The organism is Streptomyces afghaniensis, from assembly GCF_044327915.1.
Classification (GTDB): Bacteria; Actinomycetota; Actinomycetes; order Streptomycetales; family Streptomycetaceae; genus Streptomyces; species Streptomyces afghaniensis.
In genome coordinates this window covers 747,095-862,437 of record NZ_JBIRGJ010000001.1, presented here as the reverse complement: position 1 = coordinate 862,437, position 115,343 = coordinate 747,095, and the positions used below count along the sequence as shown (strand labels likewise).

The window sequence follows — 115,343 nt, the reverse complement described above, 5'->3', positions numbered from 1 at the left end:
CTTCTCAAGGAACTCTCGGCACTGCTCAAGGAACTCTCGACGGCAAGGTGGCTCTCGTGACCGGCGCGAGCCGGGGCATCGGCGCGGCGACGGCCCTGCGGCTGGCCCGGGAGGGCGCGGACGTGGCGGTCGGCTATGTGAACGGCAAGGAAGCGGCCGAGGACGTCGTACGGGCCGTGACGGCGCTGGGGCGCCGGGCGGTGGCGGTGCGCGCGGACGCGGCGGACGCCGCCGAGGCGGCCGGTGCCGTGACCGCGGCGGCCGAGGCGCTGGGCGGCCTCGACGTCCTGGTGAACAACGCGGGCGTGGGGGTGCTCGGGCCGCTGGAGACCCTGTCGCTCGCGGACGTGGACCGGGTCCTCGCCGTCAACGTGCGCGGTGTCTTCCTGGCCTCCCAGGCCGCCGCCGCGCGCATGCCCGAGGGCGGGCGGATCATCACGATCGGCAGTTGCATGGCCCAGCGCGTGCCGGGCCCCGGCGGGACGCTCTACGCGACGAGCAAGGCGGCCCTGGCCGGTATGACCAAGGCCCTGGCCAGGGAGCTGGGCGGGCGCGGGATCACGGCGAACCTCGTCCATCCCGGGCCGATCGACACCGACATGAATCCGGCGGACGGGCCGTACGCGGCCGGCCAGGCGGCGTTGACGGCGCTGGGGCGGTTCGGGACGGCGGACGAGGTGGCGTCGATGGTGGCGTATCTGGCCGGGGCGGCGTACGTCACCGGCGCGGAGTTCGCCGTGGACGGCGGCCACGCGGCGTGAGGCAGAGGGCGTGAGGCAAGCGGCGTGAGAGGCAGAGGGCGCGCCGGTGCTGTCGGGCCGGTGCGCCCCCTTCACTCACGACGAGAGACGGCCCGGGGTGGGCCGGCTCAGCCGCCCAGCTCCTGGTGACGTGCCGCGAGGCGCCGCGCACCGTCCTCCGTCAGGGAACCGAACAGCCGCAGCCGGGAGATGCCGCCGTCCGGGAAGATGTCCACGCGCGCGTGCGTGCCGACGGCCGGGGCCGGAAGGACGAAGCGGTGGTTGGTGTCGGGCTGGAGGCGGGTGCGGGGCAGGATCTCCCGCCACTCACCGTCCTCGCCGTCGCGCACCGACACCGAGGCCCAGCCGGCGCTGTTGCCCTTGAGGTACGCGGTGTCGATCTCCAGGGCGCGGATCCGGGACTGGGCGGCCAGCCGGTAGCGGATCCAGTCGTGGCCCTGGTCGCGGCGGCGCCGGGTCTCCCACCCGTCGTCCATCTTGCGGGAGCGGCCCGGCTGGATGGTGTTGGTGGCGGGCGAGTAGAAGCGGTCGGAGGCGTCCTCGACCTGGCCCCCGTTCTCCAGGGCGACGACGTCGAAGGTCCCCAGCACCTCCAGCCAGGCGGGGTCGGGGACGACCTCGCCGTACACGCGCAGGCGGGCGATGCCGCCGTCGGGGTGCTGGTTGACCCGCAGGTGGGTGAAGCGCTGTTCGACGGCGACGGAGAAGCCGTTCGCCGCGTGGCCGCCGACCGGGGTGCGCGGGACCAGGGTGGTCCACTTCACGTCGTCCCCGAGGAGTTCCTCCGGCGACGGGGAGCCCGGCACGCAGGTGCCCTCGACGGACACGGCCTGCGGGTAGTTGCCGCGGAAGTGGGCGGTGTCGACGACGATCCCCCGGATCACGCCCGGGGCGCCGAGGCGGACCAGCGCCCAGTCGTGGTCCTCCGCGGTCGGCCACGGGTGGTCGCCCGAGGCGCCCCGGCGGCGCCGCGTCTCCCAGCCGTCCATGATCTTGCCCTTGTGCCCGAAGTGCTCGGGGTCGAACTCGGCGCGCTCGGGCACCAGGAGGTTCTCGCGCTGGGCGAAGAACTCGTCGTTGGCGGCGATGACACCGGCGCCGAGGCGCCGGTCGGCGAGGTCGGCGTACTGGGTGAAGGGGAAGTCGGCGGTGCGGTAGTCCGCGTACGGGTCGCCGCCGCCGTAGGGGTTCGCGTCGCCGGTGAAGCCGGGAATCGCCGTCACGATGATCAGCTCTGCCTTTCGATGTCCTGGATGGGATTCAGTTGGTCCGGGTGAGGAGCCGCCCCTTCGGTTCGGTGAACTCGCCGTCCGCGACGATGCGCTGCCCGCGCAGCCAGGTGGACTTCACGACGCCGTACAGGGTCCTGCCCGCGTAGGCCGTGACGCGGTTGCGGTGCTGCAGGGAGGCCGGGTCGACGGTGAAGGTCTCGTCGGGGGCGAGGACGGCGAAGTCCGCGTCGTGGCCCGCCGCGATGGCTCCCTTGCGGTCGTCGAGCCCGACGAGTTCGGACGTCCGCGTCGACATCCAGCGGACCACGTCCTCCAGTCCGTGTCCGCGCCTGCGGGCCTCGGTCCACACCGCGGCCAGGCTCAGCTGGAGTCCGGAGATGCCGCCCCAGGCCGTCGCGAAGTCGTCGGTCTTCAGGTCGGCGGTGGACGGGGAGTGGTCGGTGACCACGCAGTCGATGGTGCCGTCGGCCAGCGCCTGCCAGAGCAGGTCCTGGTTGGCGGCCTCGCGGATCGGCGGGCAGCACTTGAACTCGCTGGCGCCGTCGGGGACTTCCTCGGCGGTGAGGGTCAGGTAGTGGGGGCAGGTCTCCACGGTGATGCGGACGCCCTCCGCCCGCGCCTCGGCGATCATCGGCAGGGCGTCGCTGGAGGACAGGTGCAGGACGTGCACGCGCGCGTGGAGGGCCTTCGCCTCACGGATGAGCTGGGCGATGGCGGTGTCCTCGGCGTCCCGGGGGCGGGAGGCGAGGAAGTCGGCGTACTTGGGGCCCGGCTGCTGCGGGGCGGAGGCGAGGAGGCGGGGATCCTCCGCGTGCACGATGAGGAGGCCGTCGAAGGCCGCGATCTCGGCCATGGCGCGGGCGAGCGGGTCCCGTTCGAGGTGCGGGAACTCGTCGACGCCGGACGGCGACAGGAACGCCTTGAAGCCGAAGACGCCAGCCTCGTGCAGCGGACGCAGGTCCTTGACGTTGTCCGGCAGGGCGCCGCCCCAGAAGCCGACGTCGATGTGCGCCTTGTCGGCGGCGACCTGCTGCTTGGTCCGCAGGTGCGCGACGGTCGTGGTCGGCGGCAGGGAGTTGAGCGGCATGTCGACGAGGGTCGTGATGCCACCGGCCGCGGCGGCGCGGGTGGCGGTCCAGAAGCCCTCCCACTCGGTGCGGCCGGGATCGTTGACGTGCACGTGGGTGTCGACCAGGCCGGGCAGCAGGACGTGGTCGCCCAGGTCCTCCAGGCGGGCGGTCTCCGGTACGGGTGCGTCGTACGGGAGGACGGCCGTGATCGTGCCGGCGGCGACCGCGACCGATGCGGCGCGGGTCCCCTCGGGAGTGATGACACGCGTCGAGCGAAGCACCAGTTCAGCGTCGGACACCCGAGCCCCTTTCTTCAACGTTCTGTTGAAGGAGTCTTCACTCCCGTTCCGGCCCCGTCAAGGGCACACTGCTACAGGGCACACCAGCACCCCATCCCTGGACTTTTCCACGAAGCGGAATTAACATCCCGGGAAGCGAAATGCTACCCGAAAGGAACGCCCGTGCCGAGGTCCAGCGCCAGCACCACCGACTCCGCCCGGTCCTCCGCCAACGGCGGGGTCCAGTCCCTGGAGCGCGCCTTCGACCTGCTCGAACGGATGGCGGACGCGGGCGGCGAGGTCGGACTGAGCGAGCTCTCCGCGAGCAGCGGGCTGCCGCTGCCGACGATCCACCGCCTGATGCGCACACTGGTGGCGTGCGGGTACGTACGGCAGCAGCCCAACCGCCGGTACGCACTGGGCCCGCGCCTGATCCGCCTCGGCGAGTCCGCCTCCCGGCTGCTGGGCACCTGGGCACGGCCGTACCTCGCCCGGCTGGTCGAGGAGACCGGCGAGACGGCGAACATGGCGCTGCTGGACGGGGACGAGATCGTCTACGTGGCGCAGGTGCCGTCGAAGCACTCGATGCGGATGTTCACGGAGGTCGGCCGGCGCGTGCTGCCGCACTCCACGGGCGTGGGCAAGGCCCTGCTCGCCGGTTTCCCGCCGGACGAGGTGCGGGCCCTGCTGAACCGTACGGGCATGCCCGCCGCGACGGACAAGACGATCACGACGCCCGACGGGTTCCTCGCGGCGCTGGAGGACGTGCGCCGGCAGGGCTACGCGATCGACGACAACGAGCAGGAGATCGGCGTCCGCTGCCTGGCGGTCTCGGTACCCGACTCCCCCACGGCCGCGGCCATCTCCATCTCCGGCCCGGCGGGCCGGGTCACGGAGTCGGCGACGGAGAAGATCGTCCCGGTCCTCCAGCAGGTCGCCGGCGAACTCTCGCAGGCCCTGGCCACCCAGAGCCCCGCGTAAGCAGCCTCCGGGCCTCGAGAACCCGGACGACAGCCGACCCCCGCCCCGCCTCCGCTCAGCCCTGTCCCCGCACCGGCCCTCCGAAGAGGTCGACGGCGCGCCGGACCTCCGTCAGTTCCGGGGAGAGCGCGCTCACAGAGCCGATCGCGCCCGCGATCAGCAGGAGGGAGCGGCGCAGCCGCGGGATCTCGGGGGTGCCGTCGGCCGCCGCCGCGTCCAGGGCGGCCAGTTCCTCCTCGGCGATGGTCCGGTCGGCGAACTCGCCGGGATGGGCGGCGAGCCGACGACGCAGCCGGGCGACGGCGGAGCGCAGCTCCGTCACGCGCGGATCCTCGTCGCCGCCGGTCACAGGCCCCTGCCGCCTCTGCTCAACGCTCCGCAACACAGTCCTCCCCCTCGCACTCCGTCGTGCGCGTGCCCTTCCGACGCGAAGTCCCCCACACCGGGCGCCGGTCGGCCGCCCGGCCGGTCGGTGCGGGCGACAGTAAACGACGCGGGCCACCAGGCGCCAGTCCATTGCGTCATCGACTTGCTCCGCTGCGTAACTTCTCGGCCCGGGGTCGTGCGGTATGCAGGTTCCATGACGACATGGGAGACGAGGAACAGGACGCCTGCGGTTGCGGGGGTGCTGCTGGCCGCCGGGGGCGGGCGGCGGCTCGGCGGGCGCCCCAAGGCACTGCTCACCCACCGCGGACGGCCCCTCGTGGAGCACGGGGTGCGGGTGTTGCGCGAGGGCGGCTGCGAGCGGGTCCATGTGGTGCTGGGCGCGCGAGCCGACGAGGTGCGCGCACGGGCCTCATTGCCAGGCTGCGTCCTCGTCGGCAATCCCGACTGGGAGCAGGGCATGGGGACGTCCCTGCGGGCCGGGCTGGACTCGCTCGCGGGCACGGGCGCGACGGCTGCCCTGGTCTCGCTCGTCGATCAGCCCGGTATCGGCCCCGAGGCGGTGGCCCGGGTGGTCACGGCCTACGAGGGCGAGGAGTCGCTGGTGTCGGCCGCGTACGACGGGGTGCGCGGCCATCCGGTGCTGTTCGGCGCCGCCCACTGGGCCGGCATCGCCGCGACTGCGACCGGGGACCGGGGGGCACGCGCCTATCTGAAGGAGCACGAGCCGCGCATCACGCTCGTCGAGTGCGGGGACGTGGCCCGGCCCTTCGACATCGACACGGAGGCCGATCTGGCCCACCTTGAGTGAACGGCGTGGCACGGAGAGCCACCTTGCCTCGACCCGGAGAATCTCGACATCAACAGACGATTGAACTTCCACCATGAGGAAACTAGTATCCACTGTTCAGAAGCGCCCGAGGCCCCCCGCGGGCGCCGAACGCCGTATCCGGGAAGACTGGCACCCGGTGCCGAACCGCCGGTTCGTCTTCACAGCTCGCTGAAGGAAGTGACAGTTCATGTCCGCACCAGCGCCGTCCCCGCTGGCCATCGTCGACGCCGAGCCCCTGCCCCGGCAGGAGGAGGTCCTCTCCGAAGCGGCGCTCGCCTTCGTGGCCGAGCTGCACCGGCGGTTCACGCCCCGGCGTGACGAGCTCCTCGCCCGGCGCGCCGAGCGCCGCGCCGAGATCGCCCGCACCTCCACCCTCGACTTCCTCCCGGAGACCGCCGCGATCCGCGCCGACGACTCCTGGAAGGTCGCCCCGGCCCCGGACGCCCTGAACGACCGGCGGGTCGAGATCACCGGCCCCACCGACCGCAAGATGACCATCAACGCCCTCAACTCGGGCGCGAAGGTGTGGCTCGCGGACTTCGAGGACGCCTCCGCGCCGACCTGGGAGAACGTGGTCCTCGGCCAGCTCAACCTGATCGACGCCTACACGCGGAACATCGACTTCACGGACGCGAAGTCGGGCAAGTCGTACGCCCTGAAGGCGAACGAGGAACTCGCCACCGTCGTCATGCGCCCGCGCGGCTGGCACCTGAACGAGCGTCACCTCGTCGACGCGGACGGCACCCCGGTGCCCGGCGCGCTCGTCGACTTCGGCCTGTACTTCTTCCACAACGCCAAGCGCCTGCTGGGCCTGGGCAAGGGCCCGTACTTCTACCTGCCCAAGACGGAGTCGCACCTCGAAGCCCGCCTCTGGAACGAGATCTTCGTCTTCGCGCAGGACTACGTCGGCATCCCGCAGGGCACCGTGCGCGCCACCGTGCTGATCGAGACGATCACGGCCGCGTACGAGATGGAGGAGATCCTCTACGAGCTGCGCGACCACGCCTCCGGGCTGAACGCGGGCCGCTGGGACTACCTGTTCTCCATCGTCAAGAACTTCCGGGACGGCGGCGCCAAGTTCGTCCTGCCGGACCGCAACGCGGTGACGATGACGGCCCCGTTCATGCGCGCCTACACCGAACTCCTCGTCCGCACCTGCCACAAGCGCGGCGCCCACGCGATCGGCGGCATGGCGGCGTTCATCCCGTCCCGGCGGGACGCGGAGGTCAACAAGGTCGCCTTCGAGAAGGTCCGCGCCGACAAGGACCGCGAGGCGAACGACGGTTTCGACGGCTCCTGGGTCGCCCACCCCGACCTCGTCCCGATCGCCATGGAGTCCTTCGACAAGGTCCTCGGCGACAAGCCCAACCAGAAGGACCGGCTGCGCGAGGACGTCGACGTCAAGGCGGCCGATCTGATCGCGATCGACTCGCTGGAGGCCAAGCCGACCTACGCGGGTCTGGTCAACGCCGTGCAGGTCGGCATCCGTTACATCGAGGCCTGGCTGCACGGCCTCGGCGCCGTCGCGATCTTCAACCTGATGGAGGACGCCGCCACCGCCGAGATCTCGCGCTCCCAGATCTGGCAGTGGATCAACGCGGGAGTCGTCCTCGACAACGGCGAGCCGGTCACCGCCGACCTGGCCCGCAAGGTCGCCGCCGAGGAGCTGGCGAACATCAAGGCCGAGATCGGCGAGGAGGCCTTCGCGGCCGGCAACTGGCAGCAGGCCCACGACCTGTTGCTGACGGTCTCCCTCGACGAGGACTACGCCGACTTCCTGACGCTCCCGGCGTACGAGCAGCTCAAGGGCTGACTCAGTCCGCGGACGGTTCGGCGGACGGCTTGTCCGAGTGGCCCAGGGTCTTGCCCGGGGCCACTCGGTCGCGTACGGCCCGCTTCACGGCCGTCGGCTCGGGGAAGCCCTGCTCACGCCGGTCCCAGACGACCTCGTCGCCGACGCGGACGACGAACACCCCGCCCTTGCCGGGCTTCAGCGCCAGTTCCGTCAGCTCGGACTCGAACGTCGTGAGCAGCTCCTGCGCCAGCCAGGCCGCGCGAGGCAGCCAGCGGCACTGGGTGCAGTACTCGATCTCGACACGGCCAGTCATCCGAGGTGCACCGACCAATCTTGTTCGGCCGCGGGCTTGCCGTGCAGGTCGGGGACCTGCCTGAGCCACGCGGGGCGTCCTTGCTGGTTGCGGGCCGCCCGGAGGGCCTCCTCGGCGGCGAGTTCCTCCCGGTCGGGGAAGTCGGTGGGCAGCCAGGCACCGGAGGCCCGCACGCGCGCGTGGAGGTAGGCCACGTACGCCTCGCGCGCCTCCTGCGCGCTTGCGAAGCCCGGCTCGTCCGCGAGCCAGGCGTCCGGGACCTCCGCGAGGATCCGGCGCAGCAGCTCCTCGGTCACCCGGGGAGCGAGCTCGGCGTCGGCGGCCCGGACGTCGGGCCCGTAGTGGCCGAGGGCGTGGTGCCGGAAGTCGTAGGCCTTGGCGGGGTCGGTGCCGTCCCAGCGGTGGTGGAAGACGAGCGCGGCACCGTGGTCGATCAGCCACAGGCGCGGGGGCGCGACGCCCAGGGTGGGCCAGACCATGAGGTTGGAGCTGTGCACCGTGCGGTCGACGTTCACGGTCAGGGCGTCGAGCCAGACGATCCTCCCCGCCTCCAGGGGATCGACGGGGAAGACCCGCGCGATCTCCGGCGTGAAGTCCCGGGCGCCCGGCAGATAGTCCATGCCGAGGTTCACGCCCGCGCTGGCCGCGTGCAGGTCCCGCACCTCCTGGTGCGGCTCACCGCCGGCGATCAACGGGTCGAAGTGCACCAGCACCAGCTCGGGGAAGCGCAGCCCGAGGGCGCGGGCCAGCTCCCCCACGATCACCTCGGCGACCAGCGCCTTGCGGCCCTGCGCGGAGCCGGTGAACTTCACGACGTAGGTGCCGAGGTCGTCGGCCTCGACGATTCCCGGGACGGAGCCGCCGGACCGCAGAGGTGCGATGTAGCGGGTAGCGGTGACCTCTCTCAGCATTTTCTCAGGCCACCCACTTCAGTCGGTCAATGGCCGTCCGCCCCTTGCAGCCAGCCTCCGGCACGAAGTGACCATAGTAACCGAGGGTGATCGCCGGCGATCGATGCCCCTTTCGGCAGGGTGAAGTGAAGCCTCCCCTTGAACGAGCCGTCTCGGCGGTAAGCTGTGGAGGGACATGAGTGACAGCATCGAATGGCTTGGTGAGTTCTGTTTCGAGGAACCCACGGGGGGCCCCGGAATGCGTGGCGGGGTGTCGTTGACCGCTGTGCGTGGTCTGGCGGTGGAGGACCTGTTGCGGCGCATGGGCGCCGGGGACGGCCAGATCGGCGCATGTGCCCATTACCGTGATTTCGATCCTCTGTCCGTGGACGCCCCGTGGACTCCCTGCATGTACGGCACGTCCGGTGAGTGGTCGTACGTCCTGGAGGATTCCGGAGTTTGTGCCTGGTATCAGCATTGGGCTGACGGCAACAGTTCCGTGATGCCTCGGGACGGTGAGGAGTTCGTGTGCCTGCACGCGAACGTGGCGGTGCAGCCGTCGTGGTTGTTCTATTCACCCGGTGACGGGAACCTGCTGAGGACAGAGTTCCGGCACAGCCTGACGGGTCCTGCTCCGGAGAGCGCGTCCGGAAGGGCTCACCTGCTGGACAGCCGGATGCGGAGCAACGGCGCCGTGTGGCCGGACCCGGACGGTTTCTCGTCCCCCGCGGAGTGGCGCGCTTTTGTGGAGGACCGTTCCGCCGGGCTTCATGCCGCGGTGTGGAGATCGGTCGGCGAGCACACCGGGCTGAGGATTCCCAGAGGGGCCGTCGAGTCGGGCGATCTTCCCGTGGCGTTGCTGGTGGATCCGTTCATGTGACGCGCGACGTTCCTACTGACAGGCGAAGGGCGGCTGGTGGACCAGCCGCCCCCGCTGTTTCTGCGGTACCTAGTTCGTGGTCATGGTGCAGTGCATGAAGGTTCCTGTTCCCGTGGCACAGTCACCCTCGATGTTGGTGTCCAGCCAGTAGGCGTCCCTGTCCATGAGGCGCATGTTCTTGGCGAATCCCGAGGAGAAGGCTGCCATGGATCCGCTGTTCTGGACACCCGAGATGGACGACCTTCCGCATGCCTCCCTGAAACTCGGCATCGTTCCGGGAAGGTTTCTGAGATGGACGGTTCCGTTGTCCGTCTGCGCGTAGGTCTGCATGCACTCCGCCCCGGTGGAGACGGGATTGAGTCCGTCGAGTTCGGCCGGCTGTCCTCCGCTGTTGTAGGAGGCGTTGAAGGAGAACTCGTCGCAGTTCGGGGCGTCGGTGCTGCTGTTCATGGCTGCCGGGTCGTAATTGGTCCGTGCCCATCCGTCCACGTCACAGATGACGGCACGATTCGCTCCGTTGCGTCCGCCCGGCAGGTAGTACAGGGGGGTGTTCATGCTTTTCAGCCCCGGGCTCTTCGGACTGCCGTGCTGGATGAGCCATGCGTGGGCTGCCGCCTGCGGATACTTGGCGGCGTTGAAGGTGTAGGTGGGTGCGTAGTTGTGGAAGACGCAGCCTCCGGTCGCGGTTATCTCCGTGTCGCAGCGGATTTCGTCGAGATCGGTCTTGCGGACCGTGCTCTTGGACCACTGGTAACCGGTGTGGGTGGGGGCGATGCTGTTGTCGGAGGGGTAGATGTCTCCGTCGATCTGGACGTCCGGGTGGAAGAGGAATTCCTTGTCGGCGACCGAGGTGTCCCAGGTGTAGGTGGTGGTGAGATTCGCCGCGTGGGTGTCTCCCGGCGTCCAGTTGGGTGCCCCGTTCCAGGCGCTGTTTCCTGGTTCGTCGGGTGTGCAGCCGGTGTCGCACAGGTGCTTGTTGATGGCGAGCATGACATCGGCGATGTCGAGGGGGACGGAGTCCGGCGCGATGCTGAGGTGTTCGGTGAAGGAGTTCGTTCCGTCCAGTTCCAGTACGCGCTGGATCTGGAACATGATCGTTCCGCTGGCACCTTCCGAGGTGATGTAGTAATACGGCACGGCCCGGTTCTCGCAGGCGATGGTGCGGGTGGAACGGGCGATGATCTTCCCGTCGTCGCACCAGGTCGCGAGGCCCTGGGACGAGACGCTGGTCGCCAGCGAGCCGTCGGGGCCGGGATTGGACGCGTCCTTGCCCAGCGCCGCGGTGGCCTTGTCGCCCGGGGACTGGATGGCCTGGTTGGGGTTGGGGCTGTTGCTGTCGTACGCCGGCAGGGCGAGGTCGACGGCGTAGTCCCTCGGGATGCCGTAGTCGCCGGGGACGAAGGCCATGGCGTCCCAGGCGATGTCGTCGTCGCCGGACCCCGTGTAGGTGGTGTTGGAGAGCCTGACTTCGGGCGCCTTGTCGTTGAAGCGGAAAGCGCCGAGATAGACCCAGGTGTTGCTTTCGTTCGCGTCCTGGTTGACCACGACCTTGGCGGTGCCGAGGGCGGTGGGTATCTCGTAGAACGCTTTGGTGGTCTGGGCCCCGGTGTCGGGGATGTGGACGTAGACGGCCGCTTGTTCCTCGGGGACGGCGCCGGGGAGTTTCCAGTCGCCCTGGATCGTCATGCGTCCGCCGTCGCCGCCGAGATGAGCCTGGTCACGGGTGTGTGCGTACCAGAAATGGCCCTGGTAGCCGCCGCCGATCTGGTGGAGGTCGGCTTTGGCGTCGTACTGGCCGAGGCCGGGCCCGGTGGCGTTGGGGTCGGGGTAGAACGTGAACTGGAACGAGCCGTCGGTCGTCGTCGTTCCGCAGTCGCTCCAGGTGGGTGTTCCCGCGGGAACGGATGCGACGATCTTCGCTCCTGACGGGAGGTTCCCGGTACCGCACTGAGGTGTGCCGTACTGAAGGCGGTATCCGCGGCCGGGCTCGCTGATCAGCGTCGCATATTTGATCTTCTCGTTGCCGCAGGTGGAGGAGCAGTTGTCCTTCCAGGTGGCATTGGCGGCGTTCCACCAGTACTGGGTGTAGCAGCCGGCGTCCGGGCAGTCCGGCGGGTTGGCGGCGTCACAGTTGTTGGCCGCATTGCAGAACGTGTCGAGTGGCGGCTTGATGGCGGTGCGCTCGGCGGTGGTGTTCCACCAGGCCGGGTAGAAACCGGCGGAGCTGTAGCCGGATTCGCCGGGCCAGTCCTGGCGCCCGGAGGTCGCGTAGGAGTGGCCGGTGTCGATGGACCAGGCGGCCCACCCCATGACCTTCTCCTCGTACGGCCAGTACTGGGGGTGGGCGGCGTCCCAGGGCCAGTTGGCAGGGTCGGCGTCCATGTCCATGAAGGGGTCACGGTCGGCCGGGTAGACCGGGTTGGCGGGGTTGTTGAACCAGCCGAGTCCCCAGTTTCCGTTCTCCGCTTCCTTGGACCTGGGGTTGAAGCCGAGGTTGTAGTTCCAGACGGCGGTGAACCAGTTCTCCGGCTTGGCGGGGTCGTCGTTGTTGACGGTGATGGTCTGGCCGGCCTCGTGGACCTCGTTCCACTTGTCCGCGAGGATGTGGAGCGAGGCGGCGATGTTCATCGTGTAGTCGAGGGCGACGGCACGCTGGAGTTTGGGGTCGAGAGAGGTCTCGTTGTCCTTCTCGAAGCCCGCTTTGCGCATGCCGTCGGTGACCTGGCCGACGCCGTAGCCGCAGTCCGACAGGTCCCAGTGGATGGTCCAGTAGTCCGCGAGGCTGCCCCCGGTCTGGTGTCCGTAGTAGCCGTCCACGGAGGCCAGAGGGCTGCCCATCTGGCCGGGTATGGCGCCGGATTCGGCCTGCCACAGGTTGGATTCCTGGGCGAGGATGCCGAGTTCGACCTGTGCGGGGATGCGGCCGCCGCCGTTGAGCGTGGGGGCGGGCCAGGTGCCCTGCGGGTCGATCGTGGCCAGTCCGGTCTGGGTGCGCCAGCCGCCCTGCCTGATGTAGCCGGAGGTGAGGTCTCCGCGCACGGCCATGTCGACGGCCCACTCCACCTGGTTCGGGGTGGGCTGGAGGGCCTGGGTGTCGACGTCGTTGCGGGGCACGGAGCACCAGGCGTCGGTGTCCACGGGGTCGTGCGCGCGCGGGTCGTCGGTGGCCGTGGTCATGAGGCTCATCGTGGACATCTGCGGCCGGCTGTCACCGGTCAGGGCCGGCGAGGTGGTGCCGCCCGCTGTGGCGGCCGGCTCGTCGGCCGTGAGCGTGGTGCGCTGTCCGGTGACGGTGGAGGTCGCGGTGATGTCGAGGAGGTGACTGACGCTTCCGGCGCCCTGCCCGGTGGCCGGCTCCTTCGCGGTGTGCGAGAGGTCCTTGCCGACGCCCTTGATGTTGGCGACACCGCGCTCCACGGCGTCGGAGACGACGGGGTCGACGGCGAGGCGTCCGCGGGTGGACAGCTGCGCTTCGTGCGGGACGTTCTTCTCGGTGATGCCGCTGTGGCCGAACGCCGCGTCGCGGGTGGCCCGGCCGAGCAGGTAGACCTTGCCGGTGGTGTCCTGGGCGAGGCCCATCTCGGTGGTTTCGCCATGGGCGACGGTGGTCTTCGTGCCGTGTGCGTACGTCTGCACACGGGCTTGCGTGTCACCGGTGCGGTCGATGTAGGTGACCGTTCCGTCGTTCCCCGCGGTGATGTCGTACGGGGCGTGCTTCGTCGCGGTGAGCGTCGCCTGCTTGCCCTTGCGGCTGATGTGGACGAGGCGGTTCCCGGCCGCGCCGATCAGGCCGTCCTCGACGGGGACGGCGGAGGTGATCTCACCGCGGGCGGTGACGTCCGCGACGCTGTCGCCGTGCGTATCGACGGTGATCAGGCGCGTCTTGTCCTCGCGCAGGGCGGTGAACGCCGCGCTGTGGGTCCGCGCGTTGCAGGTCGGGTCGAAGTAGGCGAGGGACGCGGTGAACGGCATCTTGGTGACGTCGCCACTGTCCAAGTCGACGACGGCCGTCAGGGCACCGCCCATCATCAGGTCGGGTTTGTTGGTGAAAGTGCGGGGGGCGTAGACGACGGCTGCGTGGTGGTCGTCCATCAGGCAGCTGTTGCCGATCCAGGTGTCGGCCGGCAGCCGGGGTTCGGACAGGACGGTGGCGGTCTTCCAGTGGTAGCCGGTTTTCGCGTCGGCGACGAGGAGGTGCAGTCCGTCGCTGTCGGCGGCGGTGGTCACGGCCCGATCGCCGGAGGTCTTCCAGTTCCTGCCGAGGACGCTGTCCCGGTCCCCGGCGGGAATCGCCAGGGGGTGCTTTCTCTTGGCCGGTCCGGCGGGTCCGGCCTTCTTCGGCGGTGTCGAAGAATCCGCTGCCTGCGCTGTACTCGCCATGGTGAGGGTCATCGCGGCGACCGCGGTTGCCGAGATGACAGCCATGGCACGTTTTCTGTGCCGTCTTCGCATGGTGGTCTCCTTTCTTCCGGTCAGATGGGTCCGTGGTCCTGACGAATGGGTACGGCGAGGCCCGAACCGGTCGCCTCAGGCGACCAATAGTGGGGCGCGAGCGCGTCGTCCACCGCGTTCGGGGCTCCTACGCCCCGGAACCGCTCATCCGGCCTGCTGGGTCCGGGCCGCCGACAGCGCCTTGACGTGGCGGGCGGCGATCGCCTCCAACTTGGCCTTGTTGCCGGCGATCTGCTTGTTCTCGATCTCGCTCTCGGCGTCGAACCAGATCCTCACCAGGTTGGTCCGCTGCTTGCACGCCACGTCGTCGACGGCGAGTTCGATGCTGTCCCGGCTCTTCGAGGTACGGCCGCCGGTGACGCCCCGTGTCATCGCCTGGTACGGGTCGGAGAGGTTTTTATGGCCCTTGGCGTCCATGCAGGACGACCAGGCGCTGATCGCCTTCTTCACCGCCCGGTCCCGCTGCGAAGCGGTCAGGCTCTTCCCGGCGAGTTGGGAGACGAACTGGGCGTCGGAGTCGTCGAGTTCGATCTGTTCCTTGCTCCACCCGACACAGCCGCCTTTCCTGAGCGCCTTGCCGTGGTAGGAGGCGCGTGCCGGCTTCACGCTGTTGGGGGCGATGTAGAAACCGCCCTTGCCGTTCTTGGAGTGGGTGATGACCGGCTTGGTGTGCCCGGTCAGTACCTCCACCTGCACGCCCGGGAGGTCGGGGATGCTCTGGTTGGTGTACCCCCGGAACTTCGGTGCCGGCTCATAGCCGTACTTCGCGGCGTCGCCCGGGTCGGTGATGCCGTAGCGCCGATCCATGTCGGCGTCGTCGGAACTGGGCGGCGGATTCGCCCCGGCCTTGGGAAGCGTGATGTGGAAGCCGTAGTCGGCCATGCACTTCTGCTGAAGGCCGGTCGTCGCCTGATCGAGGGTGACCCGGTCGGCGTAGGAGAGCATGTACTTCTCCAGGGGAAGCACCATGTTCTTGGCCAGTCCCTGCCGGGGGGCCTTCGCGGGCCAGTTGTCCTTGTTCACGACCGGTGTGCCGGCCGGGGTGTCCTGGGCGCTGGTGTCGTTGCTGCCGCACCCGGTCATGAGCGTCGCTGCGGCGATGGCGGCGGCGGCCGCCACCGAGGCCGCGGTACGGCGCATGCTCATCATGGGCTCCTTGAAGGGGGTGATCTGAACTCCGGGAGAGCAGGGGAAGGTCGACTTGCTACTTCCGGTCGACGAGGGGAGTGAACTCATCGACGTAGATCTTCGGTACCTGCGGAACCGGACCCATGTCTCCCGAGCCGATCACCGCGTCGTCCCGCCCGGTCTTTCCCGGGGGAACGTCCTGCAGCCAGAACCGGTTGTACGCGGTCCAGCCCTTACCGTCGGCGATGCTGATCTGGACGGAATACGTCGCATCCCGCTGGTAGGTGTTGGCCACCTCGATCTCGGTGCGCACACCACTGCTCTCCGGTGTGGCACGCACGGTCAGGTCTCCGTACTCCAGGACCCGTGTACGGCCTTCGGAGTGCACCGAGGCCACAGGCGACGGCGACGGCGACGGGCGGACTCGAGGACTGCTCTGCTCCGCGCTCGGAGTCGCCGGCCGCTGCGGCGCGGGGGCCTTGCCGGCGCCGCCGGCCGTACACCCGGCGGCCAGCACACATGCCGCCGTCAGCCACAGTGCCCGGGTCATGCGCGGTCCGGGCACTACCGCACCGGTCCTCACCGGACGGAAGTCGCCATCTGCTTGCGCGCGGCGGTCATTTCCTTGTCGTGCTGCTCCTTGATGCCGGTCAGCCGGCTCCTGTTGTCGGCGATCTGCTGGTCCTGGATGGCGGACTCCACGCCGGACCAGACCTTCACCAGGTCCGTCTGTTCCTTGCAGTCGATGTCGTCGACCGCCAGAGCGATGGACTCCGGCGACGGCTGCCCGTCATTCGTGACGCCCTGGTCCATCGCCTTGTACGGATCGGCGAGTCCGTCGTGTCCCTTGCCGTCCATGCATGCGGACCAGGCGGCCATGACCTTGATGACCCTGTCGTCCTTCATCGACTGCACCAGGCTGTCCCCGGCGAGCTGCGCCACGAAGGCGGGGTCGGCATCCTTCAGGCCGAGCTGCTGCTTGGACCAGCCGACACAGCCGCCTGGCTTCAACTTCTTTCCGTCGTACTCAGCCCGGGCGGGCTTCGTGCTCCTGCCGGGGGCGGCCAACGGCTCTCCGGCCTTGCCTCCCGTGGGGGGTCTGAGCGGTTCGGGCTTGGTGTGGCCGGTCAGGACCTCCACCTCGACACCGGACAGATCACGCATGGTCTGCTTGGTGTATTCCTGCAGCGCCGGGGGGAGTTCGTAGCCGTACTTCTCGGCTTCGGCCCGGTCGGTGATGCCGTAACGGCGTTCGATGTTGGCGTCGTTGTCACTGGGAGGCGGGTTGGCGCCTGCTCGTGGCAGCGTCAGGTCGATGCCGTAGTCCTTCATACAGGACTGCTGGAGATCGTTGGCGGCCTGCTCGACGGTGACCTGGTCCTCGTAGGAGGGCATGTACGCCTCCAGCGGGAGGCTCAGACCCTTGGTCAGGCCGCTGGTGGGGATTCTCTCGGGCCAGTTTTCCTTGTTCACGACCGGTCTGGTGTCGGCCGCGTTTTTCGTGGTGTCCGATGTCGTGCCGGAGGAACAGGCGCTGACCATGAGAGCCGAAGCGGTCAGGGCTACTGCGGCGGCTGTCTGCTTGAGGTACTTCACGGGGGTTCCTTCGTGTGCTTTATGCGAAGTGGGAAGAGGCGTTGTTGTTCTTCAGGGCGGAGATCAGGTCGGTGATGTTGCAGTCTCCGTAGGGGCCGTTCTTCGCGAAGTACTGCGATGTGCCGCCGTAGCCGGAGTTGTAGTACACGCGGTAGTTGTCGTCCGGGGCGCAGTTCTGCACGGACGCCGCGTTGTTCTTCATGTACTGGCCGTTGCCGTAGCCGCCGTTGCCGAACACGTACCGGTAGGTCGTCAGTGAGGAACCCTGGTACTGGCTGGTGCCCCAGTGGTCGGACACATTGCCGTAGAACGTCGTGAAGGCCGACTTGTAGTAGCCGTCCTGGACGGCGATGTCCTTCGAGTTGTAGAACAACCACAGGTCACCGTAGGAGCAGTTGATCCACGGAACGTCGCAGTTGTCCATGACCGTGTACTCGGCCGCGTTCACCGGACCGGCGGTCGCCATCACGGCCGCCACTGCCGCGAATGACACGGCGCAGGCGGCTGCCTTCTTCTTGAAGCGGATCCTTCTCATGACATCTCCGTCGATAGATCATTTGTGCGAAATGGACCTTCGCACCAGGTGAGTGTCATGGCCATGCTTTTTACGTGATCAGGGCCTGCGTGAGGAACAACCTTGACCGGCCCGCCGTGAACGGCGATGGAGCCGGGTACCCGGGAGCGGCAGGCGGAGGGCCGTCCCGGCGCGACCGGACGTCGCGCACGGTCGACGGCTCAGGAAGGCGGTTCCCCGATGACTCGCACCCCTTTCGACGCCTCCGGGGCGGATGATGTGGCCGGGCTGGCGGCGGCGCTGAGCGAGGAGGTGGACGGAGAGGTCAGGTTCGACGCGGGCAGCAGGGGTGCCTACTCGACCGACGGCTCCAACTACCGGCAGGTGCCGATCGGCGTCGTGGTGCCTCGTACGGTGGAGGCCGGAGCTCAGGCCGTGCGGGTGTGCGCCCGCTTCGGCGCCCCGGTCCTGTCGCGGGGCGGCGGCACCAGTCTGGCGGGCCAGTCGACGAACACGGCCGTGGTGATCGACTGGAGCAAGTACTGCACGAGGCTGGTCTCCGTCGATCCCGGCGCACGGACCTGCGTGGTGGAGCCGGGGATCGTCCTGGACGTGCTCAACCAGCGCCTGGCCGGCCACGGCCTCCAGTTCGGGCCGAGGCCCTCGACGCACAGCCACTGCGCCCTGGGCGGCATGATCGGCAACAACTCGTGCGGCGCGTCCGCGCAGGCGTACGGCAAGACCGTCGACAACGTGCGCCGCCTGGAGGTGCTCACCTACGACGGCGTCCGGATGTGGGTCGGACCGACCTCCCGGGCCGAGCGGGCGCGGATCGCCGAGGAGGGCGGCCGGCGCGCCGAGTTGTACGCCGGCCTGGACCGCATCGTCACCGGTTGTCTCGGCGACATCCGGCGCGGCTACCCGAAGATCCCGCGCCGTGTCTCCGGCTACAACCTCGACTCGCTCCTGCCCGAGAACGGCTTCGATGTGGCCAGGGCCCTGGTCGGCAGCGAGGGCACCCTGGTGACCGTGCTGCGCGCCGAGCTCGACCTGGTGCCGGTGCCCGCGTACCAGTCGCTGCTGGTCCTCGGCTACGACGACATCTGCGCGGCCGCCGACGACGTCCCCAACCTGCTGGAGCACTGCTCCCCCGGCCAGCTGGAGGCCCTGGACGGGCGCATGGCCCAGCTGATGCGCGAGGAGGGCGCCTACCTGGAGTCCCTGAACACCCTGCCGGAGGGCGACAGCTGGCTGATGCTGCAGTTCTTCGGCGACAGCCAGGACGTCGTCGACGACCAGGCGCACGCCCTGCTGGCCGCAGTCGGCCGGTCCGAGAAGGACCGCGCTGTCGCCTTCTCCGACGACCCGGAGCGCGAGCAGCGCACCCTCAAGGCCCGCGAGGCCGGACTCGGCGTCACCGCCCGTCCGCCCGACGACCGGGAGACGTGGGAGGGCTGGGAGGACTCGGCCGTCCCGCCCGACCGGCTCGGCGACTATCTGCGGGACCTGAAGAAGCTGTTCGGGGAGTTCGACTACGGCCACCCCTCCCTGTACGGGCACTTCGGGCAGGGCTGTGTCCACACCCGCATCCCGTTCGGGCTCAGGACCGCCGACGGCGTGGCCGACTTCCGGCGCTTCGTGGAGCGGGCCGCCGACCTCGTCTCCTCCTACGGCGGCTCCCTGTCGGGCGAGCACGGCGACGGCCAGTCCCGGGGCGAGCTGCTCACCCGCATGTTCGGCGAGCGGCTCGTGACCGCGTTCGGCGAGCTGAAGGCGCTGTTCGACCCGGGCAACCGGATGAACCCGGGCAAGGTCGTCGACCCCCACCCGGTCGACGGGCAGCTGCGCCTCGGCCCTTCCTGGCACCCGGCCGAGTCAGCGACGCACTTCGGCTTCCCGGAGGACGACCACTCCTTCGACCGGGCCGTGCTGCGCTGTGTCGGCATCGGCAACTGCCGAAGCCACTCCGGCGGCGTCATGTGCCCCTCCTACCGTGCCACGCTGGAGGAGGAGCACTCCACCCGGGGCCGCGCCCGGCTGCTGTTCGAGATGCTCGGCGGCCACGCCGACTCCGCCGTCACGGACGGCTGGCGCTCCCCCGAGGTGCGCGATGCCCTCGACCTGTGCCTGGCCTGCAAGGGCTGCAAGTCGGACTGCCCGACCGGTGTCGACATGGCCACCCTCAAGGCGGAGTTCCTCTCGCATCACTACGAGGGGCGGATACGCCCCGCGGCCCACTACTCCATGGGCTGGCTGCCCGTGTGGGCGCGCCTGTCCCGGATCGCCCCCGGGCTGGTCAACAGCGCCCTGCACGCGCCCGGGCCGGCCCGGGCGGGCAAGCGGCTGGCCGGCGTGGACGAGGCCCGTCAGGCACCCGTGTTCGCCCGGCAGTCCTTTCTCCAGTGGTGGCGGCGGCGCGCCACCGAGGAGCCCGACCCGGCCGATCCGCGCACCGTGCTGCTGTGGCCGGACACCTTCAGCACCTACTTCCACCCGTCCATCGCCATGTCGGCCGTGCACGTTCTGGAGGACGCCGGTTTCCGCGTCGCCGTGCCCGCCGAGCCGGTGTGCTGTGGCCTGACCTGGATCTCCACCGGCCAACTGCCCCGCGCGCGGAAGGTGCTGCGCCGCACCCTCGACACGCTGCGGCCCCAGCTGGAGGCGGGCACACCGGTCATCGGTCTCGAACCGTCCTGCACCGCCGTCTTCCGCGCCGACGCCCCCGAGCTGATGCCCGGCGACCAGGACGCGCAACGGCTGGCCCGGCAGGTCCGCACCTTCGCCGAGCAGCTCGTCCGGCACGCGCCTAACGACTGGCAACCCCCTCGGCTGGACCGGCGGGCGACGGTGCAGACGCACTGCCACCAGCACGCGATCATGAAGTTCGACGCCGACCGCGAGCTGATGCGCCGCGCCCGTCTGGACGCCGACGTCCTCGACGAGGGCTGCTGCGGCCTCGCCGGCAACTTCGGTTTCGAACGCGGCCACCACGAGGTCTCCCTGGCCGTCGCGGAGCAGGGCGTCCTGCCCGCCGTCCGCGCGGCGGACCCCTGCAGCCTGCTGCTCGCCGACGGCTTCAGCTGCCGCACCCAGATCGAACAGGGCGACACCGGACGGCGTGCCCTGCACCTGGCCGAAGTACTGGCCCTCGGCCTGGAGGGCACCCTCCCGGCCGAACACCCGGAACGCCTGGCCGCGCGCCCCGACCGGCCCTCCCGCGCGGCGCGGTGGGCGACGACCGCCGGTGCCGCCGCCCTCACCGCGACCGCGGCGACGGCGGCCTGCCGGGCCGCCCTGCGGTCGCTGCGGCGCCCTTGACCCGCCCCGCAGGCCCGGCGGGCTGCTCGTCGCCCTGATGGACACCGGCCGGGCCGGTGTCGACTCGCGGCGGTCGCTGCACGGATTTACCTTGGCGACACGGCATGAAGCGAAAGCAGGCCACAACGGCACGGGCAGCCGCGCTCAGGCGCGGCCGGGCGAGTGTCTGGGAGGATCATCATGGCCGTCGAGATCCAGCCCCTGCTGAAGCCCTCTCGGCTCAGGCGCCGCGGAGGCTTGTGGGGCGAATGCCTTTCGGAGTTCCTGGGGACCTTCGTCCTCATCTCCTTCGGTTGCGGCGTGGTCGCGATGGCGGTCGCGGCGCTGCCCGGCTCGGGGCGTACCGAGGGGCCCACGACGTTCTTCCTCGGTGCCGGGGACTGGTTGCTGATCACCTGGGGATGGGCCATGGCCGTGATCCTCGGTATCTATGTGGCCGGTGGGGTCAGCGGTGCGCACATCAATCCGGCGGTGACCCTGGCCTTCGCCGTTCGCCGCAAGTTCCCGTGGGTCAAGGTCGTCCCCTACTGGGTGTCCCAGGTGCTCGGCGCCCTGGCCGGCGCGGCACTGGTCTACGCCGTGTACCACGACGCCATCAACACCTTCGACGACGCTATGAAAGGGCCGAAGACGGGCGGGCACACGCTCGCCTCGTTCTCGATCTTCTCCACCTTCCCGGCGCCGTACTTCAACGGCGGCATCTGGGGTCCGCTGATCGACCAGGTCGTCGGCACGGCCTTCCTGGTCATGCTGGTGGTGGCGATCATCGACCTGCGGAACACGGCGGTGAAGGCCAACCTCGGACCGCTCGTGATCGGTTTCGTCGTGGCGGCCATCGGCATGTCCTTCGGCGCGAACGCGGGCTACGCGATCAACCCGGCCCGCGACTTCGGCCCCCGCCTGTTCACCTGGATGGAGGGCTGGGGGGAACTCGCGTTCCCAGGCAGCTTGGCAGGGGCGTTCAGCGGCTACTGGTGGATCCCGATCGTCGGCCCGCTCGTCGGCGGCGTGATCGGGGTGCTGGTGTACGACCTGTTCATCGGCGACGTGCTCCACGTCCGGGCGCAGCAGGGCGAGCTCCCGGAGCCCGGCCGGACCCGCCCCACCACGTCCGACGAGGAGTGAGCCGCGGCCCGGTCAGCCGTCGCCCTCCAGGTCCCCCTCCGTCTCCAGGTACACCTGCCGCAGGCCCTCCAGCACGGCCGGGTCGGGCTTCTCCCACATCCCGCGGGACTCCGCCTCGAGCAGGCGTTCGGCGATGCCGTGCAGCGCCCAGGGGTTGGCCTGCTGGAGGAACTCGCGGTTGGCCGGGTCCAGGACGTAGGTCTCGGTGAGCTTGTCGTACATCCAGTCGGCGACCACGCCGGTGGTGGCGTCGTAGCCGAAGAGGTAGTCCACGGTGGCGGCGAGTTCGAAGGCGCCCTTGTAGCCGTGGCGGCGCATGGCCTCGATCCACTTCGGGTTGACGACCCGGGCGCGGAAGACGCGGGAGGTCTCCTCGACGAGGGTGCGGGTGCGGACCGTCTCGGGGCGGGTGGAGTCGCCGATGTACGCCTCGGGAGCCGTGCCGCGCAGCGCCCGGACGGTCGCCACCATGCCGCCGTGGTACTGGAAGTAGTCGTCGGAGTCGGCGATGTCGTGCTCGCGGGTGTCGGTGTTCTTCGCCGCGACCGCGATCCGCTTGTACGCCGTCTCCATCTCGTCCCGCGCCGGGCGGCCGTCGAGTTCGCGGCCGTAGGCGTAACCGCCCCAGACCGTGTAGACCTCGGCGAGGTCGGCGTCGGTGCGCCAGTCGCGGGAGTCGATGAGCTGGAGCAGGCCCGCGCCGTACGTACCGGGGCGGGAGCCGAAGATGCGGGTGGTGGCGCGGCGTTCGTCGCCGTGGGCCGCCAAATCCGCCTGGACGTGGGCCCGTACGTGGTTGGCCTCGGCCGGCTCGTCGAGCGAGGCGGCCAGGCGTACGGCGTCGTCCAGCAGCCCGATGGTGTGCGGGAAGGCGTCCCGGAAGAAGCCCGAGATGCGCAACGTGACGTCGATACGGGGGCGGCCCAGCTCCTCGTACGGGACGGGCTCCAGGCCCGTGACCCGGCGGGAGGCGTCGTCCCAGACGGGGCGGACGCCGAGGAGGGCGAGGGCTTCGGCCACGTCGTCACCCGCGGTGCGCATGGCGCTGGTGCCCCACAGGGAGAGGCCGACGGAGGTGGGCCAGTCGCCGTTGTCCGCGCGGTAGCGCTGCAGGAGGGAGTCGGCGAGGGCCTGGCCCGTTTCCCAGGCGAGGCGGGAGGGGACGGCCTTGGGGTCGACGGAGTAGAAGTTGCGGCCCGTCGGGAGGACGTTGACGAGGCCCCGCAGGGGTGAACCCGAGGGGCCCGCCGGGACGAAGCCGCCCGCCAGCGCGTGGACGGTGTGGTCGACCTCGGCGGTGGTCGCGGCGAGCCGCGGTACGACCTCGCGGGCCGCGAACTCAAGGATGGCGGCGACCTGTTCGCCGTGCTCGGCGGGGACCGCGGCCGGGTCCCAGCCCACGTCGTCCATCGCCTGGACCAGGGCGCGGGCCTGCTCCTCGGCCGCGTCGGCGGTCGTGCGGGTCGCGGCGGACTCGTCCAGGCCGAGGGCCTCGCGCAGGCCGGGCAGGGCCGTGGCGCCGCCCCAGATCTGGCGGGCCCGGAGGATGGCGAGGACCAGGTTGACGCGGTCGGCGCCCTGCGGCGGGTTGCCGAGGACGTGCAGTCCGTCGCGGATCTGGGCGTCCTTGACCTCGCAGAGCCAGCCGTCGACGTGCAGGAGGAAGTCGTCGAAGCCGTCGTCGTCCGGGCGGTCCTCCAGGCCGAGGTCGTGGTCGAGCCGGGCGGCCTGGATGAGCGTCCAGATCTGGGCGCGGATCGCCGGTAGCTTGGCGGGGTCCATGGAGGAGATCTGGGCGTACTCGTCGAGGAGTTGCTCCAGGCGCGCGATGTCGCCGTAGGAGTCGGCGCGTGCCATGGGCGGGACGAGGTGGTCGACGAGCGTGGCGTGCACGCGGCGCTTGGCCTGGGTGCCCTCGCCGGGGTCGTTGACCAGGAACGGGTAGATCAGCGGGAGGTCGCCGAGGGCGGCGTCCGGGCCGCAGGCGGCGGACAGGCCGGCGTTCTTGCCGGGCAGCCACTCCAGGTTGCCGTGCTTGCCGAGGTGGATCATCGCGTCGGCGCCGAAGCCGCCGTCCTCGGCCCGGGCGGCGATCCAGCGGTAGGCGGCCAGGTAGTGGTGGGAGGGCGGCAGGTCCGGGTCGTGGTAGATCGCGATCGGGTTCTCGCCGAAGCCGCGCGGGGGCTGGATGAGGATCAGCAGGTTGCCGAAGCGCAGGGCCGCGAGGACGATGTCGCCCTCCGGGTTGCGGCTGCGGTCGACGAACATCTCGCCGGGGGCCGGGCCCCAGTGCTCCTCCACCGCCGTCCGCAGCTCCTCGGGGAGCGTGGCGAACCAGCGCCGGTAGTCGGCCGCCGGGATGCGGACCGGATTGCGGGCCAGCTGCTCCTCGGTGAGCCAGTCCTGGTCGTGGCCGCCCGCCTCGATCAGCGCGCGGATCAGCTCGTCCCCGTCACCGGAGACCAGGCCCGGCACCTCCGCGTCCGTCCCGAAGTCGTAGCCCTCGTCGCGGAGCCGGCGCAGCAGGGCGATCGCGCTGGCGGGCGTGTCCAGGCCGACCGCGTTGCCGATGCGGGAGTGCTTGGTCGGGTAGGCGGAGAGGACCAGCGCGAGGCGCTTGTCGGCGGGCCGGATGTGGCGGAGCCGGGCGTGGCGTACGGCGATTCCGGCGACCCGGGCCGCGCGCTCGGGGTCGGCGACGTAGGCCGGGAGGCCGTCGGCGTCGATCTCCTTGAAGGAGAACGGGACGGTGATGAGGCGGCCGTCGAACTCGGGTACGGCGATCTGGCTGGCCGCGTCGAGCGGGGAGACGCCCTCGTCGTTCTCCTCCCAGTCGGTCCGTGAGCCGGTGAGGCACAGGGCCTGGAGGATCGGCACGTCGAGGGCGGTGAGCGCGCCCGCGTCCCAGGACTCGTCGTCGCCGCCGGCCGATGCCTCGGCGGGCCTGGTGCCGCCGGCGGCGAGCACGGTGGTGACGATGGCGTCGGCGGCGCGCAGTTCCTCGATCAGCTCGGGCTCGGGGGCGCGCAGGGAGGCCACGTACAGGGGCAGGGGCCGGCCGCCCGCGTCCTCGATCGCCTCGCACAGGGCGTCGACGAAGGCGGTGTTGCCGCTCATGTGGTGGGCCCGGTAGTAGAGCACGGCGACGGTCGGGCCGTCGGTCTCCCGGCCCTCCCGGGGCAGCGGGCCCCACGTGGGGGCGGCCGCCGGTGCCTCGAAGCCGTGGCCGGTGAGCAGGACCGTGTCGGAGAGGAAGCGGGCGAGCTGCTCCAGGTTGGCCGGGCCGCCGTGCGCCAGGTAGGCGTGGGCCTCGGCGGCGATGCCGACGGGGACCGTGGAGGACGCCATCAGCTGGGCGTCGGGGGCCTGTTCACCGGTCAGGACGACGACCGGGCGGCCGTCGGCGAGGAGCAGGTCGAGTCCGTCCTGCCAGGCCCGGATGCCGCCGAGGAGGCGTACGACGACCAGGCCGACGCCGTCGAGGAGGGCGGGGAGGTCGTCGAGGGCGAGGCGGGACGGGTTGGCGAAGCGGTACGGGACCGGGCCGGCGGCCGCGCGGGCGCTGAGCAGGTCGGTGTCGGAGGTCGACAGGAGCAGGATGCGGGGGTGCGGGGGGTGTTCCCCGGATTCGTGCAGCATGCGGCGGCTGGCCTTCCTCGGGGTGTCCGCGCCCCGGGCGGGTGGTGGGACGGCGGGAGTTCCTGGCTCGCCCGGCCCGTGTGGGCCGGGCTCACAGTGGCGGGACCGCGCCGGACTCGCACCGGGCTTCCTCCCCTGTCGCCGTCGTGGCGTCGGCGGACCGGATGATCCACCGAGGAGCATAGTAAGGGGCAGGGGAAAAGGGCGGGGCGTACACCGGGTGTGATGGTAGGTATGCTCGCCGCCATGCCCACGCCTGCCCTCCGTTCATCGCCCCAGGCCACAGCGGTCTCCCGGGACCGCGGTGACGCCTGCCCGGGGACGCTGCGGCTGCACGCGGCGGACGACGGCGCACTGGCCCGTGTCCGGGTCCCCGGCGGGGTCCTGACCGTGCGGCAGGCGGCGGCGCTCGCCGACGCGGCGGAGCGGCTGGGCGACGGAGACCTGCATCTGACCTCGCGCGGCAACGTGCAGCTGCGGGGCCTGGACGACGGCTGCGGCGGGGAGTTGGCCGGGCTGCTGGACGCGGCCGGACTGCTGCCCTCGCGCGGGCACGAGCGGGTGCGCAACATCGTGGCCTCGCCGCTGTCCGGACTCGACGGGCGGGGCGTGCGGGACGTACGGCCCTGGCTGACGGCCCTCGACGCGGCGCTGTGCGCGAGCGAGGCGGCGCAGGCCCTGTCGGGGCGTTTCCTGTTCGCGCTCGACGACGGACGCGGCGATGTGGCCGGCCTCGGTGCCGATGTGACGCTGCGGGCGACGGCGGACGGCGGTGCGCAACTCTGCCTCGGAGCGGACGGCGATGCGCTGCACGTCACCGCCGAGGAGGCGGCGCGGGCCGCGCTGCTGGCCGCGGAGACCTTCCTGGAGGCGGCCCGGGCGAGCGGGGCGCAGGTCTGGCGCGTGGATGAACTGGCCCTCCCTGAGGGCGAGTTGCTCGATGCGGTCGGCCGGCGTCTGACGGCCGGGGGCATCCGCCACGAGCGGCGGGGCCGGGAGACCGGCCGCACGGACGGACCGCCCCCGGGGGTGGTCGGTGACGGCCTCTCCGTCCACGTACCCCTGGGACGGCTCTCGGCGCGCCAGTGGCGGGAACTGACGCATGTCGCCGTCGGCGAGCTGCGCCTGACGCCGTGGCGCGGTGTGGTTCTTCCCACACCGGGGATTCACGCCGACGAGTCCCTGGCCCGCCTGGCCGCCACCGGCCTCGTCACCGACCCCCGCTCCCCCTGGCTGCGCGTCGGCGCCTGCATCGGCAGGCCCGGATGCGCCAAGTCGCAGGCGGACGTACGGACCGACGCGGCCGAAACCCTCGGCGCGATCGCCCCGCACGGCCTGCCCCTGTACTGGTCCGGCTGCGAACGCCGCTGCGGGCACCCCCGGGGCGACCGCGTGGACGTGGTCGCCGAACCGGGAGGCGGCTACCGGCTCTCCACCGCCGTACGCGGCGAGGAACCCCGGACCACCACGATCAACGACCCCGCCCGACTCGCCGCCGCCCTGGCGGCGATCACCTCATGACCCCTACGACGACCGAGAGCAGCGAGAAGACCACCGTGACCACGTACGACTACGAGAAGGACGGCGCGGCCATCTACCGCCAGTCCTTCGCCACCATCCGCGCGGAGGCGGACCTCGCGGCCCTGCCCGCCGACGTCAGCCAGGTCGCGGTCCGGATGATCCACGCCTGCGGGATGGTCGACCTCGTACGGGACCTGGCCTACACGCCGGCCGTGGTGGCCCGGGCCCGTGCCGCCCTGCGCGCCGGGGCGCCCGTCTTCACCGACGTGCAGATGGTCGCCAGCGGGGTGACGCGCAAGCGGCTGCCCGCCGGCAACGACGTGCTCTGCACGCTCTCCGACCCGTCCGTGCCGGAGCTGGCCGCGAAGCTCGGCACCACGCGCAGCGCCGCCGCGATGGAGCTGTGGCGGGACCGGCTGGAGGGCTCGGTGGTCGCCGTCGGCAACGCGCCCACCGCGCTGTTCCGGCTGCTGGAGATGATCGAGGAGGGGGCTCCGCGCCCGGCCGCCGTGATCGGCGTGCCCGTCGGCTTCGTCGGGGCCGCCGAGTCCAAGGACGCCCTGGCCGCGCATCCGTCCGGTCTCGAGCACCTGGTCGTGCGCGGCCGTCGCGGGGGCAGCGCCATCGCCGCCGCCGCGCTCAACGCGATCGCGAGTGAGGAAGAGTGAGCGGCAACCAGTCCACAGCGGGGCGGCTGTACGGGGTCGGGCTCGGCCCCGGTGACCCGTCCCTCATGACCGTACGGGCCGTGGAGGTCATCGCCGAGGCGGACGTGATCGCGTACCACAGTGCCCGGCACGGCCGTTCCATCGCCCGCTCGATCGCGGCGAAGCACATCCGCGCCGACCACATCGAGGAGCGGCTGGTCTACCCGGTCACCACCGAGACCACCGACCATCCCGGCGGCTACCAGGGCGCGATGGAGGAGTTCTACGCCGAGGCGTCGGCCCGGCTCGCCGCGCACCTGGACGCCGGGCGGACGGTCGCGGTCCTCGCCGAGGGCGATCCGCTCTTCTACGGCTCCTACATGCACATGCACAAGCGGCTCGCCGACCGCTACGACACCGAGGTGATCCCCGGCGTCACGTCCGTGTCCGCCGCTGCCGCCCGGCTGGGCACCCCGCTCGCGGAAGGCGAGGAGGTGCTGACCATCCTGCCGGGCACCCTGCCCGAGGAGGAGCTGACCGCGCGGCTCGCCTCGACCGACGCGGCCGTGGTGATGAAGCTGGGGCGGACCTTCACCAAGGTCCGCAGCGCGCTGGAGGGTTCGGGACGGCTGGGCGACGCCCGGTACGTCGAGCGGGCCACGATGGCCGGGGAGCGGCTCGCCGAACTGGCCGACGTGGACGCGGAGTCGGTGCCGTACTTCTCGGTGGCGGTGCTGCCGAGCCAGGTGGACACCGAGCGGCCGCAGGCCCGGGAGCGGGGCGAGGTCGTCGTGGTCGGGACCGGGCCGGCCGGGCCGCTGTGGCTGACGCCCGAGACCCGGGGTGCGCTGGCCGCCGCCGACGACCTGGTCGGCTACACGACCTACCTCGACCGGGTGCCGCGGCGCCCCGGGCAGGTCCGGCACGGCTCGGACAACCGGGTCGAGTCGGAGCGCGCCGAGTTCGCCCTCGACCTGGCCCGGCGCGGGCGGCGGGTCGCGGTCGTGTCCGGCGGCGACCCGGGCGTCTTCGCCATGGCGACGGCCGTCCTGGAGGCCGCGTCCCAGGATGAGTACGCGGACGTCCCGGTGCGGGTGCTGCCGGGCGTGACCGCCGCCAACGCGGCAGCGGCCCGGGCGGGCGCCCCGCTCGGCCACGACTACGCCACCATCTCGCTCTCCGACCGGCTCAAGCCCTGGGAGGTCATCGCCGGGCGGCTGCACGCGGCGGCCTCGGCGGACCTGGTGCTGGCCCTGTACAACCCCGGCTCGCGCAGCCGCACCTGGCAGGTGGGCAAGGCCCGCGAGCTGCTGCTGGAGCACCGGGCGCCGGACACCCCGGTCGTGGTGGCACGGGACGTGGGCGGCACCGGCGAACGCGTACGGATCGTACGGCTGGCCGATCTGGACCCGGCCGAGGTCGACATGCGCACGATCCTGCTGGTCGGCTCCTCCCAGACCCGGGCCGTCCGGCGCGAGGACGGCGAGGAGATCGTGTGGACTCCGCGCCGCTATCCGGAGGCGTGAGAAAGAGCGACGGCGGGCTCACCCTCGCCTCGGAGAACGGGCCCGGCCAGGTACCGGCCGGGCCTGCCGCCTCCTGGCCGGGCCGGTTCTCAGCCGACCGCCCGCAGCCACTCCCCGACCCACCGGGCCGCTTCCTGCGGCCCGGGCACGACCGGGACGCCCTCGGGGACCGGGGGCCGGCGGATCACGACGACCGGCAGTCCGGCCTCCCGGGCCGCCGTCAGCTTCGGAGCGGTGGCCGCTCCCCCGCTGTCCTTGGTCACCACGACCTCGATACGGTGCCGGCGCAGCAGTTCGCGCTCGCCGTCGAGCGTGAACGGGCCGCGGTCGAGCAGCACCTCCATGCGGGCCGGGTGCGGAGCCTCGGGCGCGTCCACGGACCGTACGAGGAACCACAGGTCGTCCAGCGCGGCGAACGCGGCCAGGCCCATGCGCCCGGTTGTGAGGAACACGCGCCGGCCGAGCGCGGGCAGGAGCCGCGCGGCCTCCTCCAGGGAGCCGGCGTCGTGCCAGTCGTCACCCGCGACGGGGACCCAGCCGGGGCGCCGCAGGGCGAGCAGGGGAACATGGGCGGTGGCGGCGGCCCGTGCCGCGTGGAAACTGATCGTCCCGGCGAAAGGGTGGGTGGCGTCGATGAGCACGTCCACCCGGTGCTCGCGCAGCCACGCGGTCAGCCCCTCCACCCCGCCGAAGCCGCCGATCCGGACCTCGCCCGGAGGCAGGCGGGGGCTGGCCACCCGCCCGGCGAGGGAGCTGGTCAGGGCCAGGCCGGGCGTGTCGTGGAGCAGTTCGGCAAGACGGCGGGCTTCCGTGGTGCCGCCGAGAATCAGTACGCGCATGGAAGTCCAGGTCCGTTCATGAGCAGCGAAGTGAAGGGCGGCCGCAGGGCCCAGCTGGAGCACACGGGCCTGCGGCCCGGCTGGACCACCGGCGCCTGTGCGACGGCGGCCACGACGGCGGCGTACACCGCCCTGCTGACCGGCGAGTTTCCCGACCCCGTGACGATCACTCTGCCGAAGGGGCAGACGCCGTCGTTCGCGCTGGCCGTCGAGGAACTGGGCGACGGGCACGCGATGGCGGGGGTCGTGAAGGACGCCGGTGACGACCCGGACGTCACGCACGGCGCGCTGGTCCGGGTCACGGTACGGCTGCTGCCCGCCGGGTCCGGGGTGGTGTTCCGGGCGGGCCCGGGGGTCGGCACGATCACCCGGCCCGGCCTGCCCCTGCCGGTCGGCGAACCGGCCGTCAACCCGGTCCCCCGGCAGATGATGCGCGACCACGTCGCCGAGGTCGCCGCCCGGCACGGCGCCCCGGGCGACGTCGAGATCACCGTCTCCGTCGACGACGGCGAGGAGATCGCCCGCTCGACCTGGAACCCCCGGCTGGGCATCCTGGGCGGCCTCTCCGTACTCGGCACGACCGGCATCGTCGTCCCGTACTCCTGCTCGGCGTGGATCGACTCCATCCGGCGGGGCGTGGACGTCGCGCGGGCGGCGGGGCGTACGCATGTCGCCGGCTGCACCGGGTCGACGTCGGAGAAGACGGTCGTGGCCGAGTACGGGCTGCCCGAGGACGCCCTGCTCGACATGGGCGACTTCGCGGGCGCCGTGCTGAAGTACATCCGCCGCCACCCCGTGGACCGCCTGACGGTCTGCGGCGGCTTCGCCAAGCTCTCCAAGCTCGCCGCCGGGCATCTCGACCTGCACTCGGCCCGTTCCCAGGTCGACAAGGGCTTCCTGGCCGAGCTGGCCCGGCGCGGCGGCGCGGACGAGGCGCTGGCCGCACAGGTGGCGGACGCCAACACCGGGCTCGCCGCGCTCCAGTCGTGCCTGGCCGCCGGGGTGCCGCTCGGCGACCTGGTCGCCACGACCGCCCGCGACCAGGCCCTGGCCGTGCTGCGCGGGGCGCCGGTCGTGGTCGACGTGATCTGCATCGACCGGGCGGGGGCGGTGGTGGGGCGCAGCGCGCCGGCCTGACGGCGGGGGCCGTACACGTTCACCGCTGTCAGCACACGTGGCGTTCCCGCTCCGGCGAGTACAGGTGGCTGTCCCGGAACTGTTCCGCCCCGAGCGTGCGCCCCACCATGATCACGGCCGTGCGCAGCACACCTGCCTCCTTCGTCTTCCCCGCGATCTCGTCGAGGGTGCCGCGGATGATCAGCTCGTCCGGGCGGGAGGCGTGGGCGACGACCGCGGCCGGGCAGTCGGCGCCGTAGTGCGGGAGGAGTTCGGCGACCACGCGGTCCACGTACCTGGCCGCCAGGTGCAGCACGATCAGCGCGCCGCTGCGGCCGAGGGTCGCCAGGTCCTCGCCCTCGGGCATGGCGGTGGCCCGGTTGGCGACGCGGGTGAGGATCACGGTCTGCCCGACGGTCGGTACGGTCAGCTCCCGCTTCAGGGCAGCGGCCGCGGCGGCGAAGGCGGGGACGCCCGGGACGACCTCGTACGGCACCCCGGCCGCGTCCAGCCGCCGCATCTGCTCGGCGACCGCGCTGAACACGGCGGGGTCCCCGGAGTGCAGCCGGGCCACGTCGTGCCCCTCCTCGTGGGCGCGCAGCAGCTCGGCGGTGATCTGGTCCAGGTCGAGCTGCGCGGTGTCCACCAGCCGGGCGTCCGGCGGGCATTCGGCGAGCAGTTCGCGCGGGACCAGGCTGCCCGCGTACAGACAGACCCGGCAGGCGGCGAGCGTGCGGGCACCGCGCACCGTGATCAGGTCGGCGGCGCCGGGGCCGGCACCGATGAAGTACACGGTCATCTGTCTGCTCCTGAAGAGGTGTCGGGCGTTTTCCGTACGGCCCACTGGGTCACGGGCATCGCCTGCCGCCACCCGGTGAAGCCTCCCACCGGCACGGCGTGTGCCACCGCGAGCCGCACCAGTTCGCCGCCGCGGCGCCGGTGGGCATCGGCGAGCAGCGCCTCGGACTCCAGCGTCACGGTGTTGGCGACCAGCCGGCCGCCGCCTGGCAGCGCCTCCCAGCAGGCGTCGAGGAGGCCGGGCGCGGTGAGCCCGCCACCGACGAACACGGCGTCGGGGGGCGGGAGTTCGGCGAGGACGGCGGGCGCGGCCCCGGTGACGACCCGCAGTCCGGGCACGCCGAGCCGGTCGGCGTTGCGGCGGATCCGTTCGGCGCGCGCCGGGTCCCGCTCCACGGTGACCGCGCGGCACGAGGGGTGGGTGCGCATCCACTCGACGGCGATCGAGCCGGAGCCGCCGCCGATGTCCCACAGCAGTTCGCCGGGGGCGGGGGCGAGCACGCCGAGTGTGGCGGCGCGGATGTGCCGCTTGGTGAGCTGCCCGTCGTGCTCGTAGGCCTCGTCCGGGAGCCCGGGTACGGCGCCCAGCCGCAGGGCGCCGGGGGCGCTGCGGCACTCCACGGCCACGATGTTGAGCGGATCGCCGGGCGGCTGCGACGCGGGCCAGTCGTCGGCGGTGGACTCGGCGGTCACGCGTTCCCGGTCGCCGCCGAGCTGTTCGAGGACGCGCATCCGGCTGGGCCCGAAGTCCCGGTCCCGCAGCAGGGCGGCGACCTCGCCCGGGGTGGTGGCGTCCGCGCTGAGGACGAGGAGTCGCCGGCCGTGGTGCAGGGCGGCGGCCAGGCGAGCGGCGGGCCGGCCGACGAGCGTGACGACCTCCACGTCCTCCAGCGGCCAGCCGAGCCGGGCGGCGGCGTAGGAGACGGAGGAGGGGTGCGGCAGGACGCGCAGGGCGCCGGTCTCCTCGGCGAGGGCGCGGCCGATGCCGTAGAACATGGGGTCCCCGCTGGCCAGTACGGCGATCCTGCGGCCGGCGTGCGCGGCGAGCAGGCCGGGGACGGCCGGGCGCAGCGGCGAGGGCCAGGCGACGCGCTGCCCGGCGCACTCCGGGGGCAGCAGATCCAGCTGGCGCGGTCCGCCGATCAGGACGTCGGCCTCGCGCAGTGCGGTGCGGGAGGCGTCGGGCAGTCCCGCCCAGCCGTCGGCCCCGAGCCCGACGACGGTCACGGCGGCGGTCGGTGCGGAGGGTGCGGGGGTCACTGCGCGGTACCTCGGGGCTCGGGGACAACAGAGGCGCACTCTACTGGGCGCTGACCAGCGCACCTGTGCTCGGGTACACCGTCCCACCCGGTCCCTGGTCCCTGCCCCGCTCCGTCATGACCGGTCCGGGCGCCGCCGCACGAGGGGGCTGAACACGTACAGGTCGAGGATCTCGGGCCGCGGGGCGACGCCCGGGCCGCCCTCGCGGACCCAGGAGACGACGTCCTCGGTCGCGGCCGGGTCGTTGACCAGTCCGAGCCACACCGGTCGGGCGCCGGCGGCCCGGCCCTCGGCGGACGGCTGGACGACGATGACGTTGGCCTGGTCGCAGACGTCGAGACACGCGGAGATCCGCACCGGCCCCGCCGCGCGCAGCCGCTCGGTCTGGGCCGCGTGATCGACACCGGTCACCTTGCCGCTGCCGCAACAGCAGTCCCGGCACACGACGATGCGGCAGGGTGCCGGACCGGTCGCCGCCGCGTCCAGGGGATCGTCGCTCACACCGGCTTCCTCGTCGTTCCGTCCTCGCCTTGCCGCCGATCATCATTCCATGGGGCCGTCGGACCGGATCGCGGTGTGTGGGTCGGATACCGTGCGGGCGGGATCCTGTGAGGGGTGGGGAGGCAGCATGGGGTCGGGGAGACGGCAGGCGCCGCGGAGCGTGATGTGGCTGCTGACGGGGCTCGCGACGCTCGTCGCCGGAGTGGCCATGGCTCTGGAGGTCCGTGGTGCGCTGGACCGGGAGCGGGAGTTCCGTGCCGCGCCGGCCTGCGCCTCCGCCCCCGTGAAGGCGTCGGGGTGCCGGTGGGAGCAGGAGTTCACCGTCCGCAAGGCCGACTTGAACCGTGGGAAGCGCAACGGCCCGCCGGAGGCGGAACTGCTGCTGCCCTCCGGCGAGCCCTGGGACGTGACGTTCCGGCAGACCGATCCGGTGGTGTCGGAGCTGGCGCCGGGCGAGAAGGTCGTCGGCCTGATCTGGCACGGGCAGGTCGTCGAGGTACGGGACGCCGACGGGCGGCGGCAGCAGACGTCGGACGGGCCCGTGGGCTGGCCCGAGGACCGGCTCGGCGGCGCGCTCGCCTGTTTCTCGTTCGGCCTGCCCGCCCTCGTCGGCGGGGTGTGGCCGCTGGTCGCGCGGGGTGACCGGCGGCACGCGAAGGCGGCGGTCGTGGTGCGGTGGCACGGCGTCTGCCTGGCCGTCGTGGCCCTCTTCACCCTGTGGGCGCAGGATGCCAACGGCTGGCCGTTCTGGGCGCTCCCGGCGATCTGGGGGCCGTTCGCGCTGCTCGGCCTGGCCTCCATGACGGCCTTCGTCATCGCCGCCCTGCGCGGTGACATGGACGACGAAGCCCTGCCCGTCCCGGAGCCGGAGCCGACGGCACCGGCGTCAGGTCACTCCTGACCCCGGACGCCGTCGGGGAGCCGCGCACCGTCGCACGGTGACGCGCTGCCGCATGAGGCGGCCCGGGCCCGGATGGGGACGCCGTTCGCGCGCAGCACCTCGCGGACGTCGAGGATCAGCGGGAAGACCTCGTGGTTGCGGTCCTCGCCCTGCTCGTCCCAGGCCCGCTGCTCGGCTTCGACGGCCATGCGGTCCTCGGCGAACACCCGCTCGGTGAAGCGCCTGATGAACGGCCAGGCCACCTGGAGGAGGCCGGGGATCCCGGGCTTCTCGATCATGAGCAGGCCGAAGGCGCGGCACCTGCGCTGCTCGGCGTCCTCGGGCACGTAGGCGGCCCAGAGGCGGAAGGCCGGGCGTTCGGCGTTCTCCGGGACCAGGTCGAGCGTCTGGTAGGGGTAGTCGGTGCGGATGGTCATGACGTCGGCGGTTCCGCCCCCGACGCCCTCGGCGGCCAGCAGTCCGGCGCTGCGGTTGCGCTTTCCCCCGGTGTGGGTGAACAGGTACCTGGCCTCCACGGACCGCTCGTCGGCCTCGTATCCCAGCAGTTCGGGGTGGAGCCTGCCGACGACGCCCCGGTGGAGGAACTGGTGGTTCATGTCGAGGAGGTTCTCGTGCATGAACGAGTAGTGGCAGCGCACGGTCCGGGAGTACGTCATGGTCCGGTACCGCGGTGAGCCGAAGGCGGGCAGGTGCGGCAGCGGCGTGGCCGCCGCTCGCTGCGGGTCGCCCGGGAAGACGAAGACCAGGCCGTACGCCTCGCGTACGGGGTAGGCGCGCACGCCGCGGGGCGGCCGGCGGTCGCCCTTGGCCAGGTAGGGGATCTGCGAGATGCGGCCGTCGCCGCGATAGGCCCAGGCGTGGTAGCGGCAGCGGAGCGTCTCGCCCTCCACGACTCCCATGCTCAACGGCACCTGCCGGTGGGCGCATCGGTCCTCCAGCGCGTGCACGTCGCCGCTCCTGCCCCGGAACAGGGCGATGCGCTCCCCCGCGAACGTGACCGCCAGCACCCGCTCGGCGCGCACCCGCCGGGACAGGGCGACCGGATACCAGTGGTCCGGGTGCGCGCCCACCCTGCGCAGATCGGCCTTGGCGGGATCCGGGTCGCTGTGCTCCGAGTGCTCGGCGGCGAGGGCGGTGGCCCTGTCGGTCTCGGTCATACCTCTCCTCGCAGGGGGGACACGGCGCGGACAGCCACCCTCACCCTGACCGCGGCCCCGCCCCGGTGCCCTGCCGGAGGGTCCGGACGGGTGAAGGGCGCTCAGGCGCCGCGCAGCGGGTTGGGCAGCGGCAGGTAGCGCGCGTCCGCGCCGTCCGCGCCCGTCCAGCGGAGCAGCAGGTTGGTCTTGGCGGGGAGGGTGGGCGAGGCGAGCAGGGCGGGGATCTCGGGGACGTCGTGGCGGGCGAGTTCGCGGCGGGCGGCGGGCCAGGGGTCGAAGCCGGGGTGGCGTTCCACGAGGGCGCCGGCGATCTCGCTGAGGTGGTTGACGACCAGGCAGTACACGAGCCGCTCCCAGCCGGCTTCCCGCTCCACGTCCGGCAGCAGTTTCACGCCCTCGGCGTCCCGGTACAGCGCCTGCACGGGCATGCCGCCTGCGTCCACGGCGACCAGGGTGTTCTGGAGGTGCGCCTCGATGACGACACCGTGCCGGGCGAAGGCCGCCAGGGCCGGGGGCACCACCCGCGCCAGGTACGCCGCCCACCAGGCCCCGGGGTCGGCGGCCCGGTCGAGCGGGCTGCCGTCGAAGCCCTCGACGAGACCGGCGGCGAGCAGCGGGGTCGCGCCGGGCAGCAGACGGCCGCCGAAGCCGTCCCGGACGAGGACGGCCAGGGCCTCGAAGGCGAAGTCCGCGGTGCGGTACCCGCGGTCGCTCAGCCAGGCCGGGGGGCCTTCGAACGTGTCGAGGGCGGCGCGCACGGCCGCGTCGGTCCGGCGCAGGGCGAGCAGGTCGTGACGCCACAGCCGGCGGATGTCATTGGTGATGCGCACGTCCAGGCTGAACTTCAGGAAGAGGTCGTGCCCGGGCGCGTAGAGGGTGCGGATCGCGGCGGTCGGCCAGGTGTCGGGGGCGGTCGTGCCGAGCCGGACGAGTCTGCCGTCCGCGAAGGCATCGGCGAGCTCGGGCACGGCCAGGTCGAGCTGCCAGGGGTGGGCGGGCAGCAGCCGGTAGCCGGGCGGGGCCGTGCCGAGGGCGTCGAGGGCCGAGGTGTCGCCCTCCTCGACGACGGTGTCCGCGCGCAGCCCGAGCAGGGTCAGCGGGAAACGGGCGTACGCCTCGGGCGCGTACGGCAGCCAGCCGGCGGTGGGGCCGCCGCCGCGCGCCTTGGGGGCCGGGTGGTGGGTGTGGCCGGTGAGGAGGCACTGCTCGGAGCGCCGATAGGGGTCGTCGGGCGGGGTCGCCCGGGCGCGGGCGGCCAGCAGCGCGGCCACGGCGTCCCGGCTGTCGATCATCTCGGCGGGCAGTTCGGAGTTGGACAGGCCGGTCCGGCGGCGGAGTTCCTCGGCGGTGAGCTTGACCAGCTCGGCGTGCGTGAGCGGGTGCCAGGCGCCGTCCGCGCGCACCTCGGGTCCGGTGGGCCGGCGGCGGCCCCGCACCCGCAGCAGACGGCCGCTGGTCAGCAGCCGGTACACGCCCGGCTCGACGGGCTCCGCCACCTCCCGCAGCAGGCAGTTCAGCAGCGGCACGGCGGCGTACGCGTCGGCCCGTTCGGCGAGGCCGCCGGTGACCGGGTCGTCCTGGGCGGAGACACCGTGTGCGGAGTCACCATGGGCACAGTCACCGTGGGCGGAGTCGTCGCCGTCGGGCGGGGGCATGAGGTCCACGCGTTCCACTCGTTCCCTGCGGTCCTTGAAGGATTTCCGGCCTTCCGGGCGGAGATGATCAGTATGCGTGCCGTCGTCATCCCGCCGTGACGCCCTATTCGTACCCGAGGAGCCCGCCCGTGCACCGTTCCCCCACCGCCGAGGCCGAGGTCGCCGAGGAACTGGCCGTCGTGCGGCCCGGTCTCCTGCCGCGGTACGAGGCCGAACTGCCCGGTGCCCGGGCGGCCGTGCTGTCCCGTCTGTGGCGCGGTCTCGCTCACGATCCGCTGCCCTGGGTCACCCGCCGCGAGCAGGGCCGCGGCGGGCTGACCCTGCACCTGTCCGACGGTCGGCGGCTGCACGGCCCGCGGCCGGATCCGTACGCGACCGGCGCGTACGTCACCGTCGTACGGCTCGACGAGGCGGAGTACGACGATCCGGCCCGGCTGGTGACCGACCTCGCCGTACCGCACTCCGCGTCCTTCGCCGCCGAACTCGGGCACAGCGTCGCCTCGCTGGCGCTGTCGAGAGCGGGACAGGAGGGACGGGCCACGCACGGGTGGCCGCAGAGCGACTGGGAGTGGGAGCAGCGGATCGTCGACGGGCATCCGTTCCATCCCACGTGCCGGTCCCGGCCCGGTTTCTCGGTGGCGGAGCAGCTCGCCTACGCGCCCGAGCACCGGCCGCTGGTGGAGCTGGGGCTGGTGCCGGTGGCGGCGGAGGAGTGCCTGGTGACGGGGGCCTGGCCGCGGGAGCTGCGGGACGGGGAGCGGGTGGTGCTGCCGGTGCACCCGTGGCAGGCGGCGCACGTGCTGAAGCGGGCATGCGAGGAGCGGCGCGCCGGGCATCCCCTGATGGCGCTGCGGACGCTCGCGCTGCCCGGCGGGCCGCACGTCAAGACCTCGCTCAGTGCCCGGCTGACGTCCTCGGTGCGGGACATCTCGCTGCCCTCGGTCGCCGCGTCCGCGGCGCTGTCGGACTTCGCCGAGACGCCGGCGGCGCACACCGACGGCCTGCTGCACATGACCCGGACCCTGGGCGCGGCGGCGGCCGGCTCCCCCGACTTCGCGGCCGTCCTGCGCGAGCCCCCGCAGACGTACGCGACGGCCGGCGAGCGGGTCCTGCCGGTGGCGGCACTCGCCACCACCGAGCTCCCCCGCTCCCCCGCCTGGCTGGCCGGTTTCGCGCGCCTCGCCCTGACCGTCGGTCTGCGGCTGCTGGAGCTGGGCGTGGCCCTGGAGGCGCACGGCCAGAACCTGCTGGTGATCCTGTCGCCGGCGGGCGATCCGCTGCGGCTGGTCTACCGCGACCTGGCCGACATCCGCGTCAGCCCGGCCCGTCTCGCCCGGCACGGCATCGCGGTGCCGGACCTGCCCGCCCGCATGGTCACGGACGACGAACGCACGCTGCGGCGCAAGCTGTTCGGCTCCCTGGTGGCGGGCGCGCTGGCCGGCACGGCGGGGTCGGGGGCGGCGCTCACGCAGGCCCTGGCGACGGCCGTACGGGAGCTGCCCCGCACCCCGGACCTCGCGGCGCTGTGCGCGCAGCCGCTGCCGACGAAGGCCCTGACGCTGATGCGGCTCTCGCCGCAGGCGCCCGGCGACCAGTGGGCGGATCTGCCCAATCCCCTTGCCTGAGCCAGGTTTTGGAGCACGGCATCCCTGATCAATAAGATCCGCCGATGATCACAAGAAAACGGCTGGCGGCGGGCGTCTGTGCCCTGGTCGCCGCGTTGACGGCCGGGTTCGCCTTCCCGGCCGGAGCGGCCGCCGGTGAACCCACCGGCCAGGACGCCCCCAAGGTCGACCTCGTCCTCGATGTGAGCGGCTCGATGCGGGCCCGTGACATCGACGGGCAGTCGCGGATGGCCGCCGCGAAGCAGGCGTTCAACGAGGTGCTCGACGCGACGCCCGAGGAGGTCGAGCTCGGCATCCGCACCCTCGGCGCGAACTACCCGGGCGACGACCGCAAGACGGGCTGCAAGGACACCGCGCAGCTCTACCCGGTCGGCCCGCTGGACCGCACGGAGGCCAAGACGGCCGTCGCCACGCTCAGCCCGACCGGCTGGACGCCGATCGGCCCGGCCCTGCTGAAGGCGGCCGACGACCTGGACGGCGGCGACGGCTCCAAGCGCATCGTGCTGATCAGCGACGGCGAGGACACCTGCGCCCCGCTCGACCCGTGCGAGGTGGCCCGCGAGATCGCCGCCAAGGGCATCGGCCTGACCATCGACACGCTGGGCCTGGTGCCGACCGCCGAGCTGAGCAGGCAGCTGAGCTGCATCGCCGAGGCCACCGGCGGCACGTACACCTCGGTGGAGCACCAGGACGAACTGACCGACCGGGTCAACCAGTTGGTGGACCGGGCGGCCGATCCGGTGGTGACGCCGGTGCCGGTCGAGGGCGCCGCCGAGTGCGCCGAGGCACCGGCGCTGAAGTCGGGGCTGTTCACGGACCGGGAGGAGTTCGGGCAGCAGCGCTGGTACCGGGTGGACGTGCTGCCGGGCCAGGAGCTGCGGGCCTCCGTGAGCGTGGCGGCCGACCGTGCCGTGAACCCCGGCTACGGGGTGCTGCTGCGGGCGGTCACGACGCACGGCCGGGAGATCGTGCGCGGTGAGGCGGCGGGCAACGGCCGTACGGATGTGATCTCGACGGGGCTGAGGTACCCCGAGCCCGAGCGTGACGACGCCGACGGTGACAAGCCGGCCGCGGAGACCGTGTGCCTGGCGGTCACCCACTCCTTCTCGCCGACCTCCGGGGTGAAGAGCACGCCCGGGCTGCCGCTGGAGCTGACGGTCGACGTCGTGGACGGCCCGAGTCAGGCGGGTGACGTGGCCTCCTTCGGCCTGGGCCGCGGCTGGTGGCTGCTCGGCGCGCTGATTCTCACCGGCTTCCTCGCCGGTCTCGTCCGGGGCTGGCTGTCGCGCTGGCGGGTCGCGGTCTGGAGGACCAACTGATGCGAACGGTACGCGCGTTGAGCGCCGCGCTGCTCACCCTCGGACTGGCGGCCGCGCCGGCGGCGGCCGACCCGTGGCCGAGTGCGTCGCGGGACGGCGGGGCGGCGCCCAGGCAGGCGGGCACGTCCTTCCGTACGGCCACGGAGATCGAGCAGGGGCAGCGGGCCACGGCGAGCGGCTCCACGGGCGACTACCTGTACTGGTCGTTCCCCGCCGACACCGGACAGCGCCCCACGGTCAGGGCTACGGTGAAGCTGCCGGACACCCACGCCGCGCAGACCTGGCAGATCGACGTCTACGACGGCCTGCGCCGCCGTCAGGCCTGCCAGTACGGGGCGCAGACCCGCACCGCGGCGGCGGACACGCCCTCCGTGGAGCTGGCCTGCGTGCTGCGCACGGTCCGCGCCTGGTCGGAGCCGTGGGCGAACGACCCGCTGCCCGGCACCTACTACATCCGCGTGACGGCGACCGGCGTCCCGGCCTCCGACCTGGGCTTCCCGGTCGACGCCGAGGTCCGCGCCGACTCCAGGGACATCGGCGGCGGGGCGGCGGTGGACGGCTCACTGGCCGAGCCGCTGGTGCCGGGCATCGCGACGAGGTCCGAGGACCAGCAGGAGAACGCCGCGGTACTGGCCGGGCTCCAGCCCCAGGACGGCTGGGCGTCCGGCTGGTGGTCGGACCGGTGGGTGTGGACGGGGGTGGGCGGCGTGCTGGCCGCGCTGGCGGGTGTCGCCGGGTACGCGCTGACGCGCGGTTCGGGACGGCCGTCACGGGTGCCGCCGGGGGCCTGACAAAGAATCAGGCCGGAGGTCCGACACGGGGCCCCGGACGCCTGACGAAGAATCAGAAGGCCCGCATCGCACGGGCCTTCTTTCACGCCTCGCGGAGCGCCTTGGCGAGCGTGCCCTCGCCGCTCACCTCGACCCGGCCCTCCCGCACGGCCCGGGCCAGGCTCAGCTCGCCCCGGCTGAGCGCCGTACACGTGCCGGTGTCCAGGACCAGCCGGGCGTCCGGCTCCCCGGGAGCGGGCCCGTCGCCGTACACGGGCCCCTCCTCGGCACCGGCGCGCAGATGGAACTGCCCCTCCTCCAGGCGGACTTCGACGAGCCCCTCCCCGTCGAGCAGGCGCAGCAGGGGCAGGGCGAACCAGTGCGCCCGTACCGCGTCCGTCGGCCGCCGTTCCCCGAGTTCCGCCTGGCCCCACTCCCCCAGCGCCTGGAGCACGGGCAGCAACTCACGTCCCCGGGAGGTGAGTTCGTACACGTACGCCGCGCCGGGCGGGGGCAGCCGGCGGCGGGTCGCGAGGCCGTCGCGCTCCATGTCCCTCAGCCGCGAGGCGAGTACGTCCGTGCTGACGCCGGGCAGGTCCGCGTGCAGGTCGGTGTAGCGGCGGGGACCGGCGAGGAGCTCCCGGACGACGAGGAGGGTCCAGCGGTCGCCGACGACGTCGAGGGCGCGGGCGGCGGAACAGTACTGGTCGTAGCTTCGGCGAGGTGGCATGCGACGCAGTCTAGACAAGTTGTTGGACTTTCCAAGCGGCTACTTGGTAAAACCAAGCAACACAGTCGGCGAGGGGAAGCAGCGCATGGAGTTCCGGCAGTCGAGCAAGCTGAGCGAGGTCTGTTACGAGATCCGCGGCCCGGTGATAGAGCACGCCAACGCGCTGGAGGAGGCGGGGCACAGTGTGCTGCGCCTGAACACCGGCAACCCCGCGCTCTTCGGGTTCGAGGCGCCGGAGGAGATCCTCCAGGACATGATCCGGATGCTGCCGCAGGCGCACGGCTACACCGACTCGCGCGGTGTCCTCTCCGCCCGCCGCGCGGTCGCCCAGCGGTACCAGACACTGGGCCTGGAGGTCGGCGTCGACGACGTCTTCCTCGGCAACGGCGTGTCCGAACTGGTGTCGATGGCGGTCCAGGCGCTGCTGGAGGACGGCGACGAGATCCTCATCCCGGCCCCCGACTTCCCCCTCTGGACGGCGGTGACGACCCTCGCGGGCGGCAAGGCGGTCCACTACCTCTGCGACGAGCAGGCCGACTGGTACCCGGACCTGGACGACATGGCATCGAAGATCACGGACCGTACGAAGGCCGTGGTCATCATCAACCCCAACAACCCCACCGGCGCGGTCTACCCGAAGGAGATCGTCGAGGGCATCCTCGACCTCGCCCGGCGGCACGGTCTGATGGTGTTCGCCGACGAGATCTACGACCAGATCCTCTACGACGACGCCGTGCACCACTCGGCCGCCGCGCTCGCTCCCGACCTGGTGGTGCTCACGTTCTGCGGCCTGTCGAAGACCTACCGCGTGGCGGGCTTCCGCTCCGGCTGGCTGGTGGTGACGGGGCCGAGGCAGCATGCCAAGGACTACCTGGAGGGCCTCACGATGCTGGCCTCCATGCGGCTGTGCGCCAACGCGCCCGCCCAGTACGCCATCCAGGCCGCGCTCGGCGGCCGGCAGTCCATCCGCGACCTCACGCTGCCGGGTGGCCGCCTGCGCGAACAGCGCGACGTGGCCTGGGAGAAGCTGAACGAGATCCCCGGCGTGACGTGTGTGAAGCCGAAGGGGGCGTTGTACGCGTTCCCGCGCCTCGACCCCAAGGTGCACAAGATCCACGACGACGAGAAGTTCGTCCTGGACCTGCTGCTGCGGGAGAAGATCCAGGTGGTCCAGGGCACCGGCTTCAACTGGCCCGCCCCCGACCACTTCCGCATCCTGACTCTCCCCCACGCCGACGATCTGGAGGCGGCGATCGGGCGGATCGGGCGGTTCCTCGGCGGGTACCGGCAGTAGGCGCGATTGTCAGTGGCGGGTCGTAGCCTTCCAGCAGGTGGGGCGAGTGCCCCGGGGGCTGTCCCGTGCCGGAGAGGAGCGCGCCGTGACCCGACCGCCGACCGCCGCGCAGCGGCGGGTCATCGATGCCGCCGACCCGGTGACCGGCCGGCTGCGGGGTACGGAGGCGCAGCTCGCCTCGCTGGTGAAGCGGGGGCTCGCCTTCCGGCATCCGCGGCCGCCGCACGACCACTTCCTGACGCCGGAGGGCCACCGGGTACGGCAGGGCGTCACACAGGTGCCCGGGCCCGCCGCCGAGGCCCCCGCCACCGCCGGTGTGTTCGCCGCGCGCGCCGGCGGCGAGGAGGCGGCGCCTAAGAGCGGGCCCGCCCGGCGCCGTGAGGTGCACAGTGCCTGGCAGGGGCTGCTGGAGCTGCGCCGGATGACCAACCCGGACGGCGCGGTGGAGCGGCCGTGCGGCTGGGAGCGTACGCATCTCGTGCAGGCCGCCGCACTCGCGCTGGAGGCCGCCGGACACCCCCCGGCCGGGCCGGACGACGGGGGCTACCGGGTGCGGGAGACCCCGCAGCCGGAGGCGGTCGCCGTGTACGAGGCGGACGGCGAGGCGCTGCGGACCTGCGCGGCCACCCTGGAAGGGGCAGGCTGGCAGGTGAGCGAGCACCGCGAGCCGCGCACGGGGACCCGCTATCTCCTGGCCTCGCCCCGCCGGGCGTGATGAGCATGCCAAGATCAGTGGATCGTTGCGTACGCCACGCGTGCCCGGTGTGAGAAGGGAAGCCCATGAGCGAGCCGTTTTCCGTCCCGGTGACCGTCCGCGGTTACGAGACCGACGTGCAGGGTCACCTCAACCAGAGCGTGTACCTGAACTACGCGGAACACGCCCGCTGGTCGTTACTGCGGGCCGCGGGGATCAGCCAGTCCGCCCTCATCGGCAGCGGTGTGGGCCCGGTCGCCCTGGAGACGACCATCCGCTACAAGCGCGAGCTGCTCGCCGGCGACGAGGTCGAGGTGACCTGCGCCTTCGCCTGGGGCGAAGGCAAGACCTTCCGCATCGAGCAGACGGTCCGCAAGGCGGACGGCACGGTGGCGGCCGAGATCACGGCGGTCGGCGGCCTGCTGGACCTGAAGGCCCGCAAGCTGGTCCCGGACCCCCGGGAGCACTTCAGGAAGCTGGCGTCGGACCCGGGCCTGTTCGGGCTCTAGGGGGTGTCCGCAAAGTCCCGTCGTCCGCCCGCAGGGCAGGCGGGACTTTGCGGACACCCCCTAGGCCGCCTTCTTCCAGACGGTCATGTCCACCATGAGGGAGGCGAGCTCAGGCAGCGCCGTCGACTTCGTCTGGACCACGAGCAGGGCGATGTCCCCGGAGGAGTGCTTGACGCAGATCTGACTGCCGGCCGCCATCGAGGCCAGCGTCCAGCGCCGGCGGTCGGCAGCGCCGAGCATGAGCCGGCACTCGTCGAGGGAAACCGCCTCGTCGGTGAACATCTGGACGAACACGCTGGTGTCGCTCTCCAGCTCGCAGCTCGGGTTCTCACAGTTGAGGCGGATGTCTCCCTTGCGGTCCTCGCGCCAGAGCGGCTTCTCGAAGCTGAGCGAGGTCTTCGCGTTCAGCAGCGCCGGCGCCTGCGTGATGACCTGCGGTGACTTGGACGCGGCCGGGGACGGACGGGACGCCTCCGGAGTTCCGCCGCCCGCCTCCGCCTCCGCTCCTGACGCGGACCCGGAGCCCGAGCGCGCCCCCGTCGACGACTCCGGCGCGGCCGGCCCTCCGGACTTCTCCGGGCCGGGCGTCGACGGCCCGCCCGCCACCCAGTCGCGGAATCGGTTCCCCGCGTCGGCGACCGTCCAGGCCAGGCCGGTCAGCACCAGCGCCCCCGCCGCCACGGCCCCGGTCGTGATCAGGGCGGTGCGCCGTCTGCGCGCCCGTCTCTCCTCCGGTCCCTGCGGTCGGGTCTGCGGCTGCGTGACGACCAGCGGCTGCATGTGCACCCGGGTCGGGTCGAGGGTCGCCGGGGACACCCGGGTGGCGTCCAGGGCCGCCGGGGAGGGGACCGTCAGCTCCGGTCCCGTGACGTCCCGCCAGACGGCCGGGCCCGCGCCCGCGTCGGCGTCCGCGCCCAGCCCCTGCCGGCACCACTCGACGATCTCCGCCAGATCGGCCCGGTCCTCCGGGGCGGCGGCCAGGCACCGGGCGATCAGCGGACGGAGCTGCTCGGGCAGCACGGACAGGTCGGGGTCGTCGTGCACGATCCGGTACAGCACACCGACCGCCGAGCCCTCCCCGTACAGCGGCCGGCCCAGCGCCGCGAAGGCCGCCGTCTGGCCCAGCGCGAAGACGTCGGTCGCCGCCGTGACCTCGCCCCCGGACGCCTGCTCGGGAGCCATGAAGTGCGGAGTTCCGACGGTGGCGCCCGTGGCGGTGTGCGAGGTGAAGTCGGCGGCCAGCGAGATGCCGAAGTCGATCACCCGCGGCCCGTCGGCGGCCAGCAGCACGTTCGACGGCTTGAGGTCCCGGTGCACGATGCCCGCGCCGTGGATGGCCTGCAGCGCCTCGGCCACCCCCGCCATCAGCCACAGCACCGCGGGCACCGGCAGCGGACCGCGCCGGGCGACGGCCTCCGTCAGGGACGGGCCGGGCACGTACAGGGTGGCCGCCCAGGGCGGTGTGCCGTCCGCGTCGGCGTCGATCAGCTCGGCCGTGTACGCGCCCCGGACCCGCCGGGCCGCCTCCACCTCCCGGCGGAACCGGCGCCGGAAGGCCGGGTCGTCGGCCAGCTCCGGGCGCACCACCTTGATCGCCACCGGCCGGCCGCCCTGCGTGTGCGACAGATAGACCCGGCCCATGCCGCCCGCGCCCAGCCGAGCCACCAGGCGGTATCCGGCCACCATGGGCGGATCGTCCGCCTGCAACGGCCGGAACACCTCGGTCGCGTGGTTCATCGGTCCGTCTCCCCCTCGTCCCCTGCCCCCCGGTCAACGGTGAGTTGACCGAGGCAGAAGCCTAAGCGGAGTTCGGAGCCCGGTGCGCCGGTCTCATGGTGTCGCCGGGGTCCGGGGGACTCCCGTGATCTCCTCGCCCGCCTCCATCGGGTGGGTCACGTCGTGGGCGTCCCGGTCGCGTCGGCCCAGGTGGTTGAAGACCAGGTTCAGCAGGACCGCCGCGACGCAGCCCGTCGAGATGCCCGAGTCCAGGACGATCCGCGCCGTCTCCGGGAAGGCGTGGTAGAACTCCGGCGCCGTGATCGGAATGATGCCGACGGCCAGGGAGACGGCCACGATCAGGACGTTGTTGTCCTTCTCCAGGCCGGCCCGGACCAGGGTCTGGATGCCGCTGGCGGCGACCGAGCCGAACAGGACCACGCCCGCCCCGCCGAGCACCGGGCGCGGCACGACGGCGATCAGCGAGGCGGCCATCGGGCACAGGCCCATCAGCACCAGGAACCCGCCTCCGGCGGCGACGACGTACCGGCTGCGGATCCTCGTCATCGCGACCAGGCCGATGTTCTGCGCGAAGGCACTGCACATGAAGCCGTTGAAGAGCGGGCTGATCGCCGAGCCGAGGGTGTCGGCGCGCAGGCCGGCCGCGATGGTCTTCTCGTCGGCCGGGCGGTCGACGATCTCGCCCAGCGCCAGCATGTCGGCGGTCGACTCGGTCATCGACACCACCATCACCACGCACAGGGAGAGGATCGCGGCGAGCTGGAACTGCGGGGCGCCGAAGTGGAAGGGGGTCGGGAAGCCGATGACCGCCGCGTCCGCGACCGGGCCGAAGTCCGTGGCGCCGAACGGAATCGCGATGAGCGTGCCCGCGACCAGGCCGAGCAGCACCGCGATCTGCTTGACGAAGCCCCGAGTGAAGCGCCGCAGCAGCAGGACGACGACGAGGGTGCCGGCGGCCAGCCCCAGGTTGGTCGCCGAACCGTAGTCGTGCGCCGCCGGGTCGGGGCCCTGCGCCCAGCCGAAGGCGACCGGGAGCAGCGAGATGCCGATCAGGGTGATGACCGTGCCCGTCACCACCGGCGGGAAGAAGCGGACCGCCTTGCAGAAGACGGGGGCGGCCAGGAAGCCGAGGAGTCCGGCGACGATCACCGCGCCGAAGATGACCGGCAGGGCGTCGGACTTGTCCTCGGTGGAGGCGACGATCGCGGTCATCGGGGCGACACCGGCAAAGGTGACGCCGTTGACGAAGGGCAGCCGGGCGCCGATCTTCCAGATGCCGATGGTCTGCAGGAAGGTGGCGAGGCCCGCGGTGAACAGGCAGGCGCCGGTGAGGAAGGTCAGATCGGTGGCGGTCAGGCCGATGGCCGCGCCGACGATCAGGGGTGGGGCGACGACTCCCGCGTACATGGCGGCCACGTGCTGGAGGCCGGTCGTCGCCATCTTGAGCGCGGGGAGTTTTTCGTCAACGGGGTGGTCGGCCACGGCGGCTTCCCTCCGGTCGGTTACACGGCTGCGCCGGATGACGGCCGTGGGTGTCAAGGAGGTGGTGCTGGTGGTCGTGCGGGACCGGACATGCGGGACGGGGGGGGGTGGCCGTTCCGGGGCGCGCGCGTTCAGCACACGCCCCGGAGACAGCCGCCGTGGACCCCGCTCGGGTCCGCGGCCACCGGCCGGGAGCCGTCCCTCCCGGCCGGAGTCATCCGGGTGGTCAGGCCTCGGCGGCGATCCGTGCCAGCCGCTGGGCCTGCTCCCGCGTCTCGCGGGCGATGGCGTCCTCGTCGGCCGTGAGCAGCCGCCCGTCCTCGACGATCTGCCGGCCGTTCACGAAGGAGGCGGTGACCGGGGCCGCCGCGCCGAAGACCAGGGCGGTCACCGGGTCGGCGATGGAGGCGTGGGCGAGCGTGTCCAGCTTCCACAGCACGAGGTCGGCGAGCTTGCCCGGCTCCAGGGAGCCGGTCTCCGCCGCCCGGCCCAGCACCTGGGCGCCGCCGTACGTGCCGAGGCGCAGCGCCTGGCGGGCGTTCAGGGCGGCCTCCTTGTGCGCGCCGAGGCGGTTGATGAGGAGGGCGTTGCGCAGCTCGGTGTGGAGTTCGCCGGACTCGTTGGAGGCGGTGCCGTCGACGCCGAGGCCGACCGGGACGCCGGCCGCGAGCATGTCGGGGACGCGGGCGATACCGGCGGCGAGGCGGGCGTTGGACGAGGGGCAGTGCGCGACGCCGGTCCTCGTGCGGGCGAAGGCTGCGATGTCGGAGTCGTTCATGTGGACGCAGTGCGCCATCCACACGTCCTCGCCGAGCCAGCCGGTGGACTCGAAGTAGTCGGTCGGGCCCATGCCGAACAGTTCGTGGCAGAACTTCTCCTCCTCCACGGTCTCCGAACCGTGGGTGTGGAGCCGTACGCCGAGACGGCGGGCCAGCTGGGCGCCGTCCCGCATCAGCTCGGTGGAGACGGAGAAGGGCGAGCAGGGCGCGACGGCGACCTGGGTCATCGAGTCGAACGAGGAGTCGTGGTGCTGCCGGACGGTCTCCTCGGTGGCGGCCAGCGCGCCGTCCAGGGTCTCGACGGCGAAGTCCGGGGGCAGGCCGCCGTCCTTCTCGCTGCGGTCCATGGAACCGCGGGCGAGGGTGAAGCGGACCCCCATGTCGCGGGCGGCGCCGATGATCGCGCCGGAGAGGTCGCCTGAGCCCTGCGGGAAGACGTAGTGGTGGTCCATGGCGGTGGTGACGCCGCCGCGGGCCATCATCGCGAGCGAGCCCTGGGCCGCCGCGCGCACCATCGGCTCGTCGATGCGCGCCCAGACCGGGTACAGCGCGACCAGCCAGTCGAAGAGGTTGTGGTCCGTGGCCAGACCCCGGGTGATCCACTGGTAGAAGTGGTGGTGGGTGTTGATCAGTCCGGGGGTGACGAGGTGACCGGAGGCGTCGATACGGCGTACGACGTTCTCCAGGCCCTCGGGGGCCTTGCCCGCGCCGAGCGACTCGATGCGGTTGCCGGCCAGGACGACGTGCCCGGAGGCGTATTCGGTGTCGTCGGCGTCGACGGTCGCGATCGCACAGTTGTCGATGACGATGCGCTGGGCTGCTGCCATGGTTCGTCCTTTGCGCTGGGTTGGAGGGGCACGGCAGGACCCGGGGAGTTTGAGTGCCGTGGCCGAGGTGAAGGGTTCCCCGGCCACGGGTGCCGAAAGAGGGAAGGCCGGAAGGGACGTCAGAGGTTGGTGAGGTCCACGGGGATCCTCGCCTCGCAGCCGTCGCGCAGGATCGTCGCCTCGATCAGGCCGTAGGGCCGGTCGGCCGCGAAGTACACCTCGTTGTCGTTCTTGAGCCCGAACGGCTCCAGGTCCACCAGGAAGTGGTGCTTGTTCGGGAGGGAGAAGCGGACCTCGTCGATCTCGCTGCGGTTGTCGATGATTCGCGCGCCCATTTGGTACAGCGTCTGCTGGAGCGAGAGCGAGTACGTCTCGGCGAAGGCCTGGAGCATGTGCTTCTTCGTCTGCTCGTAGGACTTCTCCCAGTTGGGCATGCGCTGGTCGTCGTCGGTCCAGTTGAACCGCCAGCGGGCGGAGACCTGGGTGGCCAGGATGCGGTCGTAGGCCTCTTTCAGCGTCGTGTACTTGTCCTTGACGTAGCCCCAGAACTCGGAGTTGGTCGAGTTCATCACGACGAGGTCCTTCAGGCCCGAGATGACCTCCCACGACGAGCCGTCGTAGGTGATCTGGGTGAGCCGGACCTCCTGGCCCTTGCGCACGAAGGAGTGCTTGACCTCGTCGGCGCCGATGAACCGCGAGTTGGCGTCGGAGGCCTCGATCCGCTCCCAGGCGTACTCCTCGATGCGGATCCGCGCCCGGTGGATCGGCTCCTGGCTGGTGACGAAGTGCCGGGCGAGGTGGATGCCGAACTGCTCGGCGGACTCGATGCCGTGCTCCTTGGCGAACGCGTACACCGTGTTCTTGGTGGTGTCGGTGGGCAGGACGTTGGCGTTCGAGCCGGAGTAGTGGACCTCCTCCATGTCGCCGCTCAGCGACACGGACACGTTCAGGTCCTTGATGTGGTGGGTGGCGCCGTCCCGCGTGATCTTGACGACTCGGTTCTCGGCCTTGCCGTACTGGTTCTGTCCCAGAATGGTGGGCATGAGTAGCTAGCTCCCTCGGTATACGGAGTAGCCGAACGGGTTGAGCAGCAGCGGTACGTGGTAGTGCTCCCCGGGCGTCACGGCGAAGGTGATCGCCACCTCGGGGAAGAACACGGCACCGCTGTCCCGATTCGCGGGGGCGTCCTGCTGCGCATCGGCTTGCTTCTTCGCGGTTTCTTCGAAGTACGGCTCCACCGCGAAGTCGAGCCGTACGTGGGTGGTGCCTTCCGGCAGCGCCGGCAGGTCCTTGCACCGCCCGTCCGCGTCGGTCGCAGAGCCGCCGAGCGCCTGCCAGTCGGCCGCTCGCCCGCTGCGGGCGGAGAGCTGGACGGCGACGCCCTCGGCGGGGCGGCCGACGGACGTGTCCAGGATGTGCGTGGACACGGATGCGGTGGCGGAGGTGCTCATGCTGCTGTCAGTCCTCTTCGACGAGTCGGGCCAGGCGGATGCGGTTGATCTTCCCCAGTTCGGTGCGGACGATCTCCCGCTCCCGCTCCCGCGTGTTGCCGATCCGCTCCCTGACCGCGTCGCGCATCTGCTCGCCGGTCCGGCCGGTGGCGCAGATCAGGAAGACATGGCCGAACTTTTCCTGGTAGGCGAGGTTCAGCTCCAGCATCTCCGCCTTGAGCTCGGCGGAGGCACCGGCCATGCCGCGCTGTTCCCGGGCCGAGGTGGGGTCGCCGGGCTTCGGGCGGCCGATGGGCGGGTGGCCGGCCATCGCCTCCGCGAGGTCCTCCGCCGTCAGCTCCGCCATGGCGGCGTCACTCGCGGTGTACAGGGCCTCGGGGGTGGCGTAGGGGCGGGCGGCGAGCAGCCGCTTCGCCCACGCCGTGGAGGCGCACGCCTCGTGGAGCGCGGTGAAGGCCGCGTGCTCCTCGAGAGCGTTGAACCGGGCCAGGCCCGGCGGCATGGAAGTGGAAGTCACGGGAGCCTCCGTGGCCGGGTACGGCCTTCGTGCTGAACGGGCGTGCCGATAGCTAACGCCCTCCCACGACAACACGTCAACAGTTTGTTGAAAATTCCGTGTGACGAAACCCGGCGAGGCAGCGAAACCGGACGAGGGGGCGAAAGCGGGCAGGTCCGGTCAGGACCCCTTCTCGCGGTTGAGGTAGTTGTAGACGGTGAAGCGGCTGACGCCCAGGGCGCTCGCCACGGTCTCCACCCCGTGCCGTACGGAGAAGGCGCCACGCGCCTCGAGTATCCGCACGACCTCCTGCTTGGCCTTGCGGTCCAGATCGGCCAGCGGCATGCCCTTGCGGCGCTCCATGGCCGCCAGGATGTGGTCGAGGGAGTCGGCGAGCTGCGGCAGCCGCACGGCGACGGCGTCGCGGCCCTCCCAGGACAGGACGACGTCGTCGGGGCCGGCCTCGTCGGGCGGGATCATCTCGCCGCCCATGGCGTCGACCAGGGGCTTCACGGCCGCGATGAACGGCTCGTCCCCGGCGCCGCTCACGCCTCGCCCTCCTCGACCACGTTGATCTGGAGCGAGACCCGGGTGGCGCCCGCTTCCAGGGTCTTGCGGAGCAGCGCGTCCACGGCGGTGAGCACCGCGTCGGCACCGCCCTCGGCGGTGTTGCCGAACGGGCCGACGTCCACGGCGTCCAGTTCGGCGGCCTCCACGACCTCGCGGGCGACCAGCGCGTGCGCCGGCGCCTCGTCGAGGTCGAAGGGCTCGGTGGTGAACTCCACTCTCAGTCGCATGATGCCCCCAGAACCGTCGTGACCTGTGCGACCCTAGCCGACGCCGGGGCGGACCGGACCGCCCGCGCGAGCACTCCGTGTTCCGCGCGGGCACGTTTCCCCCGGCATACGGGCACGTTTCCCGCACATTCGCATTCACGCCCCTCGCTCGCCATCCTCCCGCACCGCCGGGAAGGCTGAAAAAAGCCGCTGCATTCCCCGCCGGGAAACACCGACAATGGGTCGGCATGACAGAGCGACGCATAAATGTGGGAAACGAACTCCCCCAGGTCTTCGGACAACTCCGGGACATCCGGGACCTCGTCGAAAAGGCGGCCGTCGAAGCCGGGCTCGACATGCGGCTCATCGAACTCGTAAAGATCAGGGCGTCGCAGATCAACGGCTGCGCGTACTGCCTCGATCTGCACACGCGCGACGCCCGCCGGCTGGGCGAGGACGACCGCCGGCTGCATCTGGTGGCCGCCTGGTGGGAGACGGATCTGTACAGCCCCCAGGAGCGGGCCGCGCTCGCGCTCACCGAGACCATCAGCAAGCTGTCGCAGAGCCAGGACGTGCCCGACGACCTCTACGCGGAGGCGACCTCGGTCTTCACCAAGGAGCAGTACACGGCGGTCGTGTGGTCGATCAGCGTGATCAACACCTTCAACCGGCTGGCCGTCACCAGCCGCAAGCCCCTGCCCGCCCGCGTCGCCTGGACACAGGAAGGTACTCCGTGACGAAACGACGCCTGCCGCGGCCCCGTGAGACGGCCCAGCTCCTGCGTCCGAGGCCGTTCGTGCTGGACCCGACCGACCGCCGGCTGTCGAGGGCGTACTCCGTCCCCGATCTGCGCCGCCTCGCGCGCAGGCGGGCGCCCCGCGCGGTGTTCGACTACACCGACGGGGCGGCGGAGGGCGAGATCAGCCTGCTGCGCGCCCGGCGGACCTTCCGGGACATCGAGTTCCATCCGCATGTGCTGCGCGGGGTGGCCGATCCCGACACCGGCACGGAGATCCTGGGGAAGCGGTCGGCGCTGCCGTTCGCCTTCGCCCCGACCGGGTTCACCCGCATGATGCACCACGAGGGCGAACGGGCCGTCGTCGCCGTCGCCGAGCAGGCCGGCATCCCGTACGCCCTGTCCACGATGGGGACGACGTCGATCGAGGACGTCGCCCGGGCCGCGCCGGGCGCGCGCAGGTGGTTCCAGCTGTACGTGTGGCACGACCGCGGGGCGGGCGCGGAGCTGATGCGGCGGGCCGAGGAGGCCGGGTACGACACGCTCCTGCTGACCGTGGACACCCCCGTGGGCGGTTCCCGGCTGCGGGACCTGCGCAACGGCCTGACCATTCCGCCCCGGCTCTCGCTCAGCACGTTCCTGGACGGGGCGGCCCATCCGTCCTGGTGGCTGGACCTGCTCACCACCGAGCCCCTCACGTTCGCGTCCCTCAGCTCCTGGGACGGCACGGTGGCCGAGCTGATCAACGCGATGTTCGACCCGGGGCTCGACTACGAGGACCTCGACTGGGTGCGGCAGAGCTGGCCCGGGAAGCTCGTGGTGAAGGGGATCCAGAACACCGAGGACGCCCGGGACGTCGTCAAGCACGGCGCGGACGCGGTGCTGCTGTCCAACCACGGCGGCCGCCAGCTGGACCGGGCGCCGACCCCGCTGGAACTGCTGCCGAGGGTCCGCGACGAGATCCAGGAGGAGGCGGAGATCTGGCTGGACGGCGGAATCCTGTCCGGCGCGGACATCGTCGCCGCGATCGCCCGCGGCGCCGACGCCTGCCTGATCGGCCGGGCCTATCTGTACGGCCTGATGGCGGGCGGCGAACGCGGTGTCCGCCGGGCGGTGGACATCCTGCGCACCGAGATCGTCCGCACCATGCAGCTGCTGGGCGTACGGTCGACGGCCGAGCTCCGCCCCGAGCACGTCACGCTGCGCTGACGGTGGTGAAGCGGACGGTCAGGTGGTGAAGAGGATCACCGACACCGTGACGCCGATGGTCACCACCGTCCAGCGCAGGAGTTCCTCGTTCATCCAGCGGGACACCTTCGCGCCCAGGTAACCGCCGATCAGGGCGGTCGGGGCGGCGACGAGTGCCAGGGCCCAGTCGACGGGGCCGAAGAGGGCGAAGATCAGCAGGGTGACGGTCGAGTTGACCAGGGAGAGCGCCGCCTTGAGCGCGTTGAGGCGGTGCAGGCTCTCGGACGTGGTCATGGCCAGCGACACCAGCATGATCACGCCGAGCGCGCCGGCGAAGTAGCCGCCGTACACCCCGGCGGCGGTCATGACCACCGCCAGGGGTACGACACGCTCGCGGCGCTCGTCGCCGGTGGCCGGGCTTGCCGCCCGCACCAGCTTCTTCACCTGCTTCTGACCGGCCAGCAGCAGACTCGCGAAGAGCACCAGGGCCGGTACGAACGTGTCGAAGCTCTTGCTGCTGGTGACCAGCAGCAGCACCGAGCCGGCCACCGTACCGACGGCCGTGAGCACCGACAGCAGCACCATCCGGCCTCTCGGCTCGGACTTCAGCTCGGGTGCGAAACCGTAGACCTGCCCCGCGAATCCCGGCCAGTTGGCGACGGAATTCGTGACATTCGCGGCCTGGGTCGGAAGGCCGACTCCGACCAGTGCCGGAAAGAGCAGCAAAGAACCGCCACCGGCTATGGAGTTCACGGCACCGGACAGCAATCCGGCCACAGCGACGACCGCGAGAACGCCCCACTCCATCAGCAGAAAACCTCAATCCGAATGGCGGGCTGAAAAGTCCGGTCGATCTTGCTACAGGGCCGATACCGCCGCAAGAAGCCGATAGCCGTGGCGAGTTGCCGGCGATGGTCTTCGGCCACCGCGATCTTCGGCCACCGCGGCATCGGGCCCCGCCCTCCGCTTCAGGCGACCACCCCCAGGACCAGATCGGCCGCCTCCCGGGCGATGGCCGGGGCGAGCCGGTACCCGCAGCCGTTCGCGGCACCGGCGAACACCACACGCCCCCCGTCGTCCACCGTGCCGACGACCGGTTCCCGGCCCGGGCTGTAGGCGTCGCAGAAGACACGGCCCGACCCCGCGTGCTCGACCAGTGCGGGCGCCCATCTGCGCAGCGTGCCGCGCGCCTCCTCCACGTCCTCGGGGCTCAGGCCCCGGGCCACCGTCCCGGGGTCGACGTCCCACTCCGTGCGGGTGAAGCTGTACAGCCAGTGCCCCCGCTCGGGCAGCGGCAGCAGGAAGGCGTCGTCGTCCTGGAAGACGATCGCGCCGTCCGTCGGGGCCGGGCGCTGCTCGATGTGCAGGGCGACCACCTTCTTCACCCGGGCCCCCGACGGCGCGACGAACGGTGCCAGCGCCGGGTCGGCGGTCCACGGTCCGGGCGCCAGCAGCACCCGGTCGGCGGCGAGCGTGTCGCCGGTGCTCAGCCGCAGCAGCACACCACCGCTCCCCGGCTGCACGCCCGTGACGGCGACGCCCTCGCGGAAGTCGACGCGGGAGCGCAGATCCCGGGCGAGCACGCAGGTCAGGTCGTGGACGGCGGTGTGGTGTCCGCCGCTCACCCGCCAGACCGACGCGTCCGCCGGGACGCCGACGGCCGGGAGGTCCCGGTGCTCCGCGCGGACGGGCTCGGCACCGGCGAGGTACGTCTCGCGGACCGCCCGGTCGTCGGCGGTGGCGGACACCACGGACACGGCCGTCGGGTGGATCGGCAGCGTGGGCCGCTCGCGCCTGAGCCCGTCGTAGTAGTCCTGGCTGTACCGGGTCATCGCCCGCAGCCGCTCCGTCGCGCCCCGCGGCAGGTGCAGGCCGGCCGAGCGGCGGCTGGCGCCGCTGCCGATCGCGTCCCGGTCCAGGACGGCGATCGTGGCGTGCGGTGCCCGCACGGCCAGCTCCCGCGCCACGAGGCAGCCGATGATCCCGGCGCCCACCACGGCGATCCGGATTCCTGCCACGGGCGATCACGCTCCTTGCGGGAACTTGTCGACGGCCGGTTCCGGGGACCACCTCAGGAAGGAGTCACACTGGTCCTCGGTCTTGACGCCCAGCATCCGGTCGAGGATGCGGCGGCTGCGCCAGGCGATCAGGCTCAGGTTGGGATCGGCCAGGCCGCGCTGCCGTCGGACACCGTTCTGGACGAAGATGCCGTGGTCGGGCGGTCCGTCCCAGCACGCGGCGAAGTCCCGGTCGACACGGATCTCCTCGTCCTCCCACTCCAGCCGGCCGGCGAGCGGGGCCAGCAGGTCCGGGCGGGCCGGCCGGAATCCGGTCGCCCAGACGACGACGTCCGCGGTGAGCCGTTCGACGGCACGCGGCCGGTTCCCCGGTTCCAGGGTGAGTTCCCAGGCGCCGTCGCCGCCGCTCACGCCGGTGACGGTGCGGTCGGGGTACAGCGCGATGAGCTTCTGGTCGCCCTCCACGAAGTGGCGGGTGTAGCAACGCTGGTAGATCTCCTTGAGGGTGGCCGGCGAGACACCGTCGCTGGCCAGGAGCTGCCGGTCGTTGAACGCCTCGCGCTGGGCGCGGTCGAGCGAGAAGAAGTGGTCGGAGAAGGAGGGCGTGAAGTAGTCGTTGGTGAACGGCGAGTCGTCGATGGGGAAGAAGTTGTCGCGCCGGGATATCCACGCCACATGGGCCGGGCGCTCCCCCTCCGGACGGGAGATCAGGTCCAGGAAGGCCTCCGCGCCGGACTGGCCTCCGCCCACCACGCCGACCCGCCGCCCGCCCAGGCCGCCGGAGCGCCGCACGAAGTCGCTGACGTGGAACTGCGACTCGCCCAGCAGACCGCGGGCGTGCTCGGGCACCCAGGGCCGGCTGCCGATGCCGAGGGACACGTGGTCCGCGGTCAGGGTCCGCTTGCCGGTCCGGATCACGAAGACCCCGTCGAAGTCGACGGACAGGACCTCCTCACCGAAGGTGACGTTCTCGTTCTTCCGGCTCGCCCACTCCAGGTAGTTGCGGAACTCCCGGCGCGGCATGGCGTCGAACTGGGCGTTGACGAAGTGGTAGATCATGCCCTGGTCGTGCAGGTACGACAGGAACGAGAACTTGTTCGTCGGATCGGCCAGCGTCACCAGGTCCTTGAAGAGCGACACCTGGAGCGTGGCCCCGGCGATCTGCTGGTCGTCGTGCCATCCGAAGGTCTCCCGGCGCTCGACGAACAGGCTGGTCATCTCGGGATGGCCGTGCAGCAGGGAGGCGAGGCTCAGGTTGGCCGGGCCGACACCGATGCCCACACAGCCGAAGTGCGGGCCGTCCGGTCCGCGTCGAAGGGGTTCCACCGTGCCGATCTCCCGTGTCTCGGACGCCTGACGGACTGTGCTCGCGGTCCGGGCCGCGCTCGGGCCGGTCACCGGACCAGTACGTTGCCGTCGTTGGGGCGGTGCCGACGGGAGCGCCGCAGGTCGGTCAGGACGAAGGTGCGCTGCAACCAGCGGTCACGTCCGTCGTAGCGCGGCCGGTAGGCGGTACGTCCGTGCAGCGTGACCCGGTTGTCCACGAGGGCCAGGTCCCCGGGCCGCAGCCGGAACTCCAGGGCCTGCGCGTGGCAGGCCGACTCCAGTTCGGCCATGGCGAGTTCGGCCTGTCCGCTCCGGGTGGTGGTGGCGGCGAAGTCCACCCTCAGGTCGGGGTCGAAGAGGTCGCCGACGAGTACGGCGTGCTCGGCGACGTGGTTGTTCCGCCCGCCGAAGGAAGGCGGCGGCGCCGTGACGTAGTCGGCGCGGTAGAGCGCCTCCCGGTCCACCCAGCTCAGCATCGGCAGCATCTGCCGGACACAGGAGGTGCGCAGTCCGGCGACTCCTTCGTGGTCGGAGCGCAGGCACATGAGCAGGACGAAGTCGGGGCGGTGGGCGTGGAAGGCGTTCTCGGTGTGGAAGGTCAGTTCGACGGAGCCCGGGTTGCCCTGCACTTCCTCGTTGCCCGGCACCGGCACCACGTTCTGCACAAGGGCGCCGTTCTTCTCCGGCCGGAAGGCGGCCGGGTCGCCGAGGCCGCTGGCGATCATCATCAGGACGGCGGCCGAGACGGACGGCTCCGACTGGACGGAGTCGAGTGTGGCGGGTGTGTCGGGCAGGAGGTCCTCGCCCACGGGCAGTCCGCGCAGTAACAGGACGCCCTGGTCGCCGGAGTGGCGGCGGAACCGGCTGACGGCCTGCCGGAGTTCGGCCGGCAGACGGTGCCAGGCGTCGCCGGCCGCCGCGGTCCAGGCGGCGCCGTCCACCGGCCCTTCGACGGCCGTGAGTTGTTCCGACGTCTCCCGCACGGCTTTGGTCACGGTGTCGTCGAAGGCGAGTACGTGGTCGTCGACCCTGCTGAGTGTGGCGGTGGACATCTCATCCCCCCTCGGGTGCGGATTCTGTCGGCTCGGTGGCGGCGGTGTGGGACGGGATCTCCTCGATGGCGGAGGTGCCCTTCGCGGGGGTCGGCTGGTAACGCTCCCATTCCTCGTGCAGCACGATGCGGCCGTCGTCGAGCCGTTCGGGCGTGCTGACGCACCGTCCGACGGCGATCTCGCCGCTGCGCAGGACCAGGGTGTAGCCCATGGTGATGGTGCCGTCGGCGTCGCACGTCCCGGCCAGGGCGCAGCGGCGGACCTCGCCCCCGGCGGCCTCCGCCCACACGAGGTCGCCGTCCTGGTGGTACGTGGCCACGGGTGCGGTGCCGTCAGGGCCCGCCTCGGTGTTGCGGAACGTTCTGCCGTTGTAGTCGATCACGCGTCGTCTCCTGTGTGGTGGGGGTCGGGGCGGGGTCGCCCCGACCGGTGGCGACCGGATGGTCCAGTGGGTGCAGTCCGGTCGGGGCGGGAGGCACGCCGCCGAACCGGCTCGCCAGCGTGCGGGCGGTGAGAGGGGCGAACTTGAACGCGCCGCCGCCGCAGGCGCAGTGGGCGAGGACGGCTCCCCCGCCCAGGTCGGCGAGCAGTGTGCCGCCCGATGTGCCGTCGGTGACGTAGTGGCAGTCACGTGTGCCGATGACCCACTCCGGCCGCAGGCCCGGGACCAGTTCGGTGAACCGGCTCGCCGGCTCCCCGTCAGGTGCCTGATCCGGCTCGGGGGCGTCCGGCCCGGCCACCACGCGGCGCAGCGCGTCGGCGGACAGTTTCAGCGGGGTGCCGGCGACCGGCGGGACCAGCCAGGCTCCCCAGGGGATGCCGGAGACGGGCACGGCGGGGGTGCCGCGCCATCGCTCCCGCTCCCGGGGCGGCGGGTCGCAGTACACCATGGTCTGCCGGTGCACGGTCAGCCGCCCGGCGAGGGCCGGCGGCAGCAGGGCCCGCGACCAGGCCCCGGCCGCCAGCAGCACCCGGTCGCCGCGCAGGGTCCGGCCGTCCTCGACCGTCACCGTCCGGGCCGCCGCGTCGACCGCCCTGACAGTGGTGTGCGGCAGCAGCCGGGCCCTGGGGTGGGCGCCGAGCCAGCGGACCGCCGCCCCGAGCACCCGGTCGGCGAGGAGCACTCCGGTGTCCTCCTCCAGGACGGCGCCCAGTCCGGCCGGGAAGGCCAAGTGGCGGTACGTTTCGGGAAGTTGCCGTGGCCCGAGCACACGCGCCCGGAGTCCGGCCCGGGTCAGCCCGGCCGCCGCGGAGACCGTCTCGCCCGCCGGCAGTGCCGTCAGTACGCCCGTGCCGTACAGGAAGGGGGCGTCCAGCAGGGACTCCAGCTCCCGCCACAGCCGGTGCGCGGTGACGGCCGCGCGGGTGGCGCCGGGGTCGTGCGGGTGCAGGGCCCGCATCACCCGGTGCCGGTCGTGGGAGGAGGAGCCGGGGTGGGGCAGGGAGCCCCGTTCGAGGAGGGTGATGTGCTGCCCCGCCCGGACGCATTCCACCGCGGTGAGCAGTCCGACCACGCCGCCGCCCACCACCAGGGTGTGCTGATCCCCTCCGGCCGGGCCCCCGTTCGTCCCCCGCACGGTGGTCACTCCCCCGGCCGCTCACCGGCGTCGCCGAGGAACGGCACCGGGAAGGCGGTGACTTCCCGGGCGTCCGCCAGGGCCTCGTCCAGCGCGCCGTCCCAGCCGCCGGTCCGGCGGGCCTCCTCGGCGAGGTCGATGAGGATCGGCGAGGCACCGGCGATCAGGACGCGCAGTTCCAGGAACAGGTCGCCGAGGGCCTCGGCCCGTGCCGCGGCGGGCAGTCCGGCGAGCCTGGCCGTCGCCCTGCCCAGCCGGTCCAGCTGCGCCACCACGAGGTCGGCGGCCGTGGACGGGCTGTAGCCCTGGATCTCGTAGGCGTCGGCGAACCGGTCCAGTACGGCACGGGCACGCCGCCGGGCCGCGCCGGACACGGGCAGCGTGCCGGGGGTGTCGGCGGCGGCCGGGGCGAGGGCGCCGGCGATCCGGTTCCAGGGCCGGACGAGCCGGTCCCGGGTGACCTTCACCAGTGCGTCCCGGCTGAAGTTCGTCCGCTGGTGCTCCGGTCCGGTGAGCGCCAGATGGAACCGGAACGCGTCGCGGCTGACGAGGCCGAGCACCTCGTCGATGTAGACGACGTGGCCCCGCGTGGTGGAGAACTTGTCGTCCTCCAGCTCGTAGAACTCGTTGGAGACGATGTGGTCGGGCAGGGCGTACCGGCCGTCGTGGGCCATCAGCAGGGCCAGGTGGGTGAGGCCCCAGAAGTAGACGATGTCGGAGCCGATGAAGTAGATGATCTCCGGGTCGTGTTCGGGGTGCCAGAGCTCCTTGCCCGCGACGCGCGGGTCGGCCACCCGGCGGGCCGCGAAGTCCGTGCAGAACATCGCTGCCGGGATGCCCTCCACCCACGCGTTGAGCCGCTGCCCCTCGGTGCCCGGGAAGGGCGAGGGCAGCCCGTGGGCGACGGGGTAGGTGACCGGGAAGTCGGGCAGCGGCCGGGCCAGTGCCTCGCGGAGGAACTTCAGGGTGCGCGGCCGCAGACCCGACTCGCGCGTCTGGTAGAAGGACGCCAGCCGTTTGCGGTACTGCTCCATGGGCAGCACCAGCACCTGGTGCTCGCGTGTGGTGACGGGTGCGTCCGGGTCCAGGGTGGACCACGGGTCGATGAGTTCGTCGAAGTTGTTGGGGTGGCCGCACATCTCGCAGACGCCGCCGCGGCTCTCGGTGACACAGACCGGGCAGTAGCCGCCGACCAGTCCCTCGAGCAGGACCTCACCGGTGCGCGCGTCGCAGGGGAAGGAGACGGTACGCAACTCCAGTTTGCCCGCGTCGTACAGGTCGGTGACGAAGCGCAGGGCGTTCGCCCGATAGGCGTCGTCGTAGGGGGCGTAACCGTCCACGGAGATGCCGGCGGCCCGGAGGGTCCGTCCGATCGCGGCGTGGTTGACGGCGGCCAGTTCCTCGGGGGTGGTGCCGCCGCGGCGCGCGCCGGCCATGACGTACGTCTGGCTGTCGTCCGTCCCGGTGGAGAAGACGACGGGACGGCCGCGGGCGCGCAGGTACCGGGCGTGGATGTCGGCCGACATGAACGGGCCTGCCAGGTGCCCGATGTGGAGGTCGCCGTTGGGGGTGGGTGAGGTGTCGATGATGACGGCGGGCCGGGAACCTCCCGGTGGGGTCCCTGCCATCGCTCAGGCCTCCCCGCGGTGCCGGGCGAGGAATCCCTCGGCGGTCTCGGGGGTCCACCAGGCCGTGTACATCTGGAAGTCCTCCGCCCCCTCGTTGTGCACCTGGTGGTCCGTGTCCGGCGGGAAGTGCACGATGTCCCCCTCGCGGAAGGGCACACGCTCGCCCCGGGATTCGAGGACGGCCTCGCCGGACAGGGCGATGAAGATCTCGTAGTCGGGATGGGCGTGCCGGGTGGTCGAGGCCCCCGGATGGACCACGCACCAGGCGCCTTTGAAAGGGGCGTTGAGGGCGGACCAGGGGAGCAGCGGCTGCGAGAAGCCGTTCTCCGGCCCCAGCGTGCCGCGGTCGAGGCTGCGCATTTCCATGGTGGCCACCAATCTCGGTGTCGGTGTGGGCGTCGCGGTGTGTCGGGGGTGGGCGTGCCGCGGCCGTACGGCCCCGGACGGCCGGGGCAGGCCGAAAGCGGCTGCGGGAGTACGCCGGAGTCGTGGAGTGGCAGCCGGGCGGGCACGGGCCGCGGGGCGGGGGCGTACGGCGGCGGCCGGGCCGCTGCGGGCGGTGTGCCGCGGCCGGGGTGCCTCAGAGGCGGGCGGCGATCTCCCGCATCCGGCGGTGGGCTCCGCCGTACCCGGGTCTGTCCGGGAGCAGGGCCTTGGGCACCTTGGTGGCGACGGTGTAGTCGGTGTCGACGACGTTCGCCAGCGGGGTGCGGGAGATCTGGGAGAGCAACTGGTAGGCGTCGAGCCGGTCGAGGCCGTGGAGTTCGCTCAGCCAGTTCACCATCTGCACCTGGGAGACGCGCCAGGCGTCCTCCAAGGGCCGGGCACTCCCGAGGGTGATCATGTACTCGTCGTTCTCGATGCGCGGCCAGGCGGGCGCGGAGCCCTTGATCAGGTCGACGACGAGGGTCACGTTCATGGCGCCCTCGACGGCGGTGCCGCACGACTCGCCCTCGCCCTGCCGGTAGTGACCGTCGCCGACGGAGAACAGCGCGCCCTCGACGTTGACTCCGAGGTAGCAGGTGGCACCGGCCCGCATCTCGGGGGTGTCGAGGTTGCCGCCGTGGGCGCCGGCCGCCAGCGAGGAGCGCACCTCTGCGCCCTGCGGGGCCACGCCCACCGTGCCGAGCATCGGGGCCAGGGGCAGGTCGACCGTGAACTCACCGGCCGCCGCCTCGAAGCGAATCGTTTCGGCCTTCGGGTCGACCTGGTAGATCCAGGTCCGTTCCGGGAGCGGGTCCTGCAGGGTGGCGGTGCGATCGGTGGAGGTGAGTCCGCCGAATCCGGCGACGAGGGTGGAGACGCCCCAGTCACGGGCCGGGGTCAGTTCGGCGATGTGCAGGACCAGGGTGTCGCCGGGTTCCGCCCCCACGATGTGGAAAGGGCCGGTCTGCGGATTGAATCGGCCGTGCCGGATTCTCTCGCCGGGCAGGTGCGAATTCTTGTGGAGCAGACCGCTGAAGGCGTCCTCGGTCCACAGTCTCAGCGTCGTTCCCGGACGTAATCGGGTAATCGCTTTCGCTCCGCCGAACGTCCAGCTGAGCTGAGCGGGCGACGGTACGAATTCGAAGGTGTCCATGTACGTCTCCCCTCGGGAGGCGGTCCGTACATCTCCAGGCGCAGCAAGGCTACCTTCGTCGAATTCGCAGTCAAGACTGTTTCCTGTGAACACTGCTGACAGGTTCGGTGCGCATATGAAACAGGCCATTGCGCAACGGGCGAAGGGGCTCTGTTCCAGCCGGTCAGAAAACGCTCTCGATCCTGGTGCACGCGCCGAACGCCATCGCGAACAGCGGCGACAGGCCGCACTGCCGACTGCGGACGGCCTCGGTGTGCTCGCGGGAGCCGTGGCCGAAGTACGACCGGACACCGGCGGGTCGAGGGCAGGAGCCGGGCGGCTCGGACGGGGCTCGTGGCACGGCGCCGGGGCGGCATCGAGCGGTTCGGCCCGGAGGGGACCGGGCCGCGCCGGACCGCCGTACCCCCATGCGTCACCGACGCCCGGCACGGCCCGCCGTACGCGGCGCTGCCTCGCCGTTCCGTCAGCCGATGGCCTGGTACGCGAGGACGCCGCCGAAGAAGATGACGCCCACGCCGGCCAGGAGGTCCACGCCCTGGAGCATGCGGGCGGTGAACCAGCGGCGGAACAGCACGGCCCCGATGCTGAGGGTGGTGAACCACAGCAGTGTGCCGGAGCCGACGCCGACCAGCATGGCGAGCGAGTCCGCGAGCGTGTCCGTGACGTTCGCCGCCGTGGCGGCGGCGAAGGCCGCCGCCCAGTAGCCGATCGTCGCCGGGTTGGCCGCCGTCGCCGTGAGAGCCGTACGGAAGGCCTCCCACGGCTGCACCGTCTCGCCCTCGATGTCGACGACCGCGCTCCTCGCCCGGAAGGCCGAACGCACCGAGCGGAAACCCAGATACGCCATGACCACGGCACCGGCGAGCCCGAGCGCGGTCCGCAGCACGGAGATGTCCAGCAGCTTGCCGACACCCGCGAGGCCGAGGCCGGCGTACAGCACGTCGATGGCCGCCGCGCCGAGGCCGATGGCGAATCCGCACAGAAAGCCGTTGCGCAGCACACTGCGCACGCACAGCAGTCCGATCGGACCGAGCGGCAGGGCGACGAGGAAACCGAGTCCGAGACCCGCACTCCAGGCCGGGATCACGCTCACCGTCTGCTCCCCCACTGCACCACGCCGTTCACCCCGGTCCCCGATAAACGGGTTCGCGCCAATTCCCCCGCCTCCTTGCGGCACACCCGTCGGTCAGGTCATTCGACGAGTTCGGATATGCCGAAGCGTACCTCACCGGGTGCCGCGGGACTCAGGTCCTCCGGCGCGTAGAACATCTCGTAGACATTCGTGGACAGCAGTTGGCCGGCCCGGGTCAGCGAATACACGTCGTCCCCCTGCTTTTCCAGCCAGCCCTTGTCGAGAAGCTGTTCCAGTTCGCTGCCGAAGACGTCCTCCATCGTGACTCCGAACCGGTTCTCGAAGTCGTGACGGTAGATCTCGCACATTTTCAGGCCTCGGATCATGACCCGGCGCATCTCCTGCTCCTTGGTGAGATACGTGGCGAAATCGAGCGGGACCTTTCCCTCCTCCACCAGCTCGTAGTACTGCTTGAGCGGCTTGACGTTCACGAACAGCCGGTCGTGGATCACGCTCTTGGACGACACGCCGAAGCCGATCATCGGCCAGGTGCGCCAGTAGTACTCCAGGAACCGCGAGTAGTCCTCGCAGCGGTCGGGGTGGTAGTAGCCCGTCGAGCTGCGGCGCTTGAACCCCGCCGCCTCCAGCGCGTCGATGGCGTACTCGTACATGCGCTCTTCGTCCTCGGGCGTCGGCAGCGCCATCTTCCCGGACTTGATCAGGGAGTGGAACGCGGTCTTGGGCCAGATCTCCAGGCCGTAGGCGGTGATGCAGGCGGGTTCCAGCTCGATCGCCCGGTCCACGCTGTGCTTCCAGTCGTCCAGGGACTGGTCGGGCAGCGGGAAGATCAGGTCGATGTTGGTGTGGGTGAAACCGCCGTCGACGATGGTCCGGTAGGCCCGCTCGGCGGTGGCCAGGTCGTGCGAGCGGTTGCAGATCTGCAGCAGGCGGTCGTCGAACGCCTGGATGCCCAGGTTGAGCCGGTTGAAGCCGGACTCGCGCATACGCGCGATCTTGGTCTCGTCCACCGTCGACGGGTCGAACTCCAGGGCGATCTCCGCCCCTTCGTTGAACTCGAAGGACTCGCGGCACACGTCGAGCAGCCGGGCCGTCTGGTCGCCGTCGAGGATGCCGGGCGTGCCGCCGCCGAAGTAGACGGCGTCCACACGGAAGGCGGGGAACACCCGGTTCGCGGCGAAGGCGCGGATCTCCTTCTCCAGGGCGTCGACGTACTGCGCGAAGTGCTGCTCGTTCTTGTTGATGTAGACGGTGTAGTCGCAGAACCCGCACTTGGTGATGCAGAACGGCACGTGCAGGTAGAGCACGGCGTTCTCGGGCCGGAAGTACTCCTCGTAGTCCGGCTTGCGGTACTTGAACGGGTAGGTGTGGATGTTGCGGCGAACGATCTTCTCGGCCATCTGGCTGCTGCTCCTTGTCAGGCTCGCCGTGCGGCGGCGGAGGGGTGACCGGGGCGGTGCGGGGACCGTCAGCAGAGCACCCGGAAGGGTTCGTAGCCGGTGGGCTGTTCCAGGGCGGGCCGGTCGTTGGGAACCACGGGGCGCCCGCAGGAGACGAACAGGTCGTCGTACCGGTCCCGGGAGCGCGCCCGGTAGTCGGCCGTGGACCTGGCCAGCATCTTGATGACCTCCTCGGCCAGCATCAGCTGGTACTGGCACGACTCGTCGTTGAGGACGTTGACGTCCCCCGAGGCCACGTGGTTCTCCTGCCGGCAGCCGCCGCCGCACAGGTAGCGGGCCCAGCACGCGCCGCACACGGGGTGCTCGTCGACGGTGCGCCGCCACTCGGGGTGCTCCCGGGTGATCCCCTCGGAGCCGGTGCCGACATCGAAGCTCTCGTCGCCGACGAGGCGGTGGCAGGGGCTGATGCTGCCGTCGGGTGAGTGCGTGTAGTACGTCCGGCCGCCGGAGCAGAAGGCCAGGGAGGTGGCCCCCTCGGTGACCATCTGCACGGTCCGCTCGTACTCCAGCACGCCCTTGAAGCGGTTGCCGGGTGCGAAGAGCGACGGGTAGTGGAGGAGGAAGTCCTTGAACTGCCCGACGATGCCGGGCTGGAGGAAGTGGTTGATGTACTGGATGCCCTGCGGCTCGGAGAGCTTGCGGTCGCCGAGGGTGAGGGCGATGGGGACCTTCGTGTCCTTCTCCACCGGGTACACGCCCGGATAGATCTGGAAGTAGTCGAACAGGTCCAGCTGCCACAGGTCGTGCACGCTGTCCTTGAGGCTGGGCTCGCCGGTGGCGATCGTCATCCGCGCCACCAGCGTGATGTCGTCGCCGCACGCCTCCCGCAGCCGCCAGAGGTTGCGCATGATCCGGTCGTAGGACCCCATGCCGTTCTTGGAGGGCCGGTTGGCGTCCTGTACCTCGCGACCGCCGTCGATGGAGACCGAGACGATGAAGCGGTACTCGCGGAACAGCTCCTCGATGCCCTTCGGCATCAGCGTGAGGTTGGTGGAGATGCGGTGCACGAACTCGGTGCCGTCCCGCCCGGAGACGCTCCGGGCGCGCTCGCAGATCTTCTGGATCACGGCGAAGTTCGCCAGCGGCTCGCCGCCGAAGAACTCGAAGCGGACGCGCTGTCCGGGCACGGCGTTGCGCTCGATGAAGTCGAAGATCCAGGCGATCGAGTGCTCGCCCATGGCCTCGGTGATCCGGCCGTAGTCCCCGCCTTCCGCGAAGCAGTAGGTGCAGGCCAGATTGCAGACGTTGGTCAGGTTGACGTTGACCGCGAAGTCGGCCCCGTCGGACAGCGAACTCTCCCGCAGCCGGGAGCGGTTGACGTCCTCGTCGGCGCCCACGGCCTGCCGCATGCGCTCCCAGGCCTGCCGCTCCGGGGGCAACAGACTGTCCACGCCGGACTCCAGGCGCTCGGCGGTGCCGGCCGGGGCCAGCAGCAGCCGGTGGTTGTCGGTGAGGAACACCGCGGAGGTGTCGTCGCTGAAGGGCAGCACACGGTAGTCGGTTCCGTGCCTCATGTGTTTCCTCCCCTTGTCTCCCTGGTGCCGGGGCCGCGGCTCAGCGGCGGGTGCCGGGCTGGAAGAGGGGCAGCGGCGACACGTCCTGGTTCAGGGTCCCGGCGGCCACCTCCACGGTCGGGAAGTGGGCCCGGTCGAAGACCTGGTGGAGGCTGGAGGTGCACCGGTCCGGGATGGCCACCTGGACGCCGAGCTCGTCGGGCGTGCTCTTGGCCGCGATGTAGCGGAAGCTCTCCCGCGGCTTGAGCTCGACGATCTCCCAGCTGCCGTCCGCGGCCGGATCGCCGTAGCGGCGGGTGTACGCGGTGGCCGGCGTGTCGGACTCGTTGCGCATCTGCACGTGGAGCGCGCGGACGTCGCCGTGCCAGTCGAAGGACGCCACGTCGAGGTCGCCGCCGGCGGGCAGCTCCTGGACCTTGCCGCGGCGCCGGGCGTCCGGCAGCAGCTTCAGGGGCGCGCGGGTGCCGCAGGACGCGCAGTTGCCGTCGGCGTCCACCCCGACCAGGTCGGCGTTGAGGCCGTACCGGGTGACCTGGAGCAGTCCGCACTGGCTGCACCAGGTGTTGGTGGACTCGGTGTCGTAGACGTTGCCGAGGTAGACGTGGTTCAGGCCCATGTCCATGGCGACCTTGCGGGCGCGTTCCAGGCGGTCCACGGGCGTGCGGATGGTGTCGGTCATCTTGTAGTCGGGGTGGAACCGCACGAAGTGGGTGGGGATCGACGGGTCCAGCCGCTCACCGACGAAGGTGGCCATCTCGCGGGCTGTCTTCTCGTCGTCGCTGAGGTCGGTGACCATCAGCGTGGAGACCTCGACGTGCTTTCCGGCCCGGTAGACCTGCTCGGTGCCTTCCAGCACCGGCTCCAGCCAGCCCTTGGTGATCTTGCGGTAGTACTTCGGGTCGAGGGACTTGATCGACACCGAGAAGATGTCGATGACGGGGATGAGCTCCTCGATCGCCTCGCCGCTGATGAAGAACGCGGACTTGTAGAGGTTGACGATGCCGGCGGCCTTGGCGAGGGCGGCGGTCTCGACGACGAACTCGTGCCACACTACCGGGTCGTTGTAGGTCCAGGAGATGACCTTGATGCCGTGCCGGACGGCGATGTCGACGACTTCCTCGGGCGTGTAGTGGTAGACGTCCTTGTCCTCGACGTAACGCGCCTGGGACGTCTTCCAGTTGTGGCAGTAGTCGCAGTTGAGCATGCAGCCGACGTTGCCCATGGAGAGGATGCGGGCGCCGGGCGCGTAGTGGAAGACGGCCTCGGTCTCGATGGTCTCCTCGGTGGCGTGCACCGAACGCCCGTAGTTGAGGGTGACCAGGCGTCCGTCGCGGTTGGCGCGCACCATGCAGAAGCCGTGCTGTCCGGGGCGTATGCGGCAGTTGCGCGGGCTGAGGTGACATCGCACGACGTCGTCGTCGAGTCGTTCCTCGAGCCGGGCTGGATGGGGTTCCTGGTTCCAGGTCGTCTGCGTCACGGACTGTCCTTCCGTCAGGGGGAGGTGGGCAGTTGTGCCGTGCGGTGGTACGGAGCGGAACCGTTCGTCGGGGCGTCAGGTGTGGGCTGCCGACCGGGGCAGCCCGGCGATGTGCTCGTGGTCGGCCGCGACGGGTCCGGCCTCCGTGGCGCCGCCCGGTGAGCCGAGGCCGGTCGTGGCGGTGAAGAACTCGGCGTTCACCCGTTCGTACACCTGCCACTCCTCGGGGAGTTCGGTGTCGCGGTGGATCGCCTCTACCGGGCAGACCGGTTCGCAGGCCGAGCAGTCGATGCATTCGTCTGGGTGGATGTACAGGGTGCGCGAGCCCTCGTAGATGCAGTCGACGGGACAGACGTCCAGACAGGCCTTGTCCTTGACGTCGACGCAGGGCTGGGCGATTACGAAGGTCAACAGTTCCCCCATTGCCATGCTCACGGGTGAAGTACCCGAAGGTGGTGCGCGCTGACATGCGGAGGGCTTCGTTTTCGCAAGAACAGCGCGGCTGGTCGGGGCGCGACTCGGCAAAGACTGGCGGGGGAATTGCGGACGCGTCAAGGAGATCGTATTAAGACTGCTGACTGGTTTTCTCGAAAGTAAGGCAAGCCTTATTGAATTCGCCGTCCTTGCCGACCAGGGGACCTCGCCTCCCGGAGAGGGCCGGACGGTGCCTGCCGCCGCCCGAGGATGACCGAAAGCTGCCGTAGCAGGCGCGGGCGGCGGGGGCGGGGACCTTCAGGGGCCGGCCTCGTCGTCGAGTCCGGCCGCCCGGTCGAGGCTGGCGGTGATCCATTCGGCCAGTTCGAGGCCGTCGCGCTCGGCGGCCCGGGCCCAGGCGGACTCCTGCTCCGTGGTGGTACGCAACTGGAGCCGCACCTGACGTGGTTCGGGGACGTCGGACGAGTCGGAAAGCCTTTTGCGCAGTTCGTGCCGGAGCCGGTTGCGGGACCAGCCCTCCCGGGCGGCTCGGTCCAGCCAGCTGCGGCGTTCCTCGGGGGCCAGGGAGGCCACTTCGGCGTGGTGCTGGAAGCTGAGTCTGGGATTTCTTTCCGAGGCCGGAAAACGCCTGGCGATCCACGCGTAGTTGCGCAGGGTCTTGTAATCGAGACCGGTTTCCTCCATCGCCCGGCGGTACTTGCCGGGATATCTCTCCTGGCCGTACACGAGCCAGTCGCCGTGCCACCAGCAGGAGGAATCCGCTATCAGGAAGAGGTGTTTTCCGACGCGTTTCCACTCCGCCAGGGAAAAGCCGGGTGGCAGGACCAGACTGGTACGCCGGGTGACAGCGGCTCCGATGACAGGGTGATCGGACACACCGTGCAGCGCGGTCGAGTTGCCCAAGCCGGTTCCCCCTTCACTCCGGGGAAGGACAGGTTGCTCTGATCGCGACGGAGTCTGACACCGGGTCCGGCCGCGGTCCAGGCTGTCGAGCCGTCGGCCACGAGTCTGGCCCGAAGGCGACGGTCGGCCAACGCGGCGCTTTGGACCTCCTCTCCCCTACCGCCCCTCGTCTCCGCCCAGGCCGGTCGGGGTCTGACGCGCAGAGCGCTCCGGGACCGGCCGCGGGAGTCTGGCGCGGTCGAAGACGTGGAAGCTGAAGAAGACGCCGCCGATGACCAGCAGACCGCCCCAGAGCTCCTGGGCGGTGGGGAGGCGCTGTTCCCAGATCAGGTAGAAGAAGGCTCCGAACACCGCCTCCATCCCGATGATCGGGCCCATGACCGTCGCCGGGAGGCGCTTCGACGCGATGTTCCAGAACCACGTGGCGCACCACGAGCCCAGCACCGCCAGCGCCGCGCACCAGGCGATGAACGACACCAGCGTGCCGGCGTCGGCGAACGGGGACGTGCCCTCGGCGGACTCGGCCAGCGGCAGCAGGACGAGGGAGCCGAGGAACGCGCCGATACCGATGCAGGCCGTCCACGTGGCGTTGTCCGGGACCCGGGTCGCACGCCGCAGGATGATCCGGTTGGCGATGACGAAGTACGACCAGGCCACACACGCCGCGAACCCGAGCACCGCACCCGCGAGCCGGTCCTGCCCGTCACCCGACGTCCCCAGGGAAGCCGTACCGCCGTTCACCAGGAACAGCCCGGCGGCGATGACGGCGATGGGCAGCAGCCCGCTGCGCCAGGCGAAGACCTTCTCGACGGCGTTGGAGATCAGCGAGACCATGACGGGGATCAGACCGGTCATGGCCGAGGCGAGGACACCGCCGCCGACGGACGCGGACATCGACAGCAGCAGGTAGAAGCCGATGTATCCCACGACGCCCAGGTGCATCGCCTTGAGGACGTCACGCGTCCCCAGGGTGCGCAGCCTGCCGGGCCGCGCCAGCAGTACGGCGGCCGACATCAGGCCGAAGACCGCGTACCGGCCGAGGACGAGGTAGTAGATGTTGACGGGCTCGACGGCGGCGGGGCCCAGGAAGGTGAAGCCCCACAGGGCCGTCGCGAGGAGCGCGGCCGACAGCCCGACGAGGGCGGGCACGGACCGGCGCCGCCGCTGCGTGGGGTCCATGTCCGTCTCCCCTCCTCGGTCCGCCGGCGTCGTACGGGGCCTCACTGCCACGTGGCGACCAGCTCGTCGCCGATCGCCACGACCTGTTCGACGAGGAAGTCGAAGTCGGAGCGCTCCGACCGGTGGTTGTTGTTGGCGACGCGGATGACGAACTTCCCGTCGATCACTGTATGGGACGGCATCGCCAGTCCCCCGACCTGCAACCGGGTCAGCACGGCCTGGTTGACGCGGTTCAGCTCGTCCGCTGTGGCGCCCGGCCACACATAGCGGAAGCACACGATGTTGAGGTCGCTGCGGGAGACGACCTCCAGCCTGTCCGAGCTGTCGGCCAGTTTCGTCAAGTGGGCGATCTGGCCGATGTTGCCCGCGATCGACGCGGCGAAGGACTCGATGCCGTGCGTCTTGAGGGCGAACCACACCTTCAGCGCCCGGAACCGCCGGGACTGCTCGACGCCCCGGTCGGAGAAGGCGAGGGGGTACGCCGCGGGCCCCTGGTCCGTGCCGCTGATGTAGTCGGCGCTGGAGCTGAACGCGCTTTCCAGCGCGTCCGCCCGGCGGACCAGCACGCAGCTGACGTCGAACGGCATGTACAGCCACTTGTGCAGGTCGAAGACGAGCGAGTCGGCCTCGCTCATCCCGGCCAGCAGGGCCCGGTGGGTGGGCAGCAGCTGCGCGAAGGCGCCGAACGCGCCGTCGACGTGGAACCAGAGGTCCTCCTCCCGGGCGATGGCGAGCAGTTCGTCGAGGGGGTCGACGGCTGCGGTGTTGACGGTGCCGGCGTTGCCGACCAGGCACAGGGGGTGGAGTCCGGCGTCGCGGTCGGCACGGATGGCCCGGCGCAGGGCACCGGTGTCGGTCCGGAAGCGGGCGTCGACCGGTGTCTGCCGGAAGTACTGCCCGCCGATGCCGAGGAGTTCGACGGCCTTCTCCACCGAGTGGTGGGTCTGCGTGGAGCCGTAGACGGTGAACTGCCGGCCGTCGGCGAGGGCGCCCAGGCCGCGGATGTCCGCCCGGCCGCTCTTCGCGCGGCGGGCGGCGGCGAGCGCGATGATCTGCCCCATCGACGCGCCGCTGGTGAGGATGCCGGAGCCGTCGGCGGGCCAGCGCATGGCCTCCTTCAGCCACTCCAGCACCTGGTGCTCGACCATCATCGCCGCGTTCTCGCCGGAGCCGAGCGTGCAGTTGACCACGGAGGCCAGCAGGTCGGCGTAGGCGGCGACGGGCACGCCGGAGCCGTTGGCCCAGCCCCAGAAGCGCGGGTGGATGTTGCCGCGCGGGTAGGGCATGACCGTTGTACGGAACTCCTCGTAGACGTCCTGCATGGGGGTGGCGGTCCGGGGCAGCGCGGTGCCGAGCCGGGCCTGGACGTCCGGGGGTACGGGCTGCCAGACGGGCCGGTCGCGGAGGCCGGCGAGGTAGTCGGCCATGTCGTCGACGATGCGCCGGCCCAGGGCCTTGAACTCCTCCCAGTCCGGCGGGTCGAGGGGGGTGGTCTCTTCGTGCGGGGACACCGTGCCTTGCCTCCTGGCGGTCTTGCGGCGGTGGTCAGCTGCGGGACGCGGCGGGTGCCCTGGGGGCGGTGCCGACGGATGCCGCGTCCGTCATGAAGGCGGTGAAGCGTTCCGGGTGGTAGAGGGCGTGCATCGGGTGCGGCTGGTCGCCGAGGGAGGCGAGGACGGCCCGGGCGACGGCGGGTGCCTGTGCGAAACCGCCGGTGTTGTGGCCGCCGTTGATGACGAAGAGGCGGCCGTGTGCGGTGGTCTCCGCGTGGTAGATGCCGAGTGACGTGGCGGTCCAGGGACGGACGCAGTACTTGAAGTCGTAGTTGTCGGCGGGCCGTGAGGACGCCGAGCGGTGGGCCTGGTCGGGGAAGAGCCGTTCGATGGTGTCGATGATGCCGAGCCGGATGGCGTCCAGCTGGGACTCGTCGGCGTCGGTGCCGACGCCCGTGTAGCCGTACCCGGACCCGACGATCAGGGTCGGCCGGCCGTCGCCGTCGCGGGCGACCGTCACGTTGGCGTCCTCGGTGACATGGCCCCTGCGGCCGACCTTCAGCGAGTGCGGCAGCCGTGCGTGCTCGTTGCCGATCCGCATCCAGCCGCCCAGGACGCCCTGGATCCGGCCCTCGCAGGGCGAGCCCATGAGCAGGGTCCGGCCGTCGGCTCCGGGCGAGGCGACCACGTGTGCGTCCGCGGGTACGGGCACCGGGCAGTCGAACCCGGTCACGGCTCCCGTGCCGTCGCGCCGGACCCATCGCACCGGGGTGTCCCAGTGGAACACCACGCCGCGTTCCTGGAGGAAGGTGATGAGCCGCTGGGTGAACCGGTGCACGCCGACGGTGAAGCCGGGCACGAGGAACCCGCCGGCCAGGGCGCCCGTCTCGAAGGCGCCGGCCAGTCCCGGGAACTCCCGGACCAGTTGCCCGGGCGTGAGTTCGCGGGCGAGAGCGCCGAGGGCGCGGTGCCGGGCGAGGGCGGCCCGGTGGTGGTCCGGATCGGCGTACAGACGCAGCACACCGTCGGTGAGGACGACGTCCTCGAAGAGGCCGGGGTGCTCCTGGCGCAAGGCGGTCCACTCGTGGAACGCCTCGGCGGTGAAGGCGAAGATGTCCTGGTTGTAGGCGCGGGCCAGCCAGGACGGCACGCGTTCGAACTCCTCGATCCAGGCGCGCTCCGGGGCGGACAGCGGCCGGTCGCCGGCGGCGAGCCAGCCTCCGCGGTCGACGGGCAGCCGGAAGTGCGCCGGCGGACGGCCGTGGAAGTCCTGGTTGTTGTAGCCGTCCATCTCGGTGAACGTGAACATGCGGGCGTCGTCGCCGGCGTGCGTGCAGCCGTACCGGCGCCAGTGCTCGCCGCCGGGGGCCGGGGAGCGGTCGAGGACGGTGACCCGGTAGCCCTCCCGCCACAGGTACAGGGCCGTCACCAGGTTCACGACGCCGGCGCCGATCAGCACGGTCTCGCGGCTGCCCGTGGCGGGTAACCCGGGCTGTGCGGGGGCGTGTTGCAGGGTGAAGCGCCGCTCGAAGCCGCTCAGGGCCGTCGCGATCGAGGCGAGGCCGCCGTCGGGGTGGTTGAACTCGACGAGGTCCCGGGGTGCGGAGCGGCTCGGGGTGCCGGTGACGTACGACAGGTACGTGGTCCCGGGCACGCTTGCGCACCAGTGCCGCAGGAAGGCTTCCGGTGGCCGCCTGGACATGATCAGGCCGCGTGCGCCGTGGGCGGTCACCTCGCGCAGCAGCTCGTCGGCGGGCGCGGTGTCCAGGTCGGGGAGGTGGACGATGTTTCCGCCGCGCAGGAAGTCGGAGTACGCCAGCTCGGAACCGGGGGTGGTGATGATCGTCTTCAACGTTCCGCTTTCCGTAAGAGTGCGTGAATGCCACCGGTGTTGTTCAGGGCTGCTCGTCGGTGAAGGGCAGCGAATGTCGTTGCAGGGAAAGCCTCGGGCCCGACCGGTCGTCAGTGCCGAGACGGACGCCGACCCAGCCTTCGAGGAACGCTTTTTCCAGTTCGCCGGTGGCGGAGAGGCCTACGGACCGCTCCTCTTGCCCGTTCCGTGCCGGAGGCCAGGGGGCCGGGGTGGGGCGGTAGAAGAGGAAGCGGAGTTTTCCGCCGAATTTGGTGACGAGCCGGATAGGGCGGAATCCCGCCCGCATCAGTGATCCGACGCCGTTCGGATTCATCGGCGAGCTGGTGGCGTAGAGGTGCCGGATGTCGAGGGCGGCGACATCGGCGAGGGCCCTGGTATTCATCAGCCGGGCAAGTCCGCGGCCACGCCATTCGGGCAGCACCGCGATGGTGTCCCAGTGCGCGACCCGGGCGTATTCGGAGGGCGGCAGCGCGGTGTCCTTGGCCAGGTTGAAATCCCGGTCGCGCGGAAAGTAGACCATCCGGTAGGCGACCGTGCCGGAGCCGTGCGTCACGCCGTGAGCGAGCCCGCCGTCGGCGAGGCAGTAGGAGATGAACTCGGGCGTGCTGGTCTGGAAGACGTCCGGGTCGGGGAGCGAGGACTTGACGCGCTCCTGGAGGTCCAGCAGCGTGTCGAGGTCCTCGGGGCCGAGGCGTCGGACCTCGAACATCAGCGCTCGCCTCCCGCCGCCGCGACGAATGCCGAGATCAGCGGGTCGGCGAGGTCGCCGGTGTCCTCCACGGGCAGCTCCGGGTGCCACATGACGCCCACCGCCCAGGCCTCGCCGGCGTACTCGATCGCTTCGGCCAGCCGGTCGTCGGAGCGGGCCGTGACCCGCCAGGGGCGACCGTCCGGCGCCAGGGGGCCCAGCCCCTGGTGGTGGTAGGAGGTGACGGTCACGGCGGGCCGGCCGTACGCCGCCGCGACGGCGCTGCCCCCGGTGAGGGTGACGCGGTGCCGCGAGGTCTCCGTCAGGGAAGTCCGGTGGGCGACGCTGCCGCCGTTGACATCCGGAATGTGGGAAATGAGCGGATGGCCCGTGGCGGTGTAGAGAACCTGACAGCCGCGGCAGATACCGAGGACCGGCAGCCCGGCTTCGAGTGCCGCTTCGGCAAGCCGGATTTCGAAGACGTCACGGCCGGGCTGGTACTGGTAGTCCGGCTGTCTCTCGGTACCCGAGCAATGGGCGGGGTCGATGTCCTCACCGCCGGTGAGCAAGAGGCCGTCGAGGTGCGGGAGATACGCATCGGCGAGCTTGTCGTCGACACAGGGAATGACGAGTGGAATACCTCCTGCCCGAATGACGTGATGGACATAACCGGCATGCAGACAATGGCTTTCTATTGCCGATCGAAAGCGCGCGGTGACACCGATCCGCGGTTTCATGCCCTACCCCCGTTGATGACGCGGATTGCAAAGCGCAGACACGCTAACCGATGCCGTTCCGGCCTGCAAGATCAATGATCCGCGAACCAGGTCTTCCGCCACTCGTGAAGAAGGGCGTTTTTCGGTCAGCGGGATAGCCCCGACTCCTGGAAACCGCACTCCTGAACTGGCTCGAATTCGGCGGCGGCATCCGGACACGACCTTTCCGTCCGGCCCTTTTCGATGAGTCGCGGGCGGGCGGGGAGCGCCCGCCGGTGTCCCGCCGCGGCGGGACACACCCCACCCACCGGCCTCGCGCGACCGCTCCCCGTCCCCCTTGACAAGCCGCGACACCCGACGGCACTCTTCCGTTAAGCAGAAAGCAACTTCCACAATGCGGAACAGAGCCGAAGGGAGCGCGGCCCGATGGGATTCGCAGACCAGCGCTTCAACGTCAACCTGTCGATCCTCTTCACGGAACTCCCGCTCCTGGAGCGCCCCGCGGCCGCCGCCGCGGCCGGCTTCACGGCGGTCGAGCTGTGGTGGCCCTGGATCGACTCGCCCACCCCCGAACAGTCGGAGCTCGACGCGCTGCAGAAGGCCGTCGAGGACGCGGGCGTCCAGCTCACGGGCCTCAACTTCTACGCCGGCCGGCTGCCCGGCCCCGACCGTGGCGCCCTGTCGATCCCGGGCGAGGAGTCGGAGAGGTTCCGCGCCAACATCGACGTGGCGGCCGGCTTCGCCGCCGCTCTCGGCTGCAAGGCGCTCAACGCGCTGTACGGCAACCGCGTCGAGGGCGTAGACCCGGCCGAGCAGGACGAGCTCGCCCTGGAGAACCTGGTGCTCGCGGCCCGGGCCGCTGACCGGATCGGCGCGATGCTGCTGATCGAGGCGCTCAACCAGCCCGAGTCACCGTCGTATCCGCTGGTGTCGGCACCGGCCGCGGTCGGCGTCGTCGACAAGGTCAACGACACGACGGGGCTGGGCAACGCCCGCTTCCTCATGGACCTCTACCACCTGTCCATGAACGGCGAGGACCTGCCGCAGGTGATCGAGCGGTACGCCGCGCGGACCGGCCACGTCCAGATCGCCGACAACCCCGGCCGCGGTGCCCCCGGGACGGGCTCGCTGCCCCTCGAAGACCTCCTCGACCAGCTGACCAAGGCGGGTTACGACGGCTGGGTCGGCCTCGAGTACAAGCCGGGCGACCGCCCGAGCACCGAGGCCTTCGACTGGCTGCCCCGCTGACCCCCGTACCGAAAGGCACCCCCACCATGACCACCACCGCCCTTCCCAAGATCGCCTGGATCGGCCTCGGCATCATGGGCTCCCCCATGTCCGAGAACCTCATCAAGGCGGGTTACGACGTCACCGGCTACACGCTGGAGCGGGAGAAGCTCGACCGCCTCGCCGCCGCCGGTGGCACGGCCGCCGGTTCGATCGCCGAGGCCGTGCGGGACGCCGACGTCGTCATCACGATGGTCCCGGCCTCCCCGCAGGTCGAGGCCATCGCCTACGGCCCGGACGGCATCCTGGAGAACGCGAAGTCCGGCGCCCTGCTGATCGACATGTCCTCGATCACCCCGCAGACCTCGGTCGACCTGGCGAAGGCGGCGAAGGACAAGGGCATCCGCGTCCTGGACGCCCCCGTGTCCGGCGGTGAGGCCGGCGCGATCGAGGCCGTGCTGTCCATCATGGTCGGCGGCGAGCAGGCCGACTTCGACCAGGCCGAGCCGATCTTCGAGGCGCTCGGCAAGACCATCGTGCTGTGCGGCCCGCACGGCTCCGGCCAGACCGTGAAGGCCGCCAACCAGCTGATCGTCGCCGTGAACATCCAGGCGTGCGCCGAGGCCGTGGTCTTCCTGGAGAAGTCCGGCGTGGACCTGAAGGCCGCCCTGGACGTCCTGAACGGCGGTCTCGCCGGCTCGACCGTACTGACCCGCAAGAAGGCCAACTTCCTCGGCCGGGACTTCAAGCCGGGCTTCCGGATCGACCTGCACCACAAGGACATGGGCATCGTCACGGACGCCGCCCGCAACGTCGGCGCGGCCCTGCCCGTCGGCGCCGTGGTCGCCCAGCTGGTCGCGTCCCTGCGCGCGCAGGGCGACGGCGACCTGGACCACTCGGCGCTGCTGCGGGCCGTGGAGCGGCTCTCGGGCGCGCAGCTCTGACGCCCTCCGGACCCCCCTGTTGACCCGGGGGTCCCCAAGTCCCCGGGCGGCGTCGCCGCTGACACATGTCCTGTCGCGCCCAAAGGGGCGGCGCCGCCCGGACCCAGCCATGCCCATCACTTCAACAAACTGTTGACGCTCCGATCGCCCCGACCCTAGGCTCCACAAAGCGGAAACATTTTTCCGCTGCCCTCTCGTACGGAAGGTCACGATGTCGCAGCGCGTGCTCACCACCGAGTCCGGCGCCCCCGTCGCCGACAACCAGAACTCCGCCACCGCCGGCGTCGGCGGCCCGCTCCTGCTCCAGGACCAGCACCTGCTGGAGAAGCTCGCGCGCTTCAACCGCGAGCGCATCCCGGAGCGCGTGGTGCACGCCCGCGGCTCGGGCGCCTACGGGCACTTCGAGGTGACCGACGACGTCACGGAGTTCACCCACGCCGACTTCCTCGGCGAGGCCGGGAAGCGGACCGAGGTGTTCCTGCGCTTCTCGACCGTGGCCGACAGCCTCGGCGGCGCGGACGCCGTACGCGACCCGCGCGGTTTCGCGGTCAAGTTCTACACAGCCGAGGGCAATTACGACCTCGTCGGGAACAACACCCCGGTGTTCTTCATCAAGGACCCGGTCAAGTTCCCGGACTTCATCCACTCGCAGAAGCGCGACCCGTTCACGGGCCGTCAGGAGCCGGACAACGTCTGGGACTTCTGGGCGCACTCCCCCGAGGCCACGCACCAGGTGACCTGGCTGATGGGCGACCGCGGCATCCCGGCCTCGTACCGGCACATGAACGGCTACGGCTCGCACACCTACCAGTGGACCAACGCCCGCGGTGAGGCCTTCTTCGTCAAGTACCACTTCAAGACCAACCAGGGCATCCGCTGCCTGAGCAGCGAGCAGGCCGCCGAGCTCGCGGGCAAGGACCCGAACTCCCACCAGACGGACCTGCTCCAGGCCATCGAGCGGGGCGTGCGCCCGTCCTGGACCCTCTACGTCCAGATCATGCCGGCGGCCGAGGCGGCGGAGTACCGCTTCAACCCGTTCGACCTGACCAAGGTCTGGCCGCACGCCGACCACCCGCTGCGGCGCGTGGGCCGGCTGGTGCTGGACCGCAACCCGGACAACGTCTTCGCCGAGGTCGAGCAGGCCGCGTTCTCCCCGAACAACTTCGTGCCGGGCATCGGCCCCTCGCCCGACAAGATGCTCCAGGGCCGCCTGTTCGCCTACGCGGACGCCCACCGCTACCGCCTGGGCGTCAACCACACGCAGCTGGCCGTCAACGCGCCCCGGGCCACGACCGCCGAGAACTACGGCCGGGACGGGCTCATGGCGTCCAACCCCCAGGGCCGGTACGCCAAGAACTACGAGCCGAACTCCTACGACGGCCCGGTGGAGACCGGCCGCCCGCTGTCGGCCCCGCTGGCGGTGACCGGCCACACGGGCACCCACGCGGCGCCCCTCCACACCAAGGACGACGACTTCTTCCAGGCGGGCGAGCTGTACCGGCTGATGTCCGCCGAGGAGAAGTCCCGCCTGGTCGCGAACATCGCCGGCGGCCTCTCGCAGGTCTCCCGCGACGACGTGATCGAGAAGAACCTCGCGCACTTCCACGCCGCCGACCCCGAGTACGGGCGGCGCGTGGAGGAGGCGGTCCGCGCCCTGCGCGAGGACTGAACTCCCTGACCGCGTCCGACCGCCCGGGCGACCCGGATGAGGGGTGGTCGCCCCGGGCACGGACGCGGGCAGGGCGCGGACCGCGGCGGAATGCGAGCCAGTGCGGTGGTGAAGGACCCGGACGGGCTTCTCGACCTGAGGGAAGCCCGTCCCGGACTCCGTCGCACCCGCCGCGGTCCTCACACTCATCGGCCCCGGGGTGCGGAACCAGCCCGGCCGCAGCAGCCTGAAGGCATGGCACATCCAACCGAGCACCCGCATGTCGTGGTCCATCCCCCCGCCCTGGACGGATCCCGCCGGGTCACCCTGGGCGAGGAGCCCCTGGGCGTGGCCACGCACGCCGACGACGTCGCCGAGATCCTGCGACTGGCCGACCTCTACGTCACCGATGTGGCGGAGAGCGACCTCGTCGAGTGGCAGGGCGGCGGCCCGGACGACTGGCCGGGACTGTCGGAGCACCACCAGGCGTGAACACGCCCCGCCCTTCGCGGGCGCGCGTACGGCACCGGTCGTACGCCTCGTACGGAACCCTCAAATGAACCTCTGAACCCGGCCCCGGGGGCTTCAACCGCCCCCGGGGCCGGGCACATTCTCGGCACACGGGACCCGCCGGCACGGGGGCGGCGGGCCCCAGTACGGGGGTGAAGCCATGAGCGACGGTACGGCGGTCCGGCTGGAGCCGCACGAGATCGCACTGCTGGGGGACGGCCCCCGGGCCGCCGTCACCGTCGCCGTGGTGGACCTGTATCTGCGGGGCCTGGTGGAAGCGGACCGGCCGGGGACGGTGCGGGCGGGCGTCGCGGACGCCGTGAGCGCCGAGCGGCCGCCGTCTCCCCTGGCCCAGGAGGTGCACGCCTGTCTCCACGAGCCCGCCGGTCTCCGGACGTTGGCCAAGGACCCGGACGTACGGCTCGCACTGGCTCTGATGCGCATCCCGCTCGCGGATGCCGGCCTGCTGCGCTACCCGCTGCTCGGCCCGACGCGCGGCGCCCGCCGCCATGTGCGGGAGCTGCGGCAGCGCCACCCGCTGCCCGCGAGCAGGCGCGGCCTGACCGACGACGACCGGCTGCTGGCCGTCGCGCTGCACGGCGAGGCGGCCCTGCGGCTGCTGGTGCCGCGCTTCGCCCTGCGGGCGGGTCTGATCCGCCGGGTCGAGGTGGGAGGCAAGGACCTCCTCAAGCACGCGCGCGGTCCGTACGGAGGCAGCAGCGCGGGCCACTCCTACTGCGGCGGGGGCGGAGGCGGCTGCGGGGGCGGAGGCGGGTAGTGAACGCGTGAACGCGACAGGGGCGGTCCGTCCTCCCGGACGGACCGCCCCTGTGCTGCGCGGGTGTCAGACCTTCAGCGTCCTGATCGAGGTCGGTGCGTGACCGGGCTCGGTGGCGAGCTCCTCGAACTCCACGACGTTGCCGATGTCGTTGGTCGTCGACATGGCGATGTTGGTGACGCGCTCCAGGATCGCCTCGACGACGACCGGGACCCGGTGTTCCGCGGCGAGTTTCTTGGCCTGCTCGAACGCGGCGCCCAGCTCGCCCGGGTCGGTCACCCTGATCGCCTTGCAGCCGAGGCCCTCGGCGACCTTGACGTGATCGACCCCGTAGACGCCGAGCTCGGGCGCGTTGATGTTCTCGAACTCCAGGTTGACCTGGAAGTCGATGTCGAACGCCCGCTGCGCCTGGCGGATCAGGCCCAGGTAGGAGTTGTTGACGAGGACGTGGACGTACGGGATCTTGTGCTGCGCGCCGACGGCCAGCTCCTCGATCATGAACTGGAAGTCGTAGTCGCCGGAGAGCGCGACGACGGACCCCTCCGGGTCGGCCTTGGCGACGCCGAGGGCGGCCGGGATGGTCCAGCCGAGCGGACCGGCCTGGCCGCAGTTGATCCAGTGGCGGGGCCGGTACACGTGCAGCATCTGGGCGCCGGCGATCTGCGAGAGGCCGATGGTGGAGACGTACCGGGTCTCCGGTCCGAAGGCCTTGTTCATCTCCTCGTAGACGCGCTGCGGCTTGATCGGGATGTCGTCGAAGTGCGTACGGCGCTGGAGGGCCGCCTTGCGCTCCTGCGCCGAGGCCGCCCAGGCGGAGCGGTCGGGCAGCTTGCCGGCCGCCTTCAGCTCGCGCGCCACCTCGACGAACAGCTCCAGCGCGGCCCTGGCGTCGGAGGCGATCCCGTAGTCGGGGGCGAAGATCCTGCCGATCTGGGTGGGCTCGATGTCGACGTGCACGAACGTCCGTCCGGCCGTGTAGACGTCGAGTTTGCCGGTGTGGCGGTTGGCCCAGCGGTTGCCGATGCCGAGGACGAAGTCGGACTCCAGGAAGGTCGCGTTGCCGTAGCGGTGCGAGGTCTGCAGGCCGACCATGCCGGCGTTCAGCTCGTGGTCGTCGGGCAGGACGCCCCAGCCCATGAGGGTGGGGACGACCGGGGTGCCGGTCAACTCGGCGAATTCCACGAGCAGTTCGGCGGCATCGGCGTTGATGACACCGCCGCCCGCGACGATCAGCGGTCGCTCGGAGGCGTTCAGCATGCTGATCGCCTTCTCGATCTGGGCGCGGGTCGCGGCGGGCTTGTAGACCGGGAGCGGCTCGTACGTCTCCGGGTCGAACTCGATCTCCGTGAGCTGGACGTCGATCGGCAGGTCGATGAGAACCGGGCCGGGGCGGGCGGAGCGCATCAGATGGAAGGCCTGCTGGAAGACGCCCGGGACCTGCGCGGCCTCCAGCACGGTCACGGCCATCTTGGTGACCGGCTTGGCGATCGAGGCGATGTCGACGGCCTGGAAGTCCTCTTTGTGGATCACGGCCGTCGGGGCCTGGCCGGTGATGCACAGGATCGGGACGGAGTCGCCGGTCGCGGAGTACAGGCCCGTGATCATGTCGGTGCCGGCCGGGCCGGAGGTGCCGATGCAGACGCCGATGTTGCCGGCGCGGGCGCGGGTGTAGCCCTCGGCCATGTGCGACGCGCCCTCCACGTGGCGGGCGAGGGTGTGGTGGATGCCGCCGGAGGCTTTGAGCGCCGCGTAGAAGGGGTTGATCGCCGCGCCCGGGACACCGAACGCGTCGGTGACGCCCTCCCGCTTGAGGATCTCAACTGCCGCGCGGGCAGCGGTCATTCGAGCCATCGAGTACTCCTGCTTCGGCTGTCGGATTCGCACTCCCGTCGCGCCCCGCGGTGAGCTCTTCCGTATTATGGAAAGTAACTTCTACTATCTGGAATGAATGTATGCGGGGCGGGCGAAGGGCGTCAAGAGACGGGCAAGCGGCGGACAGGCAGGGGTTCGGCAGCGCACGATGGACGCGCTGTCCCGATGTGACGCCGTACGGGAGTGGTCATGGCCGAGAGCGTGCCGGTGCGCTGTCCGTCCTGCCGACGGGAGCACCGCTTCACGGCCCCGTCGTACCCGTGCGTCTGCGGAGCGCCCGTCGCCCCGCGGCTCGACCGGAACGGCACGGTGACGCCCGTCTCCCATCGCGTCTGGCAGGACGACTGGGTGACGGTTCGGTGCGAGTGCTGCGGCCGACGCGGCGAGTGGCCACGGCCGGAGGTGGGATGCCCGTGCGGGGCGGTCCTGCGGGTGCCGGTGACGGAGGAGCGGGGCGCGGTCGGCCCGGGCGGTTCGACGGGCCGGGGCCCGGAAGGGGACGAGCGTCTCAGGCCTGACGGCAGGACCGTCGACCAGGACACGGCGGCCGCCGAGGGCCTCACGCCGGGCGGCACGACCGGCCAGGACAGGGCGACCGACGGCGGTCCCGGCTCTGAGCGGGACCTCACTGTCGACGCCGGCGCCGAGGTCGGCCGGGAGGCCGTGCCGGGCCCGGGCAAGGCGACCGGGCCGCGCGGTGCGGCAGCCCCCGGCGAGCGGGCCTTCGCCTCGGGCGCCTCCGAGCGGACCGCCGCCTCATCGGACGCCGAGCGACCCCCTGCCTCGGCCGGCGCCGGGCGACCCCCTGCCCCTTCCGACGCCGATGCCGGGGCCGATGCCCCCGGCAGTGCCGGGGGCGCGCGGCCGCCCTTCCGTTCCGTGACCATCCGTACCGCGCTCGACGCCGTCACCGCCGCCGCGCTGTATCTGCGCTGGCTCGGCTACCCGGGCGTCCGGCGTGCGGACCAGCGCCCGCCGTCCGGGATCGGTCTCGCCGCACGCGGTGTCGTCGCGCTGGTCGACCCGTGCGTGCGCCCGGCGACCCTGCGGGACGTGGAGTGCCTGTGGCTGACGGCCATGACGGAGTCGGCGGACTGCCTCTGCTTCTCCCTCGCCGGGTACGCGGACGACGCCCGGGCCCGCGCCGACGCCCTCGGCATCCCCCTGTTCGTCCTCGACCTCACCGGCACTCCGCGGCCGGTGAACGCCCCGGCCGGCGCTCTGACGGGTCCCGGTCGTGCTCCTGGTCCGTGAGCGCCGCCGCGGTGACGCGGGCGAAGGCCTCCGGGTTGTCCAGCATGATGTTGTGTCCGCAGTCCGGGACCGCGACGACGGACACCCCGGACGCGGTGAGTGCGTCGGTGCCCGGCAGCGGGCCGTCGGCCTCGGGCCGCAGGAAGGTACGGGGGATCTTCAGGTCCAGCAGGAGTTCGCGCATGGTCGGGACGGTGCCGCGGACGAGGTGGACCGCGCTGCGGTGCAGGGCTTCCCGGCCGGCCAGACGCATCGTGGACCACCAGTGGGGGCCGACCCGGTCACGGACCTCTTCCCACCCGCCCGCCAGGAACTGCTGCTCGGTGTAGGCGGCGATCCCGCTGCTGCCCGACGATCCGGGGGCGCGCGGTATCGGGTCGAGGTTGGCGTCGACCAGGACCAGACGGGAGACCAGGCGGGGGTGCCGGGCGGCCAGGACGACGGCCACCGAGCCGCCCATGCTGTGCGCGATCAGCTCCGCCCCGGTGACGCCGGCGGCGGTGAGCGCCTCGGCGAGGGCGTCGGCGTGTGCTTCCAGGGTGTAGTCGAAGCCCACCGGCCGGTCGCTGATGCCGTGCCCCAGCAGATCGATCAGCAGCGACCGGTGGCCGGCCAGCAGTGGATGGACCGCGACCTGAGTGAAGTAGGCGGGCGACGTGGCGCCCAGGCCGTGCACGTAGACGCGTGGCGGTTCCCGTCCCGGCAGTTCGACCCAGCGGATCCGATCGCCCTCGGGCGTCACGGCGGCGTCGCGCACAGTCTGCTCCCCCTCGCGGTTCAAGCCGGTGTGGAGGAACGAGAGTAGCCACCGGGTCCCGGCGTGCACCGCGCCGCATACTCGTCCCATGCGTATCCGCCCCGCGACCGCCGCCGAACTCCCCGGCCTCCAGGACATCGAACGTGCCGCCGGTGCCCCCTTCCGCGACCTCGGCATGCCGGAGATCGCCGACGACGAACCGCCCGCGCTCGACGTACTGGAGCGCTACCGCGGGGCGGGCCGCTGCTGGGTCGCGGCGGACGAGCTGGACCACCCGGCCGCGTACCTCATCGCCGAACCCGTGGACGGCGCCCTGCACATCGAGCAGGTCTCGGTCCATCCGCGCGCCGCGCGCCGGGGCGTGGGCCGGCAACTCCTCGCGTACGCCGCCGACCGCGCCCGCGAGGAGGGCCTGTCGGCCCTGACACTGACCACCTTCGCGGAGGTGCCGTGGAACGCCCCCTACTACGCCCGCCTCGGCTTCCGCACCCTGTCCGAGGCGGACCTCACCCCCGGCCTGCGCGGGATCCGCGCGACGGAGGCCGAACACGGCCTGGACCGCCGGCCCCGCGTGTGCATGCGGGCACCACTGTGACCGGGCCGCGGAAATCCGCGCGCGGCCCGGCCGCGCCGCTGCCACGATGCGCACCATGGGCGACATCGGACCCGGCACGATCGTCGTGCGCCGCGCCGAGCCGTCGGACCACACGGCACTGACCGGGACCGCTCTTCTATCCCTGCCCGCCCGCGAACCTCTCCCGCAGTTCCACCTTGCGCACCTTCCCGGACACCGTCATCGGGAACGAGTCGAGGAGCTGAAGCCCGGTCGGGATCTTGTAGTGGGCCAGGCGGCCCTGACAGAAGGTCTGGAGTTCGTCCAGGGTGAGCGGGTCGGCGGGGTCCAGGGGGATGACGCAGGCGAGGACCTCCTCGCCGTAGTGGTCGTGCGGGACGCCCACGACCTGGACGTCCTGGATCTTGGGGTGGGCGTAGAGGAACTCCTCGATCTCGCGGGGGTAGATGTTCTCCCCACCCCGGATGATCATGTCCTTGATGCGGCCGACGATCTCGACGTAGCCGTCCTCGCGCATCACGGCGAGGTCGCCGGTGTGCATCCAGCGGCCCGCGTCGACGGCCTCGGCGGTCTTCTCCGGCTCGTTCCAGTAGCCGAGCATCACGCTGTAGCCGCGGGTGCACAACTCGCCCGCCGTGCCGCGCGGTTGCGTGACTCCCGTCGCCGGGTCGACGACCTTCACCTCGATGTGCGGCAGGACCCGGCCGACCGTGCCGGTGCGGTGCTCCAGGTCGTCGTCCATCCGGGTCTGGAGGGAGACCGGGGACGTCTCGGTCATGCCGTAGCAGATGGAGACCTGCTGCATGTGCATCTCGGCGACCACCCGCTTCATCACCTCCACCGGGCAGGGCGAGCCCGCCATGATGCCGGTGCGCAGGGAGGAGAGGTCGTAGGAGGCGAAGCCGGGGAGGTTCAGCTCCGCGATGAACATGGTCGGGACGCCGTAGAGGGAGGTGCAGCGCTCCTGCTGGACCGCCTCCAGCGTGGCCTTCGGGTCGAAGGACGGGGCCGGGATCACCATGCAGGCGCCGTGCGAGGTGGCGGCGAGGTTGCCCATGACCATGCCGAAGCAGTGGTAGTAGGGCACCGGGATGCAGATCCGGTCCTGCTCGGTGTAGGCGATCAACTCGCCCACGAAGTAACCGTTGTTGAGGATGTTGTGGTGGGAGAGGGTGGCCCCCTTGGGGAAGCCCGTCGTGCCCGAGGTGTACTGGATGTTGATCGGGTCGTCGCAGGACAGGCCGTCGTCCGTGATCCGGGCGCCGGGAGTCCCCCGCCCCAGCAGCGCGTCCCAGCTCGGGTCGCCGAAATGGACGACCTCGCGCAACTCGGGGCACCTGCCCCGCACTTGGCCGACCATCGCCCGGTAGTCGCTCGTCTTGTGGCTGAGGGAGGCGAACAGGAAGGAGATCTGGGCCTGCTTGAGGACGTACTCGACCTCGTGCGTGCGGTAGGCCGGATTGATGTTCACCATGATCGCGCCGATGCGGGCGGTGGCGTACTGGACCAGGACCCACTCGGGACAGTTGACCGCCCAGATGCCCACCCGGTCGCCCTTGACGACCCCGGAGGCGAGGAGCGCCGAGGCCAGCTCGTCGACGGCCGCGCCGAACTGCGCGTACGTCCAGCGCCGCCCGGACTCCACGTCGACCAGCGCCTCACGGTCCGGCCAGGTGGCCACGGCCCGGTCCAGGTTGGCCCCGATGGTGTCGCCGAGCAGAGCCGTATCGCCGGTTCCATGACTGTACGAGATCACCGGAAGTCCTCCTCGCGGTACTCGGCGTCCGACCCGGCCGCCGTGGCCTCACGCAGCTCGATGCGGCGGATCTTGCCCGAGACGGTCTTGGGCAGGTCGCCGAACTCCAGGCGGCGGATGCGCTTGTAGGGGGCCAGGGCCTCCCGGGAGTGCTCGAACAGCACCTTCGCGGTGTCGGGGCCCGGCTCCCAGCCCGCCGCCAGGACGACGTACGCCTTCGGCACCGCGAGCCGCAGCTCGTCCGGCGCGGGCACGACGGCCGCCTCGGCCACCGCCTCGTGCTCCAGCAGCGCGCTCTCCAGCTCGAAGGGGCTGATCTTGTAGTCGGACGCCTTGAAGACGTCGTCCGCGCGGCCGACGTAGGTGATGTAGCCGTCCTCGTCCCGCGCGCCGATGTCGCCCGTGCGGTAGTAGCCGCCGGCCATCGCCTCCGCCGTGCGGTCCGCGTCGCCGTGGTAGCCGGTCATCAGGCCGACGGGGCGGTCCGACAGGTCGAGTGCGATCTCGCCCTCGCGCGCGCCCGGCGCACCCGAGACGGGGTCCAGCAGCTCGACGCGGTAGCCGGGGCTCGGCCGGCCCATCGAGCCGGTCTTGAGCGGCTGGCCGGGGCTGTTGGCGACCTGCACGGCCGTCTCGGTCTGGCCGAAGCCGTCCCGGATGGTGACGCCCCAGGACCGGCGGACCTGCTCGATGACCTCCGGGTTGAGCGGCTCACCGGCGGCGACGACCTCGCGCGGCGGGGTGCGCAGCTGCGTCAGGTCGGCCTGGATGAGCATGCGCCAGACGGTGGGCGGGGCGCAGAAGGTGGTGACCTGGGCCCGGTCCATCTCGGACATGAGCCGGGCGGCGTCGAAACGCGTGTAGTTGTGCAGGAAGACGGTCGCCTCGGCGTTCCAGGGGGCGAAGAGGTTGGACCAGGCGTGCTTGGCCCATCCGGGTGAGGAGATGTTCAGATGCACGTCGCCGGGCTTGAGGCCGATCCAGTACATGGTCGACAGGTGCCCGATCGGGTACGAGGTGTGGGTGTGCTCGACGAGTTTGGGCCGGGCGGTGGTGCCCGAGGTGAAGTACAGCATCAGCGGGTCGTCGGCCCGGGTCGGGGCGTCCGGCGTGAAGCCGGACGGGGCGCCGTGGGCGTCCTCCAGCGGCAGCCAGCCCTCGGGCACGGCTCCCGGGGCTCCCGCGGCGATGCGCGTGTAGTCGCCGGGGACCTCGGCGAACTTGCCCGCGTCCTCACAGCGCGCGATGACGTGCCGGACCCGGCCGCGCTCGACGCGGTCGCGCAGGTCGGCGGGGCCGAGCAGCGGGGTGGCCGGGATGACCACCGCGCGCAGTTTCATCGCCGCGAGCGCGGTGATCCACAGTTCGGCCTGGTTGCCGAGCATCACGAGGATCCGGTCCTCGGCGCGCACGCCCCGGGCGCGCAGCCAGTTGGCGAACCGGTCGGAGAGCACGGACATCTCCGCGAACGACAGCCGGGTCTCGTGGCCGTCCTCCTCGACGATGTGCAGCGCGACGCGGTCGTTGCCGTGCGCGATCTCGTCGAACCAGTCGAGCGCCCAGTTGAAGGAGTCGGGACGGGGCCAGCGGAAGCCCTCATAGGCCGTGCCGTAGTCCTCGCGGTGCTCCAGCAGGAAGTCCCGCGCGCTGCGGAAGGCCTCCGTCGCCGATGTCATGTGTCCTCCTTGGTACCGGACCATTGCCGGGCGGCTCCGAGCCATCGTGTAATCCGTGATGCAGGTCTCACTACCCCCGAACGGGGGGTGCGCCCGCGCAGGAGCCGTAATGAAGGGGCGAACAGGTGACAGCAGACGCGTCCGACGCGCTCGAGATACGCAACGCGCTGCTCCGGCTGCGGCGCGCCACCGGCCTTCCGGTCGCCTTCGGCGGCCTGATGGAGGCCGGGCAGCGGATGCGCATCAGCGAACTGAGCGGCACGGCGACGCACGCCCTGCGGTCGCTGGTCGTGACGTCCGGGAACGGGCTGGGCGGCAAGACGCTGGTGCTGGCCCGGCCGTGCGTGGTGACGGACTACTCGGTGTCGCGGCAGATCAGCCACGAGTACGACGCCCCGGTGGCGGTGGAGGGGCTGCGCTCGGTGCTGGCCGTGCCGGTGGTGGTGCGGCACTCGGTGCGCGGGGTGCTGTACGGGGCGCTGCGGACGGCCCTGCCGCTGGGCGGGCGCATGCTGGACGAGGCCGTCGAGGCGGCACGGGACGTGGAGCGGGCGCTGGTCGTGCGGGAGGAGGCCCGCACGCTCGCCGCGGAGGGCGCGGCCGGCGCGGGGCGGGAACAGGTGCGGGAGGCGCACGCGGCCCTGCGGGCGCTGGCCCCGAAGATCGCGGATCCGGAGCTGCGGGCCGAGCTGCTCGACGCGTGTGCCCTGCTGACGTCCGACACCACACCGTCGGACCGGGTCCGGCTCACGCCCCGCGAGGTGGACGTGCTGGCATGCGTCGCCGCGGGGGCCACGAACGCGGTCACGGCCGAGCGGCTGGGCGTGACGCCCGAGACCGTCAAGGGGTATCTGCGGTCGGCCATGCGGAAGCTGCGGGCCCGGACCCGGGGCGAGGCCGTGGTCGCGGCGCGCCGGGCGGGATGGTTGCCGTAGGTTTGTGATGTTTTCCGTTGCCCCTGCTGTTCGATATGCCGACGGGTTCCCGACCGGGCGCCACCGCCGTGTTCCGCCGCATTCGGGAGACCGATGAATTCACGCGCGGACCTCCGCTGTTATTTCCCTCACCACACCGTCCGTCCGAAATTCAAAGAGCTGTTGCCTAATATTGGCCAGGACACGCCACACGGAGGGGAGCGGTGACCGTGCCACGGGACTTCCAGGAGCCTCCCAGGAGCCGCCCCGACGTGGTCATCGGCCGGGAGGACCTGTTCACGTCGGCGCGTGAACAGCTCGGCCGAGGCGGAAGTGTGCTGCTCCACGGCCCCGCGGGAATTGGAAAGTCGACGGTCCTGCGGGCGCTGGCCGCCGATTACGGCGGTGCGGCCCGGACCGTGTTGCGCTGCTCGGCCACCGAGTCCGAATCCCACCTGCCGTTCCTGGCGCTGGCCGATCTGTTCGGCCTGGTCCTGGACGAGGTCTCCGGTGCGCTGCCCGCCGCCCAGCGCACCGCCCTGGAGTCCGCGCTCACCGGGCGCGGCGAGTCCACCCTCCAGCGCGACGGGCTCGCGCTGCGCCTGGCCGTGCTGTCGGCGCTGCGTACCCTCGCCGCCAAGGGCCCGGTGCTGGTCGTCGCCGACGACCTCCAGTGGCTGGATGCGGCCAGTGCCGAGCTGCTCGGTTTCGCCGCCCGCCGGCTGGGCGACACGCCCGTGCAGATGCTGTGCGCGGTGCGGACCGAGGGCCAGGAGTACGACCGGCATCTACGCGCGTCTCCGCCCGACACGCTCGCCGTCCGGCTGGGCCCGCTGTCCCGTGCGCAGGTCTCCGCACTGCTCGACCACCGCGGCTACACGCCCCTGTCCCGCTCCACGGTCCGCGACATCCACCGCACCAGCGGCGGCAACCCCCTCTTCGCGCTGGAACTGGGCCGCGCCCTCGCCGAGAGCCCCACCCGGCCCCGGCCCGGCGAGCCGCTGCCCGTGCCCACCTCGCTGCGGGCGCTGGTGCTGAGCCGGCTGGAGATGCTGTCGGAGGAGGCGCGCCGCACCCTGCTCGTGGCCAGCGCCGGTGCCCGTCCCACGCTGGCGCTGCTGCACGCGGCCGGCCGGGAGCACGCCGAGGCCGAGACCGCCCAGGCCGCGTCCCTGGGGCTGCTGGCGACCGAGGGGGAGGGTCCCGCCGTACGGTTCGCGCATCCGCTGATCTCGGCCGCGCTGTACGCGGAGGCCCCGGCGCACGAGCGGCGGGCCGTGCACGCCGCGCTGTCCACGGCGGCCTCCGATCCGATCGAGCGGGCCCGCCATCTGGCCCTGGCGACCACGGGCACCGACCCGGAGGTGGCGGCCCGGCTCGCGGAGGCCGCCGCGCTGGCCCGGGACCGCGGGGCGCCGTCGGTCGCCGCCTCGCTCGGGCTGCTCGCGGCGCGGCACACCCCGGCGGACAGTGCGCCCGGCCCGGACGAGCGGCGGCTGCAGGCCGCGGAGGACGCGATCACCGCCGGCGAGGCCGATCTCGCCCGGGACATCGCCCGGGACGTGCTGACCCGGGCCACCGTGCCCGCGGAGCGGGTGCGGGCGTGGATGGTGGTCATCGAGGCGGCGGGGCAGGCGCTCGGCGACGTCGACGCCGTCTTCCCGCAGGTCCTGGCCGACGCGGGCGACGACCCGCGGCTGCTCGCCCTGGTCCACTACCAGCTGGCCTGGCGCGGCCTGGTCGTGGAGGGCGACTTCGCCGAGGCCCGGCAGGAGGCCGCGCACGCGGCGGCGCTGGCCGCCCGCGGCGAGGACCGGCGCACCGAGCTGATGGCGCTGTCCTTCCAGGCCTCCACCGAGACCCTGATGGGCCACCCGGACGCCCCCGCGACCGTCAAACGCGCACTGAAGGAGCCGCAGGACCCGTATGTGGCCTGCCATCACAACGGCGCCGGCTCGGCCCGGTTCCGCTGGCTGATCATGAGCGACCAGCTGCCCGAGGCGCGGGCGACCATCACCGCGCTGCTGCGCGAGGTGCGCAGACGCGGCATGGTCGAGAGCGAGGTGCACTTCCTGCGCTTCCTCGCCGACACGGAACTGCGCTCCGGGCACTGCGGCCGGGCCCTGGACCTGGCCCGGGAGAGTCTGCGGCTCGCCCGGGACGCCGGGATCGGCGAGGGTGCCTCCGCCATGCTCGCCTCCCTCGCGGAGGCCTCCGCCGGGGACGTCGACCGGGCGCTGGCCCTCGCCCGTGAGGCGGCCGACCACGCCGAGGTCGACGGCGACCAGATGTACCTGTCCCGCGCCCTGGCGGCCCTGGGCTACGCCCAGTTGGTGTCCGGGGACCCGGCGGCCGCGGTCCGTTCGCTGCGCCGGGTGCGCGAGCTGGAGCAGGGCCTCGGCATCAACGACCCGGCGCGCGGCCGCTGGCACGGCGATCTCGCCGAGGCCCTGGTCCGCATCGGCGAACCGGGCGAGGCCCAGGACGTCATCGACACGGCACGGGTGCACGCGCTGCGCCTGGGCCGGGAGAGCGTGCTGGCCGTCCTCGACCGGGCCGAGGCGCTGGTGCGGGCGGCACGCGGCGAACACGAGGCGGCCCTGGTCCGGCTGACGTCCGTTCAGGACCGGCTCGGCAGGCTGGGCTACGGCCTGGAGGAGGCCCGGGCGGCCTTCGCGCTGGCCCGGCTGCGCACCCAGGCCGCGGGTGTCGCCCGCACCGGCGGGACTCCCCCGTCGGGACCGGCGTCGTACGACGAGGCAGCCCGGCTGTTCCGGCGCTGCCGGGCGCTGCCCTGGCTGCGACAGGTCGACGCGGCCGCCGCTGCCGGTCCCGCGGCGGTGGAGCCCGCCTCCGTCGCACCGCCCGTCGCGCTCGACGCGCTGGAGGGCCTCGCGTCGATGGAGCGTCAGGTCGCCTCACTGGTGATGGAGGGCGCGACCAACCGGGAGATCGCGGGCCGTCTGTTCATCAGCGTCAAGACCGTCGAGGCGACCCTGACCCGGGTCTACCGGAAGCTGGGGATCCGTTCCCGGGTGGACATCGTCCGGCTGGCGGCGGGCCGCCGCACGACCTGACCCACCCGCGTCCACCAGGGTCTGTCGGGCCCGACCGAGGGTTTTCCCTGCCCAACTCCCTTAGGGGGTTCCCTCATTGGGGGCCCGGCCTGCCGGGCTCTAGCTTTGTCGCGTGCCGCTCGCCGGGCACACGGAGATCCGAACAACGGCGTCAGGGTCACCGTGCACCACCACCCGCGCGACCCCCCACCGGCAACTCCCCGAGGAGACGCATGTTCGGGTTCAACCGTGTCAGGAAAGCCGCCGCCGTCGCCACGGCGACCGCTGCCGCCGCCGCGACCGCACTGCTCGCCGCTCCCTCCGCCGTCGCCGCGCCCCAGCCGATCGTCGGCGGTACGACGACCACGACGACCGCGTACCCGTTCGTCATGCAGATCACGGACGCCTCGCAGAACCAGTTCTGCGGCGGCACGCTGGTCTCGCCCACCAAGGTCGTCACCGCTGCCCACTGCATGGTCGGCGAGACCGCCGGCAGCGTGCGCGTCGTCGGCGGCCGCACCTACCTCAACGGCACCAACGGCACGGTCAGCAGAGTCAGCAAGATATGGGTCCACCCGAGCTACACCGACGCCACCAACGGCGACGACGTGGCCGTGCTGACGCTGTCGACGTCGATGCCGTACACCACGGCGAAGTACGTCTCGTCCTCGCAGACCTCGTTGTACGCGGCCGGCACCACGGCCCGCATCCTCGGCTGGGGCACCACTTCCTCGGGCGGCAGCTCCTCCAACCAGCTGCGCACCGCGACCGTACCGACCGTGTCCGACTCCAGCTGCGCGAGCTCCTACGGCTCCGACTTCGTGCAGAGCGACATGGTGTGCGCCGGAAAGACCTCCGGCGGCGTGGACACCTGCCAGGGCGACAGCGGCGGCCCCCTGCTCATCGGGGGCGTCCTGGCAGGCATCACTTCCTGGGGCGAGGGCTGCGCCCAGGCCGGTTACCCGGGTGTCTACACCCGGCTGACCACCTTCTCCAACCTGGTCACGACGCAGATCAACTCGTAACCGGGCAGAGCTCCTGAGCACCCCTCAGGTGAAATACCAGGGGGCGTTGCGGGCCTCCACGAGCGGCCCGCAACGCCCCCTTTCCATGCGTGGGGCCGGCCCTGCCGTCATGCGCCGCGTACGGCACCGAAGCGGATGTCGTACGAGGACTCCGGGTGCATGATCCGCAGCATCCGCTCCCCCTCGGCGACGACCTGGTCCCGCTGCGCCCCGGTGAGGCGGGCGAAGGGTTCGATGACGAGCGCGTGCTCGTCCAGTCGCCACAGACCCGCGAGGAACCCGTCGACGAGGAGGGTGCGATGGGCGATGTTGCCCTGCCAGGCGCGGCCCCGGTACTCGGGCGGGACGACGCGGGTGCGGTCGGCGTGGGAGAGCAGCAGGTTGTCGAACTCGGGCAGGAAGCGCGGCGGGGCCGGGGTGTCCGGGTCGGGGCGGGGCGCGTCCGGCAGGTCGAAGAGCTCGGCGCCGCTTTCGTCCCGGAAGGTGACCAGTCGCGGGCGGAGACGTTCGAAGGCGTCGCGCAGGCGGGTCAGTCCGGCCCAGGTCTGCATGTCCCGCACGGAGGCCGGACCGAAGGCGGCGAGGTAGCGCAGCACGACCGCGTCGGGCGTGGCGGCCGGTCCGGAGGGGCGGCCGAGCCAGTGCTCGGCGGTGGTCAGACTGACCTGCCCGCTCCGGCCCCACAGGCCGCGCGGGGTCACCTGCACGAGCGGCAGCCGGCACCGGGCGGCGACGGACAGGGCCTGCGGGTCGGCGTCGGGCCACTCCTGGAGCAGGGCCTCGCGCAGCTGCTTCATGGTGCGGGGCTCGGTCTCGACGAGGTCGCGGGCGAGGGCGGCGAGCCGGTCCAGGTCGACACCGGCGAGTCCCGTGCGGAAGTTCGTCAGCTCCCGGTCCCGGGCGGGCTGCACCAGCGGACGCAGCGTGAGGCAGTCGTCCGCGGTGTGGGTGTGGATGGTGGAGCGCATCGTGACGATCCGGACGACCTCGCGGTCGGCCATCAGCCGGGACAGCGCCTCGGGGGCGAAACCGTCGAGGCGGGCGGCGAGCGCGTAGTACGGAGGTTTGACGTTCTGCGCCTGGAGGCCGACCAGGTGCTCGACGGCCGCGGCGGCGGAGATCCCGGCCGGGCGCAGGAGCAGCTGCCGGTCGAGGGTGGCGCGGTTGAGGGCCCGGGTGCCGAGGCGGGGTGCCGTGACGCTCCGCTGGGTGTTCGTCATGGGAGCACGGTAGCGACAGTCGCGGACAGGTTCTGGCCGCGATTGTCGTGCCGGTCGTGGTCCGCGACGGTCAGAAGCGGATGAGGGACTTGAGGGCGCTGCGGTCGGCCATCGCGCGGTAGGCGTCCGGGATCTGGTCGACGGTGAAGCTCTGGTCGAAGACGCGGCCCGGTTCGATGGTGCCGTCCAGGACGTCCGGCAGCAGCTCCTCGATGTAGGCGCGGGCCGGGCTCGCGCCGCCGGTGAGCGTGATGTTCCGCATGATCGTGGACGGGCCGAGGGGGCCTTCCTCGTACTGCGGAACGCCCAGCCGGCTGATGGTGCCGCCGTCCACGACCGCCGCGAGGGCGGTCTGGAGCGCCTGGAGGGTGCCGACGGCCTCGATGACCTTGTCCACACCGTCGCCGCCGGTCAGCTCGCGGACGCGGGCGACGCCCTCCTCACCGCGCTCGGCGACCACGTCGGTGGCGCCGAACTCGCGGCCCAGGTCGGTGCGGGCCCGGTGCCGGCCCATCAGGACGATCCGCTCGGCGCCCAGCCGCCCGGCGGCGATGACCGCGCACAGGCCCACCGCGCCGTCCCCGACGACCAGGACCGAGTCGCCGCGGCCGACGCCCGCGGTGACGGCGCCGTGGTGGCCGGTGCCCATCACGTCCGAGAGCGTCAGCAGCGAGGGCAGCAGCGCGGAGTCGGCGTCGACGGGCAGCTTGACCAGGGTGCCGTCGGCCTGGGGGACGCGCACCGCCTCGCCCTGGGCGCCGTCCACGCCGTCGAAGCCGTACCGGCCGCCCTGCCGGCACGAGAAGTGCAGGCCCCTGGCGCAGTAGTCGCAGGTGTTGTCGCAGTACGTGAACGGAGCGACGACCAGGTCACCGGCCTGCAGGACGGACACCTCCGAGCCGGTCTCCTCGACCACGCCGAGGAACTCGTGTCCCATCGGGCGGCCGGTGCCGGCGGCGGGCAGGGACTTGTAGGGCCACAGGTCGCTGCCGCACACGCACGACAGGACGGTGCGCACGACGGCGTCGGTTGGCTGCTGGATCTTCGGGTCGGGCCGGTGTTCCGTCCGGACGTCGCCGGCGCCGTACATCATGGCTGCGCGCACGGAGTTCTCCTCTTCTCGCAGGTTCGTCGACGTCACCCACCGTGCTCTCCTGCGTGCCCGCCAGGGAGACCGGGCGCTGCCGGGGGGTGCACAGCGGTGGGTACGACAGGGCCCCCCTCGCGGATACCGCCCTGGTGGCAGCGTTGCGACACTGGCTTCCATGGCAGCCGAGCAGCACACCACCGGTGACGAACTGGGGCGCTTCCTGCGCGCCCGCCGCACCCAGACCAGCCCCGAGAGCGTCGGCTTCACCCCGGGCGCGGGCGTACGCCGCACGCCCGGACTGCGCCGCGAGGAGCTGGCCTCCCTCGCCGGGGTCAGCATCGACTACTACGTCCGCATGGAACGCGGCAAGGAGACCCGGCCGAGCCCAGGCGTGGTCGACGCCCTCGCCCGCGCACTGCGCCTCGACGACGAGGAACACCACCACCTGCGCGAACTCGCCGCCCGGGCCGCCAACTACGCTCCCGAACCCCCTCCCCCGCCCAGCCGGACCGTCCGGCCGCACCTGAAGCTGCTCCTGGAGACGATGCGGCCGAACCCCGCCTACATCGTCAGCCGCAGCATGGACCTGCTCGCCTGGAACCCCGGCGGCCTCGCCCTGTACGCCGGGCTCGCCGACTGGCCCGCCAGACAGCGCAACCTCGCCCGCTACCTCTTCCTGCACCCCGCGGCCCGGGAGCTGTTCCCCGACTGGGAGCCCCTGGTGCGCGCGTGCGTGGCCCGGCTGCGCGCCCAGGCCGGCACCAGCCCCGACGCCCCCGACCTGGCCGGCCTCGTCGGCGAACTGGTGCTCAAGAGCCCCGACTTCGCCAAGCTGTGGGATCGCTACGAGGTCGTCGGCCGCAAGAACGTCCAGAAGACCTTCCACCACCCCGAGGTCGGCGTCCTGACCCTCAGGGGCCAGAACATGCACCTCGAAGGCACGCCCGGTCAGCGTCTCTGTGTCTACACCGCCGAACCCGGCAGCCCCGACCACAACGCGATGCTCCTGCTCGGCCTGAGCGAACCCGGCCCGCCGGGCGCCCCGACGCGACGACCGGCCGGCAACGCCCCGCACAGTCCTGACGCGAAGCCCCTGCCTGCTGTCTGTCGTCCGGGCTCACGCGCCGGGTCCCGGGTCCGGCCGGACGGCTGACGTGATTCCGGCGCGGGCCGCTTCGAGCTGGGCGGCGAACGCGATGCCGAGGAAGAGCGCGACGGCGGTGAGGTTGGCCCACAGCAGCAGGGCGATGAAGGCGATGAGCGGTCCGTACACGGCGCCGAAGGCACCGCTCTCCTCGACGTACAGCGCGAGCAGCCAGGTGGCCGACACCCACAGCAGCAGATGCACGGCCGAGCCGAAGGCGAGCCAGGTGTAGCCGGGCTGGACGCGGCGGGGCGACCAGCGGAAGATCACGGCGGAGGCCACCCAGGCCAGTGCGAGCCCCACCGGGATGTCCAGCACACCCCACCACTGCGACCCGCTGTCCTCCCAGCCGGCCGAGTCCGCCACGGCGTCGCCCACGGCCTCACCGGCGACCAGTACGACGAACCCCAGCACCAGGGGCAGACCGGCGGCGAGCGCGAGGACGATCGCCCGCCCGTACTTGCGCGGGAAGGGACGGTCGCGCTCGATGCCGTAGATGCGGTTGGCGCCGCGCTCGATCTGGCCCATGGCCGAGGCGAGGTTCAGCAGCGCGAAGCCCAGACCGAGCCACAGGGCGAGCGTGCCCCAGACATCGCCGTGCGCGGTGCGCCGCGTCCCTTCGAAGGCGTCCTCGACGATCTGCGCGCTGGCCCCCGGCACGATCCGGCCGAGCGTCTGCTCGATGACCCGGCCCACCCCCTCCGTGTGCACCGACGTGGCCAGTCCGACGAGCGCCACGGTGCACGGGACCAGCCCGAGCACGACCTGGAAGGCGAGGGCCCGGGCGTTGGTGAAGCCGTCCGCGTAACGGAACCGTGCGAAGGAGTCGGCCAGCAGCCGCAGCCCTCCGTAACGGCGCAGGGCGGTGAACGCCTCGTCTCCGGAGAGCTCGTCTCCGATCATGTCCCGGGTCTGCGGGACGTGGACGGCGGTACCCATGGCGTGCACACTCCTTGTCGTAGGGCGGCTCCCTGCCGGAAGCTGCTCCCTGTCCGGTGCCCCTGTGAACCTCTCCCCTCAGTGGAGATCGGGATCACAGAAACGGGGAGGGCAAGGTCACAGCCTCGCCCACTGCTGTTCCCCTCCGTCCGTGACCTAGCATCCGAGCATGACGGTCCTGCCTGACGACGGGCTCGAGCTGGCCGGCGACTTCCCTGATGTGCCCCATGAGCAGTGGCAGCGCCTTGTGGCGGGTGTGCTGCGCAAGTCGGGCAAGGAAGTGGAGGGCGCCGAGGCCGAGGAAGCCCTGTCCACCGCGCTGGAGGACGGGCTGCGCACCCGGCCTCTCTACACCGCGCACGACACCGCGCCCGAGCCGGGCCTGCCCGGATTCGCACCCTTCGTGCGGGGCGGCCGGGCCGAGGGGAATACGCTCGGCGGCTGGGACGTACGGCAGCGGCACACGGTGGCCGACAACGGCTCGGTGCTCGCGGATCTGGAGAACGGCGTCACCTCCCTGTGGCTGGCCGTGGGGGAAGGCGGCATTCCGCTGCCGGAGCTCGGCCGGGTCCTCGACGGCGTCTATCTCGACCTGGCCTCCGTCGTCCTCGACGCGGGGCCTGAACCCGCACCCGCGGCACGGGAGTTGCTGCGGCTGTACGAGGAGCGCGGTGTCGCCCGGGAGGCGGCGCGCGGCAATCTGGGCGCGGATCCGCTGGGGCACGAGGCCCGGAGCGGGCGGCACGGCGACGTCGCCGGGGCGGCGGAGCTCGCCCGGCTGTGCGCCGAGGGGTACCCGGGGCTGCGGGCGCTGACCGTGGACGCCCTGCCGTACCACGAGGCCGGTGGCTCGGCAGCCCAGGAGCTGGGCTGCTCGCTGGCCACGGGAGTGGCGTATCTGCGGGACCTCACCGAGGCCGGGCTGAGCGTCGAACAGGCCTGTGCGCAGCTGGAGTTCCGGTACGCGGCGACCGCCGACCAGTTCCTGACGATCGCCAAGCTGCGGGCCGCGCGCCGGCTGTGGGCGCGGGTGGCGGAGGTCTGCGGGGCGCCGCGTGCGGGGGCGCAGCTCCAGCACGTCGTGACGTCCCCGGTGATGATGACGCGCCGCGATCCGTGGGTGAACATGCTGCGCACGACCATCGCCACGCTGGCCGCCGGGGCGGGCGGGGCCGACGCGGTCACCGTGCTGCCCTTCGACCACGCCCTCGGCCTGCCGGACGCGTTCGCGCGCCGTATCGCCCGCAACACGTCCACGATCCTCATCGAGGAGTCGCATCTGTCCCGGGTGATCGACCCGGCGGGCGGCTCCTGGTACGTGGAGCGGCTCACCGACGAACTCGCCCACGCGGGCTGGGAGTTCTTCCGGCGGATCGAGCGGCTCGGCGGCCAGGCGGCGGCCCTGCGGTCGGGGGACCTCGCGCAGGACCTGGCCGACACCTGGCAGGCCCGTCGTACGAAGCTGGCGAAGCGGCGCGAACCCGTCACGGGCGTCAGCGAGTTCCCGTATCTCGCGGAGAAGCCGGTGGTCCGCGAGAGCGCGCCGGAGCCGCCGTCCGGCGGGCTGCCGCGGGTGCGCCGCGACGAGGAGTTCGAGGCGCTGCGCGCCCGCTCCGACGCCCACCTCGCCGCGACGGGCTCCCGGCCCCGGATCTTCCTCGCCGCGATCGGCCCGGCCGCCGCCCACACCGCACGCCTCACCTTCGCGTCGAACCTCTTCCAGGCGGGCGGCATCGAACCCGTCACGGACGGCACCTTCGAGGACAGCGGCGCGACGGAGGCCGTGCTGTGCTCCAGCGACGCGCTGTACGAGGAACAGGCCGAGGCCACCGCCCGGGCCCTGAAGGCCGCCGGCGCGCGGCAGGTGTTCCTCGCCGGCCGTCCCGGGCGGTACACCGGTGTCGACGCGTACGTCTTCGCCGGCTGCGATGCCGTGGCCGTGCTGTCCGCGACCCTCGACCGCATGGGAGTGTCCTGATGACCGCCCCCTCCGACCGTTCCGTCCCCGACTTCTCCGGGATCGAGCTGGGGACCCCGGCCCGTGACGGCGGCCCCGACGAGTGGCGTACGGCGGTCAAGAACGCCTCCGGCGGTGACGACCTGCTCTGGGAGACCCCGGAAGGCATCGCGGTCAAGCCGCTGTACACCGGGCGTGACCTGGAGGGCCTGGACTTCCTGGACACGTACCCGGGCGCGGCGCCGTATCTGCGCGGCCCGTACCCGACGATGTACGTCAACCAGCCCTGGACGATCCGTCAGTACGCCGGTTTCTCCACGGCCGAGGAGTCGAACGCCTTCTACCGGCGCAACCTGGCGGCCGGGCAGAAGGGCCTCTCGGTCGCCTTCGACCTGCCCACGCACCGGGGTTACGACAGCGACCACCCGCGCGTGACCGGTGACGTCGGCATGGCGGGCGTGGCGATCGACTCGATCTACGACATGCGGCAACTGTTCGACGGGATCCCGCTGGACAGGATGACGGTGTCGATGACGATGAACGGCGCCGTGCTGCCGGTGCTGGCGCTGTACATCGTCGCGGCGGAGGAGCAGGGCGTGCCGCCGGAGAAACTGGCGGGGACCATTCAGAACGACATCCTCAAGGAGTTCATGGTCCGCAACACCTACATCTATCCGCCGAAGCCGTCGATGCGGATCATCTCCGACATCTTCGCCTTCACCTCGCAGCGGATGCCCCGCTACAACTCCATCTCCATCTCCGGCTACCACATCCAGGAGGCGGGCGCGACGGCCGACCTGGAGCTGGCGTACACGCTCGCGGACGGCGTGGAGTACATCCGCGCGGGCCGGGAAGCCGGCCTGGACGTGGACGCTTTCGCGCCCCGGCTGTCGTTCTTCTGGGCGATCGGCATGAACTTCTTCATGGAGGTCGCCAAGCTGCGGGCGGCGCGCCTGCTGTGGGCGAAGCTGGTGCGGCAGTTCGACCCGAAGAACGCCAAGTCCCTTTCCCTGCGCACCCATTCGCAGACCTCCGGCTGGTCGCTGACCGCGCAGGACGTGTTCAACAACGTGACGCGCACCTGCGTCGAGGCGATGGCCGCGACGCAGGGGCACACCCAGTCGCTGCACACCAACGCCCTCGACGAGGCGCTGGCCCTGCCCACCGACTTCTCCGCTCGCATCGCCCGCAACACGCAGCTGCTGCTCCAGCAGGAGTCCGGCACGACCCGGGTGATCGACCCGTGGGGCGGCAGTGCCTACGTCGAGCGGCTGACGTACGACCTGGCCCGGCGGGCCTGGCAGCACATCCAGGAGGTCGAGGCCGCGGGCGGCATGGCCAAGGCCATCGACGCGGGCATCCCCAAGCTGCGTATCGAGGAGGCCGCGGCCCGCACCCAGGCGCGGATCGACTCGGGCCGGCAGCCGGTCATCGGCGTCAACAAGTACCGCGTGGACAGCGACGAGCAGATCGACGTACTCAAGGTCGACAACTCTTCCGTGCGCGCCCAGCAGATCGAGAAGCTGCGGCGGCTGCGGGCGGAGCGGGACGAGACGGCGTGCCAGGACGCGCTGGACGCGCTGACCCGGGCCGCCGCCGGCGAGGGCAACCTGCTGGAGCTGGCGGTGCACGCGGCCCGCGCCAAGGCGACCGTCGGGGAGATCTCCGACGCCCTGGAGAAGGCGTACGGCCGGCACGCGAGCCAGATCCGTACGATCTCCGGCGTGTACCGCAACGAAGCAGGGGAGTCCCCGTCCGTGGACCGCACCCGGGCCCTGGTCTCCGACTTCGAGGAGGCCGAGGGCCGCCGCCCGCGCATCCTGGTCGCGAAGATGGGCCAGGACGGCCACGACCGCGGTCAGAAGGTGATCGCGACCGCCTTCGCCGACCTCGGCTTCGACGTGGACGTCGGCCCGCTGTTCCAGACCCCGGCCGAGGTGGCCCGGCAGGCCGTCGAGGCGGACGTGCACATCGTCGGTGTCTCGTCGCTGGCGGCCGGTCACCTCACGCTCGTCCCGGCGCTGCGCGAGCAGCTCGCCGAGGAGGGGCGCGAGGACATCATGATCGTGGTCGGCGGGGTGATCCCGCCGCAGGACGTGCCGACGTTGCTGGAGATGGGCGCGGCGGCGGTCTTCCCGCCGGGGACGGTGATCCCGGACGCGGCGTACGACCTGGTGAAGCGACTGTCGGACGGACTCGGGCACGACCTGTGATCGATGTCGACGCGTATGTGAAGGGCGTACTCGACGGGAAGCGGGCGATCATCGCCCGGGCCATCACGCTCGTCGAGTCGACCCGCCCCCAGCACCGGACGCTGGCCCAGGAGTTGCTGACCGCGCTGCTGCCGCACAGCGGGCGGGCCCGGCGGATCGGGGTCAGCGGGGTGCCGGGCGTGGGCAAGTCGACGTTCATCGACGCGTTCGGGTCGATGCTGACGGGGCTCGGGCACCGGGTGGCGGTGCTCGCCGTCGACCCGTCCTCCAGCCGTACCGGCGGCTCGATCCTCGGCGACAAGACGCGGATGGAACGGCTGGCTGTGGACCCGGCGGCGTTCGTCCGCCCCTCCCCCACCGCGGGCACGCTGGGCGGCGTCGCCAAGGCGACGCGCGAGTCGATCGTGGTGATGGAGGCGGCGGGCTACGACGTGGTCCTGGTGGAGACCGTCGGCGTCGGCCAGTCGGAGACCGCGGTCGCGAACATGGTCGACTCCTTCCTGCTGCTCACCCTCGCCCGCACGGGCGACCAGCTCCAGGGCATCAAGAAGGGCGTCCTGGAACTGGCCGACGTGATCGCCGTGAACAAGGCGGACGGGCCGCACGAGCGGGACGCCCGGGCCGCCGCCAGGGAACTCGCGGGCGCGCTGCGGCTGATGCACGGCAAGGACGCGTTCTGGACGCCGCCGGTCCTGCATTGCAGCGCGCGTGAGTCGACCGGCCTGGACACGGTGTGGGAACGCCTGGAACAGCACCGCACGCTGCTGGACTCGACCGGCCGCCTCACGGCCAAGCGCCGTGACCAGCAGGTCGACTGGACCTGGACCATGGTCCGCGAGGAACTCCTCGGCCGTCTGCACGCCGATCCGGCGGTACGGGCGCTGGCGCCGACCCTCGAACAGCGGGTCAGGGACGGCGAGTTGACGCCCACACTCGCCGCTGAGCGGATCCTGGGGGCACTCGGGGGCTCCGGTCCGGACGGTTCCTGACGGCTTGGAACCTCCGGCCGGCCCTCACTGCGGAGGGTTGCCGTGCTTGCGGGAGGGCAGGTCGGCGTGCTTGGTCCGGAGCATCGCGAGGGACTTGGCCAGCACCTCGCGGGTCTCCGCGGGGTCGATGACGTCGTCGACCAGGCCGCGCTCGGCCGCGTAGTAGGGGTGCATCAGCTCGGCCTTGTACTCCTTGATCAGACGTGCCCGCAAGACCTCCGGGTCCTCCGCCTCCGCGATCTGGCGGCGGAAGATGACGTTGGCCGCTCCCTCCGCGCCCATGACCGCGATCTCGTTCGTCGGCCAGGCGTAGGTGAGGTCGGCGCCGATGGACTGGCTGTCCATGACGATGTAGGCGCCGCCGTAGGCCTTGCGCAGGATGAGGCTGATGCGCGGCACGGTGGCGTTGCAGTAGGCGTACAGCAGTTTCGCGCCGTGCCGGATGATGCCGCCGTGCTCCTGGTCGACGCCGGGCAGGAAACCGGGGACGTCCAGGAACGTGACGATGGGGATGTTGAAGGCGTCGCACATCTGGACGAAGCGGGCCGCCTTCTCGGATGCCTCGATGTCCAGCACGCCGGCCAGCACCTGCGGCTGATTCGCCACGATGCCGACGACGTGGCCGTCCATCCGGCCCAGCGCGCAGATGATGTTGCGGGCCCAGCGCTCGTGGACCTCCAGGTAGTCGCCGTCGTCGACGAGTTCCTCGATGACCCGGGCCATGTCGTACGGGCGGCTGCCGTCCGCCGGTACGAGGTCGAGGAGAACCTCGGAACGCCGGTCCGCGGGGTCGCCCGCCATCACCGCCGGCGGGTTCTCGCGGTTGTTCTGCGGGAGGAGGGACAGCAGGTAGCGGACCTCGGCGATGCAGGTCTCTTCGTCGTCGTAGGCGAAGTGGCAGACGCCGGACGTCTCGGCGTGCACGTCCGCGCCGCCCAGGCCGTTCTGCGTGATCTCCTCGCCGGTGACCGCCTTGACGACGTCCGGGCCGGTGATGAACATCTGCGAGGTGTCACGGACCATGAACACGAAGTCGGTGAGGGCCGGGCTGTAGGCGGCGCCGCCCGCGCACGGGCCGAGCATCACCGAGATCTGCGGGATGACCCCACTCGCCTTGGTGTTGCGCTGGAAGATGCCGCCGTAGCCCGCGAGCGCCGAGACGCCCTCCTGGATGCGGGCGCCCGCGCCGTCGTTCAGCGACACCAGGGGCGCACCGGCCGCGATGGCCATGTCCATGATCTTGTGGATCTTCGTGGCGTGGGCCTCGCCCAGCGCGCCGCCGAAGACGCGGAAGTCATGGGCGTAGACGAAGACCGTCCGGCCCTCCACCGTGCCCCAGCCGGTGATCACACCGTCGGTGTACGGCTTCTTGGCCTCCAGGCCGAAGCCGGTGGCCCGGTGCCGGCGCAGCTGCTCGACCTCGCGGAAGGAATCCGGGTCGAGGAGGAGTTCGATGCGCTCCCGCGCGGTCAGCTTGCCCTTGGCGTGCTGCGCCTCGGTCGCCTTCTCGCTCGGTCCGGCCACCGCCCGCGCACGGATCTCGTGCAGCTCGGTCACCCTGCCACGTGCGCCGGCGGGGCCGCTCGGTATCTCGGTCAGGGACATCGCGGTGTACTCCTCGTCAGTGCGTCGTCGACCAGGCGCGGCCCGTGCGTGTCGTCCGTCAGCCCGCCACGGGCAGGATGCCGAGGCGTTCCCTGATGGCCGCGAGCACGGCCGGCTGTTCCCGTACGAGGTAGAAATGGCCGCCGGGCAGGATCCTCAGGTCGAAGCCGGCGGTGGTGTGGTCGGCCCAGCCGTGTGCCTCATCGGGGTCGACGCGGGGGTCGCTGTCCCCCAGCAGTGCGAGGACGGGGCAGGTCAGCCGGGCCGGGGTGCGGCGCAGGTACGTTTCCACGGCCCGGTAGTCGCCGCGGACGGCGGGGAGGATCATGCGGAGGATCTCCTCGTCGCCCAGCAGCTCGGAGTCCGTGCCGCTCAGCGCGCGCAGTTCCGCGACCAGCCCGTCGTCGGACCGCACGTGGACGTCCTCCTCGCGGCGCAGGTGGGGAGCGCGGCGCCCGGACACGATCAGCGCGGAGACGGGTGTGCCGTGGGCCTGGAGGCGCTCGGCCACCTCGAAGGCGACGAGTGATCCCATGCTGTGCCCGAACAGGGCCAGCGGCCGGCCGTCGGCCGCGGCGGCCAGCCGGTCCGCGACCCGGTCGGCGAGCAGGTTGATGTCGGTGACGACCGGCTCGGAGCGCCGGTCCTGACGGCCCGGGTACTGGACGGCCAGGACGTCGGCGTCCGGCGCCAGGGCCTGGGACATGGGGAAGAAGAAACTGGCCGAACCGCCGGCGTGCGGGAAGCAGACCAGGCGTACGGCGGCATCGGGAGCCGGACTGAGGTTCCTGAGCCAGAGCGCGTCAAGAGGTGCGGTGGTCATGTAGATGTGGACCTTTCCAGAGCTGCCTGTCGATGCCGCCGTTCGGGGCGACGCCTCACCTCAACCGGACACCCGAACCGGCAGCCGCCGGGGGCAGATGATCTGCATCGGGTTCTCGAACTCCACACCGGCCGAGTAGTCCACGGCGATCTCGTCGAAGCGGTCGAACAGCGCGTTGAGCGCGATCCTGACCTCGAGCCGGGCCAGCGGAGCGCCGAGGCAGAAGTGGATGCCCTGCCCGAAGGCGATGTGTCCACCGGTGTTGCGGTGGATGTCGAAGCGGTCGGGATCCGGGAAGCGCTGTGCGTCCCGGTTGGCCGCGCCGACCCACAGGGTCACGAGCTCGTTCTTGCCGACCTGCTGCCCGGCGAGCTCGGTCTCGGTGGTGGTCACTCGCGCCATCCTGGAGAAGGGCGGGTAGAGCCGCATCAACTCCTCGATGGCGCCGGGCAGCAGGTCGCGGTCCGCGCGCACGGCGGCGAAAACCTCGGGGTGGCGGTCGAAGGTGAGGATCGCGTTGCCGATCATCGCCATGGAGGCGGCGTGGCCGGCGAACAGCGTGAGGCCGACCAGGCCGATCAGATCGCCGTCTCGCAGCGGCTCGCCCTCGATGGTGGCGTGGGCCAGCCCGGTGAGCATGTCGTCGACCGGGTTCTGCCGGCGCCTGCGCACATGCCCGAGGATGTACTCGTTCATCTCCCGGATGGCGGGGGCTATGTCGGACTCCATCACCTCCGGTGGCACGGTCGCCGCGTCGAGCGCGCCCAGTGCGTCACCCCACGCCCGGTACATCGGCACGTCCTCGGCCGGCAGGCCGAGCATCTCGGCGACCACGATGATCGGCAGGGGATAGGCCACCGATTCGATCAGGTCGAACCTGTTCGATCCGGACACGCCGTCGAGCAGGGACTCCATGGTCCCCTTGATCCGCTCGGACAGACCCGACACCGCGCGCGGGGTGAAGGCATGGTTGATGACCCGGCGCAGATTGCGGTGGTGAGGCGGGTCGTTGGTGACGAGGTTGCCCATGAGGAACAGGTCGAGATCGGCCTGTGGTTCGTTGAACAGCCGCACCGTCTCCGAGGAGAACGTCTTCGGGTCGGTGAGGACGCGGGTGATGTCGGCGTGCCGGAAGAGCTGCCACCCGTACTCGTCGTCGTGATGGATCGGATGCTGGTCCTGCATCTCGCGGAACCAGGTGAACAGCGAGTCCACGGGTTCGGTCGCGGATGTGTCTGTCGCAGGCATGGCCACCCCTGATCTGACTGCCACTGGGTTGTTGTTCACAGGCCGAAGATGGAGCGGTAGATCCTGGGATCGACCTCCGGCAGCGCCAGGCCCCGGGTGTCCGGCGCGGCTCCGGGCACGGGCGACAACGTCGGCGAACCGGCCACCCGCAGGCCCGACTCGATGGCGCCGTCCATGTAGCCGATCCAGCCGAGGGCGAGGTCGTCGCCGCAGAACTTGACCCGCCCGAACGGCACGTTGATCGCGCGGTGCAGGCGCGTCAGCTGCAAGGGCTGCCGGAACGCGGGGCCGCCGAGGGCGTAGGGGTCCGCTTCCCAGTCCGACACGGTGTAGCTGCGCAGCGTTGCCGACGGCAGGATCTTCCTGACCTCGGACTCGAGCCGCGCGCGGTTGCTGACGTCCAGCGTGCTGTTGACGGTGAAGGCCACCACGGGGGCGTTCTCGTTCAGCCGGCCCATGATGACGAAGGGGTGGTCCTCCGGCGCCTCGGCGATGAACCGGTCGCTGGGGGTGGCCAGGTCCAGCCACAGCTTCTTCTGGCGCGGCACGCCGTAGCCCTGAGCGGTGGCGTCCCGGTGCGCCTGCGGCAGTACCGGGTTGAAGGTGATCTTCTTCCAGACGTTGACCGGCACCGCCATGACGACCTCGGCCGCGGTGTAGCCGACGCCCGCCCGGGTGACCACCTTCACCTTGCCGCTCTGCTGAGTGACGGAAGCGACCGGGGACTTGAGCTTCAGGTCCGGCTTGCCGTCCGCCAGGATCGCGTTGGCCAGCGCGATGGTTCCCCGTTCCATGCGGTAGGTGTTGACCCCGGAGAAGCCCGTGTAGTTCCAGCCCGCCAGCGCCCACCACTGCGCGAGCTGAAGCATCGATCCACGCGAGGTCGGCGCGCCGTACAGCCCGGTGGTGCTGATCATGCGGATCTCGTCTTCGGGCGCGTACGCGAGCTGGTCGAGGCGGTCGCGCAGGGACAGCCGGTCCAACGGTGTGATCAGGTCCTCGCGGGTGAAGGGCGCGTAGGGCTTGGGGAAGTACTCCCGTGAGCCGTCGAAGAACGGCGTGAACAGCTCGCCCTGCCGGGTGTAGGCCGTGACCGGGTCGTACTCGGCGAAGCCGGTCAGGGTCGGCATGAGCACGCGTTCGGGACCCGCGTCGGCCACGATCTTCAGGTTGTAGCGCGATATCTCACGCCAGACGTGCGGCTGCAGCGGATCGACCCAGGAGCCGCCGCGTTCGATCTCGTACCCGTTGAAGGTGTCCGTCCAGGTGCGTCCGCCGATGCGGTCCCGTGCCTCGAGCACGAGTACCTGGAGGCCCTTCTTGCGCAGTTCGCGGGCCGCGACGAGGCCGGCCAGCCCGGCCCCGACGACGATGGCGTCGTAGTCCTGACGGTCGGTGAGGTCCGCCCCTTCCGCGGCCTCGGCGATGTTGGGAAGGCCCGCGCCGAGCGCGGTGCCGGCGATGGCCAGGCCTCCCGTCCTGAGCACGGCCCGCCTGGAAAGGGCGTTGCGAGACGCGGCTTTGTTCCTTCTGTCGCTATTGCTGAACACGTGTTTCCCCCGTGTGTTTTCTGTGCGGCTGTGCAGATTTCTCGAGATCGGGTTTCTGACGAGCAGTTTTCGAATGGCTTCGGGGCAAAGCCGGGAACGCGGATCGCGACGCGCGTGATCCGGATTCCCGGCTCTGCCGGCTGCGGTGCGGAGAAGGAATCAGGCGGAGGGCTTGCGGAACTGCTTGATCATCGCCGCGTAGCTGTCCTCGGCGTTGCCGTCGGCCACCGCGCGCTGCGCCAGCTCCAGGAAGAACTTCGGCAGCTCGGTGCTGACGCCGAGCGCCTGGCTCTCCTCGAGGAGGTGCTGCATCCCGCCCACGTGGACGTTGACGGTGGCGTCGGTGGCCGGGTACTTGTCCTCGTCGATCTGCTCCGCGTAGGCGGTCACGTAGTCGGCCGTCACGTTGATGGCGGTGGTGGCCATGCTCGCGAACGTGGTCGCCTTGACGTTGGCGGTGCCCAGCAGTGCGGCGGCGTGCAGGAAGCTGTTCAGGACGCCCCACATGATGCTCAGCACGGACATGTCGTACAGGGCGGACAGGCCGTGGTCCTCGTCGATGTAGACCGTTCCGGTCTCGCCGAGCACCTGGAGGGTGGCCTGGTGCTTCTCGTAGGCGGCCTGCGGACCCGAGTACAGCAGCGTGGCCTCGGCGGTGCCGATGGCCTGCGGAAGGGCCAGGATCGCACCGTCGAGGTAGTCGGCGCCGAGTTTGGCCGCCCACTCGGCGGTTTCCCGCGCCTGGGTGGAGCTGGCCGTGGTCAGGTTGACCAGGGTACGGCCCGACAGCGAGGAGCCGACCGGGTCGAGCAGCCCGTGGACGGCGTCGTAGTCGGAGACGCAGATGACGACGAGCGGGCTCGCCTCGACCGCGCTCTTGACCGAGTCGGCGAGGGTGGCGCCGTCGGCCACGAGGTCGTCGGCCTTGCCGGCCGAGCGGTTCCAGACGGTCGTCGGGTGACCCTTGGCCAGGAAGGCCTTGGCCAGTGCTTGGCCCATCAGGCCCAGGCCGACAACGGTGACCGGGGACTCGGAGGCTGAAAGAGTGGACACAGGTATGTCTCCGTGTTCAGTGCGGCGTCCGCCGCGGTGGGTGTGATGGTTCGTTCGCCGGTTCCGGGTGGCGACACGGGGGCTGTCTTCGGCCCCGCGCCCGGACCGCCGGTCAGGCCTGGTCCTCGTCCTCGGCGGTCCACGGGCCGCTGACACCGAAGGGGTTGTCCACGACGTAGCGCCAGTAGCCGTCCTCGCCCTGGCGCAGGACGTCGATGGCGATGCCCTCCAGGGACTCCGGCTCGCCGTTCTCGTCGAGCGCCTCCATCTGCCACTCGACCACCAGCATCGCCGTGTCGCCGACCACCAGCTGCTGGCGGACGGTCGCCTCCACGGAGGGCTTGCGCTTCGCCAGGAACTCGGTCACGTATTCACGACGCACCTGACCGCGGAGCGGATGTCCCGGCTCCCACATTCCGACCGCGTCATCGGTGTACATCGCGTTCACCGCGTCGGCGTCGCCGGAGTTGAACGCTAATCCGAACGCCTCCTGGTGCTTTTCTATGTCAGACACCAGCGTGTAAGTGCTGTCCGCCACGGCGCATTTACTCCATTCGCTTGGGAAGAACCTGGGGGGAGATCTCTTCGCACGCTACCAGCGTGGACTCCGGGGCCGGTCTCCTTCGGGTAATCGTGCGCAGAGGTGCGGTGCACCGCTTCAATTACCGGAGAAAGACCGCCCGGCGGAAGAATCCAGCGGTGGAATGCTGTTCGTTACGCCTGACCTGCTTGGTTCGACGCCCGCGCCACCGCTTCCTGGATCTCCGGGGTCACCAGCGCGTCGGTCGGGTCGAGGAGGAACGCCACGCGCGCGTAGGCGATCAGCAGTCGCCCGTCCCGCGACGCGGCGTCCAGCAGCTGGTCCAGGTAGGCGTACTCGGCCAGTTGCTCCTCGCTCGGTTCGCCGCCCACGCCGGGAAAGGCGAGGTCGGCGCCGGTGGTGAGCGCCCACACGTGGTCGACGGCCCTGGCCGCGAGGTCGGCCAGGTACCCTCCCGGGTCCACGGTCCCCGGCCGTGAGACGTGGTCGCGCAGCACCGTTGCTCCCAGTGCCGCCACCGTCATGCCCTGTCCGTAGACGGGGTTGAAGCTGCACACGGCGTCACCGATGACGAGCAGTCCACCGGGGAACGAATTCATCCGCTCGTAGCGGCGGCGCAGGTTCGCCGGGAACCGGTAGGACAGCGGTTTCCCGAGAGTTTCCTGGTCGTGCACCACGTCGTAGATATCGGTGCTGGCCAACGATTTCAGGAAGTCGTGGAAACCCGCGGTGTCATGAGGCGGGTAATCGCCGGCCATGCCGTAGCCGGTTACCACGGCGAGACCGTCCTCCACCTTCGCGCACAGCGCCCCCCGCGGGAGTGCCGCCGAGCCACCGATGTCGATGGAGACCTCGTCGGCCATCCGGTCCGCGGACAGCCGGTAGTACTGGGTGGTGTAGCCGACGTTGACGGTGAGCCGTTCCTCCTCGACCTCGGGGTAGCCGAACTCCGCGAGCCACGCGGGGGTGCGGGTACGCCGTCCGGTCGCGTCGACGACCAGGTCCGCGTTGAGGTCGGTTTCGGTGTCCCCCCGCACGATGCGGGCACCGACGACGGCGGTCCGGTCCGGGGTGGTCAGCAGCCCCGCGATGTCGGTGCGCTCCAGGAAGGTCACGTTGGGCAGCGCACGCACACGTCCGCGCACCCGCCGCTCCAGGTGCGGGCGGCTGACCGACAGCAGGGGCAGGCCGGAGTGCGGCTTGGGCATGCGGGTGCCGTTCACGATCCACCGCACATGGGCGGTGCCGTCGCCGGCCACGGCGCCGTTCGCGGTCAGTTCCTCGGTGATGCCCGGGAGCAGGTCCTCCAGCGCGAGCAGGCCGGCGGCCAGCAGGTTGTGCAGGTGCCCGCCGTGCGGGACGCCCCGCCGGATGTCCCTGTGGCCCCTGCCGGCGTCGTCTTCGGCCAGGTCGTCGCGGTCGACGACCAGGACTTCGGCGTACTGGTCGGCCAGTACGCGCGCTGCCAGCAGCCCGGCCATACTCGCACCGAGCACGATCACGCGCTGACGATCAGTTCTCTCCACTGGTGTGGTCACTCCTCTGCTCGTCCTGAACGGGCGCGCGGGACGGGAAATAGCCCGCACGGACGAAGAAATTCACGTACTTGTCGAACAGCTCTCGATCGACCGGCGGGCATTCGATGCCGGTGCCGAGCAGTGCGTGTTCGGTGTCCGAGACGTCGATCGGCGGGTAAGTGGCCGTGCCCTGGCCCGCGTTCATGCCCTCGAACGAATCCAGCAGCGGGACGACGGCGTTCTTCCGGTCCGAGCGCACCCGGGCCGACCACGAGTCCCAGTCCACCTCGGGCAGGTGGTAGCCGAAGGACCTGAGGTGGCCGACGAACTCCGTGAACGTCTGGTTCTGCCGGTTGTAGAGGTGGAAGGTCCGGTTGGCGGTGTCCTGGCGCGAGAGGGCCACGACCGCCGCGCTGACGTAGTCCACCGGGACCATGTGGACGACACCGGCGAGACTGTCGGGCACCGCCCGGGCCTCCAGCAGGCCCTTGAGGCTCAGCCAGACGAAGTCCTTGGTCTGGCAGGCGCCGGTCACCCGGTCGCCGCACACGACGTCCACCCGGTAGATCGACACGGGCAGTCCCCGGCTCCTGCCGAGCCCGATGACCTGCTCGGCCACCCACTTGCTCTGCAGGTAGCCGTTGTGCAGCAGGTGTGCGGGGCCGGTCGGGTCGGTCACGGTGGCGGGTGCGGCACCGGGGCCGGGTGCGGGGAACACCCCGGTCGTCGACACGTAGTGCACCGGAACCGTCCGGTGTGCCGCGGCCAGCCGCAGCACCTCCCGGGTGCCGCCCACGTTCCCCGGGGCGAGTTCGGTGTAGGGCCGCAGCCAGCTCACCGTCGCGCCGGCGTGGTAGACGACGTCGACCCGCGCGGCGAGGTCGTCGAACTCCGTTTCGGTCAGGCCCAGCCGCTCGGCGGCCAGGTCGCCGACGACGACGGAGAGCCGGGCCGGGTCGATGTCCTCCCGGACCTGGTACCAGGCCAGGTTCTCGTGCAGCCGGCGGGTCGCGTCGGCCTGGTCGGTCCCCCGCACCAGGCAGTGCACCCTGGCCGTGGTCGACCGCATCAGGTCGCGAAGCAGGAACGCGCCGAGGAACCCGGTGGCGCCGGTCAGCAGAATCTCGTCGGGGTCGGCCGCGACACGGCTGATCACGCCGGCCGGCCGGATGTCCTCGTCGAGGTGGACCTCGGCGGCGAAATCGACTTCGGCGCCTTCAGGGGTCTTGCCGGTAGCGGTGGCCAGGAGGGTGCACAGGTGCTCCACCAGCTCCTTCGGGGTGGGGTGTTCGAAGATCAGCGAAGGCGGCAGTTTCAGGCCGGTGGCCTCCGCGAGCCGATTGCGCAGCTCGACCGAGGTGAGCGAGTCGAACCCGGAGTCGGAGAAGCGCTGGTGCTCCTCGATCGCGCCCGGCGCGGAGTGCCCGAGCACCGACGCCACCTCCCGGTGGAGGAAGTCCGACACGATCTCGCGCCGGCGTGACGGCGACAGTCCCGCCAGCCGCTCGGACAGCAGCTCGTCCTCGGCCGGGGACTCCTCGGCGCCTCCGTCGGCGTTCTGGACCAGGCGGCGCAGCAGCAACGGCGCTCGTCGGGCGTTCTTCCGCAGGGCGTCCCGGTCGACCGGGGTGACCACCAGCGCGGGACGACCGGTTGCGAGCGCGAGGTCCAGCAGCTCCGGACCGGTGTCCTCGGTGATGGTGAGCAGGCCGGAACGGGCGATCCGGTCGAGTTCGGACCGGGTCAGGTGCCCGCTCATGCCGTGTTCGTGCGCCCACAGGCCCCAGGCCAGCGAGGTCGCCGGCCGTCCGAGTGCGGCTCGGTGGCCGGCCAGCGCGTCGAGGAAGGTGTTGGCTGCGGCGTAGTTGGCCTGGCCGGAACCGCCGATGATGCCCGCGACGGACGAGAACAGGACGAAGGCGTCCAGGTCCCTGTCGAGGGTGAGTTCGTGCAGGTTCCACGCCGCGTGCACCTTGGGCCGCAGCACGGCCGCCAGCCGGTCCGGGGTCAGGTCCGCGAGCATGCCGTCGTCGAGCACCCCGGCGGCGTGCACGATCCCGGTGAGGGGGTGCTCCGCCGGGATGGTGTCCAGCAGTGCCGTGAGGGCTTCCCGGTCGGCGAGGTCGCAGGAGACGACGCGCACTTCGGCGCCGAGTCCGGTGAGTTCGGCGGCCAGTTCGGTGGCACCGGCCGCCGCGGGTCCCCGGCGGCTGACCAGCAGCAGCCGGGACACGCCGTGCGCGCGGACCAGATGACGCGCGAACAACCCGCCGAGCGCCCCGGTCCCCCCGGTGATCAGCACGGTGCCACCGGGACGCCACCGGGCACCGGTCCGCGGCTCACCGCCCGGCGGCACCTCGGCCAGGCCGGGCACGAGCACCTGGCCGGAACGGACGGCGGTCTGCGGCCGTCCGGACGCCAGGACCGACGGCACGGCCGCCACCGACGCCGGGTCCTCGTCGACGTCGATCAAAACGATGCGGCCGGGCGCCTCCGACTGCGCGGACCGCAGCAGTCCCCACAGCGGGGCGGCGACGAGGTCCGAGACGTCGGTGCCGTCCTGGCCGGTGGACACGGCCCCCCGGGTGAGGACGACCAGCGGGACGTCGGTGGCCCGGTCGTCCGCCAGCCACGACTGGACCAGCGTCAGCACCTGCTGCGCGGTTTCCTCGGCACGCCGGGGCACGTCGCCGCCCGCGGAGAACACCAGCGGGACGAGCAGAGCGTCGAACGGCGCGTCCGGGCGGAGCGCGGCCAAGGCGTCCGCCACCTCGTCGAAGGGTGCACCGGCGGTGAGTTCCTGGCCGGCGGGGAAGTCGACCCCGCCGACGCGCAACCGCGCCAGGGCCGGCGGCGTCGTCGGTGCGGCCGGGGTGATCGGGGTCCAGTCGACTCGCAGGACCGAGTCCCGCGCACTCGGCACGTTCGTCGCCGGCGTGGCGGTCGCGGTGGGTTTCAGCCAGTACCGCTCTCGCTGGAACGGGTAGGTCGGCAGGTCCACCCGGCGCGCTCCGGTGCCGGCGAAGAAGGCGGGCCAGTCGACGGGGATCCCGGCGGACCACAGGCCGCCCAACGCCGCGACCACGTCGCGTGCCTCGGCCTGTCCGTTGCGCACCGCGGCGACGGGGGTGATGGGTGCGTTGTCGGCGACCATGGCCGAGAGCACTCCGGCGGGACCCAGTTCCAGGGTGACGTCCACGTTCTGCTCGGCGAGGGTCCGGGTCGCGTCGAGGAAGCGGACCGGCTGCCGTGCCTGGCCGATCCAGTACTCCGGGGAGCGGAGCTGTTCCTCGGTGGCGATCCGGCCGGTGACCGTCGACACGATGGGGATGCCCGGCGCGTTCAGGGAGACCTTGTGCAGCACCCGGCCGAACTCTTCGAGCATCGGATCCATCAGCGGCGAGTGGAACGCGTGGCTGACCGTCAACTGCTTGGTGCGGCGGCCCCAGGACCGGACGGTCTCGCTGATCTCCTCGACGGCGGCGCGGTCTCCGGACACCACCGTCGAGACCGGGCCGTTGACCGCGGCGATCGCCGCGGCTCCGTTCGACCGCAGCAGGAGCTCGATCTCGTCCTCGGTGGCTTGCAGCGCGACCATCGCTCCGCCCGCCGGCAGTGCCTGCATGAGCCTGCCGCGTGCGGTGACCACGGCCGCCGCGTCCGGCAGCGACAGCACCCCGGCCACATGCGCCGCGGACAGTTCGCCGATCGAGTGGCCGGCGAGGAAGTCCGGCCTGATCCCCCACGACTCGAACAGCCGGAACAGGGCGACCTCCAGCGCGAACAGCGCCGGCTGGGCATGGCCCGTCCCGGTCAGCCGGCTCTCGTCGTCGAGCACGGCGCGCAGCGGGTGTTCCAGATGGGGGTCGAGCTGCGCGCACACCGCGTCGAAGGCCTCGGCGAAGGCCGGGAACGCCTCGTACAACTGCCTGC

The 115,343-nt window shown here is 71.5% G+C and carries 95 protein-coding genes and 1 riboswitch (2 of these 96 running past the window's edge); of the genes, 34 read left to right on the top strand and 61 right to left on the bottom strand.

Annotated features, from left to right (window positions below; genetic code table 11):
* On the top strand, positions 1–761 hold the 3' portion of the coding sequence (locus tag ACH4G3_RS03505) for an SDR family oxidoreductase (protein ID WP_397622876.1). 4 nt of this gene lie to the left of the window's left edge; the window shows 761 of its 765 coding nt (coding positions 5–765); its start codon lies beyond the left edge, outside the window; its stop codon occupies positions 759–761.
* 107 nt (positions 762–868) lie between these two features.
* On the opposite strand, the gene alc is transcribed toward ACH4G3_RS03505, so the two are convergent.
* The gene (gene alc / locus ACH4G3_RS03500) at positions 869–1,984 is read right to left on the bottom strand and encodes an allantoicase (RefSeq protein WP_397622875.1); all 1,116 of its coding nucleotides are present in this window, start codon (positions 1,982–1,984) and stop codon (positions 869–871) included.
* Between the two features lie 37 nt (positions 1,985–2,021).
* Positions 2,022–3,362 carry an allantoinase AllB gene (gene allB / locus ACH4G3_RS03495; RefSeq protein WP_397622874.1) on the bottom strand — a complete coding sequence of 447 codons (1,341 nt, stop codon included), beginning with the start codon at positions 3,360–3,362 and terminating at the stop codon, positions 2,022–2,024.
* A 162-nt stretch (positions 3,363–3,524) separates the two neighbouring features.
* Between allB and ACH4G3_RS03490 the strand changes: the two genes are divergently transcribed.
* Positions 3,525–4,322: an IclR family transcriptional regulator gene (locus ACH4G3_RS03490; protein ID WP_397622873.1), complete on the top strand. Its 798-nt coding sequence runs from the start codon at positions 3,525–3,527 to the stop codon at positions 4,320–4,322.
* A 55-nt stretch (positions 4,323–4,377) separates the two neighbouring features.
* Here the strand turns inward: ACH4G3_RS03490 and ACH4G3_RS03485 are convergent, their stop codons facing one another.
* A complete protein-coding gene (locus tag ACH4G3_RS03485; RefSeq protein WP_354745042.1) occupies positions 4,378–4,671 on the bottom strand; it encodes a DUF5955 family protein in 294 nt (97 codons plus the stop codon).
* A 231-nt stretch (positions 4,672–4,902) separates the two neighbouring features.
* On the opposite strand from ACH4G3_RS03485, the gene ACH4G3_RS03480 reads away from it, so the two are divergent.
* Positions 4,903–5,517: a nucleotidyltransferase family protein gene (locus ACH4G3_RS03480; RefSeq protein ID WP_397622872.1), complete on the top strand. Its 615-nt coding sequence runs from the start codon at positions 4,903–4,905 to the stop codon at positions 5,515–5,517.
* 208 nt (positions 5,518–5,725) lie between these two features.
* Entirely contained in the window at positions 5,726–7,351 is a 1,626-nt protein-coding gene (gene aceB / locus ACH4G3_RS03475; RefSeq protein ID WP_397622871.1) for a malate synthase A, read from the top strand.
* 1 nt (position 7,352) lies between these two features.
* On the opposite strand, the gene ACH4G3_RS03470 is transcribed toward aceB, so the two are convergent.
* Together ACH4G3_RS03470 and ACH4G3_RS03465 are read right to left on the bottom strand one after the other, a co-directional pair.
* Positions 7,353–7,646: an Rdx family protein gene (locus ACH4G3_RS03470; RefSeq protein WP_397622870.1), complete on the bottom strand. Its 294-nt coding sequence runs from the start codon at positions 7,644–7,646 to the stop codon at positions 7,353–7,355.
* Positions 7,643–8,557, bottom strand: a complete 915-nt coding sequence (locus ACH4G3_RS03465; RefSeq protein ID WP_397622869.1) for a HipA family kinase — start codon at positions 8,555–8,557, stop codon at positions 7,643–7,645. Before ACH4G3_RS03465 ends, ACH4G3_RS03470 begins: the two co-directional genes overlap by 4 nt.
* 175 nt (positions 8,558–8,732) lie before the next feature.
* Between ACH4G3_RS03465 and ACH4G3_RS03460 the strand changes: the two genes are divergently transcribed.
* The gene (locus ACH4G3_RS03460) at positions 8,733–9,416 is read left to right on the top strand and encodes a hypothetical protein (protein WP_397622868.1); all 684 of its coding nucleotides are present in this window, start codon (positions 8,733–8,735) and stop codon (positions 9,414–9,416) included.
* Positions 9,417–9,485: 69 nt separating this feature from the next.
* On the opposite strand, the gene ACH4G3_RS03455 is transcribed toward ACH4G3_RS03460, so the two are convergent.
* The 5 genes from ACH4G3_RS03455 to ACH4G3_RS03435 all read right to left on the bottom strand — a co-directional run bounded on the left by ACH4G3_RS03455 (position 9,486) and on the right by ACH4G3_RS03435 (position 17,127).
* Entirely contained in the window at positions 9,486–13,841 is a 4,356-nt protein-coding gene (locus ACH4G3_RS03455) for a golvesin C-terminal-like domain-containing protein (protein WP_397622867.1), read from the bottom strand.
* Positions 13,842–14,012: 171 nt separating this feature from the next.
* Entirely contained in the window at positions 14,013–15,014 is a 1,002-nt protein-coding gene (locus ACH4G3_RS03450; RefSeq protein ID WP_397622866.1) for a hypothetical protein, read from the bottom strand.
* Positions 15,015–15,072: 58 nt separating this feature from the next.
* A complete protein-coding gene (locus tag ACH4G3_RS03445; RefSeq protein WP_243378871.1) occupies positions 15,073–15,336 on the bottom strand; it encodes a hypothetical protein in 264 nt (87 codons plus the stop codon).
* Between the two features lie 239 nt (positions 15,337–15,575).
* Positions 15,576–16,592, bottom strand: coding sequence for a hypothetical protein (locus ACH4G3_RS03440; protein ID WP_397622865.1), 1,017 nt, complete (start codon positions 16,590–16,592; stop codon positions 15,576–15,578).
* Positions 16,593–16,611: 19 nt separating this feature from the next.
* Positions 16,612–17,127 carry a hypothetical protein gene (locus ACH4G3_RS03435; RefSeq protein ID WP_397622864.1) on the bottom strand — a complete coding sequence of 172 codons (516 nt, stop codon included), beginning with the start codon at positions 17,125–17,127 and terminating at the stop codon, positions 16,612–16,614.
* Positions 17,128–17,346: 219 nt separating this feature from the next.
* Here ACH4G3_RS03435 and ACH4G3_RS03430 point away from each other — a divergent pair, with 219 nt between their 5' ends.
* Both ACH4G3_RS03430 and ACH4G3_RS03425 read left to right on the top strand, forming a co-directional pair.
* On the top strand, positions 17,347–20,424 hold the full coding sequence (locus tag ACH4G3_RS03430) for an FAD-binding and (Fe-S)-binding domain-containing protein (protein WP_397622863.1): 3,078 nt from the start codon (positions 17,347–17,349) through the stop codon (positions 20,422–20,424).
* 180 nt (positions 20,425–20,604) lie between these two features.
* Entirely contained in the window at positions 20,605–21,549 is a 945-nt protein-coding gene (locus tag ACH4G3_RS03425) for an MIP/aquaporin family protein (RefSeq protein ID WP_356924832.1), read from the top strand.
* 12 nt (positions 21,550–21,561) lie between these two features.
* On the opposite strand, the gene cobN is transcribed toward ACH4G3_RS03425, so the two are convergent.
* Entirely contained in the window at positions 21,562–25,188 is a 3,627-nt protein-coding gene (gene cobN, locus ACH4G3_RS03420; RefSeq protein WP_397622862.1) for a cobaltochelatase subunit CobN, read from the bottom strand.
* A 56-nt stretch (positions 25,189–25,244) separates the two neighbouring features.
* Positions 25,245–25,321: riboswitch (cobalamin riboswitch) on the bottom strand.
* A gap of 101 nt (positions 25,322–25,422) precedes the next feature.
* Here cobN and cobG point away from each other — a divergent pair.
* From cobG to ACH4G3_RS03405, 3 genes are read left to right on the top strand one after another with little or no spacing between them, the layout of a single operon-like run.
* On the top strand, positions 25,423–26,709 hold the full coding sequence (cobG, locus tag ACH4G3_RS03415) for a precorrin-3B synthase (RefSeq protein ID WP_397622861.1): 1,287 nt from the start codon (positions 25,423–25,425) through the stop codon (positions 26,707–26,709).
* Entirely contained in the window at positions 26,706–27,377 is a 672-nt protein-coding gene (locus ACH4G3_RS03410) for a precorrin-8X methylmutase (RefSeq protein WP_397622860.1), read from the top strand. Before cobG ends, ACH4G3_RS03410 begins: the two co-directional genes overlap by 4 nt.
* Positions 27,374–28,882 carry a precorrin-2 C(20)-methyltransferase gene (locus ACH4G3_RS03405; protein ID WP_397622859.1) on the top strand — a complete coding sequence of 503 codons (1,509 nt, stop codon included), beginning with the start codon at positions 27,374–27,376 and terminating at the stop codon, positions 28,880–28,882. The genes ACH4G3_RS03410 and ACH4G3_RS03405 overlap by 4 nt, the downstream gene beginning before the upstream one ends.
* Before the next feature lie 89 nt (positions 28,883–28,971).
* Here the strand turns inward: ACH4G3_RS03405 and ACH4G3_RS03400 are convergent, their stop codons facing one another.
* Positions 28,972–29,721, bottom strand: a complete 750-nt coding sequence (locus ACH4G3_RS03400) for a cobalt-precorrin-6A reductase (protein ID WP_397622858.1) — start codon at positions 29,719–29,721, stop codon at positions 28,972–28,974.
* A gap of 18 nt (positions 29,722–29,739) precedes the next feature.
* Here ACH4G3_RS03400 and ACH4G3_RS03395 point away from each other — a divergent pair, with 18 nt between their 5' ends.
* Entirely contained in the window at positions 29,740–30,858 is a 1,119-nt protein-coding gene (locus ACH4G3_RS03395) for a cobalt-precorrin-5B (C(1))-methyltransferase (RefSeq protein WP_397622857.1), read from the top strand.
* A gap of 28 nt (positions 30,859–30,886) precedes the next feature.
* Here the strand turns inward: ACH4G3_RS03395 and cobM are convergent, their stop codons facing one another.
* The 3 genes from cobM to ACH4G3_RS03380 form a co-directional block, all read right to left on the bottom strand.
* The gene (gene cobM / locus ACH4G3_RS03390; protein WP_397622856.1) at positions 30,887–31,636 is read right to left on the bottom strand and encodes a precorrin-4 C(11)-methyltransferase; all 750 of its coding nucleotides are present in this window, start codon (positions 31,634–31,636) and stop codon (positions 30,887–30,889) included.
* Positions 31,633–32,895: a precorrin-6y C5,15-methyltransferase (decarboxylating) subunit CbiE gene (gene cbiE / locus ACH4G3_RS03385; protein ID WP_397622855.1), complete on the bottom strand. Its 1,263-nt coding sequence runs from the start codon at positions 32,893–32,895 to the stop codon at positions 31,633–31,635. Before cbiE ends, cobM begins: the two co-directional genes overlap by 4 nt.
* Before the next feature lie 114 nt (positions 32,896–33,009).
* Positions 33,010–33,396, bottom strand: a complete 387-nt coding sequence (locus tag ACH4G3_RS03380; protein ID WP_397622854.1) for a (2Fe-2S) ferredoxin domain-containing protein — start codon at positions 33,394–33,396, stop codon at positions 33,010–33,012.
* 127 nt (positions 33,397–33,523) lie between these two features.
* Between ACH4G3_RS03380 and ACH4G3_RS03375 the strand changes: the two genes are divergently transcribed.
* Entirely contained in the window at positions 33,524–34,297 is a 774-nt protein-coding gene (locus tag ACH4G3_RS03375; RefSeq protein WP_397622853.1) for a hypothetical protein, read from the top strand.
* Here the strand turns inward: ACH4G3_RS03375 and ACH4G3_RS03370 are convergent.
* Positions 34,288–35,454: a Rieske 2Fe-2S domain-containing protein gene (locus ACH4G3_RS03370; RefSeq protein WP_397622852.1), complete on the bottom strand. Its 1,167-nt coding sequence runs from the start codon at positions 35,452–35,454 to the stop codon at positions 34,288–34,290. The two genes, ACH4G3_RS03375 and ACH4G3_RS03370, sit on opposite strands and share 10 nt — an antisense overlap.
* 101 nt (positions 35,455–35,555) lie before the next feature.
* On the bottom strand, positions 35,556–37,127 hold the full coding sequence (locus tag ACH4G3_RS03365; RefSeq protein ID WP_397622851.1) for an IucA/IucC family protein: 1,572 nt from the start codon (positions 37,125–37,127) through the stop codon (positions 35,556–35,558).
* Positions 37,128–37,237: 110 nt separating this feature from the next.
* Between ACH4G3_RS03365 and ACH4G3_RS03360 the strand changes: the two genes are divergently transcribed.
* Genes ACH4G3_RS03360 through ACH4G3_RS03350 form a run of 3 tightly spaced genes read left to right on the top strand, consistent with a single transcriptional unit; the run spans position 37,238 to position 40,844 of the window.
* On the top strand, positions 37,238–38,734 hold the full coding sequence (locus ACH4G3_RS03360) for an IucA/IucC family protein (RefSeq protein WP_397622850.1): 1,497 nt from the start codon (positions 37,238–37,240) through the stop codon (positions 38,732–38,734).
* Positions 38,735–38,778: 44 nt separating this feature from the next.
* Positions 38,779–40,053 (top strand): VWA domain-containing protein, encoded by a 1,275-nt coding sequence (locus ACH4G3_RS03355; RefSeq protein WP_397622849.1) that lies wholly within the window; start codon positions 38,779–38,781, stop codon positions 40,051–40,053.
* Entirely contained in the window at positions 40,053–40,844 is a 792-nt protein-coding gene (locus ACH4G3_RS03350; RefSeq protein WP_397622848.1) for a hypothetical protein, read from the top strand. Before ACH4G3_RS03355 ends, ACH4G3_RS03350 begins: the two co-directional genes overlap by 1 nt.
* Before the next feature lie 82 nt (positions 40,845–40,926).
* Here the strand turns inward: ACH4G3_RS03350 and ACH4G3_RS03345 are convergent, their stop codons facing one another.
* Positions 40,927–41,553, bottom strand: coding sequence for a winged helix-turn-helix transcriptional regulator (locus ACH4G3_RS03345; RefSeq protein ID WP_397622847.1), 627 nt, complete (start codon positions 41,551–41,553; stop codon positions 40,927–40,929).
* 85 nt (positions 41,554–41,638) lie between these two features.
* Here ACH4G3_RS03345 and ACH4G3_RS03340 point away from each other — a divergent pair, with 85 nt between their 5' ends.
* The 3 genes from ACH4G3_RS03340 to ACH4G3_RS03330 all read left to right on the top strand — a co-directional run bounded on the left by ACH4G3_RS03340 (position 41,639) and on the right by ACH4G3_RS03330 (position 44,050).
* The gene (locus tag ACH4G3_RS03340; RefSeq protein ID WP_397622846.1) at positions 41,639–42,847 is read left to right on the top strand and encodes a pyridoxal phosphate-dependent aminotransferase; all 1,209 of its coding nucleotides are present in this window, start codon (positions 41,639–41,641) and stop codon (positions 42,845–42,847) included.
* An 85-nt stretch (positions 42,848–42,932) separates the two neighbouring features.
* The gene (locus tag ACH4G3_RS03335) at positions 42,933–43,562 is read left to right on the top strand and encodes a hypothetical protein (protein ID WP_397622845.1); all 630 of its coding nucleotides are present in this window, start codon (positions 42,933–42,935) and stop codon (positions 43,560–43,562) included.
* Positions 43,563–43,627: 65 nt separating this feature from the next.
* Entirely contained in the window at positions 43,628–44,050 is a 423-nt protein-coding gene (locus ACH4G3_RS03330; RefSeq protein WP_397622844.1) for an acyl-CoA thioesterase, read from the top strand.
* A gap of 60 nt (positions 44,051–44,110) precedes the next feature.
* Here the strand turns inward: ACH4G3_RS03330 and ACH4G3_RS03325 are convergent, their stop codons facing one another.
* The 8 genes from ACH4G3_RS03325 to ACH4G3_RS03290 form a co-directional block, all read right to left on the bottom strand.
* On the bottom strand, positions 44,111–45,787 hold the full coding sequence (locus ACH4G3_RS03325; RefSeq protein WP_397622843.1) for a serine/threonine-protein kinase: 1,677 nt from the start codon (positions 45,785–45,787) through the stop codon (positions 44,111–44,113).
* Positions 45,788–45,880: 93 nt separating this feature from the next.
* Positions 45,881–47,269: a nucleobase:cation symporter-2 family protein gene (locus tag ACH4G3_RS03320; RefSeq protein WP_397622842.1), complete on the bottom strand. Its 1,389-nt coding sequence runs from the start codon at positions 47,267–47,269 to the stop codon at positions 45,881–45,883.
* 226 nt (positions 47,270–47,495) lie between these two features.
* Complete coding sequence (locus ACH4G3_RS03315; protein ID WP_397622841.1) at positions 47,496–48,875, bottom strand: 8-oxoguanine deaminase; 1,380 nt, start codon at positions 48,873–48,875, stop codon at positions 47,496–47,498.
* Positions 48,876–48,994: 119 nt separating this feature from the next.
* Complete coding sequence (gene pucL / locus ACH4G3_RS03310; protein ID WP_397622840.1) at positions 48,995–49,918, bottom strand: factor-independent urate hydroxylase; 924 nt, start codon at positions 49,916–49,918, stop codon at positions 48,995–48,997.
* Between the two features lie 6 nt (positions 49,919–49,924).
* Positions 49,925–50,326, bottom strand: coding sequence for a hydroxyisourate hydrolase (gene uraH, locus ACH4G3_RS03305; RefSeq protein ID WP_397622839.1), 402 nt, complete (start codon positions 50,324–50,326; stop codon positions 49,925–49,927).
* Positions 50,327–50,333: 7 nt separating this feature from the next.
* Complete coding sequence (gene uraD / locus ACH4G3_RS03300; protein WP_397622838.1) at positions 50,334–50,843, bottom strand: 2-oxo-4-hydroxy-4-carboxy-5-ureidoimidazoline decarboxylase; 510 nt, start codon at positions 50,841–50,843, stop codon at positions 50,334–50,336.
* A gap of 159 nt (positions 50,844–51,002) precedes the next feature.
* The gene (locus tag ACH4G3_RS03295) at positions 51,003–51,371 is read right to left on the bottom strand and encodes a helix-turn-helix domain-containing protein (RefSeq protein WP_397622837.1); all 369 of its coding nucleotides are present in this window, start codon (positions 51,369–51,371) and stop codon (positions 51,003–51,005) included.
* Complete coding sequence (locus ACH4G3_RS03290) at positions 51,368–51,619, bottom strand: thiamine-binding protein (RefSeq protein ID WP_397622836.1); 252 nt, start codon at positions 51,617–51,619, stop codon at positions 51,368–51,370. Before ACH4G3_RS03290 ends, ACH4G3_RS03295 begins: the two co-directional genes overlap by 4 nt.
* A gap of 227 nt (positions 51,620–51,846) precedes the next feature.
* Here ACH4G3_RS03290 and ACH4G3_RS03285 point away from each other — a divergent pair, with 227 nt between their 5' ends.
* Both ACH4G3_RS03285 and ACH4G3_RS03280 read left to right on the top strand, forming a co-directional pair.
* Complete coding sequence (locus ACH4G3_RS03285; protein ID WP_397622835.1) at positions 51,847–52,335, top strand: carboxymuconolactone decarboxylase family protein; 489 nt, start codon at positions 51,847–51,849, stop codon at positions 52,333–52,335.
* Positions 52,332–53,543: an alpha-hydroxy acid oxidase gene (locus ACH4G3_RS03280; protein WP_397622834.1), complete on the top strand. Its 1,212-nt coding sequence runs from the start codon at positions 52,332–52,334 to the stop codon at positions 53,541–53,543. The genes ACH4G3_RS03285 and ACH4G3_RS03280 overlap by 4 nt, the downstream gene beginning before the upstream one ends.
* Before the next feature lie 18 nt (positions 53,544–53,561).
* Here the strand turns inward: ACH4G3_RS03280 and ACH4G3_RS03275 are convergent, their stop codons facing one another.
* The 20 genes from ACH4G3_RS03275 to ACH4G3_RS03180 all read right to left on the bottom strand — a co-directional run bounded on the left by ACH4G3_RS03275 (position 53,562) and on the right by ACH4G3_RS03180 (position 75,551).
* On the bottom strand, positions 53,562–54,329 hold the full coding sequence (locus tag ACH4G3_RS03275; protein ID WP_020270886.1) for a sulfite exporter TauE/SafE family protein: 768 nt from the start codon (positions 54,327–54,329) through the stop codon (positions 53,562–53,564).
* A 161-nt stretch (positions 54,330–54,490) separates the two neighbouring features.
* Positions 54,491–55,540 (bottom strand): NAD(P)/FAD-dependent oxidoreductase, encoded by a 1,050-nt coding sequence (locus tag ACH4G3_RS03270; RefSeq protein ID WP_397622833.1) that lies wholly within the window; start codon positions 55,538–55,540, stop codon positions 54,491–54,493.
* 6 nt (positions 55,541–55,546) lie between these two features.
* On the bottom strand, positions 55,547–56,866 hold the full coding sequence (locus tag ACH4G3_RS03265; protein ID WP_397622832.1) for a lysine N(6)-hydroxylase/L-ornithine N(5)-oxygenase family protein: 1,320 nt from the start codon (positions 56,864–56,866) through the stop codon (positions 55,547–55,549).
* Between the two features lie 68 nt (positions 56,867–56,934).
* Positions 56,935–57,918 carry a TauD/TfdA family dioxygenase gene (locus ACH4G3_RS03260; RefSeq protein ID WP_397622831.1) on the bottom strand — a complete coding sequence of 328 codons (984 nt, stop codon included), beginning with the start codon at positions 57,916–57,918 and terminating at the stop codon, positions 56,935–56,937.
* A gap of 1 nt (position 57,919) precedes the next feature.
* Positions 57,920–58,300, bottom strand: coding sequence for an avidin-fold protein (locus tag ACH4G3_RS03255; protein WP_397622830.1), 381 nt, complete (start codon positions 58,298–58,300; stop codon positions 57,920–57,922).
* Positions 58,251–59,495 carry an FAD-dependent oxidoreductase gene (locus ACH4G3_RS03250; RefSeq protein WP_397622829.1) on the bottom strand — a complete coding sequence of 415 codons (1,245 nt, stop codon included), beginning with the start codon at positions 59,493–59,495 and terminating at the stop codon, positions 58,251–58,253. The genes ACH4G3_RS03255 and ACH4G3_RS03250 overlap by 50 nt, the downstream gene beginning before the upstream one ends.
* Positions 59,496–59,500: 5 nt before the next feature.
* Positions 59,501–61,123, bottom strand: coding sequence for a class I tRNA ligase family protein (locus ACH4G3_RS03245; RefSeq protein ID WP_397622828.1), 1,623 nt, complete (start codon positions 61,121–61,123; stop codon positions 59,501–59,503).
* Positions 61,124–61,126: 3 nt separating this feature from the next.
* Entirely contained in the window at positions 61,127–61,489 is a 363-nt protein-coding gene (locus tag ACH4G3_RS03240) for a cupin domain-containing protein (RefSeq protein WP_397623371.1), read from the bottom strand.
* A gap of 214 nt (positions 61,490–61,703) precedes the next feature.
* Positions 61,704–62,702: an acetamidase/formamidase family protein gene (locus tag ACH4G3_RS03235; RefSeq protein ID WP_397622827.1), complete on the bottom strand. Its 999-nt coding sequence runs from the start codon at positions 62,700–62,702 to the stop codon at positions 61,704–61,706.
* A gap of 463 nt (positions 62,703–63,165) precedes the next feature.
* Positions 63,166–63,795 carry a LysE/ArgO family amino acid transporter gene (locus ACH4G3_RS03230; protein ID WP_397622826.1) on the bottom strand — a complete coding sequence of 210 codons (630 nt, stop codon included), beginning with the start codon at positions 63,793–63,795 and terminating at the stop codon, positions 63,166–63,168.
* Positions 63,796–63,893: 98 nt separating this feature from the next.
* Positions 63,894–65,192, bottom strand: coding sequence for a coproporphyrinogen-III oxidase family protein (locus ACH4G3_RS03225; protein ID WP_397622825.1), 1,299 nt, complete (start codon positions 65,190–65,192; stop codon positions 63,894–63,896).
* 68 nt (positions 65,193–65,260) lie between these two features.
* Positions 65,261–66,766: a radical SAM protein gene (locus ACH4G3_RS03220; RefSeq protein ID WP_397622824.1), complete on the bottom strand. Its 1,506-nt coding sequence runs from the start codon at positions 66,764–66,766 to the stop codon at positions 65,261–65,263.
* Between the two features lie 40 nt (positions 66,767–66,806).
* On the bottom strand, positions 66,807–68,243 hold the full coding sequence (amrS, locus tag ACH4G3_RS03215) for an AmmeMemoRadiSam system radical SAM enzyme (RefSeq protein ID WP_397622823.1): 1,437 nt from the start codon (positions 68,241–68,243) through the stop codon (positions 66,807–66,809).
* A 75-nt stretch (positions 68,244–68,318) separates the two neighbouring features.
* Positions 68,319–68,654: a ferredoxin gene (gene fdxA, locus ACH4G3_RS03210; RefSeq protein ID WP_397622822.1), complete on the bottom strand. Its 336-nt coding sequence runs from the start codon at positions 68,652–68,654 to the stop codon at positions 68,319–68,321.
* Positions 68,655–68,975: 321 nt separating this feature from the next.
* Positions 68,976–69,581 (bottom strand): LmbU family transcriptional regulator, encoded by a 606-nt coding sequence (locus ACH4G3_RS03205; RefSeq protein ID WP_397622821.1) that lies wholly within the window; start codon positions 69,579–69,581, stop codon positions 68,976–68,978.
* A gap of 156 nt (positions 69,582–69,737) precedes the next feature.
* The gene (locus ACH4G3_RS03200) at positions 69,738–70,760 is read right to left on the bottom strand and encodes a DMT family transporter (protein WP_397622820.1); all 1,023 of its coding nucleotides are present in this window, start codon (positions 70,758–70,760) and stop codon (positions 69,738–69,740) included.
* A 41-nt stretch (positions 70,761–70,801) separates the two neighbouring features.
* On the bottom strand, positions 70,802–72,271 hold the full coding sequence (locus ACH4G3_RS03195; protein ID WP_397622819.1) for a pyridoxal phosphate-dependent decarboxylase family protein: 1,470 nt from the start codon (positions 72,269–72,271) through the stop codon (positions 70,802–70,804).
* Positions 72,272–72,305: 34 nt separating this feature from the next.
* Complete coding sequence (locus ACH4G3_RS03190) at positions 72,306–74,105, bottom strand: NAD(P)/FAD-dependent oxidoreductase (protein WP_397622818.1); 1,800 nt, start codon at positions 74,103–74,105, stop codon at positions 72,306–72,308.
* Positions 74,106–74,148: 43 nt separating this feature from the next.
* Positions 74,149–74,835, bottom strand: coding sequence for a GNAT family N-acetyltransferase (locus ACH4G3_RS03185; protein WP_397622817.1), 687 nt, complete (start codon positions 74,833–74,835; stop codon positions 74,149–74,151).
* Positions 74,835–75,551 carry a gamma-glutamyl-gamma-aminobutyrate hydrolase family protein gene (locus tag ACH4G3_RS03180; protein ID WP_397622816.1) on the bottom strand — a complete coding sequence of 239 codons (717 nt, stop codon included), beginning with the start codon at positions 75,549–75,551 and terminating at the stop codon, positions 74,835–74,837. The genes ACH4G3_RS03185 and ACH4G3_RS03180 overlap by 1 nt, the downstream gene beginning before the upstream one ends.
* 405 nt (positions 75,552–75,956) lie before the next feature.
* Between ACH4G3_RS03180 and ACH4G3_RS03175 the strand changes: the two genes are divergently transcribed.
* The 5 genes from ACH4G3_RS03175 (at position 75,957) to ACH4G3_RS03155 (ending at position 80,637) form a co-directional block, all read left to right on the top strand.
* Positions 75,957–76,778 (top strand): TIM barrel protein, encoded by an 822-nt coding sequence (locus ACH4G3_RS03175; RefSeq protein ID WP_397622815.1) that lies wholly within the window; start codon positions 75,957–75,959, stop codon positions 76,776–76,778.
* 26 nt (positions 76,779–76,804) lie between these two features.
* A complete protein-coding gene (locus ACH4G3_RS03170; RefSeq protein WP_397622814.1) occupies positions 76,805–77,701 on the top strand; it encodes a 2-hydroxy-3-oxopropionate reductase in 897 nt (298 codons plus the stop codon).
* A gap of 211 nt (positions 77,702–77,912) precedes the next feature.
* Positions 77,913–79,370, top strand: coding sequence for a catalase (locus ACH4G3_RS03165; protein ID WP_397622813.1), 1,458 nt, complete (start codon positions 77,913–77,915; stop codon positions 79,368–79,370).
* 234 nt (positions 79,371–79,604) lie between these two features.
* A complete protein-coding gene (locus ACH4G3_RS03160) occupies positions 79,605–79,841 on the top strand; it encodes a hypothetical protein (protein ID WP_397622812.1) in 237 nt (78 codons plus the stop codon).
* Positions 79,842–80,019: 178 nt separating this feature from the next.
* Positions 80,020–80,637, top strand: a complete 618-nt coding sequence (locus ACH4G3_RS03155) for a DUF2207 domain-containing protein (RefSeq protein ID WP_397622811.1) — start codon at positions 80,020–80,022, stop codon at positions 80,635–80,637.
* A gap of 66 nt (positions 80,638–80,703) precedes the next feature.
* On the opposite strand, the gene gcl is transcribed toward ACH4G3_RS03155, so the two are convergent.
* Positions 80,704–82,488, bottom strand: coding sequence for a glyoxylate carboligase (gcl, locus tag ACH4G3_RS03150; protein ID WP_397622810.1), 1,785 nt, complete (start codon positions 82,486–82,488; stop codon positions 80,704–80,706).
* A gap of 210 nt (positions 82,489–82,698) precedes the next feature.
* On the opposite strand from gcl, the gene ACH4G3_RS03145 reads away from it, so the two are divergent.
* Positions 82,699–83,763, top strand: a complete 1,065-nt coding sequence (locus ACH4G3_RS03145; protein ID WP_397622809.1) for a hypothetical protein — start codon at positions 82,699–82,701, stop codon at positions 83,761–83,763.
* Here ACH4G3_RS03145 and ACH4G3_RS03140 read toward each other — a convergent pair.
* Complete coding sequence (locus ACH4G3_RS03140) at positions 83,690–84,520, bottom strand: alpha/beta fold hydrolase (RefSeq protein ID WP_397622808.1); 831 nt, start codon at positions 84,518–84,520, stop codon at positions 83,690–83,692. The genes ACH4G3_RS03145 and ACH4G3_RS03140 overlap by 74 nt on opposite strands.
* Before the next feature lie 88 nt (positions 84,521–84,608).
* On the opposite strand from ACH4G3_RS03140, the gene ACH4G3_RS03135 reads away from it, so the two are divergent.
* Positions 84,609–85,115, top strand: a complete 507-nt coding sequence (locus ACH4G3_RS03135; RefSeq protein ID WP_397622807.1) for a GNAT family N-acetyltransferase — start codon at positions 84,609–84,611, stop codon at positions 85,113–85,115.
* 136 nt (positions 85,116–85,251) lie between these two features.
* Here ACH4G3_RS03135 and ACH4G3_RS03130 read toward each other — a convergent pair whose 3' ends face one another.
* Both ACH4G3_RS03130 and ACH4G3_RS03125 read right to left on the bottom strand, forming a co-directional pair.
* On the bottom strand, positions 85,252–86,850 hold the full coding sequence (locus tag ACH4G3_RS03130) for an AMP-binding protein (protein ID WP_397622806.1): 1,599 nt from the start codon (positions 86,848–86,850) through the stop codon (positions 85,252–85,254).
* Positions 86,847–88,526 (bottom strand): AMP-binding protein, encoded by a 1,680-nt coding sequence (locus tag ACH4G3_RS03125; protein WP_397622805.1) that lies wholly within the window; start codon positions 88,524–88,526, stop codon positions 86,847–86,849. The genes ACH4G3_RS03130 and ACH4G3_RS03125 overlap by 4 nt, the downstream gene beginning before the upstream one ends.
* 125 nt (positions 88,527–88,651) lie before the next feature.
* Here ACH4G3_RS03125 and ACH4G3_RS03120 point away from each other — a divergent pair, with 125 nt between their 5' ends.
* From ACH4G3_RS03120 to ACH4G3_RS03110, 3 genes are all read left to right on the top strand, one after another.
* Entirely contained in the window at positions 88,652–89,461 is an 810-nt protein-coding gene (locus ACH4G3_RS03120; protein ID WP_397622804.1) for a helix-turn-helix transcriptional regulator, read from the top strand.
* A 203-nt stretch (positions 89,462–89,664) separates the two neighbouring features.
* Complete coding sequence (locus tag ACH4G3_RS03115; protein WP_397622803.1) at positions 89,665–92,517, top strand: helix-turn-helix transcriptional regulator; 2,853 nt, start codon at positions 89,665–89,667, stop codon at positions 92,515–92,517.
* Positions 92,518–92,729: 212 nt separating this feature from the next.
* On the top strand, positions 92,730–93,521 hold the full coding sequence (locus tag ACH4G3_RS03110) for a S1 family peptidase (RefSeq protein ID WP_397622802.1): 792 nt from the start codon (positions 92,730–92,732) through the stop codon (positions 93,519–93,521).
* Between the two features lie 107 nt (positions 93,522–93,628).
* Here the strand turns inward: ACH4G3_RS03110 and ACH4G3_RS03105 are convergent, their stop codons facing one another.
* Both ACH4G3_RS03105 and ACH4G3_RS03100 read right to left on the bottom strand, forming a co-directional pair.
* Positions 93,629–94,741, bottom strand: a complete 1,113-nt coding sequence (locus tag ACH4G3_RS03105; RefSeq protein WP_397622801.1) for a winged helix DNA-binding domain-containing protein — start codon at positions 94,739–94,741, stop codon at positions 93,629–93,631.
* A 70-nt stretch (positions 94,742–94,811) separates the two neighbouring features.
* Positions 94,812–95,831 (bottom strand): zinc-binding dehydrogenase, encoded by a 1,020-nt coding sequence (locus ACH4G3_RS03100; protein WP_397623370.1) that lies wholly within the window; start codon positions 95,829–95,831, stop codon positions 94,812–94,814.
* A gap of 175 nt (positions 95,832–96,006) precedes the next feature.
* Here ACH4G3_RS03100 and ACH4G3_RS03095 point away from each other — a divergent pair, with 175 nt between their 5' ends.
* Entirely contained in the window at positions 96,007–96,984 is a 978-nt protein-coding gene (locus ACH4G3_RS03095) for a helix-turn-helix transcriptional regulator (RefSeq protein WP_397622800.1), read from the top strand.
* Here the strand turns inward: ACH4G3_RS03095 and ACH4G3_RS03090 are convergent.
* Entirely contained in the window at positions 96,949–97,914 is a 966-nt protein-coding gene (locus tag ACH4G3_RS03090) for a YihY/virulence factor BrkB family protein (protein ID WP_397622799.1), read from the bottom strand. The two genes, ACH4G3_RS03095 and ACH4G3_RS03090, sit on opposite strands and share 36 nt — an antisense overlap.
* 169 nt (positions 97,915–98,083) lie before the next feature.
* On the opposite strand from ACH4G3_RS03090, the gene ACH4G3_RS03085 reads away from it, so the two are divergent.
* Genes ACH4G3_RS03085 through meaB form a run of 3 tightly spaced genes read left to right on the top strand, consistent with a single transcriptional unit; the run spans position 98,084 to position 103,073 of the window.
* Positions 98,084–99,892: a methylmalonyl-CoA mutase family protein gene (locus ACH4G3_RS03085; RefSeq protein ID WP_397622798.1), complete on the top strand. Its 1,809-nt coding sequence runs from the start codon at positions 98,084–98,086 to the stop codon at positions 99,890–99,892.
* Positions 99,892–102,084 (top strand): methylmalonyl-CoA mutase, encoded by a 2,193-nt coding sequence (gene scpA / locus ACH4G3_RS03080; RefSeq protein ID WP_397622797.1) that lies wholly within the window; start codon positions 99,892–99,894, stop codon positions 102,082–102,084. Before ACH4G3_RS03085 ends, scpA begins: the two co-directional genes overlap by 1 nt.
* Positions 102,081–103,073, top strand: a complete 993-nt coding sequence (meaB, locus tag ACH4G3_RS03075; protein WP_397622796.1) for a methylmalonyl Co-A mutase-associated GTPase MeaB — start codon at positions 102,081–102,083, stop codon at positions 103,071–103,073. The genes scpA and meaB overlap by 4 nt, the downstream gene beginning before the upstream one ends.
* 24 nt (positions 103,074–103,097) lie before the next feature.
* Here meaB and ACH4G3_RS03070 read toward each other — a convergent pair whose 3' ends face one another.
* From ACH4G3_RS03070 to ACH4G3_RS03035, 8 genes are all read right to left on the bottom strand, one after another.
* Positions 103,098–104,630 (bottom strand): acyl-CoA carboxylase subunit beta, encoded by a 1,533-nt coding sequence (locus ACH4G3_RS03070; RefSeq protein ID WP_397623369.1) that lies wholly within the window; start codon positions 104,628–104,630, stop codon positions 103,098–103,100.
* A 106-nt stretch (positions 104,631–104,736) separates the two neighbouring features.
* Positions 104,737–105,501, bottom strand: a complete 765-nt coding sequence (locus ACH4G3_RS03065) for a thioesterase II family protein (RefSeq protein ID WP_397622795.1) — start codon at positions 105,499–105,501, stop codon at positions 104,737–104,739.
* Positions 105,502–105,561: 60 nt separating this feature from the next.
* A complete protein-coding gene (locus ACH4G3_RS03060) occupies positions 105,562–106,749 on the bottom strand; it encodes a cytochrome P450 (RefSeq protein WP_397622794.1) in 1,188 nt (395 codons plus the stop codon).
* Between the two features lie 35 nt (positions 106,750–106,784).
* Positions 106,785–108,236, bottom strand: a complete 1,452-nt coding sequence (locus tag ACH4G3_RS03055; protein ID WP_397622793.1) for a flavin monoamine oxidase family protein — start codon at positions 108,234–108,236, stop codon at positions 106,785–106,787.
* 222 nt (positions 108,237–108,458) lie between these two features.
* Positions 108,459–109,352 (bottom strand): NAD(P)-dependent oxidoreductase, encoded by an 894-nt coding sequence (locus ACH4G3_RS03050; protein ID WP_397622792.1) that lies wholly within the window; start codon positions 109,350–109,352, stop codon positions 108,459–108,461.
* 112 nt (positions 109,353–109,464) lie between these two features.
* Entirely contained in the window at positions 109,465–109,890 is a 426-nt protein-coding gene (locus ACH4G3_RS03045) for a YybH family protein (RefSeq protein WP_397622791.1), read from the bottom strand.
* Positions 109,891–110,066: 176 nt separating this feature from the next.
* Positions 110,067–111,419: an FAD-dependent oxidoreductase gene (locus ACH4G3_RS03040; RefSeq protein ID WP_397622790.1), complete on the bottom strand. Its 1,353-nt coding sequence runs from the start codon at positions 111,417–111,419 to the stop codon at positions 110,067–110,069.
* Positions 111,406–115,343: the 3' portion of a thioester reductase domain-containing protein gene (locus tag ACH4G3_RS03035; RefSeq protein ID WP_397623368.1), read on the bottom strand. It continues 1,714 nt past the right edge of the window; only the last 3,938 of its 5,652 coding nucleotides appear in the window; its start codon lies beyond the right edge, outside the window; it ends in the stop codon at positions 111,406–111,408. Before ACH4G3_RS03035 ends, ACH4G3_RS03040 begins: the two co-directional genes overlap by 14 nt.

What these genes read in the sequence shown, in the direction of transcription:
- ACH4G3_RS03480 (WP_397622872.1), top strand. Translation starts at nt 4,903, where the DNA reads ATGACGACATGGGAGACGAGGAACAGGACGCCTGCGGTTGCGGGGGTG.
- aceB (WP_397622871.1), top strand. Translation starts at nt 5,726, where the DNA reads ATGTCCGCACCAGCGCCGTCCCCGCTGGCCATCGTCGACGCCGAGCCC.
- ACH4G3_RS03470 (WP_397622870.1), bottom strand. Translation starts at nt 7,646, where the DNA reads ATGACTGGCCGTGTCGAGATCGAGTACTGCACCCAGTGCCGCTGGCTG.
- ACH4G3_RS03465 (WP_397622869.1), bottom strand. Translation starts at nt 8,557, where the DNA reads ATGCTGAGAGAGGTCACCGCTACCCGCTACATCGCACCTCTGCGGTCC.
- ACH4G3_RS03460 (WP_397622868.1), top strand. Translation starts at nt 8,733, where the DNA reads ATGAGTGACAGCATCGAATGGCTTGGTGAGTTCTGTTTCGAGGAACCC.
- ACH4G3_RS03455 (WP_397622867.1), bottom strand. Translation starts at nt 13,841, where the DNA reads ATGGCTGTCATCTCGGCAACCGCGGTCGCCGCGATGACCCTCACCATG.
- ACH4G3_RS03450 (WP_397622866.1), bottom strand. Translation starts at nt 15,014, where the DNA reads ATGAGCATGCGCCGTACCGCGGCCTCGGTGGCGGCCGCCGCCGCCATC.
- ACH4G3_RS03435 (WP_397622864.1), bottom strand. Translation starts at nt 17,127, where the DNA reads ATGAGAAGGATCCGCTTCAAGAAGAAGGCAGCCGCCTGCGCCGTGTCA.
- ACH4G3_RS03430 (WP_397622863.1), top strand. Translation starts at nt 17,347, where the DNA reads ATGACTCGCACCCCTTTCGACGCCTCCGGGGCGGATGATGTGGCCGGG.
- ACH4G3_RS03425 (WP_356924832.1), top strand. Translation starts at nt 20,605, where the DNA reads ATGGCCGTCGAGATCCAGCCCCTGCTGAAGCCCTCTCGGCTCAGGCGC.
- cobN (WP_397622862.1), bottom strand. Translation starts at nt 25,188, where the DNA reads ATGCTGCACGAATCCGGGGAACACCCCCCGCACCCCCGCATCCTGCTC.
- cobG (WP_397622861.1), top strand. Translation starts at nt 25,423, where the DNA reads ATGCTCGCCGCCATGCCCACGCCTGCCCTCCGTTCATCGCCCCAGGCC.
- ACH4G3_RS03410 (WP_397622860.1), top strand. Translation starts at nt 26,706, where the DNA reads ATGACCCCTACGACGACCGAGAGCAGCGAGAAGACCACCGTGACCACG.
- ACH4G3_RS03400 (WP_397622858.1), bottom strand. Translation starts at nt 29,721, where the DNA reads ATGCGCGTACTGATTCTCGGCGGCACCACGGAAGCCCGCCGTCTTGCC.
- ACH4G3_RS03395 (WP_397622857.1), top strand. Translation starts at nt 29,740, where the DNA reads ATGAGCAGCGAAGTGAAGGGCGGCCGCAGGGCCCAGCTGGAGCACACG.
- cobM (WP_397622856.1), bottom strand. Translation starts at nt 31,636, where the DNA reads ATGACCGTGTACTTCATCGGTGCCGGCCCCGGCGCCGCCGACCTGATC.
- ACH4G3_RS03375 (WP_397622853.1), top strand. Translation starts at nt 33,524, where the DNA reads ATGGGGTCGGGGAGACGGCAGGCGCCGCGGAGCGTGATGTGGCTGCTG.
- ACH4G3_RS03370 (WP_397622852.1), bottom strand. Translation starts at nt 35,454, where the DNA reads ATGACCGAGACCGACAGGGCCACCGCCCTCGCCGCCGAGCACTCGGAG.
- ACH4G3_RS03355 (WP_397622849.1), top strand. Translation starts at nt 38,779, where the DNA reads ATGATCACAAGAAAACGGCTGGCGGCGGGCGTCTGTGCCCTGGTCGCC.
- ACH4G3_RS03350 (WP_397622848.1), top strand. Translation starts at nt 40,053, where the DNA reads ATGCGAACGGTACGCGCGTTGAGCGCCGCGCTGCTCACCCTCGGACTG.
- ACH4G3_RS03345 (WP_397622847.1), bottom strand. Translation starts at nt 41,553, where the DNA reads ATGCCACCTCGCCGAAGCTACGACCAGTACTGTTCCGCCGCCCGCGCC.
- ACH4G3_RS03340 (WP_397622846.1), top strand. Translation starts at nt 41,639, where the DNA reads ATGGAGTTCCGGCAGTCGAGCAAGCTGAGCGAGGTCTGTTACGAGATC.
- ACH4G3_RS03330 (WP_397622844.1), top strand. Translation starts at nt 43,628, where the DNA reads ATGAGCGAGCCGTTTTCCGTCCCGGTGACCGTCCGCGGTTACGAGACC.
- ACH4G3_RS03325 (WP_397622843.1), bottom strand. Translation starts at nt 45,787, where the DNA reads ATGAACCACGCGACCGAGGTGTTCCGGCCGTTGCAGGCGGACGATCCG.
- ACH4G3_RS03315 (WP_397622841.1), bottom strand. Translation starts at nt 48,875, where the DNA reads ATGGCAGCAGCCCAGCGCATCGTCATCGACAACTGTGCGATCGCGACC.
- pucL (WP_397622840.1), bottom strand. Translation starts at nt 49,918, where the DNA reads ATGCCCACCATTCTGGGACAGAACCAGTACGGCAAGGCCGAGAACCGA.
- uraH (WP_397622839.1), bottom strand. Translation starts at nt 50,326, where the DNA reads ATGAGCACCTCCGCCACCGCATCCGTGTCCACGCACATCCTGGACACG.
- ACH4G3_RS03290 (WP_397622836.1), bottom strand. Translation starts at nt 51,619, where the DNA reads ATGCGACTGAGAGTGGAGTTCACCACCGAGCCCTTCGACCTCGACGAG.
- ACH4G3_RS03285 (WP_397622835.1), top strand. Translation starts at nt 51,847, where the DNA reads ATGACAGAGCGACGCATAAATGTGGGAAACGAACTCCCCCAGGTCTTC.
- ACH4G3_RS03275 (WP_020270886.1), bottom strand. Translation starts at nt 54,329, where the DNA reads ATGGAGTGGGGCGTTCTCGCGGTCGTCGCTGTGGCCGGATTGCTGTCC.
- ACH4G3_RS03260 (WP_397622831.1), bottom strand. Translation starts at nt 57,918, where the DNA reads ATGTCCACCGCCACACTCAGCAGGGTCGACGACCACGTACTCGCCTTC.
- ACH4G3_RS03245 (WP_397622828.1), bottom strand. Translation starts at nt 61,123, where the DNA reads ATGGCAGGGACCCCACCGGGAGGTTCCCGGCCCGCCGTCATCATCGAC.
- ACH4G3_RS03240 (WP_397623371.1), bottom strand. Translation starts at nt 61,489, where the DNA reads ATGGAAATGCGCAGCCTCGACCGCGGCACGCTGGGGCCGGAGAACGGC.
- ACH4G3_RS03235 (WP_397622827.1), bottom strand. Translation starts at nt 62,702, where the DNA reads ATGGACACCTTCGAATTCGTACCGTCGCCCGCTCAGCTCAGCTGGACG.
- ACH4G3_RS03225 (WP_397622825.1), bottom strand. Translation starts at nt 65,192, where the DNA reads ATGGCCGAGAAGATCGTTCGCCGCAACATCCACACCTACCCGTTCAAG.
- ACH4G3_RS03220 (WP_397622824.1), bottom strand. Translation starts at nt 66,766, where the DNA reads ATGAGGCACGGAACCGACTACCGTGTGCTGCCCTTCAGCGACGACACC.
- ACH4G3_RS03200 (WP_397622820.1), bottom strand. Translation starts at nt 70,760, where the DNA reads ATGGACCCCACGCAGCGGCGGCGCCGGTCCGTGCCCGCCCTCGTCGGG.
- ACH4G3_RS03185 (WP_397622817.1), bottom strand. Translation starts at nt 74,835, where the DNA reads ATGTTCGAGGTCCGACGCCTCGGCCCCGAGGACCTCGACACGCTGCTG.
- ACH4G3_RS03180 (WP_397622816.1), bottom strand. Translation starts at nt 75,551, where the DNA reads ATGAAACCGCGGATCGGTGTCACCGCGCGCTTTCGATCGGCAATAGAA.
- ACH4G3_RS03175 (WP_397622815.1), top strand. Translation starts at nt 75,957, where the DNA reads ATGGGATTCGCAGACCAGCGCTTCAACGTCAACCTGTCGATCCTCTTC.
- ACH4G3_RS03170 (WP_397622814.1), top strand. Translation starts at nt 76,805, where the DNA reads ATGACCACCACCGCCCTTCCCAAGATCGCCTGGATCGGCCTCGGCATC.
- ACH4G3_RS03165 (WP_397622813.1), top strand. Translation starts at nt 77,913, where the DNA reads ATGTCGCAGCGCGTGCTCACCACCGAGTCCGGCGCCCCCGTCGCCGAC.
- ACH4G3_RS03160 (WP_397622812.1), top strand. Translation starts at nt 79,605, where the DNA reads ATGGCACATCCAACCGAGCACCCGCATGTCGTGGTCCATCCCCCCGCC.
- ACH4G3_RS03155 (WP_397622811.1), top strand. Translation starts at nt 80,020, where the DNA reads ATGAGCGACGGTACGGCGGTCCGGCTGGAGCCGCACGAGATCGCACTG.
- gcl (WP_397622810.1), bottom strand. Translation starts at nt 82,488, where the DNA reads ATGGCTCGAATGACCGCTGCCCGCGCGGCAGTTGAGATCCTCAAGCGG.
- ACH4G3_RS03145 (WP_397622809.1), top strand. Translation starts at nt 82,699, where the DNA reads ATGGCCGAGAGCGTGCCGGTGCGCTGTCCGTCCTGCCGACGGGAGCAC.
- ACH4G3_RS03135 (WP_397622807.1), top strand. Translation starts at nt 84,609, where the DNA reads ATGCGTATCCGCCCCGCGACCGCCGCCGAACTCCCCGGCCTCCAGGAC.
- ACH4G3_RS03125 (WP_397622805.1), bottom strand. Translation starts at nt 88,526, where the DNA reads ATGACATCGGCGACGGAGGCCTTCCGCAGCGCGCGGGACTTCCTGCTG.
- ACH4G3_RS03110 (WP_397622802.1), top strand. Translation starts at nt 92,730, where the DNA reads ATGTTCGGGTTCAACCGTGTCAGGAAAGCCGCCGCCGTCGCCACGGCG.
- ACH4G3_RS03105 (WP_397622801.1), bottom strand. Translation starts at nt 94,741, where the DNA reads ATGACGAACACCCAGCGGAGCGTCACGGCACCCCGCCTCGGCACCCGG.
- ACH4G3_RS03100 (WP_397623370.1), bottom strand. Translation starts at nt 95,831, where the DNA reads ATGTACGGCGCCGGCGACGTCCGGACGGAACACCGGCCCGACCCGAAG.
- ACH4G3_RS03095 (WP_397622800.1), top strand. Translation starts at nt 96,007, where the DNA reads ATGGCAGCCGAGCAGCACACCACCGGTGACGAACTGGGGCGCTTCCTG.
- ACH4G3_RS03090 (WP_397622799.1), bottom strand. Translation starts at nt 97,914, where the DNA reads ATGGGTACCGCCGTCCACGTCCCGCAGACCCGGGACATGATCGGAGAC.
- ACH4G3_RS03085 (WP_397622798.1), top strand. Translation starts at nt 98,084, where the DNA reads ATGACGGTCCTGCCTGACGACGGGCTCGAGCTGGCCGGCGACTTCCCT.
- scpA (WP_397622797.1), top strand. Translation starts at nt 99,892, where the DNA reads ATGACCGCCCCCTCCGACCGTTCCGTCCCCGACTTCTCCGGGATCGAG.
- ACH4G3_RS03065 (WP_397622795.1), bottom strand. Translation starts at nt 105,501, where the DNA reads ATGACCACCGCACCTCTTGACGCGCTCTGGCTCAGGAACCTCAGTCCG.
- ACH4G3_RS03060 (WP_397622794.1), bottom strand. Translation starts at nt 106,749, where the DNA reads ATGCCTGCGACAGACACATCCGCGACCGAACCCGTGGACTCGCTGTTC.